This window comes from Flavobacteriales bacterium (assembly GCA_026129465.1).
Lineage (GTDB): Bacteria > Bacteroidota > Bacteroidia > Flavobacteriales_F > PHOS-HE28 > PHOS-HE28.
Window position 1 is genome coordinate 3,395,896 of the sequence record JAHCIA010000001.1, and the last position, 111,276, is coordinate 3,507,171.

Sequence of the window (111,276 nt, forward strand, 5' to 3'; positions counted from 1 at the left end):
TGCCTGCGGAAGCCGCGTCCTGAGGCCCTTTACCTTCGCGCCACAAATGCGCGGCATGGACGACAAGAAGCCTTGGGACGTGGTGATCGTGGGCGGTGGCATCGTCGGCGCCGCCACCCTCTTCAAACTCCAATCCCGCTTCCCGGCGCTGCGCATCCTGCTGCTCGAGAAGGAGCGCGAACTGGCGGCCCACCAGACAGGCAACAACAGCGGGGTCATCCACAGTGGCATCTACTACAAGCCCGGCAGCTTCAAGGCGAAGAACTGCGTGCATGGCCGCCGTGAACTGGTGGCCTTCGCGCGGGAGCATGGTGTGAAGCATGACATCTGCGGCAAGCTCATCGTGGCCACGGACCAGGAGGAGTTGCCCCGTCTGGAGAAGATCCACCGCACGGGCATCGCCAACGGCATCGAGGACATGCGTGAGGTGGACGCGAACGGGATCCGCGAGATCGAGCCGCACTGCAAGGGCATAGCCGGACTACACGTGGGTTGCACGGGCATCATCGATTTCCGTGGCGCCACCAACAAGATGGCCGGTATCGCCCTGGGCATCAACCCCGCCAGCCGGGTGGCGTTGGGCGAGGAAGTGTCGGGCATCGCCCAGCAGGACGGCCTCAGCGTGGTGCGTACCTCCAAGGGCACCCACCGCGCCCGCTTCGCCATTTTCTGCGGCGGCCTGCAGAGCGATCGCCTCGCCAAGTCGGATGGCGCCGTGGTGCGCGAGCGCATCGTGGGCTTCCGCGGCGACTACTACGACCTCACGGACCAGGGGCGGCACAAGGTGCGCAACCTCATCTATCCGGTGCCCGATCCGCGCTTCCCTTTCCTCGGGGTCCACTTCACCCGCATGACCGACGGCAGTGTGGAGTGCGGACCCAATGCCGTGTTCACCTTCAAGCGTGAAGGTTACGGCAAGACCGACTTCGACCTGCGCGACAGCTGGGATGCGCTCACCTACGGCGGCACCTGGAAACTGTTCCTGCGCAACATGGGCTACGGCATCAACGAGTACCGCCGGGCCTTCAGCAAGCGCCTTTTCCTGCGCACCCTGCAGCGGCTTATCCCAAGCCTCACCATGGAGGACATCAAGCCTGGCCGGGCGGGCGTGCGCGCCATGCTGCTGGGCACCGACGGCCACATGGTGGACGACTTCCGCATCGAACGCCGGGGCGCCCACATCCACGTGCTGAACGCCCCTTCGCCGGCCGCCACCGCCGCGCTGGCCATCGGCCAGTGGGTGGTGGACATGGCCACGGAGGAATTGGGGATCGCGGGACCCGTGCGCTGAACCGGTCAGACGACCCGGTACTGCTCCAGCACCTCGGACCAGTTCCAGATGAAATAGCCCATGAGGCCATTGAGGCGCTTCAACACGATGGGGTTCGGCGCGCGCTGCTCGCGGAAGTAGCTGTCCTGGAAACAGAACAGATCGTACTCATGGAAGATCGCCTTGCCCATGGCGTACACCGTGTTCTTGCTCGGATAGTTGTATCGCTCCATCCGGCCGATCAGATCACGCACCTCCTGTTCCACCTCGGCACCGTGGCGGTCGAAGGCCTGGGCGAACTTCGATACCGACAGCGCGAACAGGCGGCGGTCCAGGCCCGGACCCGCCAGCCGCTGCATCTCCATCAGGTTGGCCGCCAGCACGATCCGCGCGAAGGGCTCATCGTCCGTGGGCTTCAGCCCGGGATGCTCCACGAACTCGGGCGATTCGTTCAATTCGTCGGAGACCAGCGCGAAGCCTTCGGAAGCCAGTTCCAGGACAGCGTTGACGAACAGGTTCGCGAGCTGCTCCTCGCCGATCTTCTTCTTGCCGAAAATGGTGGCGATCATGGGGTCTTCGTCCTCGCGAAGGTCCGCATGATGCGGGGGCGGGTCCTTTCGCTTCCTTTACCCGTTGTTAACAAGGTTATCCACCCACCACCACATGCTGGACCTCATCCACCACTACGCCGACTATGGCCTGTGGGCCAACTTGCGCTTCGTGCGACGCCTGGAACGCGAGCCGGACGAAACGCTCGATGCGCCCGCGCCGGGCAGTTTCCCGACACTTCGTGCCACGCTGACGCACATCCGCGACGCCGAACATACCTGGTGGGGCAGGCTCACCGGCACGCCGACCACCTGGCCCGCTTCAAGCGATCGTTCCATCGCAGGAACGGAGGAGCACTTCCAACGCTTCCATGATCTTGTGATGGGATGCGATGAAGTCGCGTTGCGCATGGTGAAAGAGTACCACGACCTGCGCGGTAACGCGCACCGGCAACCGGCCTGGCAGATGATCATGCACTGCATCAACCACGGCACCCAACACCGGGGCCAGCTGATCACCCAAATGCGTTCCTTGGGCCTCGCGGAGATCCCCGCCAACGATCTGGTGGCCTACCAACGTTCCATCGCCAAAGGCTGAAGCGACATGCTGATGACACGATACGCCATGGCCCGCCTGCTGGTGGTGCTGGGCATGCTGATGCCCATGACGCTGTTGGCCCAGCAGGAGGTGGACGAACGCGCCTTGCTCGACGTCAAGGACGGCATCAGCATCCGCAAGGATTCGCTCTTCCTGCTGAATCTCCGCTTCCGCATCCAGAACCGCATCGGCTTCACCACCCTGGCGGGTGATGACCTGAGCCCGGCGAATGTGGATGCGCGCGTGCGCCGCCTGCGTCTGCGCTTCGACGGCTTCGTGCTGCAGCGAAAACTCCAGTACTACATCCAACTCTCCTTCACCAAGGCGGACATGGAGTTGGAGACGGGCCAGATCCCGCAGCCCATCCGCGACGCCATGGTGTACTACCATTTCAACCGGCGCTTCTATCTCGGCTTCGGGCAAAGCAAGTTGCCAGGCAACCGCCAGCGCGTGATCTCCTCGGGCAACCAGCAGTTCGCCGACCGATCGATCGCCAACGGCCTCTACACCATCGATCGCGACTTCGGGGTGTTCGCCTATTACACACAGCCCATCGGCACCCAGCAGGTGCAGTTGAAGGGCGCCTTCACCACGGGGGAGGGCCGTGGCGCGTCACCAGGTGATGCGGGGATGGCCTATACCGGCCGTGTGGAATGGCTGCCCATGGGCGCCTTCACCAATGCGGGTGATTACTCCGAGGGCGACCTGGAGTTCGAGCCCAAGCCGCGCGTGAGCCTGGCGGCGACCTACTCCTGGAACGAGCGCGCGCGCCGCACCGGCGGCCAACTCGGCTTCGACCTGTACGAGCGCCGCGACATCGGCACCTTCATCGCCGAGGCGCTGCTGAAGTACCAGGGATGGGCCTGGAGCAACGAGTACTTCGATCGCCGCAGCCCCGATCCGTTGACCTATTCGCCGGAAGGCGCGGTCCGGGCCATACAGGTGGGCCAGGGTTTCAATACGCAGCTGAGCAAGCTCTTCCGCAGCCGGTACGAAGTGGCCACGCGCTACACCTTCGTACTGCCTGAGCGCGGTGTGGACGGACAAACACGCCACACGGAGGAGATGCTGCTGGGTGGAACGCGCTACTTCAACGGCCATCGGATCAAAATGCAGCTGTATGCGGGCTACCGCTGGTTCGAAGGCCGCATGGCCCTGGATGCGCCCGGCAACGCCTGGACCACCATGTTCCAGATGGAGTTCGGCATCTGATGCCGCCTATTCCGTGATGGTACTGTCGGCTACAGGGACTTCCGGTGCCTCGCCCACCGGCACGGGATCGCCGAGGTAGCGCGGCCGCGTGCCGAAAAGCAGGTCCAGGAAGACCTTCACACGGGCACCTCGCTCGCGCCACCACGTCCTGATGCTGCGCCGGCCGGTGACATCCTTCGCCGCGTAGCCCACCGCTTCGATGCCCAGACGGCCCGCGATGTAAACGGCGCGTTCGGCATGGAAACGCTGGCTCACCACCGTGAAGCGCTGCTGACCGAAGACCTCCCTGGCGCGCACCACCGAGTCGAAGGTTCGGAAGCCCGCGTGGTCCATCACGATGTGCGTGCTGTCCACGCCGAGGCGTATCAATGCGCGGCGCATCACCAGCGGTTCATTGTAGCCCACCGTGGCGTTGTCGCCGCTCACCAACAGGTATCGCACGCGCCCGGCGTGGTAGAGTTCGGCGGCGGCGCCCATGCGGTGCGCGAACCAGGGGTTGGGTCCCCCATCGCGGCTGCGGTGCGAGGTGCCCAGCACCAGGCCCACATCATGCACGGGTACTTCGGACAGGCGGTCGTACATGCGCGCTTCGGTGTGCTTGCGGATCACACGGTCGCACCACCAGGCGTTGATCAGCACCAGCAGGCCAAGGATGAGCAGCCGCCGCAACAGGCGACGCCAGGGTCCTCGTTTCCCGGCAGGGCGCATGGAAGGCGAGCTCAGGGTGTCACCCGGGCCAGCAGGTCGATGCCCGTGTAGTTGCGCGGTGTCAGCTCCTTCAGGCGGCGCTTCAGGTCATCGTCCACGTCGAGGCCGTCGATGAAGGCCGCGATGTCCTCCTGCGTCACGCGGTCCTTGCCGCGGGTGAGTTCCTTCAACCGTTCGTAGGGCTGCGCCACGCCGGCACGCCGCAGGATCGTTTGGATGCCCTCGGCCACCACGGGCCATTGCGCGTCCAGGTCGCGCAGGATGGCCGATTCGTTCAGCAGCAGCTTGCCAAGGCCTTTCTGGAGGGCCTCCACGGCGAGCATGGTGTGCGCCATGGGCACGCCGATGTTGCGCGTCACGGTGCTGTCGGTGAGGTCGCGCTGCAGGCGGCTCACGGGCAGTTTGTCCGCCAGGTGGAGGAAGAGCGCGTTGGCCATGCCCAGGTTGCCTTCGGCGTTCTCGAAGTCGATGGGGTTCACCTTGTGGGGCATGGCGCTGCTGCCGATCTCGCCGGGCTTGATGCGCTGGCGGAAGTAGTCCAGGCTGATGTAGTGCCACAGGTCGCGGCACAGGTCCATCAGCACGGTGTTCACGCGGCGCATGGCATCGAACAGCGCGGCCAGGTGGTCGTAGTGTTCGATCTGCGTGGTGAAATGCTGGCGCCGCAGGCCGAGCTTGTCTTCCAGGAAGCGGTCCGCCAGCTTCACCCAGTCCAATTCCGGATAGGCCGCGTGGTGCGCATTGAAGTTGCCGGTGGCGCCGCCGAATTTGCCGCTGAAGGGGATGTCACGCAGCAGCTTCAGCAGATCGTCCAGCCTTTCCACGAAGACCTGGATCTCCTTGCCCAGCCGGGTGGGCGAGGCCGGCTGGCCGTGTGTGCGGGCCAGCATCGGCACCTGCGCGTGCTCCATGGCAAGGCCATGCAGCCGGTCGCGCAGGCCGATCATCGCAGGCAGGTAGGCCTCGAAGACGAAGTCCTTCACCAGCAACGGCAGCGCCGTGTTGTTCACGTCCTGGCTGGTGAGCGCGAAGTGGGTGAACTCCTGCTGGGCGCTGAAGCCCGCCTCTTCCAAACGCTCTTTCAGGAAATACTCCACCGCCTTCACGTCGTGGTTCGTCACCCGCTCGATCTCCTTGATGCGTTGCGCGTCGCTGGTGCTGAGGTCGTTGATGCGGCGTGCCACGGGTTCCAACTTCGCGAGGTCCACGCCGCGCAATTCCTCCAAAGGGATCTCGCACAGGAAGGCGAAGTAGGCCAGTTCCACCTTCAGGCGGTAGCGCATCAGGGCCTGTTCGCTGAACCAGCGTGCCAGTCCGCGCGTGCGGTCGCGGTAACGGCCGTCGATCGGCGAAATGGCGGTGAGGGGGTTGAGTTCCATGCTTGGCGATGGGAAAGGGCAAAGGTAGCCGGGGGGTGAAGTTGAAGGTTGTGGAGTTGAGGGGTTGGAGGTTCGTTGGGATGACCGGTCGATCGGTGATCCCGTGGCCGGCGATCTTCGCTCCGCGAGCATCCTTTCGCTCACAACATTCAACCTCCCACCCCTCAACTTCGCCAACCACCATGACCTTCTTCAACCAAGCGGCCCACGGCCTCAACGGCTACATGCGGGCCTTTGGCTTCGCGTTGCGCCATGGCATGGGCTGGATGTTCCTGATGCCGGCGCTGCTTTGGGTGCTGCTGGCCTTCGGGCTCTACGCGGTGTTGCAGGGCCCTGTGCAGACCTTGTCCGACTGGGTGGGCGGGTACCTCGCCATTCCGGTGGCCGAGGGAGAGAACGGCGCCTGGCACGACATCAAGGCCTTCATCAATGGCGCACGTGGACTGGTGGTGGCCATCGTGCTCAAACTCGCCATCGCCTACCTGCTCTTCGTGGCCAACAAGTACATCGTGCTGGTGCTGCTCTCACCGCTGCTGGCCTATGCGAGCGAGCGCGCGGAGGAGATCCTCACGGGCCGCAGCTGGCCTTTCAGCTGGGGGCGCCTGCTGAAGGATGCGCTGCGTGGTTCGCTGGTGGCGCTGCGCAACGGCATCCTGGAATTGTCCATCAGTGTGGGCGTATGGGTGCTCACGCTCATGGTGCCGCTCTTCGCGCCACTGTCGGTGGTGGTGCTCTTCATCGTGTCGTCGTACTTCTATGGCTTCAGCATGTTCGACTATCTCTTCGAGCGGCGGCGGCTGCGCATCGGCGAAAGCGTGCGCGCGGTGAATGACCGGCTCGGTGCGGTAATGGCCAACGGCGCCCTCTTCAGCCTGCTGATGAAGCTGCCGCTGCTGGGCCTGATGTTCGCGCCACCCATGGCCGCCATCGGCGCGGTGCTGGCGGAGGTACGCATGGAGGCCAGGCGCACGAAGGCGGTCCCTCAGAACGGATAGCCGATCCCCAGGTTGAAGTTGAACTGGGTGCGGTAGTTCACCGGTGCGCCCACGGTTTCGCTGAGCGCGGCTTCGTACTTGTCCTTGGGCTGGAAGAGCCAGCGTTCGCCGGGCGGCAGGCTGGGGTCCTTGGTCTGCATGCCCAGGTCGAAGCGCACGATGAAGAAGTCGAAGTTGAGCCGCGCGCCCACGCCGGTGCCCACGGCCAGCTCGCTGAGGAAGTCGCCCACCGCCGCTGGTCTCCTGCAAGGGATCCAGGGTCCCTTTTCCGGTGTTGTGTCTTCCATGGCTGCTCCCATTGTGCCATATATGCATTGGGAGCGCTGCAGGCCATGCTGGGATGTGGGCGTGAGCGGTGATGTCCGCCATTTGAACAGTTTTTTCCCCAGGCATACGGGATGCACGGATCCTCATGGATACAAGCGAACGATCTCCATTCGGCCATGAAATGTGTGTCTCAGGATATGTAATAGTTCCAACAAGATGATATGAAGTATCGCACATATCCTTGGTGGATGCCAATTGGATCCCTATGTTCGAAAGGTTGAAACTGCGATACCCTGTTTCCGGGAGGGTGTTCCGCAGGTTGGAGAAGGCCGAAGTCAAACCCATGGCGATCCATGGACCTGGATCACAGTACATACCACCGCAACAGGCCAGGCGCAGCATCCAAGACGGCAGCGGGTGCGCGCGCTCCGTCACCGCGACGAAGTGACCGGTCTCTCTCTCTACAATGACGCGGCCTGCACGGGCTGCACAAGAGAAGCCCCCAGCGCTTGCGACGCCAGGGGCCCTGTCACTCATGTCCCACCTAACTGCGACGTAAGATGAACACAAGCTGAAGCAAAGGTACAGACCCTTGGGGAGCAGGCGCTTGCCCCAAGGGCGCCGGGTACGGCGGGCGGGCCACAGGCTCGCCCGCACGGGCAGGCAGCGCATCCATGGTGGTGCGCTGTCTACCTTACCCAGGAGCGCCAGCATGTTTCTGGGCCGGAACGATGCTTCCGGCTGATACGAACAAGCACACGAACACGATGAACACCGCCAAGACATGCGCCATTGAGCAAGGTTTGCTGCTTGTGGTGGCCTTGATAGTGGCGGTATTCCGCATACCCTCTGCCACATACGCCCAGAACCTGGTGCCCAACCCGGGGTTCGAGGAGGCGGACACCTGCTCCACGATGAGCTTCGGTATTGAAGGGCCACTCCATTGGTTCAGCGCCAACGGAAGCCCCGATCATCTGCAAAGCTGTTTGCCCTATGGTGCCTTCAATGGGTTGCCCTTGAATTTCTTCACCTACCAAGAGCCGTTCGAGGGTTCCTCCTGCGTGGGTATGCACACTTACTATCAGAATGGCCAAGCCGAGTACCGGGAGTGGATCATGGCTCCGTTGTTGGAACCCTTGGTGGTGGGGCAGACCTACTACGGCAGCTTCCGGGCGAACGCGGCTTTCGGCGGCAACGCCCAGTATCCCCAGCAGTGGTTGGCCAATGACAAGGTAGGTATGCTCTTCACCATGCAGGACCGGCCGTGGGCCGATGGAGACCCGTACCCTGTGCCGCCCAATTATGCACACATAGTCCATCCGCAGATCCTTGCGGATACGGTGGGCTGGACCTTGGTGAGTGGCAGCTTCGTGGCGGACAGTGCCTACCAGTACGTGATGATCGGGCAGTTCTTCAGCAACGCTTTGACGGATACACTGCATCTCGCTCCACAAGGAGACCCCTGGTTCTGGTACCCTCGCGCATATACCTTGGTGGATGCGGTTTGCGTATCGGCGAGTCCGGGCGGTTGCGATCTGGGGCAAGGGGTGGTCGATCCGCAGGCCACAGGCCTTTTGCTGTTCCCCAATCCTGCGCAGGACCAGTTGATCGTGGGCCAGCGGGCCGGGGCTGAGGTGCAGGTGCTGGATGCTGTGGGGCGCTTGCTTTGGCAGGGCCGGATCACGAGCGACCGTTGGGTGTTGGATGTGGGGTCTTGGGCGCGCGGTGCCTATTTGTTGCGCATGGCGCATCGCGGCCGGGTGGAAACGCACAAGTTCGTATTGACCGATTGATCGCATCGTTCCGGTCCTTTCAGTGAACACCTAACATGAACGGACATGAGAACGAAGAGTTTTTTTAAGCACCTGATGCTGGGTGCGCTCTTGCTCACCACAGGCAAGGTGGCGGGGCAAGTGACTACTGCCAATAACGTGGCTAACGCCGGTACCGATTTTCTGGGCTGGGATAACACCTTCCCGGCGAACAACTTTCCATTGCGGGTACGGCATGATCTGAACCAGCCGATCGAGTGGTACACGGCCGCGGTGCGGCTGCTGCTGCTGCTGCAGAACGCCACTTACGCCATCGGCCCCTTCGGCGGGCAGGTGAAGAACGGAGCCCTGCTGCTGAGCCCGGATGTGGACCAGTTCTACGGCAACGGGGCGCCGGGCCCATACAGCCTGCTGCATCTGGCGGCAGCCAACAATAATGCCCAGCAGGACAGCTACCGGCCGTGGATGAACACCGGCATCACCTTCACGGGCAATGATGATCAAGGCTACATCGGTCAGAAGGCGGGTGAGCTGGACTACACCGACTTGGTGATCCACTGGAGCGACAACCCCAACGGCAGCCCCTGGGTCGTTGATCGGATAGTTCGTGTAGGCAACAATTGAGCTATCGAGTTTTCCATCAAGCATGCACGGATTGGATACTTCTACTACATTCACCATCATGAACGCGCGGCCTGCCTTCTTCACTTTGGCGCCACTGGGCCGCAGAGCCGCAGAGCCGCAGAGCCGCAGAGCCGCGTAGGTACCAGCACGACAAGTTCCCCACGCACTGCGAACCATTCACCGCGCACGTCTTCGTTTTCTCCACAACCCAATTGCTTCGCCATGGAGCGCACCCCACCATACCACTTGTAGGCGCGGTCCGTTGATCGCGGGGCAGTGGGATCATCTGATCGACCGATCGTCTGATCTTCTGATCGTCTGATCGATCCATTGCCCCGGCCCCTCCCGGCCGCCGAATGGGAGGACGTACGCTGCGCTTCCTGCGCAGCGTACAGTAGATTTGGAATGAAGACCGGAGCGATGCGTGCCCTGGTGTTGCGCTTGGGTACTGCAACACGAACGATCGATGCTGCACCATTGGATGAATGGCGCGTGGCGGCCTGTAGCCGCAAGGCTTATGGTCTGCTTCCTGCTGTTCATCACCGCCTACATTGCTTCTGCCCAAGGCAACTTGGTGCCCAATGCGAGCTTCGAGCTGATCGATGAGTGCCCCACGTTCCCCACCATGCTTGGTTTTCAGGCCACCTCAAAGCCCACCTATTGGGAGAAGTGGCTGAACAGCCCGGACTATTTCAACGCCTGTGTGGATACCATGACCGGTGTGCCCGGTAACGTGTTCGGCCACCAGCATCCTCGGGATGGTCATGCGTACATCGGTATGTGGACCTACGGTAATTTCGGTGATGAGTTCCGAGAGATCGTAGGCGTGGAACTGATAGAACCGCTCCAGGTCGGCGTTAACTACCACCTGAGTTTTGGGGTATGTGCGGCTGAAGGGACCACCTCGCCACCCGGTGCTGCGCAGCCCACCCATTGGGCGGCCAACAACATCGGGTTGTTGTTCACCATGGAGCATAACATCTGGACAGGCTTCCAAGGCCCCCCGTTCCCGCCACGCAACTATGCGCACTTGCATGCACAGGAGGTGGTGGCCGATACGGCGCAATGGATGCTCATCAGTGGGGAGTTCGTGGCGGATAGCGCGTATCGATATCTGGCTATCGGCAACTTCTTCGAGAACGCGCTGACCGATACGGTGCATGTGACTCAAGGGCCTTCTTCGGGTGCCTATGTCTATGTGGATGCCGTGTGTGTGACACAGAACTCGGCCGGATGTGAATTCACCAGTGGCGTCGGCACGCATAGTGGGCCATTGGAAGTTTTGGCCTATCCCAATCCTGCAATGACCACCTTGGAGGTCAGGCTGGGCCAACATGCCGATGTCGAATGGGTGGTTACGGATGTGCTTGGGAAGTCCGTGGACCATGGACGTACGGGTGGGCAAAATGTCCGATTGGATGTCAGCACGTGGCCAATGGGTCCATACAGCATGCTGTTTGGCGGCGTAAATAGAAGCGTGGTTCGATTCGTTGTGGTGCATTGAGCAACGTCCGGTCTTCGTAGAGCAACACGAAGACCATGAAAACTTCAAGAACAATTTGCCTGGCTGTTGCCATAGGAGCAGCGGCCCAGGGCATGGCACAGTGGGAAACGTTCGGGAACAGTGTTGCTGGTGGGGACTACTTGGGCGCTGATGCCACGAGCATCGCCCCTCTGCACCTTCGCACGATCCCCCACTTGCCGATCCACTTCAGCACCAGCGATACGCTTCGGATGCGGATCAACCCCTACTTGCCCAGTGTGGATGTTGGCGAGGAATGGCCCGGCCAGAACCTATCGGGGTTTGTCGGCATCGGGGACTTCAGTACCACGGTGGTGAACAGGCCCGTATCGCTGCTGCATCTGGACCACAAGGGAGGCGTGCTGGTAGGCTGGCGCCCCTGGATGCGCACTGGCACGCTGTGTACCCTGGGTTCCGATCTGATGTACGTGGGTACCAAGCAGGAAGCGCCGGACCGGGTGGATGCGGTGATCGCATGGGCTGACAATGTGGAGGATGTCTCGGCCTTCGGACCCGATGCCTTGCGCTTCATCTTCACCCGGGCGCCTTACCAGACCGGCGCTGCTGCGGACACCAATGGCTTGGAGATCGCACGAATGATCCCCGATACCACAGGCAACGAAGGCTTTCTTGGCCTTGGTGACTTCTTCAACGCCGGAACGCAACCGGATGAAAAGCTAGATCTGCTGGATCGCACCATCCGCCTGCGGGATTTCGTGCATCCTACGCTCTACCGGAATGATTCGCAGGACCGTGTTCTGGTGGCCGACTCCACCGATGGCCGGGTCTTTTGGCGGCCATTGAACGGCCTGACCGATTGCGCCTCGGGATGGGCAATGAACGGTGCCGACCCGGTGACGGCGTACAATGGGCATCCGTGCCCGCCACAGGCCATCAACCGCGTGGGTATCGGCCTGGCCGAGCCACTGGCCAAGTTGCATGTGCTGAAGGTCCTTTCCAATGCTTTGCAGACCGAACGCGCAGGGTTCTTTCATATCCGGACCGCGGCACCGGTCAATATCGGTATGGACGGTCTTTCTGACGGAAGCGAGACCAATGTCCTGAACGTGGGCGGACGCGGCAACGGAACGAACAGCCCAACGGCATACGGCCTTTGGGGCATAGCAGACTCGCCGTTCGGAGGCGCCAAGAACATCGGTGTGAAAGGGGATGCGATGGATGGCCAGCAGAACTACGGTAGGGGAGGCCGATCGAAAGGTACAAGTCTCCCAAATCACCCCAAAAACCCCGATTCCCGCGCCACTGTAGGCCACGCACAGCCCCAGAGCGCCCGGTGACGCGCCGATCGAATGGTACAGATCCGATGATCCGCCGCCATCGTACCGCCTGCGCAGAAGCTGTTCAACGCTATTGAACCGCCGTTAGCGCCTCCTGGTGCCCTTCCCGCACTGCCGTAGCGCCATCGCCCCAGCTCTGATATGGCAGCGGCCGTGCGCCGACCTTTGGCCGTGCCAAACGAATCGTACAGATCGAACGGCCTGGGCATACCCTTGGGCATACCTATCGTCGCCGGGTCGCCCTTGGAGGGCTAACAAGGAGAAGGCCCGCAATCCTGCGGGCCTTCATTGTGAGGTCGCAGCGCCGGAGCGCTCGACCTGTCGATATGGGCGTTCACTGAATCCCCTCGGCGAGGTTCAGGCTGTCCGTAGCCGCCTGGAAGGGCATGATACGAGCCACCTCGTATGTCTCTGCCTGGCCCTTCTTGACCTCCACGATGCGGTCACCGTAGACGAACCACCAGGCCCCATTCGAGAGCTTGCGGCTGTGCGTTGGCTCGCCAATCTGGTGCATCAGCGTGTCGGCATCCATGCCCGTATACACAGCGCTCAGGTCCCATATCTTCACAGCGGCCTCGGGCTGCTGGACTGCTGGGATGTCGGCTTCCTGAAGAGCTTCACGAACTGCTTTCCGGCCCTGCTCCATCCCCTTCATGCGATTGCTCCAGTCGGCCTCGATGCTGGAGACCCTTCCGCGCTCCATCACCACGCCGGTGGAGCCGTAACGGTAGACCTGGAGGAACATGACTTGCTCGATGGCGTCTGGCTCGCCAACGGCAGCGACCAGCTCCTCGGCGGTCATGCCCTCCTGGACCTTGCTCGCGTCGAACGAGGAACAGGCCGCGAGGAGGGTGACAGCCAGTAGTATGGGTATCAACTTCGTCTTCATGATGACAGGGGTTTAGGGTTTGGAGTTTCGGCGTGGTCGATAGGTGCTCTTGAACTTCTCGCAGCTCTCGAATGTAACGGTGAACGGCAACTTGCCACGAGTGAGCGTACCGATGCTCACGTACACGCGGATGGAATCGTACGGGCATCCTATGTATTGCGCGGCATCAGGGTAATTCAGGTCACCCTCGGCGGCATCGCGCAGCCTCGTGGTGCTCTTGCGGGTTTGCGTCTTGGCCAGTATGCGGGCTGCACGCTCGTCGGCGATACGCGCAATGAAACCCTGAACACGTGGGTGGGCCAGTAGCTCGTTTATCTGCTCGTCGGTCATGACAGAAGGTCCTTGAGTTTGCGTAGTATCTCAGCCTCTCCGCTTGAAACGCCGAGCCGATCTTCAGCGTCACGCACTGCCAGGTCCATGCTTCGGGCCACCTGGCCTAAGTCGCACTCTGCATTGGCGCGGCCTATCCGCTTCCACTCCCCACGACGGAGGAGCAGGTCCAGGAATTCGACTGTGATGGAGTACTTCATCGTTCAAGTGTGATCCAGCCAACGCTCTGCACGCAGGTAGCTGGCTGGGTATTGCAGGTGTTTCCTATCGCGGCGGCAGGCATCCTTGTACCTGGAGATATAGTCGAAGGCGAGCTGCCTGCTGGCCTCTGGCATCCGCTCCCAGGCCTTCATGGTATCCTTCTTCCCCTCCTTGTAATCGTACTTCCGCCAGAAGTCCTCGAACGTGACGTTGAGCACGGTGAGCTTCAGGTGGGCAGCTCGGAACACGGCCTTCACATCCTGCTCCCGAAGCGGTGCGTGACGGAAGGGCCACACCTGTGCGGTCTCGTTGGGCATGTCCTCCACTTGGACCTCGCTCAGAAGGCCATTCCCATCATAGCCCAGGATGACGCGACCAGGGGACTTTGTGCCGGTGATCAGGTAACGCATGGTGATCAGGGTTTGCGCCAGCCTTGGATGCGGTCCAGTACCACGATGACCAGGGCAAGGAAAGCCTCCAGGGGGATGGTGATGATGCGGTGCCACTGCATTGCTCAGCTCAGGTGTAAGGGTTCGACATCGTACTGGCGGGTGTCGCTGGACAGGTCCTGACGGAGCTTTTCGGCCATGTACTTCGTGAGGTGCATCGCCATGCCCACCGATGGGGTGTGGTAGGTGGTGGTACACACGGGGTGCCTTGCCACTTCATGGAGGAACAATCGCTTGCCATCGAAGTAGGTGCTGAGCACGTATCGGGGTTTACACGGCCGTGCCATCACGCTTCAGCTTTAGGTCCGTTGAACACATTGCGCATGGCTGCTCGCTCTGCCTGGCATTTTTCGCATCGACAACTGGCCCGCTGCGCATTCACCACGTTGGTAATGGCCATTCGGCACACGGCTCCCAGCTCTTGCAGTGCACCATCTCGCCAGTTTCGACTTGCCCCGCCGGTGGCCACACGGCCATCTGCAAGCACGCGCACCAGCACAACAGCATCACAGTTCTTGTCCTCTTGCATCACCTTTCCCATGAGCTGCACGGCTGCACTGCGCTGGCCAGGTGTCATGTCCGCATTCTCCGTGCTGGTGGCAACGCGCTCAATGAGCTTCTCCATAACGGCCTCGGTGAGCTGCTCCAGCGCCTTTGGTCCCTTCAGTTTCAGGAGCTGGTCGTCGAAGCTGTCCAGCACGCTGGCCACGGCGAACTTCAGGTTGTTCTCTTGCTCAGCCATGGCTCAGGAGTTTGCGAAGCGCGCAACCTCAGCCTGCTGGTTGCGCCAGGCCGCGATGCGTTCGTGCTGGTCCTCGGCAATCCGGCGGGCCACGTCCTCGGGTTCGCGGCCGCAGGCCCAGTCCTCTTCCACAAGGACGAAGTGTTGATCGAAGTCGAGCACGGTGGCGCAGCCGCGCTTGTGCAGTTCGTCGTTCAGTTCGTCCAGCCAGTCGGGCTTGCTCATCCAGTGGTGCATGGGGGTGGGGATTTGGGGGTTACGGTGGTATAGGCGGTCATTTTGGGGTCCAGCTCGGCGAGCAGTATCCTCAGTTCGGTGCGCGCCCGACCCTCCTCGTAGAGATCCAGACCCACCATGCATATGCGCCGGAACGCCAGCGCTTGGTACACTGGCAGTATCAAGCGATACTCCATCTTGCGCTCGGCATGGCGACGGCGCATTCGAACGTCCAAACCCTGGACGATGCTGTGCAACATGTTCAGCGATTCCCCCCGTGGCCGCTCTTCGAGGAATTGGTCCATCAAGTTGATCACGATGCCCATCTGGTCGTGATTCATTCGGAAGCGCACGTCAGCCATGGTTCTGCTGTATTGCCCTGTAGTCACTCGCCACGATGGCCTCCGCCTGGCTCACCAGCTTGGGCAGCTCTGCCACGGTGTAGGCGTTCAGCTCCTTGCCCAAGTATCCATACTTGCGCACCCAGGCATACACATGCGCCATGTCCGGCTTGCCCTGGACATTCACTGCGCCACGAGCTGCAAGGATGCCGATGATCTTGCGGCGCATTCTCTGGCCAGCCTGGAGCCTCGGATTCATCTGCATCTCTTCCATCCGGCGTTCCAGTCGGCGCAGCTCCACTACGGTCAAACGGCGCAGGCTATCCGTGCCTCCGCGAGTGAACTCCCGCACCAGCTCACCATGGTTCTCGTATGGCCAATGAGGGTCGCTCTTGGCATCCTTCCATAGCAGGAAGAATCGGCTATATGTGCTCATCGTCTGAGTTTGAAGATGTCGTCGATCGCTTTGAGCCGTGCGCGTTGCACGGCAATGGCTCGTTCATCGCTGCTGTCCAGCTTTGAATGGCGAGTTCCAGCTCGGCCCTTTCCGGGTCCGTCCGTGCATCCTTGAGCTGCCTCCGGAACTGCTCTATCATGTCGCTTATCGCCTGCCGATGCTGGTCGTCGAACAGCGTGAGGGTGGCCGTGCCATTCACCTGGGTATGTCGGCGGGTCGGCATGCAGGATGTATTCACACCAATCGTGTGCGATCACTTGCCCGCGTAGATGTTGTGGTCGCGCAGATATTGTCGCACGGCCTTGCCCACGTCGAGGCGGATGCCTTGGCCAGTGCGGTTCGATCCGCATTTCCGCCAGAGCTTTCCCCGCTTCACCTCCCATCGCAGGTGTGTCACGTTGATGTTCAGCTCACCGATGCGGTGCGAGCCGATGATCGGCTCATTCGCCAGGTCCTTCAGGGCCTGGTCGTATTCCTGCCAGTGGGTGCAGTCGCGGTCCATCGTGTTCGGGGTTGTGGTGTTGGGGGGCCGGAAAAGGGATCGAACCTTCATCGCCGGTAGCTAGCCGACTGCCTATCCAGTTTCAGCCATCCGGCCCGTGTGGCCCGACGGAGGTGACAGAACCGCCGGGCCTGGGAAGCGGGCACTCCTACCCGCACTTGGTCTTCACATGCGGCTCCAGTTCATGGTGATGTCCTGCCAGCGGCCTTGCTCATCCTTGCGGTACGCGCGGATGTATGTCTGGCTGCTGGTGGGCTTGTAGCTCTTCGCCAGCAGGTCCAGCGCCTCGCTGAAGCGGGGGTCACTGACATCTTCCTCGTGCTTGCGCAACTTGGCCACAAGGCGTTCATCGTAGTCACCCTTGCTGTTGCGCATCAGGATGCTGTCGATGATCTTGTACATGCCCTTGTTGCGGCCCTCGAACTTGTCTCGCAGCACCTGGCGGATGGTCTCGATGGCCATGATGCTGGTCTCGTCGTACTCGCAGCGCCACTGGCGCTCTATCACCACCTTGCGCAGGCCGTCGCTGCTGGTGAGGGTGTAGCTGTCTATGCCCTCCTTGGGCTCGCGGTCGTAGGCCAGGTACATCTTCTCGTGCAGCTCCATCCCCAGCTTCACGGCGTGGTCCTTGAACTCCTTGAGGGTGGCGCTCAGCTCGGCCATCTTGCCGAAGCAGGTCTCCAGGTACTCATCGCGCAGGCGGTCGTACTCGCGGCGTTTGGCATCGGCCTCGGCCTTCTCCTTGGCCTTGGCCTCCTTGGCCAGGCGCGAGAGTTCGGCCGCGCTCAGGCCCTTGATGTCAGCAGTTGCTCTCATGGTGTTGGGGTTGGGTTTGCTCGTTCTTGGTGTCGGCAGGAGGTCTTATCACCAGCACGCTTTTGCCTTCCACCATCTTCATCCACAGGTCGAATGCCCGTGCGTAGTGTGCCGTGTAGCGCAGTGTGTAGGCTTCCTTCAGCAATGCCTCACGCTTCCAGTCATTAGGCTGGTGCGGCACCAGGCTTTCTGGGCCGAACCACTCTGCCCAGAGGCGCACCTCGAATGCACGCCACGCCATTTCGTAGAACGTCCACCAGCCGATAGCGGCGAGGTGCTCGCGGTACTGTGAGCACGCCTCCAGGCTTACGGTGCCTACCGGTCGCACCAGATCATCCAGGCATTGACAACCGCTCTCCAGTATCAGCAGCTGGTAGCTCAGGTCGTCCATGCCGGTGGCCTCCTGTATGCCCGTGCGGGCCTCGTTGCTGCGTTGTATCAAGGCGTTCATGCCGCGATGCGGGACTTCTTCACCTGGATCCTAGCGTAGCGCAAGCCGCGCCCCATGTCCTCCAGGCTGCGTGTTACGACCGCCTCCAGGCGCTCGGGGTCCGTAAGTCCATTGGCCCTGCACACCTGCATCACCTGCTGCTGTATGAACTTGCGCTGCGCGTGTGGCTCCTGCGGTACCACATGTAGGTATCTGCCACCAAAGCGGCTGTAAACCTCCTCGAAGCTGTTCCGCTTCAGGCGGATGCTGTTCTCGATGCGCTTGCGGAGGTCGGGAGCGCCTACCATATAGAAGCCGCACACGAATTCAAGCTCGTTGTAGAGCCGCTTCAACAGTCTGTAGGTGCTGTTGTCCATGTCACCGGCCTCGTCAATGATGAGGATGGGCCGCTCCAGGCTCTTCAGGTAGTAAGTGAAGTCTGCCAGTACATCCTCGGCGCTGCCCTTGGCTTCGATGCCAGCAGCCTGCGCCAGGGCGCGGATGAAGCGGAACCGATTGGGCGCTAGACCGCCGTTGATATAGAAGGCGTTCCGGTGCGTGGCGGCGAACTCCTTGCACACATGTGTTTTTCCGATCCCAGCGCGGTCGCAGAACATGGCAGCGAGGCTTTCCGCCTGGCACACCTCAAGCTGCTTGCTGATGGTGAGGTAGGTCTCCGTGCGGGCCGTCACCCACTTCTCCGCAGGCGTGAACTCGAAGCCCACCGACCTGGCGATGCGCAGCCACTTGCTGTGGCTCAACAGCCGGTCGTTGCTGGCCCATTTCTCGGAGGCGATGTTGCTGAAGTCGCTGCTGTTGATGCCGATGCTAACGGCATACTTCGCCCGGCTGCTGAAGCCGCTCTTCTCATATGCTTCCATCAGTTTGGCACCGATGGCCTGCTTCTGTTCGTGGGTCAACGTGGGCTTGTTCATGGCGTTCAGGCTATGGTGGTTCGTGTCACGTCCGTCAGGTTGCGACGATCAGTTTCAGGATGGCGGTGAGAAAGGCCGAATTCGGCTCGGCCCAACATCAGGTCCTTCAGTCCTAGGTTCAGCTCCTGCCTGGCCATTGCGATGGCCTCCTTGCGCAGGTACTCGGGTAGCCCGTGGTAATTCACGCTTACAGCCTTGGTCGTATCGATGGTTTCCATGGTTCGTGGGGTTTAGAGGTTGTCCACCGCGCGCTGCTGTATCTCAGCCTCGCTGTAGTTCCGTACGTGTTGCTGTGCGGCCTTGTGGCTGCCCTTGATCATGATGTAGTTCTTCTCCACCGCCTCTTGCTCTGGCGTCATCCGCATCACATCGTCCGTCTTGCTGCCTGCACGTGGTCGGCGCACCAGGCTCGCATCCAGCAGGAGCTGCTCGGCCAGGTAGGCCATCTGCTCCCTGTTATTCAGGATGCTGTCTATCGCTGCCTGGCTCAGCTCCTTCTTGAAGGATTCAGTGGCCGCGAGCTGTGCCCTGGTCTCAGGCGTGTGGTCCATGAGCGCCATTGGCATCGGCATCACTTCCGGCACCAGATATCGGCGCAGGCCGTCCATGCTGGTGGCCAGCACAGTGCTCAGGTCCTGCGGGTCGTAGGTGATGCGGAAGCGGGCACCCACCTCGCGCTGGAAGGCAGTGCTCAGCAATTGGTAGGGCCGCTCTTCTCCAAGGATGGTAGGGCATAGGCCTCGGTTCGTCAGCTCGTTCTCCCACTTGTGCTGCACACCGAACAGCTCCAGGTACTGCTCGCGGCCAATGGCGCGAAGCGTGCCGGCGGGCATGGCCTCCAGCGCCTGTCGGTATGCTGCAACCTTGTCGGCTCGCTCTGCTGCGATCGCCTCGTGGATCTGTGCGATCACACCGTGCTCGTCCGGGAAGTGCTTTCGCAGGCTGTTCAGCGCTTCCGGGCTCGGCTGGTTTTCGCTCCTGGAGGTTACGTTGTGGCCGCTCCAGTTGTAGTTGCGGTTCACGTAGGTGTCGTTGTGGTGCTTGAACCAGGGCTCCACGATCTTGCTGCGGCTGTTCCTCGCCGCTGCCGGTGTATACTTCACGCCCATGCGCTCGTACCACTCGCCCAGCGTCTTGTGGCCAAGGCGGTCGCTTTGCACCTGGTAGGGCAGGGCGTAGCTGCCGGTCAGCTCCTTCATGTGCAGCACCGCGTTGGCCACCGCCTCCTGCGCCAGCGCAATGGTGTCCTGGTCGCCGATGGCGTAGCCCACCGGATACCACGTGTGCGGGTCCACCACCACCACTACCAGCTTGCGGTGGTGGTGCGTCACCTTGCCGCCCTCTTCCTTGCGGTATAGCAGCTCGTAGTCCGTGCCATCGTGCACCCACATGTAGGTGGGCTGCGTGGGCCTGCTGCGGTGTACCACTATGCCGTAGTTGTTACTGTACTGCGCGATGCCCTTGGCATAGATGCTGGCCGCGCGGCCATTGTTCCCATCGGCCAGAAAGCGCCGCACCGTGTTGGCGCTGATAGTTGGCCAGCCCTTCGCCGCAGCGATGCGGTTGTAGTCCGTGGCGTTGCGCTGTAGGCTGTAGTTCTGGTGGCGGCTGCAAACCATCAGCAGGGCCTTGCGCTGGTCATCGCCCAGCTTGCTACTGTTCGCGTTGCCCTGGCCACCGTGTATCAGCGTGGCCGCTCCAGGCTGGCCCTCGGCCTTGGCTGCCAGGTAGGCGCGCTTGCGCGCCTCCAGCCGGGCGAAGCTCGTGGGGAACTTCTTCGGGAGGCGCTCACGGTTGGCCTTGATGTAAGCCAGGATGGTTTCCTTCAGCGCCATCACCGTCATGCCAAACTCCGCCTGCACTGCCCGCGAGCCTCCCTCCTTCATCACCTGGTCAAGCGTAGCCACCAGGTTCATGATGGCAGCGGCCTTCTTCAGCTCGCGGCGCTTCTCGGGTGAAAGGCCGAGGCCGTTGCTGCTCTTGAAGCCCTCGATGTGCCGCTCGTCCTCGGGCGTTAGGACCAGGTGGCGCTCCACAAGCTGCGCCTTGGCGATGTGCTCCGGGTCGCCACCAAGGTGCGCGGCAACCAGCTCCTGGTACTTCGGTGCGAGGCTCTTCCAGTCGATCAGGGCAGGCCGTCCACCACTACCGCGCTGACAAATCGTTATGCGCCCCTCCCTCACGCCCTTGTCATAGGCGGGCTTGCTCAGGCAGCGGTCGTTCACCAGGTCGGCGAACTCCAGTAGATATGTGCCCTCAAGAACTACCATGCGCCGAGGTCGCCCTTCAGCCGGGCGCGATCCAGGGTGATGCGGTTCGCTGTCTTCCAGATGCGCAACGCCAGGGCGGACTGCGCTTTGCGCTTCTCGGTCAGGACCTTCTTTACATAGTCCGGTGTGGCGCGGGTGATCTCTGCGATGAGAGCCTTGTCGCCCTTTCGCAGGTCCCTTGTGATGCGCTGCTTGGCGGCATCGGTTAGCCCATATGCAGGGCGCGTCCTTTCTTTGTCCCTCATTACGGGGACAAACGTATTGAGATAACTCTACACAGTCAAGAGACTTCTCTGCATATAGTTTTCAACATGACAGCGTGAGTACCATTATAGACCGCCTTCAAGAGTTGATCCAGGCGTATGGCCTGAACAATAACAGCCTCACCGTGAAGGCGGGATTGAGCGTGGGCCTCATTGCTCAGTCGATCAAGAATGGGAAGGGGTTGCACTCTGATACTATACAGAAGATCCTCAATGCTTACCCTGAGGTCAGTGCCGAATGGTTCGTCATGGGCCGTGGCCAGATGAAGCGCACCGCCCAGCACCAGGGCCTTCCTATTGCCGCCGAACCACCAGCTCCCTATGTTACGCCATCTGAAGAACTTCTCAATGCCGCTCGTGAGGCAGGTCGGCAAGCAGCTCGAGAAGAGCTGAACGCCCTGCTCGAGCGAAAACGAACAAGCCCCGTCCTGGCGGGAGGCGCCAATAGCGACGGGGCAAAGCTGAAGAAGAGTTGACCGAATGGACCCCTACAGAAAGGACTTGCATCTTCCGCATGATTGATCGTGCTTAGATGCGTCATGAACGCAGCGCAACTCCAAAGCCTCATCAAGGGCGGCAACATCACCCGATGGAGCACCCTCGAAGCCGCCCGATCTCAGGCGACGGCGCAGCCCTACTACACGGTCATTCTGCTTGGCTGCGACGGCCGGTATTGGGTGCCAGCCACCCCACGCCCGGCTCGCCAACTCTTGGCCGCCGGGTACGAAGCTGCGGAGTAGTGTAGAACCGCTGGAACCCCAGTAAAACCAGGGGCGCCTTTTTTCCCCCATCCCGTTGATGCTCCATTGCGCGCGCTCTGCACAAGCCGGGCACCAACGCAATGAAGCGCCTTCTGTACGCAGTGGTATTTTCGGTAGCTCTCTACTACAACACCATGGACCCATACTCACGCGCCGTGTGGCGCAGCATGGGTGCCAAGGCCATCATCGCGGCCGGGGCGCTGGTGCTGTGGGGCCTTATCGAACTGGTGCGCTGGCTCATTCCCTGAGGTCAACCTCCACGGTCCACATTTGACCGAGTGGTCCGGAACCCGCAGCATACGCGGCACGTACACGCGTCATGGGCCGCAAGACGTGCATCGTGGTGCGTTGGAAGAAGAGTGGCAAATGGGAGGCCTGGTCCAGCTTGGCCGCATTCAGCAGCTTCCACCCGGGCTACCCGACAGGCTTCATCCGCAGGCGAACGGTTGAAGGTGTATTCGAGCACTATCGGTTCGAGTTGCGCCGTGTTGAATGGCGGATCAGTCCCGTCCGCTTGCGCGTGAAGGGCCTTGCGCGCAAAAAGCCCGGCCCCAAAGCACCACGTACGAAGCGAACTTGATGGGCCACTGGCGTACAGCGCTGCGCTGCTTCGCCGCCATGATACTCACACGCCTAGGAAACAAGCGGCGTATCGCCGCCAAGATCCTGCCACACATTCCCGACCATAAACTCTGGCTTGAGCCATTCTTCGGTGCAGGCGGGTTGTTCTTCTCCAAACAGCCCGCCCAGCGCAGCATTGTGAACGACCTGGACGGCGAGGTCTACAACCTGTTCTGCGTCATCCTGGACAGGTCAGCAGAGCTGGAGGAGGCCTGGTACAATACGCCCATCCACGAGGACCTGTGGAAGCACTGGAAGAAGGAGATGCCGGACGATCCCGTGTGGCGGGCCGTGCGCTTCCTGTTGCAGAGCAACTTCGGCTTCCTGGGCAAGCCGCAGACCCTCCAGTGGAACAAGAAGAACGCCAAGCGACTGCTCCAGGAACGCATCGCAACCACGCGGGAGCTGCTCTACGATGTTGAGTTCATGAACTGCGACTTCCGCAACATGCTTCGGCGCATACCGATGAGCAAGAACGAACGGGCCAACGCCTTCCTTTACGCCGACCCACCATACCTGGGCACCGATAACAACTACGGCAGGGCCGCAGCTTGGTGCGAGCAGGACACCGGCGACTTGTTCACAGAGCTGCTTGCCAGTGGGCTACGCTTCGCAATCAGTGAGTTCGACAACCCGGTGGTGCTGGAGCTGGCCAAGGAGCACGACCTGCGCACCATCATCATCGGAGAGCGGCACAACCTGCGCAACCGGCGTACGGAGATAATCATCACAAATGTTGATTGAACAGCCAGTTGTTCATTGTTGGGCATACCCGTGATCGGTTCTTTGGGTTCCATGGTATCGGAGGACTTGGGGCATGCGGGGGGGGCTGGCACTGCTGGGCTCCCTTGCCCCACGGCCGATGCGGCTGCGGTCGCATTCGTCCGCAGCTACCGGCCCGCCATCGATTGGGCCATCAGGACAGCGGCCATACCGCGCGCTGACCGTAACGACCTGGTGCAGGATATCACCATCAAGGTGCTTGAGCGCTTTCGGCGTCATGGCCTCGTTAACACGAATGGCAGCAACCTCAGCTATGCGATCGCGGTGGCTCGCAGTTGTGCGTTCACTTGGCTCAAAATGCGGAAGCGAACAGCCACCGCGCACCTCGCCGCCGAGGCCGATGCTCGCTTGCGAGACGTCGACCAGGTAGTGGATGACCAAGTCATACGCCAGGACGGCCATGCGCGCTTGCGATACGCCATCGCTAGCCTCACGCCGTTCCAGCGCTACTTGATGGAGCGCGTGATGGACGGTGCCACACCCACCGGGATCGCACGGGAGAACGGTTGGTCAGAACAGGCCACGAGAAAGGCGCACCGACGCGCGGTAAAGGAGTTGCGCAAACGACTCGTCCCACGATGAAGAACTCGAAGCCCCTGGCCGCAGTGGCCTTGGCCACATTCCTCCTCTCGCTGATCGCCCTTGTGCTCTGCGGCTGCTCCATTTGACACATGGCAAGGAACAACGACCTTATCGCAAGGCGCAATGCCCAGATCCGCAAGGACTATGAGAAGCTCCGTTCCGCGAAGCAGGGGCGAAAGCCCAAGTTCACGGCCGAATATGTGATCAGTCTGCTTTCCGAGCGCTATTACCTCAGCGAGCGCCGCATAGAAGACCTGGTGTGGACCAAGGGGTGATCACCCCACCTCCAGCGTAGGCAGGTATGCCTGCACGGCCGCCGATACATGTTCATCGCCCCAGGTGCCATTCACGTAAGGCTGTGGCGGCAGCCTATGTAGAACGCGAAGGTTCGGGCCGCAGTCCAGCACAATTGTTGGCGTGAAGGTCTGCTCGGCGGGCCGGTCAACGGTGTGCAGCACTTGCCATTCCGGGTCTTCCAGGATCACACCTGGGTGGGTATCCAGTTGTAGCCTCATGGTGGTGTTGGTGGTGTCCAGCGGCGAACAAAGAGACCGTAGCGGTTGGTGGTCGCGGCCTTGGATGCAGCGGTCGCGGTTCCTGTAGTTCCACCAGCGACAATTATGCCGTAGGCAGAGCCAACCGTTCCGGGCACCGTTGTGCCGGTGAACCAAGTGAATGAGGGTTGAAGGATCGGACCATAGTTCAGCACCCCAGCCTGCTTGTAGTTGAGCAAAGTCATGAGCACACGAAGGCCGGGCAGGTGCCAATCCGAATGGCCTGCGAAGGAGTGCGCTTCTGCGGCCGCGATGATGTCTGTCCAGTTCGGGCCGGTAAGCGGCGAATTCGGCACATACCACTGAAGCCGCGTGAAGTGGTCAATGAAGGTTCGGTTGCCCGACACGTCATAGGCTGTTCCGTCAGGCGCGGTGAACCGGTTGGTGTTCCCAAAGGCGTTGGGCCAGCCAAGGGTTTCTTCATCAACAAGGTACTGGTGCTTACTCAGGTACCCGACGGTCTGAGTGAGGTCATACCAACCTTGCTGAAGCAACCAAGGGTCATCCCCCAGAACACTACTCGCTGCTGGGCCTGCGTGCAGGTGCCGACCGAAGTTGTAGATGATCGGGTCGCCCTCTTCCGGAAGCGTGTAGAACGGGTTGGTGATGTCGCGGTATGCGTGCGGCGTGACGCCGTCGGCCTTCAGTAGTGTGAACCTCGGGATCACGTAAGCCGGTCGAAGCAGCCCCCCGCCGTACTCGGTGTTGGAAGGCGCGGTTGCTGCCGTGTAGCCAGCTGCGTTGATATAGCGGTTGTTGCTTAGCGGCAAGTTCTCGCTCTCGCCAGCAGGCGTGACCTGCACGATCGTCGCGCCAGTAGTTGTCCGTGTAACCGCGTCAGGACAAACGTACGGGGGGGCTCCGCCCTGCACAGTGCCGAGCAACGCGCCCGCACTGTTTCGGATCTCCACGGCCGGCAACAGGCTCTGCACGTAGTTCACCTGGTCTGGCGTCATCACCGCGTAGAGCTGCTGGGGCGTGGCTTCGCCCACCAGCGTCTCCAGGTCACCGGCATTGCCGCCCAGCAGGATGTACAGGTCCGCAGCCTGTTGCGTGGTCAAACTCTGCGCGATCACCTGCACCGTGGTGATGGGTATAAGCTGCTGTACCGTGGGACATTCACCAGGTGCAGGCGTGATGGGTGGCACCTCGCCGGTGACCGGCTCTATCTCCAGCTGGTGCGGTGGCATCAGGTACTGGAGCTGCGGGCTGGTGCTGTTGTCGTGTATGATGCAGCGGTAGGTCTGCCCGTACATGTACATGTAGGGTGGCGCATCGGCCTTCCGCTGCATGCCCACGCGGCTTAGGGGCGAGTAGTGCTCGCCGCTCGCGTTGTGCAAAGCGACGTGCAGCTTTCGCATCAGGCCCACGAATTGCATGGCCCGGCGCTGGCCAGCGCTGCCGTGGGTGGTATCCTGCACGGTCTCGGTGGCCACCCACACGGTCACGTCCATCTCCAGCTGCTGCGCCAGGTCGCCCACATCGTTCACCTGTGCGGCCTGGAAGTCCAGGAACACGGCCGGTGCGCGGAAGGGGAGCCATTTGCCATCGCTATCGATCACTTGGTCCTGACCGTAGTACAGGTCCACGTGCTTGATCTCCGGCACCTTGGCCTTTATCAACTCGCACAGCTCCTTGTACGCTTCGCCCCAGTCCTGGAAGATGGGATCTACGTTGTCGTTCGTGTTCCAGCTCATTTAACCAGTGGTTCAACAATGGACTTGAGAATGATGCGCCGCATTTCCATACGCAGCACGTGGCTGTCACCCATGAACTTGCGCTGTGGTATCACCGTGTTCATCCTTCGGGTACTGGCCCTCACCTTGGCCTCCTTGCGCATGCGCGTACCGGCCTTGGTGCGGGCCATATGTGCGCGGCGATCGAAGGCGCGCACGGATACGGACTTGGATATGGTGCCGCCATCGTTGTGTATGGCGGCATAGGGCACATGGCTTCCGCCAGCCACCACTTGTATGTCGTTCCACTGCCACCGGACCAGGCGCACGCTGTTGCGCAGAAGTCCGAATTGGTAGAGGATGGTATGAGGTTTCTGCTTACCGCGCTTGGTCATGGGCGGTTTGGCGCGTTTGCGCCAGGGCACCAGGGCCTTATCGGTAAAGCCTTGGTTCTTGAAGCTGTTGCGGAAGTGCGTTTCGGCGGCCTGGCCGAGCTTCTTGGGTAGCTTGGTCACCAGGTCTTTCTGCATCCGCTGGATGCGCTTATCGAGGTTCTGTATCCCGTAGACCGGCATGATGTGCTATTTTTGCTCCAGGACGCCCCCTGATGTGCCCTTGCGCTGCAATGGCTTACGACGGCTTTGCTTCGGCACTGTGAAACGTCAAGAACATCATCGGGCGTTCTTCTTTACCAGGTTGCCCATGCGATGCCTGCCGATTGTCTTGGCATCGGCCTCGTACCACGTCACCACGCGCATGGATGGCTCGGAACGGGCCTGTAATATCGCCCGTGCCTCCACCACGATGGTCTTTCCCTCGTAGTACCTGATGTACTTGTAATGAGCGGCCCCAGGGGTGTCCCTTTTCGATGAGCCGAGCAACCAGACCTCATCGGGCTGCTTCAGTACGTCAGGTATGGCGTGGGCCAGACCATAGCGCTTCTCTTGCTCATACCTCTGTTCAAATCCCTTGTGTCCGGGGTCGGTGTGCTTGCGGTAGGCGTCTCGCGAGAAGGACCAAGGTCTGCCTACGTGGTCATGGAAGGTGGTCTTGCTCTGCTGCGGCGTGGGGAACAACAGCGCTTCGGCCTCTTCGCGCGATAGCGCACCTTGTGGCATGCCAGGCAGTTCGCGGCTCATGATATCCGCGTAGCGCTGTTTGCGCCACAAGCGGCCATAGTTCTCCTTGATGCCCATGGCCTGGTCCAGCTTGCCCGTGTTGTAAGAGGCGTTCAGCTTGAACACCTCTCCCAGCTGTGACCTGTTCACGGCGAAGCCGCTGCTCTTCATGACCGCATACTCCTTGGGGTCAATGAACTCCTGTGCGCTGTGTTTGTCCTTGGGTAGCGCCTCAGTGCCGTCATCGATCGGCGTCACGTAGCAGCGGCAGCGCCAGCCGTTCGGCGGGTAGATCTCCCTCCAGATGCTGTCGTTGTGATGGAAGACCTTGTTGTTGAGGCGGGCGTGAGCTTCGCGCACCCGGCCGTCCTCCATGGTCTCATAACGCCAGAATGGGAGGGCATCGGCGCGCTCCTTCATGCTGTAGTAACGGCTGGCCTGCATTCCGCTATTCACAGCGTTGGCATACTCTGTGGCTCGGTATGCCTCGAATTTGCCGAACTTCTTACTCTCCACCACGCGGCGCTTGAAGTCGGCGAAGCCCTTTGAGGATCGAGCGATCTCGTTCATTTCCCGTGCCATGTACTCTGTCTTCAGGCCCGAGAACTGGTATATGTTGGCCTCCATAACGGTATGGGCCACTGTGTCAATGGCCTCGGGGTTCACAGGTGCATTCGGCCAGCCTCTGTCGAATGCGCTCTTGAGTGCCTCAGCAGTATGGTTGAAGTAGTGCTGGGAGAACAAACCGCCACTGTCTTCGATCTCGCGAAGAACGGCGTCTGCTTCCTCTTCGGTGAGCGGCACCAGCCCGCCCTCGGCGGTGATGTCCATATCCCGGCTCCCACCGCACACCCCACAGCTTCCAAGGCTCTTGCGCGGCCACTGCGCTGTGATGCCATCGCCGTCTTCATCCTCATCCTCCTCCCCGCCTTCCTCGGCTTCGCCCTTCTTCTTCCCGCTCTGCTTGCCGTTGCCTTTGGGCGGGGTGTCCGTGGGTGGCGGGTCGGCCTGCTTCATGCCTTCCAGCATTTGGTCGATGCGCTCCTCGGGCACCTTGGGAAAGGCCACGCGAATGAGCGGCCGCGCAACGGCTGCGGGAATCTCGCCAGTGGACACCTTGGTCATGAGGTCCAGCAGGCTGGCCACTTGTGCGCCGTTCATGGCCGTGTCCTGGATGCTCAGACCATCCGGCGATACAACAGGGTCGGCGGGGTCTCCACCTGGCCCGATCTCCCCAGGCATACGGCGTGCCCCCAGGATCTTGATGCCGGTGCGCTCCTCCACGTGCTTGGGGTCGATGTCGAACACCACGCCGAGCTTGGCGACTGCTTCCACTGTTTCCATGGCACTCATGTCGCGCAGCTCGTCCCACTGGAAGCGGATGCCCTTCAGCGGGTAGCCCAAGGCGACCAGGCGCGGAAGTAGTTCCTGGTTGATCACATAGAGTGCGGCTGTCTTGTCCGCCTGGTGCCGGTCCTCGGCCACGCCCTGGAGCACCTTCATGGATCCGTAGGTGCCGCTGGCGTCCTTGTTGTCGGTGGTGCCATCCTGCCCCAGCACGCGCTTGCTGATCTCGGAGTTCATCCTGGAGATCAGGTCGTCGAACACCTTGTGCGGGTCGCCACCAGGCGTGGGGCTGATGCCGAACTCCTCGTCGCCCTGGATCACTGCGTAGGCACTGCTCAGCATGTTCTGCATCACCTCCTCCAGCTGGCGCACGCGCCGGGCATCGCGGGCTGCTGTCTTCACCCAGCGGCTGGGGATGCCGTAGGTGCCCACGAATGCGCTCCAGCTTCCCACGGCATACTTCTTCACGATGGCCACCGGTGCCACGCGCTCCAGCAGGCCAAGGTCATCGGGCCTGCCCACTTCGATCAGGTAGCTGCGCAGAGGCTCCTCACGGAACTTGTAGCCGGTCTCTTCGCCCATGCGCCTGGCCACCACGCCGTGGAAGGGCAGCACGTTGCGCGGATCGATCCGGTTCACCGTTCGCAGGTCTCCGGGCTTGGGCAGCTCGCCCAGCTCGATGAGGGTGTGGCCCACGAACTCGGCCTCCACCACGTAGCGTAGGAAGTCCTCGAACCATTGTGCCTCCAGGAAGGTGAGCAGCTCCGGCTTGGCCTTGCCGTCCGGCCCCACCAGCTTGAACTTCGATCGTTGCACCCGCAGCACTCGTGTCTCCAGCACGCTGCCAAGGTGGGCGTCCTTCACCAGGCTGTCGTAGAGGTCCATCAAGCGGCTGCGGTCGGTCCGGTGTACGTTCTTGGCCATGTTCACCGCCACCTCCCAGTCGCGCATGTCCACGCTGCGGTGGGGCATGTTCCAGCGCTCCAGATCGGGCATGCGATCGCTCTGCTTCATGGCCAGGGGGAGGGCCGTTCCGGAAAAAGCCGCTCTAAGGCGCTCAAACAGGTTCGGACGGGGTGATGTACCAGCGAGGCGCATATCGTGCAAGTTCAATGGAGTTAAACGGGTTCTAGGGGCCTTCTTGGGCCTAGAAGTGGTGGCCCTTGGGTATCCATGCGCCACCTACGCGGGGTATACCGGCGTCCAGGGAGGGGTCCTCCACTGCTGGAAAGTCCGGTACCTCCTTGCCGGCTGCCACCCTGTCCAGCCAGGCCAGGGTCTCGTCATGGTCGTCCTTCACCGTCTCGGGTATCTTCCTGGGGTTGATGCGCCGGTACAGCAGGTACACGAAGATGTTGAGCACGTGCAGGATCACCAGCGGGTGGCGGTCGTCGTCCTCGGCAGCGAACAGTGCATCGTCGTTGAAACGGTTGTGCAACGCACTCCGCACCTTGGCGATCGCCATGCTCTCGCAGCTCAGCTCCACGGTCTCGCTGGTGGCCAGCGCTGCGGCATTTGCGGCCACGGCCTCGGCATCGTTCTCATCCGGCTCAGGCGCACCAGGATCCCAGTCGCGCAGGTCGTTCCGGTGTTCATCGCGGATGCGGCTGTTCACATCGGCGGCTGTCAGGAAGGCGTATTCGATGGCCATGGCTTACCAGATGTTCTTGGGGCGTGGTCGTGGAGCAACTACCGGGTCCGCCCATTCCCGGCTCACTACTTCGCGGCTGAGCACGCTGATGGCTTGCTCGTCCGCATCGGGTGCATCGTCGTGGCCGCTGTAGCCTGGTTCGATCCCTTTCAGTTGGGCCAGGGCCACCATGCTGTCGCTGTCGCCCTTCAGGCGATCGCTGTAAACCACGCGGCCGTTCTGGTAGTACGGGTGCAGGCTAAGAATGCGGTCGTACTTGTTGGCCTTGCTGCGTTCGGCCCGGCTGATGAGCAGCTGGTGCCGCTCCTCCTTGCACACGTCGGCAAGGGTGCGCTCAAGCTCGTCGTTCCAGAACTGCGCCTCGTACTGCCAGCGCACGGTAACACTGGCAGGCAGGTTGCGGTCGTAGTCCACCATCCAGCGTACAGCAGCGGCCATCTTGCTCTGCTTGCAGAAGGTGGCCAGCAACCAGTAGCGGTTATCCTTGCTTAGGCCCCACACGCGCACGGCGTTGTAGTCTGCGGTGCTCGTACCAGCGTAGGCCACATCCCAGTGGCCTACGACATGCTCAAAGTGATCGATGCGCGGTGGCTTCTCGAAACTGAAGAGGTCGTCGGTGAAGATGCTCCCTTCCACGTGCGGCTCGTGCAGGTACTCAGCGCGTACGGCCAGGGTGCCGTTCTTGCGCTCCATGTCGCGCCAGTACGCATCATCGAAACCGTACTTCTCTGGCCATGCAGCCAAATAGGTGACGGGATCGTACGCCTTCACCTCGTTGCACACCCAGTCCTTGTGCCGCTCCAGCAGCCGGGTCTGTATCATGTCCGGCGCGAATCGGTTGTTCGCGATCACCAAGCGCTGAACGGGGCCGTCCATGGTACCGAGCACATCGGTCTCCACCCAGTGTACCATCTCGGCCAGGCGCTTGGGGTTTTTGCATAGCTGGCGGGTCTCGCAGTCGTCCAGCACGATGTAGGTTGGACGCAGCGCGCGCTTGCGCAGGCCGCGCACACTTTGGCCCATGCCCAAGGCAACGCCGGTGAACCCTCCCTTGGTGGTGAAGGAGCCGTCCTGCCAGCTGCCGCTCATCTGCTGATCACCGCAGTCGTGGATCAGCCGTGGGTTGGCCTCGAACTCTGCCTGCACGTCGCTCAGCAGGGTCTTGGCGCGGTCGTGGCTGCTGCCCACGATCACCAGGTACATGGGCTCGCCACGGAACCACAACCAAAGGGGTGTGATCACATCAGCCCATACGCTCTTCGCGTGGGCGCGTGCCCAGCGGAGCACGATGCGGATGTCCTTTGTGCGCAGTATGCGCCGTGCGGCTTCATCCTGGAAGGCGGCACACTTGCTGCTGGCGTAGTGTTTCAGGTAGGTCTCGGCGAAGACCACGGGGTCTGCTTTGGCCTCGGCGATGCGCAACTCCTTTTCAACGGCCGTTTCATGCGCTTTGAATCCAGCGCTGTTGCGCAGGATCTCCAGCTTGCGCCGGTACCCGGCCAGTAGCCGTTCCTCGGCCTTGCGGTTCCTGGCCTTCTTGCTCATGCGTGGATACGTGCTACCTCATCGAGCAGCAGGCTTTGGAACTCCACCAGCTTCACGTGCGCGGCGGGGTCGTACTTCTGAAGTTCGCCGAACACCCACTCCATGATGCGCAGCCTGGCGCTGAGCGTGATGTCGTTCTCGGCGCGCACGATCTCCAGCGTCTTCGCCGTCTTTGCCAGCGCATCCACCAGGCGGGCCTTCTCCTTGGCCCCGCCCATGGCCAGGGCAAGGTCCTTGTCGCGCTCCATGTTGGTGAGCTGTTCGCTGTAGGTCTGGATCAGGCCACGCAGCGCATTCTCCACGTTCTTGCTGCTGGTGAGGTGTGCGGTGCGCAGGTCCTCCCAGTTGCCTTTGGTGGCCCAATCGCCCACGGTCTTCTCGCGCACTCCCAGCTTTTCGGCGATCTCCTTGCGCGTGATGCCCTGCTCCACGAAGTAGATGCGCGCGATGTTGCGTTCCTGGTCCTTGGCCATGCTGCGAAGGTGGTCCCGTAGGGGTTCGCGCGCGCGCAATTTCTCCCATGGTGCGGGGCACCAACCCCGCACCATGGGAACTTTTGTTGGTGGCGGAGGATCGCGGCCCGCATGTTTGCGGCCGATGATCAAGCGCCCGCTGCATATCACCGCCAAGCGCAACGGCAAGCGTGCCGATGTGCGCATCGAGGGCGTGATCGCGAGCTACACACGGGCGAACGCCCGCGACTTCGAGGCCAGCATCGACGCGCTGGTGGCCAGTGGCGTGGCCGATGGCCATGTTTACATCGATAGCGAGGGGGGCAGCGTACTTGAGGCCAAGCGCATCCTGGGTGCGCTGCGCAAGCTCACGGGCCGGATCACGGGCGAGGGAGGTCCTGCTGTGATGAGCGCTGCCACGTACATCGGCCTGCACCTGGACGAGTTCCGTGTGCAGAGTACGACTTCGTACATGATTCACAAGCCCAAGGCGATGGTGGACGGCGACGAGGACGAGGTGGAGAAAGACCTGAAGGGCCTGCGCGATGTGACCAAGGAATATCGCGCGGCTTACGCGAAGAAGACGGGGAAGAGCGAGGAAGATATCGAGGCACTTTGGAGCAAGGGCAACCGCTGGTACACCGGCGAGGAGGCTGTTGCCGAAGGCTTCGTGGATGGCCTGGTCGAAGACGAGGGAGAAGAGATCAATGAGGAAGCCGTTGCGCGCATCGCCGCATGTGGCTGTCCCGCCAATAAGTTACCCAAAGCCAGTTCGGCCAAAACCAAGACCACAACGATGGACATCAACCTGCTGCGTGCCACGCTGGGCATGCCCGAGACCGCAACCGAGGCTGAGGTCCTCGCCCGTCTGAATGCGCTGAAGGCCAGCGAGGCCAAGGCGAAGGCCGATGCCATCGCCCGCCGCACCCAGGAGGTGAAGAGCATCCTGGACAAGGCCGTTGCCGAGAAGCGCATGACCGAGGCGCACCGCGCCAGCTACGAGGCCAAGTTCGCCGCAGACTTCGATGCCACCAAGGCCGAAGTGGAGGCCCTGGTGGCCGCGCCCAATGTGGCCAGGGAGACCGGAGCCGATGGCGGTAGTGCCGCTGTGGCCAAGGGGCGCGAGAACTGGACCTACGCCGAGTGGATGGAGAAGGACGAGAAGGGCCTGAACGCCATGCGCAAGGACAACCCCGAGGCCTTCGAGGCGCTCTGGAAGGCGCAGTACGGCAAGTGAGTGGGGTGAACGAACACAGGACCAAGAGCAGAAAACAAGGCCAAGCCCGATATCAACATGAAGCACTTCATCAACTTCTTCACCGCGCTGTTTCTGTGCCTGTTCATGGCCGCAGCCGTAAGCCACATCACCGGCGCGGACCTCGGCACCGCCTTCGTTGGCTGCCTGGCCGGGTCGGCCATGCTATCGCTTGTGCCCATGCCGCAGGGCGTGGCCAATGCGGTGGCGCTCTTGCAGCTGTGGGAGTCGGCCATCATCAATCCGTTCGATGCGGACAGCCGCTTCCTGGATGGCGTACAGGAGAAGAACCAGTACGTGAACAAGAACATCATCAACCTCACCGAGATCGGTGCGGACCCCGACGTGCTGGTGAACAACACGGTGTATCCCATTCCCAGCGATCAGCGCACGGACAACAACATTCCGCTGGCACTGAACAAGTATGAGACGACGAACACCACCATCACCGATGATGAGCTGTACGCGATCCCGTACGACAAGCCCGGCAGCGTGGTGAGCCGCCACCGCATCAGGCTGAACACCTTCTTCCTGGCGCACGCGGCCTACAATCTGTGCATCCAGGAGGACACGGCCACCACGCCCCTGCTGCGCACCACCGGCCCCGATGATGGCACCGGCCGCCGCAGGCTGCTCCCCGCCGACCTGATCCGGTTGCAGCTGGCCATGGACCAGATCGACGCCCCGGATGATGAGGGTGAGCGCCGCCTGATCCTGAACGCGCAGCACTGCGCCGACCTGCTGATCGCGGACCTGAGCTTCGCCCAGCAGTTCCACAACGCCAAGAAGGGCCTTATCAGCGAGAACTACTACGGGTTCCGCACCTACAAGTACACGAAGAACCCGCTGATCACGGCCGCTGGCCAGCGGAAGGCCTTCGGCTCGGCAGCAGTGTCCGGAGACCAGAAGGCGACGGTGGCCTTCCTGACGAGCCGCAGCTTCAAGGCGAGCGGTACCATGAAGTTCTACTACCGCGACGCGGCCACGAACCCCGAGATGCGGGAGAGCAACGCCGGTTACCGCTGGCATGCCATCGCCCTGCCGCTGAAGAACACGGGCTTTGCGGCCATCGCCAGCGCCAACATCTGAGCCTGAACGAACAGAGGTAGCACACCTGCAATAGCACACTTAGATGCGTGAATTGAAGCGATACAAGGAAGAGCTGGCCGTGATCGGCCTGCTCTCCTTGGTGCTCCTTGCCGTGAGGTGGGTGAGCGCCACCGTCTGGCCCACCACCGGCCAGTACGACCTGGCTGCGGAGACGGAGACCGTGTTCTGGGTGGGCCTCCGCCTGGTGATCTATACGTTGCTCACCTGGGTGGGCCTGCGCGTGGTGGCGCCACGGGCCTACAACTGGCTCAAACACGAGATCGTGGACCGCTTCGATGACCTCACCAGCGAGCAGAAGACGAGCTACAGCATGCGCATGTACGCCATCCTGTTCTTTGGCCTTATGCTGCTGGCCCTGGGTGGTTGCGCCAGCGCAGCCACGTGCGATGCCCGCACCTGTGTGGTGGAGAGCGCCAGCGCCGATGTGGGTGTGCGCGAGCTCACCGGCAAGAACGACGGCCCCGAGGTGGAACGCTACCTGGCCCACGTGGGCCTTGGCAAGGGCTACCCATGGTGCGCTGCATTCGTATCGTATCATCTTTCCACGTGCGGGGTACCCAATCCCCTGAGTGCATGGAGCCCTGCCTACGCTACTGCCGCGAAGCAGGTGTGGACGCCCCGTAAGGCGTCCCGCTCACCCCTCCCTGGTGACGTGTTCTCACTCTACTATTCGAACCTGAAGCGGGTAGGACATGTGGGCTTCGTTCAGGCCCTGGAGGGCAGGTACATAACCACCGTGGAGGGGAATACGAACGGCCCAGGAAGCCGCGAAGGCGACGGGGTGTATTCACGCAAGCGCGAACTCTCGAAAGTCCATGCCATTACCAGTTACATACCGGACGCGCCTGCTGCTGCTGGCCGTTCTGCTTCTGGCGCTGTTCGCGCTGGGCGCATGCAAGACGCCAAAGAGCATACAGCACACCGTGGTGCAGCGCGACAGCGTGGTGGTCTACTGGCTGCCCAGAGACACGGTGATCACCGTGCCGAGGGACAGCGTAGTGCTGCATGTGCATTTGCCACCACCTGGTCAGAACTTGCCGCCGGTGCAAGTGACCGCAGGCAATGCCACGGCCGAGCTGTCCATCCTGGAAGGCCTGGCCAAGGTGCGATGCCTGTTCGACAGCTTGGCCCTGGAGGTGAGGCTGTGGGAGCGGTGGCAGAGGGAGAGCTCCTATCACCAGGATCACCGGGTGGAAGTGATCGTGGAGACACGGACGCCCAAGTGGGCGTGGTGGACGCTGGCCTTGGCCTTACTGCTCACGTTGTGGCGCCTTTGGCCGCTGCTGAAACGATCGATCAAACCCCTTTGACCTGATGACGGCAGCGCAAGGCGCGGCGGCCTACTTCGCCGAGAATCCGGAGGTGGACAGCGTGCTGGCCACCAGCGATGGCAATGTGTGGCCGCTGGCCCAGCTGAGCCTGGCCACTCACCACGCCACGCGCAACAGCCTGGCGGCGCCTGGCACCGTGGATCGCGAGGACCTGGAGGAGGAGATCGCCGTGGCTGAGCTGATCCTGATGGCCATGGGCAGCCGCACAGACGCGAGCAAGGGCGTGACCAAGGTGGCCGTGCCTGTAGAGCCGGTGCAGCCCCCAACCTATGAACAGGCTCGCGCCGAACTAGCCACCGCACTGGGCATCGCCGCACTGACCGACCTGGACGAGAGGTACACGGAGGATGGTGTGGTGCTGCTCGCGATCGATGCGGTGATCGCCACCTGGTACCGCAGCGGCATGACCGTGGCCGCATGGGCCGCGCAGAGCAAGGCCGTGCGAGAAGCCGCCGTCGCGGCGGAGTTCCCTGACTTCATCACCCTGTAATGATCACCATGCACATCTCAAAGATCCATCTGGCCGCAGCCCTTGCTGTTTTCGCACAGTACGCAGATGCACAGGAAGTGTACGTGACCGATGATGGCAATGTGTGGCTGCCCGGTGCCAAGCACCTGGCGTACACCCATGCCAAGGCCAACAAGCTGCCAGCACCGACGCGCGTAGAGCGCAAGCATGCAGATGTGGTGGATGGTCTGCGGCAACTGCTGAAGGGCACCGACAAGGCCGCCGCCGACAAGGCTGCTGCCGACAAGGCCGCCGCCGACAAGGCTGCTGCTGACAAGGCTGCTGCCGACAAGGCCGCCGCCGACAAGGCTGCTGCTGACAAGGCTGCTGCCGACAAGGCCGCCGCCAACAAGGCTGGCAAAAAGGGCAAGTAACACCGCGCTCGAACGCGCATTGAACGACCGATAAATGAGCTTTCGCGGCCCAGAGATATTCAAGCTGAACGGCGGCCTCGGCCAGACCGCGCCCAGCGATCGCAACGTGTTCGGCTTGATCGTGGCCAATGGCTACGAAGTGAGCGACACCTTCGAGTTCGGCCAGGTCTACAGGCTCACCAGCATCGAGGATGCCGAAGCCCTTGGCCTGAGTCCAGCCTCCGACGCCAACAACGCCGATGACACCACGGCGCTCATTTGGTACAACATCGACGAGTGGTTCCGCACCAACCCGGACGGCACGCTCTACGTGTTCAACGGAGAGGAGGTGGCCACCGCCAACCTCTTCGCGGCCAACGGTCCGGCGAACGCCCTGCTGTCGGCCTCCGAGAATGGCATCCGTGGCCTGGGAATCATCTTCGGCTTCGACCCCGAACCAGCAGAGCCATACACCATCACCGGCGGCTTCGCGGATTTCGTTACCCAGGCCCGCAGCGCGGCGCAGACCTGGGTGGAGGCCCGCGCTACCGAGCACATCTACATTGATGTGGTGGTGATCGAGGGCGCCTTCGCCGCACCGGTGCTGGTGGACCAGAAGACGGCCGATGCGCCGCAGGTACATATCACGGTGGCCTGCGATCATGGCTACCTGGATGAATACGACGAAGCCTTTCTGCGTACCGCCTCGGTGGGCACCGCCCTGGCCGCCATCGGTGTGCGCATGCTGAGCGAGAGCATGGGCAGCGTGGTGCTTGAGCGATATCCGAGCGCCGCACGCGGTCGAGCCAACTACAGCCTGGTGGACACCCGCCGTGGCCGATGGATGAAGCCTGGCCTGAGCAGCGGCGTGCTGGTGGCCGACACCACGCAGAGCTACCGCGATGAGCTGACCGACAAGGCGTATGGCTACGCGGGCAGCTACGAGAGCTATCCAGGCGTGTACTTCAACGCCGACCCCACCTGCACGCTGGTCACGGACGACTTCAATACCATCCACATCAACCGGGTGTGGAACGAGAGCGCCCGGATGGTGCGCCGCGCGCTGATCCCCAAGATGAACAGCCGGGTGCGCATCGACTCGACCACCGGGCGCATCGCACCGGCCACCATCGCCGATTGGGATGCAGCGGCAAAGCGCCAGCTGGACACCCTGCTCGCCGAGGGCGAGATCAGCGACTACACGTTCAGCTTGGACCCCGAGCAGGATGTGATCGCCCAAGGCAAGGTGAAGACGCGGCTGCGCATCGTGCCGCAGGGCATCGCCAAGGAGATCGAGGGCGAGATCGGATTCACGAACCCAGCACAAGCCTAAGCCATGGCAGAGATCATCAACAACTTCGGGAAGGTCGCCGGTTGGAACAGCCAGCAGGCCGTGCTGTTCGGCCGCAAGCTGGTGGGCATCAGCAAGATCATGTACAAGGACACCAGCGAGGTGGAATCCGTGTACGGAGCTGGTAAGTACCCCATTGGTATTGGTGACGGCAACTACAGCGCCGAATGTGCCTTTACCATCAGCGATGAGGAGATGCGTGGCATCCTGTCCTCCTTGCCCCCCGGCCAGCGCATCCAGGACATTCCGCCATTCGATTGGCCGGTGCTCACCATCCGCAATGGCCGCGTGACCAAGGACGTGATCCGCAACGTGCAGTTCAAGGGCATCGGCAAGGAGGTCTCGCAGAACGACAAGAGCATCAACTACGAGACCGACACCCACTGCTCGCACATCGACTGGAACGTGCAGTAATCCACGCCAAGGCACCCATTCAAAACCCACCCCGCAATGGATACGAAGAAAGAGGAGAAGCGCCTGCCTGATGGCGTGACGCAAGAGCAGATGAACCAGCTTGCCCGCCAGCATGGACAGGTGTTTCCTGTGCGCGTGAAGAAGGATGGCAAGCAGTTCTGCGGCCTGTTCCGCAAGCCCAAGCTGAGCGACATGAGCGCTGCTGCTGCGGTGGGCATGAACGACCCCCTTGCCGCTGGCGACCTGGTGTACAACAGCTGCAAGCTGGCCGCCGACCCCGAGATGGACAGCGACGATGAGGTACATCTGGCTGCGGTGAAGTCGGTGCAATCGCTCTTTCGCGTGCTCGAGGCAGAGGTGGGGGAAGCGTTCGGCGTCGGCGTATAAGCACCGACCACGACGCCGACCAACTGCGAAAGGGGCGCGCCCTGGTGCGAAGCGAGTTCTGCCTTGACCCGGACACCCTCTCGGATAGTGAGTTCATAGACCGGTGGATAGAAGCCGACTGGCTGCTGCACCACAAGGCCGAGCTGCTCGGTAAGCGGCTTGGCCTGATCAAGTAAATGGCCGACCGCGTCGTCATAGACATAGGAATCCTCCAGGGGGTCTTCGGCGACCTCGCCAAGCTGCAAGAGCAGATCGGCGGCATCGCCCCGGCTGTGGCTGGTGTAGATAGGGCTGCCGGGCAGGCATTCGGCAATTTCGGCCAGCACGCCGCCGGAGCACAAGGGGCCATGTCTGGTTTGGAGCAGGGTGTTGACCTGGGTATGCGCAATATGGTAGCCGACATCATGGCACCATTGGCCAAGACGCATGAGCTGGAGAGCAAGCTGCGCAGCCTGGGTGAGCGGGTCCGGACCAGCAGGAGCGTTGGTGAGATCGTGAAGCTGAAGAAGGAGATCGCCGCCACACAGAAGGAGCTCGACGGCGTGGATACCGGCGCGATGGAGAGGAAGGTAGGCGGCGGGGTTGCTCGAATGCGCAACATGTTCAAGGGGCTGGCGTCACCCATTGCCGGAGTCTTTGCCGTTGGCGCGGTGACCAAGTTCGGCGGCGAGGTTTTCAAGGTGGCGGCCAAGAATCAGTATTTCGAGAGCTCTCTGATGGCGATCACGCACAGCATGGAGAAGGTCCATGAAATACAGCGTGACGTGGCAGAGTTCAGCAAGCGCGCCACCGTGCTTGATACCGAGGAGATCATGGGCGTGGCCAAGCAGTTCGCCCTCCAGTTCGATCACAAGGATATCATCCACCGTATGGATGCCATCGGTCAGGCTGCTGCGGCCGTGGGCGCCGATTTCGCAAGTGTCTCCGACCTCTACTCCAAGATCGCCGGAGGACGAAAGGTCACCTCGAATGAAGTAGACGCTATGGTGAGTGCAGGCCTTCCGATGTGGAAGGCGCTGTCTGACGCGACCGGCAAGACGGACGCCCAGGTGCGAGAGATGGTGAAGAAGGGTGAGGTAGGTTTCAAGCAGTGGGCCGCCGCATTCAATGTGATGGGCGGAGAGAGCGGATACTTCGCGGGCAAGTGGGACCAGGTGGCGCAGACGTTGGATGGCAAGCTCGGTACACTGAGGAGCAGCTTCCGGGAATTCCAGAGCCGCATAGGAGAGCTGGCGGCGCCGTTGTTCTTCAAGGGGATCGACATGATGAGCAGGGGCTTGGATATCCTGAGACGAGGATTCGAGTGGGTCGTGTCGAACGGCGACACGATCAAGGATGTCCTTTACGGCATCGCCGTTGGTACGGCGGCTTACACAGCGCTGCTTCTGTACAACAATGCGGCTTTGATCTACAACAGTGCGCTACAGGCCATGGCTGCGGTGAAGACTGCCGCTCTGGCTGCATGGACAGCGCTCACGACTGGCTCCGTGGCTGGCGCCACTGCCGCGCAGTGGAGTTGGAATGCCGCCTTGACCGCCAATCCGATAGGCGCGGTGATCATGCTCGTAGTGGCTCTCGTTGGTGCGGTCATCTACGCCTGGAACAACTTCGAGGAGTTCCGAGGATTTCTCTATGGCCTATGGGCAAGCGTGAAGGAGACCTTCTCGGGCATGTGGGATATCATTAGCGGCCTGTTCAAGGGCATGGTGGAGGTGGCCCGCACGGCGGCGCATGTGCTGGACGCCGTGTTCTCGAATCCATTCAAGGATGGTTATCTGGACGGCATCAAGAGCGCGGTGGGAGAGCATGTCAACGCCATCGCATCCTTGGTGAGCGAGGTGGCCGACGTGCCCAATGCCCTGGCCGATGTGGCCAATCGCAGTGCCGTTGCGGCCGTGAAGGGATTTCAGGAGGGAGTGGCCGCACTCCACGAAGACAACCGCGATCCGCTCAGTTCGCCAGGACTCGACGCAACGCACGCAGGGCATGGCCAAGACCTTGGGGCGTCGGGCCTGGTCGGTGGTCCGAGCGGGCCTGGCTCTTCCGCCGGGGATGGCGTTACGGTAGGCGACAGAGGCGGCAGCGGCCGCACTATCAACGTGGACATCAAGATGACCAACAACTTCAACCTGCCCAAGGACGGCAACATGGGTGCGCGCGAGGCCGCTGAGCGCATCGTTGGAGACCTGACGCGCAAGTTCAACGACTGGCAATTCGCCGCTGGATAATGGATCGCCTTCCGTTCACAGAGCCACGATTCTCCGTGCCTACAGCGCTGGCGCAGCTATATGGCATCCTGCGCCCTGTTGCCTTCCCGGGCATGTCAGAGTTGGCCGAGCGCGAGGTGCCTGATGTGACGTTCTCGGGCATTCAGGTGTTGGGCGATGACGAGGTGCGCCAGGTGAGTTCACTGGGTACGCCCATCTGGCACCCGATCACCCTGCGTGGCGGCTTGTACAAGCGATACGCAACGAGCGGCAGCGTCGAGGAGGTCCAGCTTGCGGCGCTGCGACTGCCTATCAGCAGCATCAGCGAGATGAGCATGACGAAGGTGATCACCAAGACGCAGGTGAGCGCCAGCGGGGCCACAGTGAAGGAGGTGTACAGCAATGGCGATTGGGAGATCAGACTCAGTGGCATACTGCTGGACGAGCGGTCGCAACCGAATGGTGCATCCTCTGTCGAGACCATGGAGGAGCGCATGCTGGAATTCGCCGAGCTGGCCGATAGTATCGGCGTGGACAGCGACATCTACAACCGCCGAGGCATAGACCGGCTGGTGATACGATCGGTCTCATTCACACAGATACCAGGCAGGCCGCGCATGATCGGGTACCAGATGCAGTGCGAGAGCGATGCACCTCTTGAACTGCTGATACGATGATGGAACACCACGCATCCGATAGTCCCTGGGCAACGATACTGCTGAGCATGGCAGCAGGCATTGTGAGCTGGCTGGCCGACCCACTGCTGTGGCGAGCTCTCGCGGTTGCTGCTGCGTGTGGCTTTGTCGGAGGCGTGTTCAAGGCCGCAGGCCTTTGGGCATGGAATAAGGCGCGTGATCGCCGCAGCGCTCGCAAGAGATGACACTCGCGATGTGCGCACATATCGTCTTTCCTGCCAACGCCAGGCGCGGCGAGCTATCGTTGCGCAAGGTGCATAGCGTGGAGATAAATACGAGCGTGCATGACGTGTGCCAGAGCGCCACCATCACGTTGCCACGAAACATTCCCGACTTCCGCAACAATGAATTGAAGAGCCTCCTGCGTCGCGGCGACGAGGTGAGGATATACCTGGGTTACGACGGCGTCCTGCGCGAGGTGGATTTCGCGGGGTTTGCCACCTCCGTAGGCGCTGCCGTGCCCGTGGTCATCGAGTGTCGCGATGGGTTGTTCAAGCTTCTTCAACAGCCGTTCAATAAGGCTTACAAGAACGCGCACGTGCCCACCATGGTGAAGGACCTGGTTGGCGATGCCTATAAGGTGCAGGCCATGGATGCACACATAGGGCCGGTGCGGATAGAGAAGGCCCGCAAGGCCGATGCCTTCAAGGCTCTGAAGGATGAATTCGGCCTGGTGACCTACCTGAAAGGTGACACCGTGTACTGCGGCGTGCTGTTCGATGCCGATGCACGCACGGTGGCCTACGGCATTGAGCGCAACGTCAAGAGCAGCGACCTGAAGTATCGCACGGCCGACGAGGTGAGCCTGAAGGTGACGGCTAAGAGCGTGCAGGTGAACGGTGATAAGGCGCTGAGCGTGGAGGTGGGCGACCCTGACGGTGAGAGCCGAACACTGCACTACTACGGCATCCCCAGCGAGGGTGAGCTTAAGAAGCTGGCCACCGCCGATTTGGAGAAGTTCAAGTTCGATGGATATGAGGGCGGCTTCAAGGCCTTTGGTATCCCCTTCTGCCAGTACGGCGACAAGGTGCAGCTCTCCAGCAGCGACCATCCGGAGCGGGATGGCCAATACCTGGCCGAAGCGGTGACCGTATCGTTCGGGCCTGATGGCTTTGAACGCCACATCAAACTCGCTCAGCAATGGATAGCCTAGAGAAGCTGAAGCAGGCCATCATTGCGCAGGTGAAGGCCAATGTGCCGGTGCAGACCGTGTGGGCCGAGTGCCTGAGTGCAGACTCGTCCACCGGCACCATGGTGGCCACCCGCGAGGGCTTGGAGTATGACGATGTTCTGTTGGGGCTGGGTGCCGACATTACGGTGCCAGAACCTGGCTCAAAGGTGCTGCTTGGCATCATTGAGAACAAGCACGTGGCCACCTTCCTGCTCTTCGCTGAGAGCATCGCTGAGCGCCGCATCAACGGCAACGCTCTGGGCGGCATAGTGAAGGCTGATGCTGTGGCGCAGGAGCTGGCCACCTTACAGGCTGAACTGAACCAGCTGAAGAGCCTGCTCAATGCCTGGGTGCCGGTGCCGAACGACGGTGGTGCTGCGCTGAAGACATCGCTAACGGCATGGGCTGGCCAGCCGGTGGCCACCACCAATAGCCAGCAACTGCAAAATCCGAAGGTGAGCCATGGCTGATCGCGGATTCATGGTGGACGAAAAGGGCGAGCTGGTGCTCCGAAACGGCACCATCGCGGTGGGTGATACGCTCACTCAGGATGTGGCCTTGTTGATGCTGACAAACAAGGGGGAGGTCCGTCACGACATGTTCGCCGGTTGCGACCTGCTGCGCAGGATGAATAGCAGGATGTCCAGGTCGGAATTCGAGCGCATCGTTCGCATCCAATTGGAGCGCGACGGCAAGCAATGGCCTGTGGTGAAGGACGGCATAAGAATCCGGTCCAATGAGTAGGAAGGTGATCATGGAACCTGGGCAATGCCTGGAAGACATCGCCCTCCAGGTGTACGGCAGCGTCGACGGCGCAGCGTGGCTGGTCTTTGACAACCCCAGCCACTTCCCGAATGGATTCAGCACTGACCTGGCGGCTGGTACAGAACTGACGCTGCGTGACGACATCATAGACCGAGCGGTGTACGAGACGGCGAGGAGATTGGGTGTTGTTCCCGCCAACGTGAACGCCGAACCGGCGACAACCGGTCCTGGCGGAGACTATAACGACGACTACAACGACGACCACTACAACGAGCCTATCTGACCATGCCAGTACAGGTCTTTGACAACGCCAATGCTCTGCTGGCCTACTTGACGGCCGAGCTGCCCACGCAGGGAAATCAGGAGATCACCGCCGCCAGGCACCGAGAGGTGATGCACAGCACGGTGCTTTCCTTGCTCAATATCGTGAACGGACTGCCTGGAAGCACGGTGCTCGCCTTCCCCGCATGGGAGAGCGGCACCACCTACACCGGCGGCGAGGAGACCGTGGTGCGTCACGCCGATAAGCTCTGGCTGTTCGTCAGTGTAACCGACCAGACCGGCGTTGAGCCGGGCACCAACGGCCTGGTGTGGCAGAACATCAGCGCGGTGCAACTGGCTCATTTGAAGAACCGCGACGAATTTTTGGCGCAGTTCACCAACAACCAGGTCTCGGCGGCAGCAATCAGAGCCCACCTCGACAATCCAGGACACGGCGCCAAGGTGCATCCGGTGAGTATGTTTCTCGATGGGTTCAACCCCGACTCTGTGGTTGGGGCGGCCGAGACGAAGTACTTCGTCATGAGCGGAACTGCGATGGTCGGGTCAGTCGTTGAGGTGACGATCGATGGATGGCAGGTGGTGACAACGCCTGACGTTGGAGACCTTGTAGTAGCCGGGCCTTATAGCGTGACCGCCGAATGGGCTTTGATCACTCTAAACGGTCCGATGGTCATTGGTCAGCGAGATACCCTTGCGCAGATACTGACGCTCAGCGGTGCGACAGGAGCGGGCCTGCTCCGACATGAGACGCCTGTTACGCGCGTGCTTGATACGCTGTTCCATTTCGACGACGTGAATCCACAGATGGATGTTGCAATGCAACACGCCGGGGTGCGAATCACCGCGTTCGAGAACATCGTGCTTCGGCCGTTCCAGGTCTATGGAGGGCCTCAGCAGCACATGGCATTCCGCATCGAGATCATCTGCGCCAATGCCGCTGGTATCACCGTGTCGCTCCATGGCGATGTTGTGGATGCGGGTGATCTGGTCACTGCCTCCATGGCCGATGGTGACGTGTTGCTCATCCACATCGAACACTCGGCGATGACCGGCATGATCCACATGGCGTCCAAGCACATTGTCGCATGAGCACGCAGCAGATATATGAGCACATGGCCAGCGAGGCGACGCAGCAAACCGCCCTCGCGGAGCTGAGCCCGAATCCAGACAGCGCAGCCCAGCTTCAGGCCGACGTGAACAGCGGCAGCAAAGTGGCCATCCACAGGCTCTACATGTGGATATACGCCTACGTGAGCAAAGTGCAGCAGTTCCTGTGGGAGCAGTTCCGCCGCGACACCGAAGCGCTGGCCAAAAACGGCCACTACGGCACACGGCGCTGGTTCGTGTCGCGGGCGAAGCGATTCCAGATGGGGCACGTGCTGATACTTGAGGAGAAGGATGCCACCTACGCGGTTGATGATCCATCGGCCAGAATCATCACGCATGCGGCTGTGGTAGAGCTGGCCAATATGGTGGTGGTGAAGGTGGCCAAGGCAGCCGGGTCTGGCCTGACCCAGCTCACGCCGGAGGAGCGGACGGCCGTGGATGACTACTTCCAGGAGCTGAGGCCGCCAGTGCAAGTGACTGTGCTGACGGCCGCAGCCGACCGCATCAGGCTCACCGGCCAGGTGGTGTATGATGGTCAGACCGCACTGTCGGCCGTAAAGGCCTCTGTGACCTTTGAGGTGGGCCAATACCTCAAGACGCTGGACTTCGGGGGGGCGGTCCGAATCACCGACCTGAAGGCGGCGATGCTACGAGGGCAGGGTGTGGTGGACGTGAGGCTGACGAACTGCGAGGTGCGGACAACGGGGCCGTGGATCAACGTGCCCAGGGTGCATTATACCTACGCTGGCCATGCCGTCCTGGACGCGGAGTTCCCGATCTCCACATTCATGCAGTGGCAGGTGGGTAACGTGTGATGCTGTACGACCTCGATATAGATAAGCTTGTCCGGCGTTATGCGCCTGGATGGTTCCGCCATGCGCGGAACATCGCCCTCGCCCAGGTGCTGCTGGCTTGGGTCGGTCGCATTCAGGAGGAGTTCCTGCTATGGCGTACCGAGGTGATCATTGCTCAATACAGGTTCAACGGGCTTATGCACTCCCTTGAATGGGTGTTGAACGACTTGCATGACGCGCTGGACCGGCGCATCTACATCACCGTGGTGGACCAAGCGCCGGTGATGTACCACATCGGGGATGGCCAGCCTGCGTTTCACAGCTTCGTCACCGAGGGTGTGCTGACCGGCTATTACCACTTGGAGACCGGGGCCGTCAGCGAGCCATACCTGTACGAGTTCCTGGTGCACGTGCCTGCGGAGCTGAGCTTCATACCGTCTGCCATGTTCGACCTCCTTGACCTCTATCGCTTCGCTGGCAGGCGACCGGCCATCCGGCGCTTCGCTCCTGGCGACACCACGGTAGAGATCATCCTGTACCACGGCCTGACGCCTGCGGCGAACGGCATCATCGTCGTTGACCCATATCTCGAAACCGAATAGCCATGAACCGATTCCACCCTCGCGAAGGCACCAGTGCGCCCTACTGGAGGCACATGCAGTACATCGCGGATGGCGTCGAAGGAGCATTCCGGACAGCCTTCGCCGACTACCTGGCGATGTCCGCTGATTTCTTCATCACTGGCGCGGTGATCAGCACGGCGCCAAGTGGCCTGAACACGCAGTACAACATCACCGCCGGTCACGTGTGCTACAAGGGCGAGTTCATGCCTGTGGAGGCGCATGGGGTGGTGAAGACGCCGAGCCAGGTCATCTACATGACTGTGCAGGACGATGCGGCGGACATCGCACCGGTGATCAACGTGGATGGCACGACGGACTACGTCATGCGAAAGAGGCACCTTCGGCTCAGGGTCGCCTCGATATACCCGACCGAGTTCATGGCAGTTACGGCTCCTCGCAAGGAGCACCTGGACAAGATTAGGCTCAAGGGGAGGGTTGTTCCGATGGGAGGCATAGTGCCCTATTTCGGCGCGATGACCGACTTCGATGCCACTGGATTGGGCCTGGCGAACTCGTCCATGGATGGATGGGCGGTCTGCAATGGCCTCAACGGCACCATCGACCTGCGAGGCATGACGCCGTTCGGTGCGACCAACGTGCCGAGCAGTGGTGCTCCAACGCCTTATGCGGGCATCGCAGAGGCGAGCGATCCAGGTGATCGCGTCGGAGCGGATAAGAAGGCCATCACGACGAACCATTTGCCAGCTCACACGCATGAGCTGGATTTCCCATCGGAGTCGTACTGGAGCGCTGGTGGAGGCGCGAACGCATCTCTCGGAGGAGGTAGCGGCAACTCGGCTCAGGCGATTCCGACTGCGACGCAGCCGAACGCGACCACCGCTGAGGACTTCGACGCCAGGCAGTCGAGCGCTGCCTTGGTCTTCATCCAGAGCATTGTGTGAGCTTGGGATCTCAACGGCGCCGAAAGGACCGGTGATCTGTACCATTCGTTTTGCACAGATCTGTACGATTCGTTTTGCCGTTTATAACGGGGTGGAGGCCACTGCCAATGGCGGCACGGACGCCATGGCCATGATCGGCATGGCCAACAGCGCCACCACCAACAACATCGGAGCACTGCTATTCGCCGCCGGAGGGGTTTCGGCGATCGGTGTGGATGGCCGCGGTGCAACAGGCACGTCAGTGACCTACGGTGCAAGAGGTGCAGCTACTGGCGGTGTCAGGGCGTTCGGCGTTTCAGGAAGCGCTTCGGGCGCCTCACAGTTCAATTATGGGATCCATGGTACCGCCAGCGGGAACAACGCATGGGCGGGATGGTTCCAAGGCAATGTCAATGTCACAGGCTTGGACTTCATCCCAGGAGGTGTTTGGCAAGGGTCGGACGAAGCATTGAAGACGGATGTGCAGGAAGTGCATGATGCCATCGGTATCATCGGACAGTTGCAGCCCAAGACATACACATACCTGAGCGATGCGCATCCCAATGTGGGTTTGCCGGCGGGTACCCATTGTGGCCTGATGGCCCAAGAACTCTTGGAGGTCCTGCCCCAGTTGGTGCAAGACATCAGCATTCCGGCATTGCTGGATACCCTTGGTGTTGAACTCTCGCCGGCCGAAACGATCATGGCCATCAACTACACGGGCCTGGTGCCGTACTTGATCGCGGCGTTCAATGAGCAACAGAAACGCCTCGACCAGCTTGAAGGGTCCTTGGCCGCCTGCTGCGCCCAGGACACCGACAAGTCCTACCAGCCCGGGCCGATGGATGGCCACGGCCAGGTGAAGCAGGACCCCGCCATGGAGCGCTTGCTGCGCATCGATCCCAACCCCTTCACGGACGCCACCACCGTGCGCTACACGCTGGAACGTGCGGGCCGCGTGCAACTGCTGGTGAACAGCGGCGACGGCAAGCAATTGCAGGTGCTGCATGAGGGTCTGGCCTCGGCGGGAGACCACAGCTATGATTGGCACACCGCGCACCTTGCACCGGGGGTGTACTACGTGACGCTGCTGCTGGACGGCGAACCGCTGGTGAAGCGGGCGGTGAAGGTGCGGTAGCAGAGCGACAACTCAGTTTGAATGTGAGAGGGTGCGCGGGTGGTGGGATCCATCTCTCGCACCCTCGCACTTTCGCACCCTTGCACGCTGCTTTCGTCGACTTTCTTCCGATCAGAACGGATAGCCGATCCCCAGGTTGAAGTTGAACTGGGTGCGGTAGTTCACCGGTGCGCCCACAGCTTCGCTGAGTGCGGCTTCGTACTTGTCCTTGGGCTCGAAGAGCCAGCGTTCACCGGGCGGCAGACTGGGGTCCTTGGTCTGCATGCCCAGGTCGAAGCGCACGATGAAGAAGTCGAAATTGAGGCGCGCGCCCACGCCGGTGCCCACGGCCAGCTCGCTGAGGAAGTCCGCGCTGATGGCCGCGCCCGGACGGCGTGGGTCGTCGTTCCAGTTCCAGATGTTGCCCACGTCCGCGAAGAGGGCGCCTTCCAGGAAACCGATGAGTTTGAAGCGGTACTCGGCATTGCCTTCCAGGCGCAATTCGCCGATGCGGTCGAAGGCGAGCAGTGGCGCGTTGAACGAGCCGGGCCCCAGCGAACGGGCGCGCCACGCGCGCAAACCGTTGGCCCCGCCCACGAAGAAGGCGCTCTCGAAGGGCAGCACGCCCAGGTTGCCGTAGGGCAGGCCCGCGCCCGCCGCCACGCGGAAGGCCAGGCTGCTTTTCTCGTGGAGCACACGCCGCCACCGCAGGTCGCTGTCCACTTTGATGTACTCCGCATAGCGGATGCCGCCCACACTGAAGAAGCTGTTGCCGTCGCCATCGATCGATTCCTGCGCCAGCAGGCTCAGCGGCACCAGCATGGGGTGGCCGGCCCACTCCAGGGTGATGCGGCTGAAGTAGGTGTCCCGGCGCCGCGACAGGCCCTGCGTGTTGTGGACGAACTGCCCGCGCATGCCCGCGATCAGGTGGTCGGTGTAGCTGTCGGTGAGCACCGGGTCGTTGGCGGCCTGGAGGTAGGCGGCGAAATCATCGGACAGGCGCGGTATGCGGATCACGTTCACCTCCACAGGATAGACCGCCCAGCTCTTGGTCTGCGATTCGGCCCAGTCGTAGCCGAAGCTCACCTTGGCCAGCGTGCGGGTGAAATCGGGACGGCGCTGGTGGTTGTATAGCGCGGTGAAAATGGTGCCCGGCGTGGCCGACCGCGCGAAACGTTCGCGGCGCACGGGCAGCAGGAAGTGCGGGAAGCGCAGCGTCAACTCCGGACCGATATCCACCGTGTTGAAGAAGCCGTCGCCGCCCACATTGCCCACGGTCTCCTCCTCGGTGGCGCTGCCCTGGCCGGTGAGGCGTTGCTGCGCTTCCAGGCCGAGCACCATCATCAGTTGCAACGAGCCCATGCCGCGGAAGAGGTTGCGGTGGCGGTAGCCCACACTGGCGGAGGTGCCCAGGAAACCGCCACGGTTGGTGGCGAAAGCCTCACCGGAAACGCTTTGGGTGCGCCCAGGCAGCAGGTCCACGCGGGCGTCGGCGATGCCGGGTGCGGTGGCCGTGGTGTCGAAACCGATCTCCACGCGATCGAACACGCGCAGACCATTGAGGCGGCGATAGGTGCGGTCGGTGTTGCTCTGGCGGTAGCGGTCGCCGGGTTGCAGGAAGACCATGCCCGTGAGGGCCTCGGGGCGGTAGGGTGGGCGGCCTTCGTAGAGCAGGCGATAGCCGCGCGCATATAGCGTGTCGGCATCGGTGACCACCCCGGTGCGCGTGGGTGGAAGCGTGGCCAGGGTCACCTCGCCCAGCGTGTACACGGTGCCCTCCGGCGTGCCCTGCAGTTTCCGTTCGCGCGCATGGGGCCGTTCCAGATGCATCACCACGTCCACTTGATGGCCACCCACCGTCGTGTCGGCATCATAGCGGACCAGGTCGCGGTTGAAGAAGAGGTAGCCGATGTCGCGCAGCCGGTGGGTGATGCGGTTGCGTTCGCGGTCCAGCATATCGGCGTCGAACCGGTCGCCGGTCTTCAGCAGGCTGTTGGGCCAGGCGGCCTGCACATGCCGTTCGATGTCGGGGTCGTCCACCTCGAAGCGTATACCGCGCAATCGGTACATGGGTCCCGGGGTCACGGTGTATTCCACCTCGGCCTTCGGTTTCCGGAACTCCCTGCCGCGCCCGCCACCCAGTATGCCCGGCCTGCGATGCCGGTAGTGGATCGAATCACGCACCGTGGCGAGGAACCAGCCCTCCTTGCGCATGTAGAGGCGCATCTGCTCGGTGGAGCGGTCCACCAGCACGGCATCGAGGACCACGGGCGCCTCGCCGTTGCGGCCGCGTTGCGACCGATCGCAGCGTTTGGGACGTTTGCCGCGCTCCTCGCGCGCTTCGTTGGCGATGGCGCACAGGCTGTCGTGCCGCGCGCGTTTGGCCGCCACCTGGTTAGGGTCGCGCAGGTTGTAGAGGTGCAGGTAGAAGGGCACCCGAAGGATCCTCTTATTGGGCTGCTGCTTGATGATGGTCTCCAACTCGGCGGGATCCGGTCCTCGCTCGGCCAGCGTCACCCTGTTGCGCACCAGCAGCCTTTCACCTTCAGGGAGGTGCTTGGTGGTGTCGCATCCGGCGAGGAGCAGCAGACCGAGCAGGGCGGGGATGATATGGGCCGTGCGGATCGGCAAGGAGGGCGGATCGCGGCCTATTTTGCGCCCCTGCCTGGGACCGCCGGCCGGGCAGCGCCAAATATACCCGGACATGCAGGTGAAGGCCTTGTTGGCCGAGGTGCGCGCGCTGCACCGTCGCAAGGGCCGCGAAGAACGCGGTCTCTTTCTGGCGCAGGGGCCCAAGCTCGTGCGTGAGTTGTTCGCCAGCGGATGGCCGGTGCATGCCCTGTACGCCACGGAGGCAGCGGCCCGGTCGTTGGCCTTGCGCGACGCGTCGATCCTTCCGCCGCATGTGCTGGAGCGCATGGGCACCCAGGAAAGCGGCAATGAAGTGGTGGCGCTTGCGCGCATCCCGAAGCATGTTCCTCCAGTCCGGCTGGCTGATGGCGAGTTGGCCCTCGCGCTCGATGGCATCGCTGATCCCGGCAACCTGGGCACCGTGCTGCGCATCGCCGACTGGTTCGGCGTGAAGCACGTGCTGCTCGCCGAAGGCAGCGTGGACCCCTTCAACCCCAAATGCGTGCAGGCCAGCATGGGCGCGGTGTTTCGCGTGCAGGCCCACACCTGCGACCTGCCTGCCGCCTTGGACACCTTGCGCTCCGAAGGTGCCGCGCTCTACCTGGCCGACATGGGTGGCAGCACCGTTTTCGATGCTCCGCTCAAGCGCCCGGCCGTGCTGGTGCTGGGCAGCGAGTCGCATGGGCTGAGCGATGCGGTGTGCGCCCTGCGTGGCGAGACCATCGCCGTGCCGCGTGTGGGCGGCGCCGAATCGCTGAACGTGGCCATGGCCGCTGCGGCGCTGTGCATGGAGTTCACGCGGCAGGCACGCCCTTGATCGCCGAAGCCACGGCGTCCGCCACGCGCTGGCCGTCCATCGCCGCGCTGACGATGCCGCCAGCGTAGCCGGCGCCCTCACCACAGGGAAAGAGACCCGGCGTGGTCACATGCTGCAGCGTGTCCCGATCCCGGGGGATGCGCACGGGGGAGCTGGTGCGGCTTTCCACCGCCACCACCACGGCCTCGTTGGTGCGGTAGCCGTGCATCTTCCGGCCGAAGACCTGGAAGGCCGCGCGCAGCCGCTGCGCGATGGCTGGTGGAAGCAGTTCGTGCACCTGGTGCGGCACGATGCCCGGCGGATAGCTGCAGGCTGGCAGGTCGGAGGAGAGCCGCCCTTGGATGAAGTCCTCCAATCGTTGGGCGGGCGCGCTCTGTCGTTTGCCGCCCGCGATCCAGGCGGCGTGTTCCACTTCCCGCTGGAAACGCATCCCGGCCAGCGGGTCGTCGGCATCGAATGGCCCGCGCGCTTCCACCACGATGCCCGAATTCGCCCAGGGGTTGTCGCGCTTGCTGGGGCTCCAGCCATTGGTCACCACCTCATCCGGTGCGGTGGCGCAGGGCGCGATGATGCCGCCGGGGCACATGCAGAAGCTGTACACGCCGAGGCCTTCCACCTGCTCCACCAGGCCGTAGCTCGCGGGTGGCAGATGGGGATCGCGCTGGTCGCAATGGTATTGTGCCCGATCGATGATGGCTTGCGGGTGCTCCACGCGCACGCCCATCGCGAGATCCTTGCGCTCGATGCGGATGCCTTCGCGCAGCAGCAGCTGGAAGATGTCGCGCGCCGAGTGGCCCGTGGCCAGTATGGTGGCTTCCGCGCGGACCTCGTCCCCATTGCCGGTGCGAACGCCCAACAGGTTGCCTCGATCCACGATGAGGCCGGTGACGCGCTGACCGAAACGCACTTCGCCTCCGGCGGCGAGGATCGCTTCGCGCATGGCGGTGATGATGCGCGGCAATTTGTTGGTGCCGATGTGCGGGTGCGCGTCCACCAGGATGTCAGGGCTGGCGCCGAAAGCCACGAGCATGCGCAGGACACCCTCCACATCGCCGCGCTTGTGGCTGCGCGTGTACAGTTTGCCGTCGCTGTAGGTGCCGGCACCGCCTTCGCCGTAGCAGTAGTTGCTGTCGGGGTCCACCACGTGCAGGCGGTTGATGGCGGCCAGGTCGCGACGGCGCGCACGCACGTCCTTGCCGCGTTCCAGGATGATGGGCCGCAGACCGCGCTCGATGCAGCGCAAGGCCGCGAAGAGCCCTGCCGGTCCGCAGCCCACGATGATCACCGGATGCGCGCCATGGACATCGGGGAGTCGCGGCGGCGCCACTTCGGCATCGTGCAGCGGCCCCGTGCTGACGAGCACGCGCAAGCGCAGGCGTGGCGTTCTGCTCCGTGCGTCGATGGAGCGCTTCAGCACGCGGTGGCCCTGCGCCTGGTCCTCGGCGATACCGGCCGCTTCCGCCGCTGCCGCACGCACCAGCACCGGATCCGCCGCTTCGGCGGGGAGGAGGGCGATCTCCACGGTGCGTTCGGTCGTCATGCAGGGGGGCGCGGAATGGTTCCTGATTCGCAGTTGGCTACTCCCTGTTGGCAGTTGCGCATGGGGCTCGGTGAGCGAGGTGCTTGACAGGTACGATCGTCCACTTGCGACCGCTCAAGCTGCCAACTTCCAACGCCTCAGCTCACCGACCCTCAACCCTCAAAAGTGAACGTCAACACCCACACCTTGCTGCGCAGGCTCTGTACCGGTGCGCTGAAGCGGGTCTCGTCGTCGATGAGCAGGTTGGGGATGCCGATGCCCGTCTTGAGTTCGATGCCGAACTTGAAGTAGGGGAGGAAGAAGTCGAAGCCGCCGCCCACCTCGGCGCTGTAGTCGTACTTGGCGAGTTTGATCACCACCTCGTCGTCCAGGGCCTGGTTCACGTCCTTCTGGGTGGCCATGTCGATGCTCACCTTCCCGCCACCGATCACATACACCGCGAAGTTGTTGATGCGGTCGCTGCGGAACTTCATCAGCAGGGGGAATTCCAGGTAGGTGCTCTCCACCGGCTTCTGGAAGTACTTCTCCTTGCCCTCGTCATTGAGGAATTTGTACTGCAGGATGCGTTCCTGGAAGGAGAGGGTGGGCAGGAAGCGCAGGCTCATGTGGTCATTGATGTTCATGCTGGCCACGATGCCCAGGTTGAAGCCGGGTTGCTTGAGGTGGTCCAGCACCATGAGCGAATCGCGGAAGGGCGCCTCGGGCTTGAGCTTCACGAAGAAGTCGCTGGTGTTGTAGCTGAGCAGGAAGCCGAAATGGAAGCGGCGCAGGTCGAAGTTGGGCAGGTTCTGCACCTTCACCCCGCTCTGGTACTGTGCCGCCAAGGGCGTGGCCAGCGAGAGCAGCAGCAGGATGGGGAGGAGGCGCGGCGCGCGGAGGGGTCGCATCAGGCAGGCAACGAAATTAGGGTGGGATCCTTGTCCTGGATGGTCACTCGGCTGTCGGAGGTAGAGGGGTTGGATGTTGGTCTTCCCGGAAAAGTGTGTTCTCATCAACCTTCAACGCAGCAAGCTCAAAGCCTTCAACCACCGACTTTTTTCCTGCCCACATACAGCGTCGCGATCCCGCCAGTGAGCGGTGTGGCGGTGGCTTCATCCATGCCCGCCTGCACCATGATCCGCAGGAAGGCGGCGCCCTCTGGGAAGGCGTCCACGCTTTTGGGCAGATAGGTGTACGCGGCCTTGTCGCGGCTGATGAGCCTGCCGATGAAGGGCATCACGCGGTGGAAGTAGAAGCGGAAGAGCCCGCCGAGCAGGGTGTTCTTCGGTTTGGAGAACTCCAGCACGAAGAGACGGCCGCCCGGTTTGAGCACGCGGCGCATCTCGGCGATGCCCCGTTCGAGGTCCTCGAAGTTGCGCACGCCGAAGGCCACGGTCACCGCGTCGAAACGGTCGTCCGCGAAGGGCAGGTCGGCACTGTCGGCACGTTGCAACGTCACGCGCTCCTGAAGCCCGCGCTTGGCCACCTTCACGCGGCCGTGGGCCAGCATGCCTTCGCTGATGTCCACGCCGGTGACGCGCTCCGCCCTGCGGCTGGTGAGGATCGCGAGGTCGGCGGTGCCGGTGGCCACATCCAACACGTGATGTGCCCGTTCCTGGGCGAGCAGCCGCACCACGCGCCGCCGCCAGCCCTGGTCCACGCCCAGGGAGAACAGCCGGTTGAGCAGATCGTAGCGGGGGGAGATGCCGTCGAACATGCGTTCGACCTGCTCCCGCTTGGAGCCATCCGGGCTATAGGGTGTAACGGTCATGCGGGCAGTCCCAGCCGGGCGCATTCGGCCTGGAATCTTGCGGCGTCGATGGGCACCACGCCCACTTCCTCGCACACGAGTCCGCCGGCGAGATTGGCCAGTTGCGCCACCTGCCGCAATGGAAGACCCTGTGCCAGCGCCAATGCCGCCACGGCGATCACCGTATCGCCCGCGCCGCTCACATCGGCGATCTTCCGCACATGCGCCGGTTCCAAGTGCTCGCCGGCCGTGTCATGCGCATACATGCCATGCTCGCTCATGGTGACCAGTGTGGCCTTGTTGTCCAGGTGCTCCCCGAGGTCGCGCACGGCGTTGCGCACACTGTCCATGTCGCGGGCATCCAGCTCGATCTTGAGTCCTTCGCGCAACTCCTTCAGGTTCGGCTTGAACAGGTCAACACCCGCATAGGCCAGGAAGTTCCGCTTCTTGGGGTCCACGGCCATGGGGACGCCGGCGCTTCGTGCGATGCCGACGATGGCCGCGATCACCTGTGGATCGAGTACGCCCTTGTCGTAGTCCTCGAAGACGAGCACACCGGGCTTCTCTCGCACGATCACATCGCGCACGGTCTCCACCAGCCTGCGCGCATCCTCGGCGTTCAGCGCATCCTCCTGTTCCTCATCCACGCGGACGATGTGCTGGTGGCCGCTGATGACGCGGGTCTTCACCGTGGTGCGCCGTGCACCTGACCGTATGATGCCCTCCGTGGGGAGCCCCTGCTCCATGAACAGTCGTTCCAGTGTGCGGGCGTGGTCGTCGTCGCCCACCACGGAGCAGACCACGGCCCGCGCGCCGAGCGCCTTGGCGTTGAGCGCCACGTTGGCCGCGCCACCGAGGCGCGCGCTGCGTTCCTTCACCTGCACCACGGGCACCGGCGCTTCGGGGCTGATGCGGTCCACGCGGCCCCAGAGGTAGGCGTCCACCATCACATCGCCCACCACGAGCATGGTGGTGCTTCGCGCCTGGTCGAGGAAGTGGTCGGCGGCGCTCATGCGCTTTGCAGTTGTTCCACGGCCTGGGCCACGCGCGCCATGGCTTCGACAAGGCGCTCGTCGCTGGTGGCGTAGCTGATGCGCAGGGTGCCTTCCGCGCCGAAGGAACGGCCCTCCACCAGGCTCACATTGGCCTGGTCCAGCAGGTACATGCTCAGGTCCACCGAGCCCTTGATGCGCCCGCCATCGATGCAGGAGCGCACATCGGGCAGCAGGTAGAAGGCGCCCTGTGGCCGGTTCACGCGCCAGCCGGGGATCCTGCCGATGGCCTCGATGACCAGATCGCGGCGGCGAAGGAAGTCGGCGCGCATGGGCGCGATCACGGCGGAGTCGGCCTCCACGCAGGCCTTGGCCACGCGCTGCGCGATGCTGTTGGCACCGCTGGTGAACTGGCCCTGGATCTTGGTGCAGGCCTGGGCGATCCACAGCGGCGCGCCCAGATAGCCGAGCCGCCAGCCGGTGAGGGCGAAGGACTTGCTGAGGCCGTTCACGGTGATGGTGCGTTCGGCCATGCCCGGAAGGGAGGCGAAACTGACATGCTCGCCGTCGAAGACGATGTGTTCGTAGATCTCGTCGGCGATGACGTACAGGTCCTGGTGACGCGCCACCTCTCCGGCGAGATCTTCCAACTCGCGCCGCGTGATCACCGATCCGCTGGGGTTGCAGGGCGAGCTGAAGATGAGCAGGCGGGTGCGCGGGGTGATGGCCTTGGCGATGCGCTCGATCGGTGTCTTCCAATCCTCTTCCAGTGTGGCGGGCACCACCACGGGGGTGGCTCCTGCCAGGCGCACCTGCTCGGTGTAGCTCACCCAGAAGGGCGCGGGAATGAGCACCTCGTCGCCCGGGCCGGCCAGCGCCATGATGGCGTTCATGATGCTCTGCTTGGCACCGGTGCTCACCACGATCTGGTCGGCGGTGTATTCGAGCCCATTGTCGCGCTTGAACTTGTGGGCGATGGCCTGGCGCACGTCCGCATGGCCATTCACCGGCGGATACTTGTGCCAGGGGCCGCGCAGCGCCTCGTGGGCGGCTTCCAGCACGAAGGCGGGCGGGTCGTGGTCGGGTTCGCCCAGGCTCAGGTCGATGATGTCGCGGCCTTCGGCGCGCAATTCTCGGCTGCGGCGGGCCATCATCAGCGTGGCCGATTCGGCCATCGTGGTCACGGCGGGGGAAAGTCGCATCGTCTGCGGAACACGGGCACCGGTTTCGTGCGCCGGGGCCGCGCGGCGGCAAAGCTATCCATGTGGGCGGGATGGGCCGGACGCTCCCGCCCACCTCATCATCCACGATCTTCGCACCGCATCCCATCCGCCATGAACGACCCGTTGACCCTGGTACTGGTGGCCATCCTCCCTTCGGTGGTGGTCTTCCTCACGGCCTTCCACCTGATCAAACGCCTCACGGACGACCGTGTCTCGGAGCGGCAGACCGAGAAGATGGCCGAATTGAAGAAGGACGACCGCAAGCACACCCTGCCCTTGCGCATGCAGGCCTACGAGCGGCTCACGCTGTTCCTGGAGCGCATCCAGCCGGGGCCGCTGGTGTTGCGTACACACAAGAGCAATATGACGGCGCAGATGCTGCACGGCGAGTTGATCGACACCATCCGGGAGGAATTCGAGCACAATGTGACGCAGCAGATCTACGTGAGCGACAAGGCCTGGGACAAGGTGCGGCAGGCGAAGGAGGAGACGATCCGCCTGGTGAACCTGAGCTACGAGCAGACGGGCGACGACCGGCCTGGCACGGATCTCAGTCGAAAGGTCTTCGAGAACGTGGCCAAGCTGTCGCATACGCCCTCCATGGAGGCGCTGCTGGTCATTCGGAACGAGGTGCGCCGCCTGTTCTGAAGACTTCCAGGAGCATCAGGGCCGCCTGCTGCGGCGACAGCTTGCCCTCGCGCACGGCCTGTTCCAGCCGGGACGATCCGGCCATCACGCGGTCATCGCCGCGGAAGCGTTCCAGGAGATCCTCTTCCGCCATGGTGCGCATCCAATGCACGTCCTGCTCGCGGCGGCGATGCGCGGTATGTCCACTCCCTTCATCGGTCTGCCGAAGTGCTTCGAGCTTGTCCACCAGTTCCGCGATGCCCCGGCCGGTGAGGGCATCGGTGAGCACCACATCGGGTCTTCGTCCGCCGGGGCGCGGTGGCAGCAGGGCCAATGCGTTGCGTGTGTCGCGCGCCGCGCTGCTGGCCGCGTCGCCGGCCGCATCGCACTTGGTGAAGACCACCAGATCGGCGCTTTCCATGATCCCGCGTTTGATGCCCTGCAGTTCATCTCCCGCACCGGCGATCATCAGCAGCACGTTCAGGTCGCAAAGCTGGTCCACTTCCAATTCGCTCTGCCCCACACCCACGGTCTCGATCAGCACGCGGTCATGGCCCGCGGCCTCGCACAGGAGGATGGCCTCGCGCGTGCGGCGAGCCACGCCGCCCAACGCGCCACCTGAGGGCGTGGGCCGGATGAAGGCCGCGTCCTGTTGCGCCAGGCGTTCCATGCGGGTCTTGTCGCCCAGGATGCTGCCATGCCCCCGGCCACTGCTGGGGTCCACGGCCAGCACGGCCACCCGGTGGCCCGCTCCGATCAATGACATGCCCAGCGCTTCGATCAAAGTGCTTTTCCCCACGCCCGGGATGCCTGTGATGCCGATGCGGAAGGCCTTGCCCGCGGCAGGCATCACCTGTTCCAGCAGCGCCCGAGCCGTGCGCCGATCCACCGGCCGCTGGCTTTCCACCAGGGTTATCGCACGGGCCAGCGCCGCGCGGTCCTTGCGGAGGATGCCTTCAATGATGGCGGACGGCCCCATGTGCGAAGGTCAATATCCCCGGCGATAATTCTCCACCCAGCTGCTGTCGCCCACATCGCGCAGCAGGCGAAAGGCATCCTCGCCGCGCGCCAGGCCGGTGAGGTAGAGGATGCCGTAGTCGCTCAGCAGGAGCATCTGGCGGGGTGATGGCGCGTTGCGGTTCTCCGACCAGCCACGGCCGGGGTGCTGGCCATTGCGCGGATGGAAGGGGTACTCCCAGAAGCGCAGCTTCCACAGATCGTCGAACACGCCGCAATCCTCCACGCCGCGTTCCTCGTCATACGGGTTGATGCAGCCGGTGACCCCATATTTCCGGAAGAGGTTCTCGCCCTTGGGATTGGCCTTGCTTTCCAGTGCGCCTTGTGCCTGCAACACGAATTGTGACCGTGTGATGGGTTCGGTGGCGATCACCTGGGTGCCCCATTCCTTCACCAGGAAAAGGCTGTAGAGTTCGCTGTTGGCGTTGGTGGCCAGGCTCACACCGAAGGTCCACGAGGGCGGTGCGGCCGTGTTCTGGCCGGTGGACGATGGGACCAAGGTGAGCCAGCAGGCGATCAGGAATATCCCGGCACGCATGGCGCCAAGTTATCCCGGGAGGCCACGAGCGGCCTTATTCCTTGATGAAACGGCCGTGGGCGAAGGGGCTGCCGTCGGGGGTCAGGAGGCGCACCATGTAGGCTCCGCTGTCAAAGCCTTCCAGTTCGATGCCCAGTGTGTTGCCACCCTTGGTGATCACATGGGTGGCCTGGCCCAATACACTGCCTCGCGCATCGATCAGTTGGATCAGGTAGGCACCGTCCTGGGGTACTTCCACATCGAGTTGTACGCGCTGGCGGGCCGGATTGGGACGCAGCGTGATGCCATGGAAGACCCGGTGGAACATGGCGCTGGCCACCTGGCTGTAGGTCACCGAACCGTCGAGGTCCGTCTGGCGCAAGCGGTAGTAGTTGGTGCCCTGGAGCGGGGAACGGTCATCCAGGTGGTAGTCGCGCAGCCCGATGGAATACCCTGCGGCCTGCACCTGCCCGATGGCGGTGAATTGGAGGTCGTCGCCGGCGCGTTCCACGATGAAGTGGTCGGTCTGGTTCTCCACCTGGGTGCTCCAGGTGATGGCCACATGGTCCGGGCGCGTTTCGGCGCCGAAGGCCACCAGTTCCACAGGCAGGATCATGCAATCGAGCGTGCAGCCGTCATACAGGTTCCAATCGAAGGTGAAGTGCTGGCCCGTGATGTCGTAGTTGTCGATGTAGAGCACGTAGATCTCGCCAGCCTGCACTGGCAGTGGCGCTGTGAATCCATCGACATCCGTGCCCGAGGAACCTTCACTCACGTCCATGGCCCCATTCCCCAAACCTGTGAGGTAGGCCGCAGCGCCGGGATAGCCGGGCACCGCCGGCGGCCAGGCCCACGAGCATCGAAGGGGCTGCCCCACAGGCGGGCAGGTTATCTGGGTCATCGGCCCCCAGATGGCGTAGTCGAAGTCGATGTTCGCCACGGGTGTGATGGTGAATTCAATGGTACCCGAGGTGGCGGGCGAGAAGTAGTACCAGGTGCCCTGTCGTTCGTTGCCGGCCAGGCAGCCTCGGTTGCTGGCGTTGAGGTCGGTGGTGCAGCCGGTGTAGTTGGTGGTGTTGGAGAAACTCTGGTCGCTGCAGATCGTCAGCCCGCCCACGCAATCCTCCTGCGGTGTGGGGAATACATCATCACCGCTGATGCAGATGTTGAAGATGCCGCGTTGTCCGTTGTTGCCCCAGAAGCGGATGTAGTAGGTGGTGAAGGGGTCCAGCGGATCGCAGCGGCGGTCGATGCGCGGCATGTTGCCGGGCCCGGCGTCGCTGTTGCATTGCACCGTGGTGAGACCGTTGCAGGTGCCGGCGTAGAGCTGCATGTGGCCGTTGTTCAGGCTGCCCGCCTGGGTGTCGATCAGGATGTTGCCGCTCATCGGGGTGGTGAAGCGGAACCACACGTCAAAGGTGTTCAGGTTGGTCACGCCCGGGCCACAGGTGGGGTTGGGCGTGGTGGCCGACCGCGTGGCGCTCATGTTGCTGAAGGTCTGCATCACACAGCTGGGCGTCACCGGCAGGGTGATGGCACCGGCGCATTCGTCGAAGGCAGGCGGTGTCCAGATGCAGATGCGGCCGTTCATGGCGTTGTCGGTATTGTGCCGCTGCACCCTGATCATGTAGTCGGTGCCCGGTGTGGTGGCGAAGACCAATTCGGCATTGTTGCCATTGGCTGCGGCGCTGAAACAGGCCACCTGGGTCAGCGATCCGCAGGCGCCGGTGAACACATGCACGATGGGCCGGTGGTTGTCGTCCGGGTCGTAGGTCACGGCCGTCATGGTGCCGGTGGCGGTGAACCAGCCGAAGGCGTCGTCGTTGTTGCTGCCGTTGCAATTGGCGGGGTTCATGGTAGCCGTGAACGAGTTCGGCTTGTTGAAGGTCTGGAACACGCAACTGGTGTTCACCGCGTACTGGTTGCCCGCATTGTAGTCGCAGGTGTTCGTGGCCGTCTGGGCCAATAGTGCACCAGAAAATGCGGCGGCTGCCAGCGTGAGGGTGATGCGCTCGTCCATGGTCCTGCGTACTGAAGGGTTCTGGGGAACAGGTCAGCGTTTGGGTATCCAGGCTTCCTCCATCTGCAAGGCGTGCAGGATGAAGCCACCGCTCTCGGCCGCTGCGGCCACCTGTTCCTGGCTCAGTTCCACCGGCGAGGTGATGCGCATGATGCCCTTGTCCCGTTCGTGGCGGAAGGTGCCGCCGGGGGTGATCTCCACCAGGGCGGCCATGAAGGGCTTGGGCGACATGCCGGGCTGGACCTCTTCCAAATAGGCCACGTAGGTGTACTCCGGCAGAGTGCCAATGCCCTGGGCCGCGGCCATTCCGGCGAGACCCAGGAAGACGAGGAGCATGATCGGGCGCATGATGGGGCTTTTCGTGTCACCCGGCCGGTACTTCGGCAAGGCGCCCGTGCAACGCGATCGCACGACGAATGGTTACCAAGGCCCCATCAAGCCTGGCTGGGAGGCGATGGACGGCAGGGAAGGTGGTAATGACCTAGGGGAGCGGCACGTACAGCGGCGCACCCGGCCCGATGGGCAGTTCCAGCAGCACCCAAACGATCAGCAGCAGGCTCCAGCCGATGAGGAAGACCACGCTGTAGGGCAGCATGGTGCTGATCACCGTGCCGATGCCGGCCTTCTTGTCGTAGCGGGCGATGAAGGCCACGATCAGGGCGAAGTAGCTCATCATCGGGCTGATGATGTTGGTGACGCTGTCGCCCACGCGATAGGCCATCTGGGTGAATTCCGGCGAGTAGCCCAGCAGCATGAACATGGGGATGAACACCGGCGCCATGATGGCCCATTTCGCGCTGGCGCTGCCCATCACCAGGTTGATCATGGCGGCCACCAGCACAAAGGCGAGCATCAGTGGTATGGGGCCGAGGTTGAGCGCCTGCAGGAAGGCGGCACCCTTGATGGCCATGATCAGACCCAGGTTGGTCCAGTTGAAATAGGCCACGAACTGTGCGGCGAAGAACACCAGCACGATGTAGCTGCCCAGCGTTTCCATGCTCTTGGCCATGCCCTTCATCACATCGCTGTCGTTACGGAAGGTGCCCGCCCCGATGCCGTAGGCGATGCCCGCCACGGCGGCGCTGAGGAAGATCAGGGCCACGATGCCGCTCATGAAGGGCGAGTGGAGGATCTCGAAGGTCTTCGGATCGCGCAGGAATCCATCGGCGGGCAGCAGGCCCCACAGGAGCCAGGCGGTGAACAGCAGGATGGCCACCGCCGCGAAGCGCAACCCGCGTTTCTCCTGCGGCGTTGCGCGGCGCACCTCCTCGGGCTTCTCGTCGCCGGTGTAAGCGCCCAGCCGGGGCACCACCAGCTTCTCGGTGGTCCAGGTGCCGAGACCGGCGATGAGGAAGGTGCTGACGAACATGAAGTAGTAGTTGCACGCGGGGTTCACCGAATAGCTCTTGTCGATGATGCGTGCGGCTTCCTCGCTGAGGCCGGCCAGCAGGGGGTCGATGGTGCCCAGCAGGAGATTGGCGCTGTAGCCACCGCTTACGCCAGCGAAGGCCGCGGCCAACCCCGCCAGCGGATGGCGCCCTGCGGCGAGGAAGATCACGGCCGCCAGGGGCACCAGCAGCACATAGCCCACTTCACTGGCCGTGTTGCTGATCACGCCGGCGAAGACGATGACGAAGGTGAGCAGCTTCTTCGGCGAGGCCAGGACCACGGCGCGCAAGGCGGCCCCGATCAGTCCGCTGCCCTCGGCGATGCCGATGCCCAGCAGGGCCACCAGCACGGTGCCCAGCGGCGCGAAGCCGGTGAAGTTGGTCACCATTTTCGTGAGGATCATGTGCAGACCCTCACTGCTCACCAGGTTGAAGGGCCGCACCTCGGCGCCCGTGCCGGGATGGACCACCGCCACATCGAACTGGGCCACCACCCAACTGAGCAGCACCACCAGCAGCGCGAAGCCGGCGAAGAGCGTCGCGGGATGGGGCAGCAGGTTGCCGATGCGTTCGACCGTGGACAGGAAGCGGTCCACGAAGGAGCGCTTGGTGGCGGTGCTGGTCATGTGCTTGGATCGCTGGCTCGCGCAAAGGAAGGGGAAAACCAGTGTGCGGATCAAGGTGGTGCCGCACGGCACGTCATGCGCCAGGCGGTCGTCCGGCGAGGTCGCCGACGAATATGGGTCACGCTCTGGCGCTGGCGGTATCGGCTCGGCGCACAGTGCCGGGATACTCCTCCAACGCCTTGCGCAGGCACGCCACCGCGCGCTGCAACAGCGGCTGCTCCAGCACATAGGCCAGGCGCACCTGTTGTTTGCCGGTGGCCGGTTCGGCATAGAAGCCGCTGCATGGGGCCATCATCACCGTATGGCCTTCGTGGCTGAAGGATTCCAGCAGCCACTGGCAGAAGATGTCGGCGTCGTCGATGGGCAATTCGGCCACGCAATAGAAGGCGCCCTTGGGCTTGGGGCAGGTCACGCCTGGGACGGTGTTGAGACCATCCACCAGGATGTCGCGACGCTGAACGTATTCGTTCACCACCTGATCGAAGTAGGTCCGGGGAGTGCGCAGCGCGGCTTCGCTGGCGATCTGCCCGAAGGTGGGCGGGCTCAGCCGGGCCTGGGCGAACTTCAGCACCGTGGCGTACAATTCCTTGTTGCGCGTGATGAAGGCCCCCACGCGCGCGCCGCACATGCTGTAGCGTTTGCTCACGCTGTCCACCAGCACCACATGCTGGTCCAGGCCGGGCAGCGTCATCGCGCTCACGTGCTTGGCGCCATCGTAGCAGAACTCGCGATACACCTCGTCGGCGAAGAGGAACAGATCATGCTTCAGCACGATGCCCCGCAGGGTGTCCAGTTCGGCCTGGCTGTAGAGGTAGCCGGTGGGGTTGCCGGGGTTGCAGATGAGGATGCCCTTGGTGCGCGGGGTGATCAAGGCCTCGAAAGCGTCGATCGGGGGCAGCGCGAATCCATCGTGGATGCTGCTGCGCACGGGTACCACCTTCACACCGGCGGCGATCGCGAAGCTGTTGTAGTTGGCGTAGTAGGGTTCGGGTATGATCAGTTCATCGCCCGGCTCGAAGCAGGCCATGATGCCATAGAGCAATGCTTCACTGCCACCATTGGTGACGATGATGTCCTCGTGTGTGACGTGGATGCCGTGCTGCTCGTAATAGGCCGCCAGCCCGCGGCGGTAGCTCTCATAGCCCGCCGAGTGGCTGTACTCGATCACGGTGCGGTCCAGGTTCCGTATAGCGTCCAGGGCCACTTCCGGTGTGGCGATGTCGGGCTGCCCGATGTTGAGGTGGATCACCTTGGTGCCGCGCGCTTTGGCGGCTTCGGCGAAGGGCACCAGCTTGCGGATGGGAGAGGCGGGCATCAGGCGCCCCTTGGCTGAGATGGCTGGCATGGCGTATCAGGGAATGGGCTGCGAAGATCGCGTTTCGCCGGTGGTAATGCCCCGAAAGAAGAACCCCCGCCTTGGGGGCGGGGATCCGAGGGGGATGCGGTCGTGGACCGCGGGGATCAGTTGTTCACAGGGGCCATCGGGCTCTGCTCCTTCATGGGCGAAGCGGGCGTTTCGGCGCTGGCTTCCACCGTGCCCTTGATGCGCACGATCTTCTCCGGTGCGTTCACCGCGTTGCTGCTGATGGTGACGCTCTTGTTGATCGGCCCCACGCGCTTGGTGTCGTACTTCACCGTGATGGTGGTCTTCTGGCCGGGCTTGATGGGCTCGGTCTCGCACTTGGGCACCGTGCAGCCGCAGCTGCCCTTGCAGTTGGTGAGGATCAGCGGGGCGTCGCCGGTGTTGGTCACCGTGAATTCGCAGGTGCCGTTGGCGCCCTGGGGGATCGTGCCGTAATCGTGCACTTCCTTGTCCACCGAGATCATCGGACCGGAGCCGCCCACGGGCTTGGCGTCTTGGGCGGTCGCCATGGCGGCCATGGCGAGGAAGGCGAAGGAGGAAAGGAGGGTTTTCATGGTCGTTGGTTGGCTTGCGGATCCAAAGCTATCGGGTCGTTCCAGCGGGTGGGTGAACATTAACATCCGATCAACGATCAGCGCTTCTCGGCCGGGACGTTCGCCCCACGTTGCTGCTCGGGTGCGGCGCCGGTGGGATCCTCCACGGTGCCCTTGATCATCACCTGCAGGGTGCGGATGTTGGTGGCGTTGCTGTTGATGGTCACCGTCTTGTTGATCGGTCCCACGCGCTGGGTGTCGTATTGCACCACGATCTCGCTCTTGCCGCCGGGTTTGATCGGGGCCGTATCGCAGGTGGGTACGGTACAGCCGCAGCTGCCCTGGCAGTTGGTGAGGAGCAGCGGGGCGTCGCCGGTATTGGTCACCACGAAAACACCACGGCCGTTGGCACCCTTCTGGATCGTGCCATAGTCGTATACCATCTGGTCCACCTCGATCATGGGGCCGTTGCCTCCCACGGGCTTGGCATTGGGCTGGGCGAAGGCTGAGGTGGTCAGCATCGCGGCGGCGGTGAAGAGCAGGGCTTTGGTCATGGTCGTGGCCGGGTTTGCCGTTACAACGCCGAAGGTATCCGCGCCGGTTGCCCGTGTTTTGGGCCTTAACAGCACTTTAACAGCGATGGGCATGTCGGGCCGCACGCTGGGCCGGCGCCGGCTGCGGGTTGAGATGGTCTTGGGGGTCGCCACATGGCATGGACACCGTGCTTCAGCGTTCGAGACGGCGTCCAATCCCTCAACCTCCAACGGCCAAGTACTTTTGCCACCCCCATGAGCGAAACCGACATCCCCAAACGCTTCGAACCCGCCGCCAGCGAGGCGAAGTGGTATGCCCACTGGATGGACAAGGGCTACTTCCGCAGTGTGCCGGACGAGCGTGAGCCTTACACCGTGGTGATCCCGCCGCCCAACGTGACGGGCGTGTTGCACATGGGGCACATGCTCAACAACACCATCCAGGATGTGCTGGTGCGCCGCGCCCGCATGCTGGGGAAGAACGCCTGCTGGGTGCCCGGCACTGACCACGCCTCCATCGCCACCGAGGCCAAGGTGGTCCGCATGCTGCAGGAGCAGGGGATCAAGAAGGGCGAGATCGGCCGGGAGAAATTCCTGGAGCATGCCTTTGCCTGGAAGGAGAAGTATGGCGGGGTGATCCTGGAGCAATTGAAGAAGCTCGGTGCCAGCTGCGACTGGGAACGCACGCGCTTCACCATGGAGCCCGACCTCAGCGAGGCCGTCATCGACGTGTTCATCGACCTGCACAGCAAGGGCCTCGTCTATCGCGGCCTGCGCATGGTGAACTGGGACCCCCAGGCCCTCACCGCCGTGAGCGATGAGGAGGTGATCCACAAGGAGGTGAACTCCAGGTTGTATCACGTACGCTACAAGGTGGAAGGCACGGCCGATGAATGGGTGACCATCGCCACCACGCGCCCCGAGACCATCCTCGGTGATACCGCCGTGGCCGTGCATCCGGAGGATGAGCGCTACGCCCAACTGAAAGGCAGGCGTGTGCTCGTGCCGTTGATCGGGCGCAGCATCCCGGTGATCTTCGATGAGTACGTGGAGCGCGAGTTCGGCACCGGTGCCTTGAAGGTGACACCCGCGCACGACGTGAACGACCACGAGCTTGGGAAGAAGCACGGCCTGGAGACCATCGACATCCTGGAGCCCAACGGCACGCTGAGCGCCGCAGCGCAACTGTACGTGGGCGAGGACCGCTTCGCCGTGCGCAAGAAGATCGTGAAGGACCTGGAGGAGCAGGGCCACCTGGTGAAGGTGGAGGACATCAGGAACAAGGTGGGCTACAGCGAGCGCACCGATGCGGTGATCGAGCCGCGCCTCAGCCTGCAATGGTTCGTGAAGATGGCCGAGCTCGCCAAGCCCGCGCTGGAGGTGGTGCGCGATGGCCGCGTGAAGCTGCATCCGCAGAAGTTCGCCAACACCTACACGTACTGGATGGAGAACGTGCGCGACTGGTGCATCAGCCGCCAGCTGTGGTGGGGGCAGCGCGTGCCGGCATGGTACAATGAGCACGGCGATGTGGCCGTGTGCAGGACCGAGGCCGAGGCCATCGCGCAGTTCAAAGCGGCGGGCCGGAGCACCACCGGCATCAGGCAGGACGACGACGTGGTGGACACATGGTTCAGCAGTTGGCTGTGGCCCATCAGCGTGTTCGACGGTTTCAAGGACCCGGTGAACAAGGACATCAAGTACTACTACCCCACCAACGACCTGGTGACCGCACCCGAGATCCTCTTCTTCTGGGTGGCGCGCATGATCATGGCGGGCATGGAGTACAGGCACGAGGTGCCCTTCAAGAACGTGTACCTCACCGGCATCGTGCGCGACAAGCAAGGCCGCAAGATGAGCAAGAGCCTGGGCAACAGCCCCGACCCGCTGGAGCTGATCGAGAAGTTCGGCGCCGATGGCGTGCGCACCGGCATGCTCTTCTCCTCACCGGCCGGCAACGACCTGCCCTTCGATGAGAGCCTCTGCGAGCAGGGCCGCAACTTCAGCAACAAGATCTGGAACGCGTTCAGGCTGGTGAAGGGTTGGCACATCGCGGATCAGGAACAGTCCGAAGCGAACGCCGCCGCCGTGGCCTGGATGCGCAGCCGGGTGCAGCGCGCCACCACCGAACTCGATGGCCTCTACGACCAGTTCCGCATCAGCGAGGCCTTGATGACCACCTACAAGCTGATCTGGGACGACCTGTGCAGCTGGTACCTGGAGAGCATCAAACCGCCCTTCGTGGACGGCGTGGCGCAGCCGATCGATGCCGCCACCCACGAGGCCACCATCGCGCTCTTCGAGGATGTGCTGAAGCTGCTGCACCCCTACATGCCCTTCCTCACCGAGGAGTTGTGGCACCACCTGCGTGCGCGCAAGGAAGGGGAGGACATCATCGTGGCCGCGTGGCCGAAGGGTGGCGAAGGCGATGCGAAGCTGGAGGCCGAGGTGAAGCACGCGTTCGATCTGGTGAGCGCCGTGCGCAACACGCGCAACGAGCGCGGCATGAGCCCGAAGGATGCGCTGGACATACAGGTATGCGGCACCGCACCGATGCGCGCAGGAGTGTCCGCCCTGGTGAACAAGCTGGCCAACGTGGGTGCCATCACCGCCGTGGAGAAGGCCGGCGAGGGTGCCGTGACCTTCCTCGTGGGCACCACCGAGTATGCCATCGACCTGGGCAGCAACGTGGACCCCGCCGCTGAAGCGAAGAAGGCCGAGGAGGAACTCACCTACCTGCGCGGATTCCTGGCCAGCGTGGACAAGAAGCTGGGCAACGAGCGCTTCGTGGCCGGTGCGCCGCCGCAGGTGCTGGAGAACGAGCGAAGGAAGAAGGCGGACGCCGAGGCGAAGATCAAGGCGCTGGAGGAGCGGTTGGCGGTGTTGCGGTGAGGCGATCCAACGGAACGATCACGGCATCCTCCAGTATTGGGCCGTGAGGCGTGCAGCGCGGAGTACCATCGCCCGCTCCGTGGGATGGTAGGCATTCTTCAGGGTGCCGTGGTTATAACCTTGGTTATATTGATGAAGCACTTGTACCGGGATAGGTTCGGGGTGTACCAACGCGCCGATATCCAAACACCCGATGGCCATGCGGCAAGTCCTACCCCTTATCCTCGTACTCTTGGGCCTGCAGCACCTGCACGCCCAGCGCTTCATCGGCCTTGAAGTGGCCAGTGGCAGTGTTCGTGACCAGGCCAACACCAACTTCCCCATGGCCAGCAACGCAGCCGGGGAGGTGTATTGCGCGGTCCCCTTCTACGAGCCCGTCACCATCGGGAGTACCACGTTGGATCCGGTCCAGAGCCAATTCGATGACATCGCCCTTGTCAAGCTCTCGCCCACCGGGGAGGTGATCTGGGCCAAGGCTTTCGGCAGCAACAACAGCGACATCCCGCTTCGGCTTGCAGTGGACGGGCTGGGACAGGTGTATGTGAGCTGGACATGCGGCAATGGCGTCAGCTACTACTTCGACGAGACCGGAACAAATACCAACTTCCCCAACATCGGCGCGCCCTTCTACGGATTCACTTGTTTCTCCGCGGATGGTCTCACGCTATGGCATGAGCCCGGCGCGTTCGGGTCGCCTCAACTTGCTGCCAGCACGGATGAGCCCGGCGTATTCGCCGTGGACCAAGGGGCGATCCGCCGGCTGAACGCGCAGGGCGATGTGCTCTGGCAGGTGGTGCCACAACCGGCGAACAGTCTCGTTCCCATGAGCGTGACGGTGGCGGGTGACAAGCTGGCCATCGGTGGATATGGCGGCCACAATATGGAGATGGTGACGGTGGATACAGTGACCACGAACGTGCAATACTTGCAAGGTGGTGTTGTCTTCCTAATGGACACCTCCGGCTCGGCGCTGTGGGGGCGATCAGTTGGAAACTACAATGGCTACGATGAGCGAATTCGTCACATCGCCATCGATCTGGGCGGCAATGCGGTCTATTGCGGGCTCGATGCCTACACTGGCTCGTTGAGCTTCGCCGGAAGCACGCTGGTGAACTCTGCGGGCGTGGGCAACAGCATCACACCTGTCTTGAAGTTCGACCTGGAGGGCAACGAGGTCTGGGGGCGCTTCGCGTCCAGTCCGGGTTCGGCCATCGACCTGAACGCCATGGCCCTCGCACCCGACGGTGGCGTGTGCTTCGGCGGGCGGATGGCGCAGTTCCCCGTGGAGTTCGGCAGCATCAGCATCGGCATGACCAATGGCTCGCCGAAGGCCTATCAAGCCAAACTTGATGCGAATGGCGATGCCGAATGGTTCAAGTATGAAGGGACGCACGGTGGCCCTGGAGTGAACTCCATCATGCGCTGCATGCTTCCACTTGCCGATGGCTCGCTGCTCACGGCCAACTATTTCTGGAGCTCGTTCTCACCACCGGTGAAAACCGGCTGCCTTCAAGCCCCGAACCCGAACAACCAGGGCATGTACTTCAGCCGCGTGGATCCGAACGACACGGAACCGCAGCCCGATGCGCTGTTCACCCACAGCATGAGCGGCGACCTCTTCTTCGGCCGCGCGTCGGAGCAGGAGCTCCCCACCACCTTCAGCTGGACCTTCGGCGATGGCGGCACCGCGGTGGGCGAAGGCGTGGCGCACGTGTTCCCCGATGTGGGCAGTTTCGAGGTGTGCCTGACCGCGAGCAACACCTGCGGCGCCGCTCAGCACTGCGTCTTTGTGGATCATCCGGGCTTGCGGGCCATCACACCCACCAAGGGCGGACAGGGCGCCATCGTGAGCGCATTGGCTCTCGGCGGTGGCTTCATGCCAGGTACCACGTGGAAGCTCACGCGCACCGGCGAGGCGGACATCCTGCCGAGCGATGTCACCGTAGGCAATAGCGCCACCGTGTTCGGCCGCCTGGACCTGCAGGGAGCGGCGCTGGGCCTGTGGAACGTGGAAGCCACCTTGCCTGGCGTTGGCACCTTCACCCTTCCTGAAGCCTTCGAGGTGGAACCACTGGAACTGGCGCGCATCAAGGTGAACATCACCGGGCCGATGCAGGGGCGCACTTTCCTGTGGGGGCAGTACAACATCCGTGTGAGCAACACGGGCAACGAGGACGCCGTGCTGGTGCCGCTGCACATCCGGGTGCCGGATGGCGTGGAGGTGGAATGGTTCCAGCAGGTCATCGACCGGCACAGCGTGCCCAACATGGAGAGCCTGAACACCGAATTGGACCAGATCGGAGGCGACTACGACCAGCTGCGGTTCAGCAGCCCGGGTTACGGCATCACGCGCATGGAGATGGTGATCCCCGTGGTGGGCGCCAACAACTACAACGACTACATCGTGCGTCTGCGGAGCTTCACGCCGATGCACATCACCCTCACGGCCACGGCCATGAAGCCGCTGATCGGCTCGCGTGCGCTTGCGGATGGAACGGTGATGCCGTTGGCCTCGCCCTACACCAACTACATGGAAGTTGCCGCGGAGTGGGTGTACGACAGGACCTTCCCGCGCGACCAGATCTTCAGTTCGGTACAGAGCGTGATCCGCAACTATGCGACGGGGGCGGGTGGAAGCATCGGTGGCGTCGGCGGCTGGCCCATCGGCATTCCGAACCCGCCGCCGGGTCAGATCGGTGGCATCGGCGGTGTGAACCTCGGTCCCATCGGGAATAGCGGGGGAAGCGGATCGGGCTATGCCACACCGCCATTCATCATCACACCTCCGCGTCATTGGGAGCAGAGCGGTCCGCAACCGCCCGTGCCCCCGCCGCCACCGCCACCTCCGGTGGGCCCACCTCCGCCTCCGCCCGCTGCGCCACCACCGGCACCGGAGTGCGGCTTCAACGGATGCTGCGCGGGAGCGTGTGGTGGTTTCGGCGGCGATTGGCCGTATGGCGACGGCGGCGGGCAGCAACCCGAAACGCCACCGGAGAACGTGCCCGTGGAACTGCCCCCGCCATCCGAAACTCCTCCACCGCCTCCGCCAGAGACACCACCTGTGGAACCAGGTTCGGGAGAGAATGAACCCGAGAAACGTCAACCGATCATCATCCCCCCTGATCCACCTGCCGATCCCGGCGATCCCAACCCCGACGCAGGCTGCTACACCGGCTGTAGCTGCTCCGATGGCGCGGGCAACGCCAGCATGGAGTCCTGCTCCGAATGCGCACCACCGCCCGACGGCACGTGCGACGATGACGACGATGGTGGCGACAGCATGAGCATCGACCCCACCTTGGGCGGCAGCTTCGACCCGAACGCCATTCATGGCCCACGGCGCAACGGCGGCAACTACCTGAACAACTACCTCAACCATGCCTACACCATCACCTTCGAGAACCTGGCTTCGGCCACGCTGCCCGCGCAGCGCGTGGTGGTGATCGATACGCTCGACCTCGCGCGCTTCGACGCCCATAGCTTCCGCTTCCTCACCGCCACGGTGGGCGACAGCGCCACGGTGTATCTGGAGCCGCGCGTGTGGAACGGCAACTACCTGATCGACATGACGCCGCAGAGCGGGCTCTACGTGGGCATCCATCCGACCTATGACCCAGCCACCGGCATCGTGCGCGTGGAGTACATGAGCATCGACCCGCAGACCATGGCCTTCCCCACCGATCCGCTCGCAGGTTTCCTGCCGCCGAACACGGTGGCCTATGAAGGCACGGGCAGCCTCTCCTTCATGGTGAACTATCGGGGCGACATCGGCCACGGCGATGCGATCAGCACGCGGGCGATCATCTACTTCGATGACAATGAGCCCATCGTCACCAACACGTGGACCAACATCATGGACCGCGTGAAACCGACGGGCAGCGTGCAGCTGGAAGTGCTCAACCCCGGCAGCGACACGCTGAGGTTGGTGACCACGGGCATCGACGACCTGAGCGGCCTCGCCTACCAGCACGTGTTCATCTCGGTGAACGGCCACCAGTTCCGCCGGCTCATCGCCACCACGCAGGACACCATCGGCTATATCGGCTTCCCCGGTGAGAACCTGCGCTTCTTCAGCCGCGCGGTGGACAAGGCCGGCAATGTGGAGGATTATCCCGTGGAGTACTGGAACAACCCGGATGCCGCGACCGATATCGTCACCTCGATCGCCTCGCCTAAATGGTCGGGAGAGCTGCGTGCGCAGCCCAACCCTGCTCGCGATGCGTTCACTTGTACGCTCGCACTCCCCGAAGCTGCCGAAGTGCGTATCGAGTTGCTGGATGCCATGGGCGGACTCGTAATGCGTCCCAACGGCGACCAGCCGGTGCGCCTTGCCAAGGGTGAACATCGCTACACCATTCCTGTGCAGCATCTTGCCTCCGGCGTGTACATTCTCAAGGTCGCGCTCCCAAATGGGATCCATGCGACCAAGGTGATGGTGGAGTAGGTCGAGGTCAAGGGGCGGTCTTCGAGGCCCTGACATTGCCCAGGATCCTTGAAACAGGAAAATGACCGACGCCGAAGCGAAGATCAAGGCGCTGGAGGAGCGGTTGGCGGTGTTGCGGTGATCACCAGGTCACTGCTTCACGAAACGCACCGTTCCTGCCGAAGTGCGCAGCAGATAGGTCCCAGTTGCCAGTGCCCGCACATCGAGCTGAATGCCTTGTGCGATGAGCGTTCCGGATACATCCACGATGCGACCATCCACCGCCATCACAGTGAAGTTTCGGTCCGCGCCATCGGGCAAGAGCACCTGCAGCACATCGGTGGCCGGGTTCGGTACAAGTCGGATGGATCGTGATCCAGCAATGCCAGGCCCAAGCGCCGTGCTGGTCTCCACCACATGCTCGGTGGTGTTGGTGACGATCGGCTCGTTGAAGTCGAAGTAGATCGCGGCGGTGTTGGGGATCACATCACCGGGCAGCAGTCCGGCCACGGGCTTCAGGCGGAAGGACACGAAGCCCTGGCTGCCCAGCAGGTCGGTGGTGCTGTCGGGCAGCAGGATGTCATTGAAGGTGAAGACCAGCTCGCGTCCCTCGCCGAAGGAGGGCACGAAGGCGTGCGATGCATCGAGGATGTCCAGCGACAGGATGTCGAGCCGCGTGTCGATGTCGTCGCGGATCACCACGGTGAAGGCGGTGTCGGTGCCGGTGTTCTGGAAGCGCACCAGGTAGTCGATCCACGTATCCTCAGCGAGGAAGAACTGCGCTGTGGCACCGCTGGCGTTGGCCCAGCCCTGCTTGTCGTTGGGGTCGTAGCTGCCGGTGATGGTGACGCCGATGACAGCGGTGTTGTTGCTGAGGTCCTGCTCCGGTTCCGCATTGGTCACGGTGGCGGTGTAGGTGAGCACCTCGCCCAGCAGGTCCAGATCGGGCGGCACGTTGGCGTGGAAGATGAAAGAGACCTCTTCGAAAGCGCCAAGGCCCGGGTGTGTCCACTGCCCGTTGGCGGGTTGCGCATCCAGCAGGAGCGGATCGAAGGCCAGGGCGATGTCCAACGCGCCGCTGGGGAAGAAGGACATGTTGCGCACCTTGGCCCATACGGTGGTGGGAAAGCCCGGACGCGCGGCGATGGTCGTGAGCGTGATGCGCACATCATGCGGCACGGTGCTCAGCAGGGCGAAGTCCACCACGGCGGCTGGTTGCAGGCCGGTGAGCGTGAAGGGCTGCGGATCGTTGGCAGGGCAGACCTGGTCCATGTCATCCGCGGGTAGGCCGATGGTGTATGCGCCGAGCCCCATGTTGAGCTGGTACTGGCCGCCAGGTCCGCTGATGGCGTATTGCTCATTGGGACCGATGGCGAGCACGCGGCCCACGAGCGGCACATCGCCGGTGCCGAGATCGCAATCCTCGCCGGCGTCGTGGTACACCATGCCGTTCACCGAGCCGCATGGTGGGTCCAAGGCGGGGATGGTGAAGCCGGCCACGATCTCGCAGTAGAAACTCCAAGGCGCTCCAGGCTGGATCAGTTCCGCGGTATAGAATCCGGCTGGCAGACCGGTCACCATGCACGGACCTTCGCCGCACGCCACCCACTGCCCGCCACCGGGCCCGATGAGGTTGAGGCCATAGTTGCCTCCCGGAAGCGTGACATTCAACAGGAAGCCCCCATTGGCCTCACCGCCACAGGCCGGGGAGATGGATTGCACCTGATGGACGAAAGGTTGGACCATTCCGATGGACTCCGACGCCGTGCCGGTGCATCCGTTGGCCGAGGTGCCGGTGATGGTGTATTGACCTGGGTTGGAGACGCTGAAATGGTACCCATTCGGAGGGTCGAATATGGGCGGTGCGCCGTTGTCGGGTACAACGGTCCAGGTGAAGGGCCCATTGACCTGCTGCGGGTGGGGTTGCACCCAGATGTGTCCGATGCCACCGCACTGGATGTTGTAGCTGGACATGAAAAAGGTATTGAGGCCGTTCACCGTGGCCGAGCCTTCCACGCTCTCGCCCAGGCCGTCGGTCACCGTCACCGTGTAGGTGCCGGGCAAGAGGCCATTGATGGAGGAGGACGTCGCGCCCGTGTTCCAGGAATAACTGTAGGGTGGTAGTCCGCCGAAAGCCACAGCGCCGATCTGACCATTGGACAGCCCGCAGGTGGCATGCTGGACATTGAGGTTGACCTGGACCGCCAGCAGTTGAAGAGGCAGAAGAGCGATGGCACTTGCGGCGATGGTCCGGATCATGGTCATTTGGTATGCTTGCAAGACGCACCAGATCGGCCAAGGTTGTGGGGGTCATCGTTCGTGCGGTCTACATTCGTCGCATGGACCGCGAGCTCACCTACGCCGCCATCGACATCGGATCCAACGCGGTGCGGTTGCTGGTGGGCGAGATCATCGAGCGTGAGGACCACCCCGTGGTGAAGAAGCAGACCCTCGTGCGCGTGCCCATCCGCTTGGGCGAGGATGTTTTCGACAAGGGTCCCATCAGCGATGCCAAGCGCGACTACCTGATCAAGACCCTGAAAGCCTTCCGCCTGCTGGGCGAGGTTTACGGCGTGCGCAACCTGCGCTGCTGCGCCACCAGCGCCATGCGTGAAGCCACCAACCGCGCCGAGGTGATGGTGCGTGTGGAGATGGAGAGCGGCGTGCACATCGAAACGATCAACGGGCGCCTGGAGGCCGACCTCATCGTGAGCACCTTCTGGACCCAGGACCTGCTGAAGGACCGCAGCTATTTGTACATCGATGTGGGTGGCGGAAGCACCGAGCTCACCTGGCTGGAACGCGGGCAGCGCGTGAAGAGCGCCAGCTTCAAGATCGGCACGGTGCGCACCTTGAAGGACAAGGTGAAGCCCCATGTGTGGGACGAGCTGCGTGCCTTTTTGGAGGAGCTGCGCGAGGAGCACGGCCCCATCATGGCCATCGGCACCGGCGGCAACATCAACCGCATCTTCAAGGAGAACGGCAATGCTTTCGGCGAGCCCTTGCACACCGAGGACATCCGCCGCCAACGCGATCGCATCGCCTCGTACAGCTACGAGGACCGCATCAAGCTGCTTCGTCTAAGACCCGACCGGGCGGACGTGATCATCCCTGCGGCGGACATCTTTCTGCGCATCCTCGACCATGCCGGCATCGAGGAGGTCTTCGTGCCCAAGGTGGGCCTGGCCGATGGCATCATCTACGATCTCTACATGCGGCACCGGGGGCGGAAACGGTACAAGGTGATGGCGGAGGTGTAGCGGGTTGGACGTTGAGTGGTTGGAGCTTGTCCGTTGTCAGGCATGGGCCGCGATCGTTCCGCTATCCTTTCAGCGCCACCTTCACGTCGCAACGCTTGAGGAACTGACATTGGACATCTGATAACGGACAACCCCACACGCCGTGCGCCTCTCCTACCTCCTGTTACTGATGATGCTTCCGATGGCGCTTCGCGCCACCGACAGCACACGCTGGCAGCTGGGCGCGCGTGTCCAAGGGGGATTCCTTTCACCGCACCACGAGAGCCTGTGGATCATGGTGGACCGCCACGCGTGGGCCATGGAGCTGCATGCCGAAAGACCCTTCAGTGGGCGGAAGCCCTGGCATGGGAACTTCGCAGGTCCACGCTGGGGCATCGGGGCCATGTGGCTCGATCCGGGCAGTGACGTGTTGGGCCCCGCTTTCCGGGTGCTGCCCTATCTCGTGCTTCCCATCACGCCCGGTGATGCCTGGCAGCTGGAGTCGCGCATCGGCTGGGGCCTGGGTCTGGTGCGCGATCCCTTCGACCGCGTGGACAACTACAAGCAACATTCGATCGGCAGCCGTCTGAACCTGGCCGTGCAACTGGCCATGGTGATGCGCCGGTCCTGGGGACCGCATGCGCTGGAAGCCGGTATCGCGCTTGACCACCTGAGCAACGGCGCCATGCAACGCCCCAACCTCGGCATCAATGTCATCACGCTTCAAACCGGCTACACGCGCCGGCTCGGTGCATCCGCTCCGGTTCACGTCGCCCGCGACAGCAGCGGAGATGCCAGGCGAATGGGCTACTTCGTCATGGCCAACGTCGGCTGGAACGAGGTCTTCCCAGTGGGCAGCGGGCGCAGGCCGGTGATCTCGCTTACGGGATCGGGTTACCGGTGTGTGAGCAACAAGAGTTCGATAGGCTTCGGCGTGGACCTCTTCCACAAGGAAAGCCTGCGCATCGCCGAGCCTGATCTGGCGGACAGCCCGGCCACCGAGTTGCTGCAAGTGGGTGTGCATGCGGGCTACAACCTGCTGCTGGGCGACATGGCCCTGCAGTTCGAGACCGGCACCTACCTGCGCACGCCCGTGGAGGAGCGTGCGGCCATCTACACACGCGTGGGCATGCGCCAGCACCTCACCCCGAAGCTCTTCGCCAACCTCAGCATCAAGTCGCACTTCTTCGTGGCCGACCACTTCGAGATCGGCCTCGGCTACCGCTTCCGATGATCGGGCGTTTCACATCCATCCTGCTGCTCGCACTGCTGCTCGTCGGCTGTGCGCGTGAGAACATGGACGATTGCATCACCAGCGCCGGGCCGATGCGGGTGGAAACACGTGTGGTGCCGGATTTCCACAGCATCCGCCTCAGCGGCCGCGTGGACCTGGTGATCACACAGGACAGTCTCGCCGGGCCGTCGGTCACCGTGGAGGCCGGCCGCAACCTGCATACGCACATCATCACTGAAGTGGCAGGAGACGAATTGCGCGTGGACAACACCATCCAGTGCAACTGGGTGCGCAGCATGAAGGAACTGCCCCTGGTACGCATCACCACGCCCCACTTGCATCGCATCACCTATGCGGGCATCGGCGATATCACCGCCACCACACCGATCCGCGCCGAGGTCTTCCGCTTCGAGCAGTTCGAAGGGCAGGGCGGCGTGCGGCTGGAACTTGCGGTGGACACCTGCTACATCGGCCTGCACACCGGCGTGGGCGACATCACCCTCACGGGCGCCACGCATACCGCTCATCTCTACACCGCCAATTTCGGCCATCTGGACGCGCGTGCGCTGGACGCCAGACTCGTTCTGCTGAACAGCACCGGCAGCGGGGATATCCGTTGCGTGGCGCGCGATGCGCTCTTCGCGCAGCTCTCCAATGCCGGCGATGTGTACTACGCGGGCGATCCACCCGTGGTGGAGGCGAGCGTGACGGGGAGCGGCAGGTTGATCAAGGTGGATTGAAGCGTGTTCGACGTTTCCAAGGGATCTGATGGACGGCTCCACCGTGTGATCGCCGGGCCTCCAACTACCGGCCCAGGCGCGACCTTCGCGAAGTCATGGGCATGAAGGCGATCAAGCGCAAAGCGGCGGAGCACCTCGGCTACGGGCTGCCCAAGCAGCAGACCTTCGATCTGCTCATGGCCGAATTCCCCGAAGCCAAGCCGAAGAAGGTGGCGGAGCTGCTTCGGTACATGCCCACGTTGTGGGCCAGGGAGCGGTATCGCGGCATGCACCTGGCCCTGCTCGGGCTCATCGCCGCTTCGGCATTGCTGCGCATCCTGGGTCCCGTGTGGCAGAATACCATCCGGTGGGACATGCCCACGGCCTACCTCAGCCTGGTGCCCATCGCATCGTTGCTGGTGGGCTGGAGCATCTACCGCTGGAGCGGACCGGTGTTCGAGTGGGTGGGATGGGGCAACTTGTTCGGGGCTACGACCCTGATGAGCGCGTTGGGTGCTCTGGCCAAGGGCAACGGCGATCCGAAAACCATCTTGGCAAGCGCATTGACCGCCGGGATCGGCGCGCTGGCGCTCTACCTGGCGCACAAGGTCTTCGCGAAGCCGAAGGTGGAGAAGGATCCGCTGGGTGGGGCGGAGCGGGTGGTGTTCCCGGAGGAGGGGATGACCTGAACGGTCGGTACGATCGAGAACGTCCTTTCTTGCGCGCGGCCTTCCTGCATATGGAGTACCGCACCCCCTCGTATTGACGGACGGTCCCTCCGATCCATCACTGGGGCGATATCCGCCAATGAGATCCGGAATTTTGCCGAACCATGGCAAGGAAGGCGATCAAGCGCAAAGCATCGGAACTTCTGGGTTACGGCCTGCCCAAGCAGCAGGCTTTCGATCTGCTGATGGCCGAGTTCCCCGATGCCAAGCCGAAGAAGGTGGCTGAGGCATTGCGTTACATGCCCACCTTGCATGTTCGTGAGCGTTACGGCAAGCTGCACCTGCTGCTCTTGGCGGTCATTCTCGCCCATGCGTTGCTCCGCCTGCTGCCCACTCTGCTGAACGTGGAGGTGGACTTTGCCAATACCTATCGCCTTATCGGTCTGGTGCCCCTCGCCACATTGCTGTTGGGCTGGAGCATCTACCGCTGGCAGGGCGAAGTGATGATGTGGGTGGGCTGGGCCAATGTGGCCGCCCTTGGCACGGTGGTGAGCAAGAGCCACGTCTTCGCACGCGGTGAAGCCGATGCGCTCTACATCGCGTCCATCGCATTGCCGGTGCTGGTGGGCGTACTGGCCTTGCTGCTGGTGTACCTGGCCTTTCCGGGCTACAAGGTGGAGAAGGATCCGATGGGTGGTCCTGTCCGCGTGGTGTTTCGGGAAGAGGGTTTGGCCTGATGGATGCACAGCGTGCGCCTACCGCTCCTTCATCCACGTCGCCCCCATCACCGCACCCTGCTCATCACGCACGGTGATCCGGTACAACCCGGCAGGCAGCCTTTCCGTGGCGATCATCGGCCAGGCATCGGCGGTGCGCTGTTCCAGCACCATGCGGCCTGTGGCATCGAAGAGGGTGATGGTGTGGGGGCTAGGAGGAAGATCGAGGGTGAAGTGGGTGGTGCCGGGGTTGGGGAAGGGCACCGGCGGCACATTCGCCGCGACAGTTCCGATGGATAGTGTGTAACCACAGTCGGTCCCATCCACTGTGCTGAAGGATAACCCATCATCGCGGTAGCATCGCATTCCGGCCCAAGGTTGGTCGGTAATGAACCACGACCACCCATTGAGGTAGTTGATGCTGAAGCCCATGCGTTCCCTCAGGGTATCCGGTGGCATCCAATCCCACTCGCCGCGCTGAACGATGAGTTGCCGAAGCGGTATGCCACCGATGAGCACGGTGGAGGTATCGAGCACGGTGATCCTGTAGAACGGGTCATCATCCAATCCTGGACCGGACCAGTATTGCCCGGGCGAAGCACCGAACCACATCAAGGTGTCGAAGGCATTGTTCCAGTCCCAGACATACACGATGTCATCGGCATAACGCGTGAGTATGGGGACCGGAACGGTGAAGGACGTGTAGTCGCTGGATCCCCAGGGCGCGATCACATTCGTTTCGCGGAGCTTCTGTGCCACGAAGCCACCCACCAGCGAGTCGCCCTCGTAGACCACCCGGGTGATGCCGTAGCGGTCCATCATCACATCCACGTAGTCATGTGTCCATGTGGCACCCGGCGGGCACCAGCTTTGGGCGCAGGCCAGCAGCGGCAGCAAGGCCATGGGTAGGAAGGATACGCGCACGAAGAACGAATGTACGGAGGAGACGAGTGGGGTGGGGGGAACGCTGCTCCGTCGTAACCGTTGCCAAGAACTTCGGTGTTCAACGCCGGCAACTGGTCTGGGCCCGGCGATCGACGCCGGAGCGCATGTGTACCTGACGATCTATCTTTGAAGCATGGTCGTCATCGTCAAGCGGAACACCCCTCGAAAGAGCCTGAAGGCCCTGCTGAGGAAAGCCAGGACGAAGAAGGCGAAGGGCTTCGATGCCAAGCGCTTCAACGGCGTGTTGAAGCTGAAAGGCGATGCCGTGAAGGTGCAGCGTGCCCTCCGTGATGAATGGAACTAACGTCCTGCTCGATTCGAACATCGTTCTCTACCTGCTGAACGGGAGCGATGAACTGGAGGACCTCCTTCAGGGCACCAACATCTTCCTGTCGGTCATCACCAAGGTGGAACTGCTAAGCCATCCAGCGTTGGATGCTGCGGGTGAACAAGTGATCCGTGAACTGCTGGCCCAGACCACGATCATGGAGTTCGCGCCGGATATCCAGCGGCGTGCGGTGGACCTTCGCAAGCGGTACAAGCTGAAGCTGCCTGATGCCATCATCGTGGCCACGGCTTCGTTCCTGAACGTGCGCTTGATCACTGCCGACAAGCGGTTCGCGAAGTTGAAGGACGAGGTGGAAGTGCTGCTGATCGAACGGTAAGGAGACCGGTGCGGGACTAGGCAGGCTGCACCTATTGTTCCGTCGGGTGGCGTCTAAGGGCGATGTGTTCGGCCCTAATGCTCCTTTACCCACGTCGCGCCCATCACCGCGCCCTGCTCGTTGCGCAAGGTGATGCGGTATAACCCGGCGGGTAGTGCTTCCGTGGCGATCACCGGCCGGGCATCGGCGGTGCGTTGGTGCAGCACCGCGCGGCCCGTGGCATCGAAGAGGGTGATGCTGTGGGGGCCGGGCGGGAGGGATAGGGTGAAGTGGGTGGTGCCGGGGTTGGGGTACACGACGAGCAACACACGGTCATTCGCTTCTTCCATTCCGACCGTACCGACGAACGCCAGATCATCCACCTTGACGAAGCTGCCCGCTACGGGAGCACCGAAGTTGATGCTGGACACGATCTGGATGTAGGCGGTGTCGGGTGTTCCGGTGCTGAAGTAGGTCAAGGGGACCTGGAATTGCTGCCAGTTGGCAAGGCTTCCTGTCACTTCGAGGGTGCCAAAAGCGATCGGTGTTCCACTGCCGCCATTATTCAATGCCACTATGATCTGTGCAGTGTCGTTGGGCTGGACGCCATACTGCCACTGCCCAGTGAGCATTGCGGGGCGCGCTGTGAAGGGGAACCCGGCGTTGGTGCCGGACATGCCTGCTGATGTCCAACCTTGTATGGGAAACCCACCACCCACGGACTGACGGGTTGTGATCACCACGTGGAAGTTACCCGGGTTGCCCGGTGTCCCTTGCTCCACGGTCGCACCACCCACGGTCGGGACATCATTGTAGGTGAGCCAACCCACCGGTTCAAGGTAGCCGCCCTGGTCGGCCCAGTTCTCGAAGCCGCCATTGGGGATCTGGGCGGTGGCCAGCTGTGGAAGGACGAGAAGTGTGAGTATGAGACCTCGCATGATGGCCGAATCTACTGAAAGGACGTGCGTGGTCGGTTGAATGCTGCTTCTTTCGTTGAGGGTAGCGGTAGTCCTGTGAAGTCCAGGATGAATACCTGTTGGATCGGCGGTTCCCCCTCTTCCTCCACCAGTACCTTCGCGCCCATGCCGAGCTCCATGTTGCACGGTTCCCTGACCGCGCTATTCGTTCTACTTGGCGCGCATCCCTCGGATGCACAGCAGCTATCCGTGCATGCGGGTCGGCTTGATACGTTCCTCCCGGGAGTGGCCCGGCAGGAGGACGGCGGTTCATATTTCCGTCGGGGCGAGATCATTGAACTGGAGGTCAAGATCGATGCAGTGATCGACTCCATCTCCATGCTGGAAGGCAGGAGATTCATCGTGCTCAGCAGACCAGTGAAAGGGCGGTCGGATAGCTGGCGGGACGGTGTGCACATCTTCGCCGAGTGGCGTTACTACCAGATCAAGCCCCGTAAGCGTGGCCGGTTGGTGGTGCCTGCGATGACCGTGTATAGCTGTGGCATCGCGTACCGGACCGAGCCGTTGGAACTGGTGATCGGGAGGTGAGGTTTCCGCCAGGGATGGAAGCGGCAGCTTGCCGGTGGCGCTGGACCGGACAAGGCAACTACCGCGAACAGCCCGTTAAGGCGGCCAGATCGAAAGTCTCAAGTCACATGACCCAAGTTCCAATTTGTCAAGGTTCGCGGACACGGTTCCCCTTCGGTCTTCAACCTTGTGTCTTGACCATTGGGTCTTGCCTTCATCCCGGCAACTTCGCTTCCATGTCCACGACTTTCGTCCAAGCGCTGCCTTGCGTTCCGAGGAGCACGATGCGTGTGGTGACGGCTTCGTCCCTGTTCGACGGCCACGATGCCGCCATCAACTTTCCCGCGTAGGCGGGACTTCGTTCAGCTCAGCATGCCTGGGATCATCCAGAGCAAGGCCCAAGGTGAAGCAGATGCGGGATCTCTTCCATCGATGGGGGACGATAGGTCCGAAGCAGGGCGGACCACTCGCTTGAAAACACTTAGCTTTCCATCGCCAAGCCGGGCAGGTTCGTTCGTGCACAGTCACCGGTCAGGTTGATGGGAGGCATGGATTTCATACACCTCTATCGGCATCTCGTACAGGATCAAGCGGCCACCCTGGAAGCCTTGCCATTCGAGGTCCGTAAGGTTGACATCAAGAAGGGGGCGGTCATTACGGCCTATGGCGCGGTCGAGAAAAGGGTCTATTTCATTCGTAAGGGGATCATTGAACTGAGCATCGAAGATCCGACCGCGGAGAAAGTGATCGATTTCTACTTCGGGGATGAAGTGGTCACCTGTCTCACGTCCTTTCTCCTGCAGACACCATCCGACGTGCAAATGACGGCGTTCGCGGACTGCGAGCTGGAATGCTTCGATCATGACGAGGTGTATACCAAGTATCCCACGTCACTTGAGGTCAACAAGCTGGGCCGTGTTCTTGTTGAACAGGCTTACCTGCGGAAAGCCCGCAGGGAAAAGGACCTGTTGAGCAAGACAGCCGAAGAAATGTACAAGCAGCTTATTGAGGAACATCCCGACTGCGTCAAGCTGATCCCTGTGAACAAATTGGCCCGGTATCTTGGCATACATCCGGAGAGCCTGAGCCGCATCAGGAGGAGGATGGTCCTGCATTAGGGATCACCCTGCGGTCACGTGTGCGATCGACGCGTTCTTCCGGCTGCCGCGATCTAGAACTGGACCCTGACCCCCACGTTGATCAGGAACCCGTTCGAGTAGATCGGTTTTCCGGGGATCTCATCCGCTCTTGCTCCGGTTCCCACTCCCCCGGCCTCGATGAAGTAGTTCATGTGTTCATCCAGGAAGAATTCGAACCCGAACAAGCCATATCCGCCGAACACGACCGATCGCGTTGAGAATTCCTCGGATGGGAACAGATAGATGGCGCCGCCTTCTCCGTAGACGCGCATGCGATCCCCCAGCTCGCCGACCGTTTGGACGAAGCCCAATGACAGGTTGGAATATGAGGACCAGGTCGTTTCGGAAGCACCGTTCAGGTGTTCGTTCCAGAGCACATTCCCCCGGAGTCTCACCGCTGTCTTCTTGTGGGCGAAGTACGGACTGGTCAGGTGGAGTCCGATGCCGAAGTCCTTCTGATGTTGCCCCACCTGGCCACCAATTCCAAAGCCGTTGCGGACACCATCCTGCGCTTGCGTCGGTGACGCGAGCAGCACGACGATCATGGATATCCCGATCTTCAACATATGCCTTGATGTGTGGATCATTCCTATTGTGACCAGGGCTATCGGAACTTCAAAGAGTTTCATGGGATGAGGCTTCGTTTCGTGTTGCTATCGGCGCGCAAAGAGATACCATGTACAGCTGATGCGCACTTGACCTGGGTTAGGAAAGAAGGTCATCGTCCCGGAGTGTTCGGCCGGGTTTCGACCCACGGACGATCTTCTCTTCGGGGCGGACAGATTTGCGCGTCAGGGTGCGGTGTAGGGCAATACGGATAGAGTCCTGGATCAGGGCCGGGGTGATCTCCCAGCCCCGCTTGCGTCCAGATCATCGCACCCTTTCACCGCGTACTGGTATTTTCGCCCTATGTCCGTAGCCACCGTTGCCCCTTACGTCCCCAAGCACAAGACCTGCCTGCCGGCAGGCAGGTCCGCGTCGCTCGTGTTGTCAATGTTGCTCAATCTTCTCTAGGTCTCATGTCCACGTTCGTGCAAGCTCCTCCATACGTTCCGAAGCACAAGATCCGTGTAGTAACAGCGGCGTCGTTGTTCGATGGCCACGATGCCGCCATCAATATCATGCGGCGGATAATCCAGAGCACCGGCGCCGAGGTGATCCACCTGGGGCACGACCGCAGCGTGGAGGACGTGGTGAACACCGCCATCCAGGAGGATGCACACGCCATCGCCATGACCAGCTACCAGGGCGGGCACAGCGAGTACTTCAAGTACATGTTCGACCTGCTGAAGGAAAAGGGGGCTGGTCATATCAAGATCTTCGGTGGCGGCGGCGGGACGATCCTGCCCGAGGAGATCAAGGACCTGCACGCCTACGGCATCACGCGGCTCTACCATCCGGATGACGGTCGTGCGATGGGCCTCCAGGGCATGATCAACGACATGCTCGAAAAGGCCGACTTCGACCTGAGTGATCAGGTGAACGGCGAAGCGAAGAAGCTGAGCCCGCAGAACTGGCCGGCCATCGCGAAGCTGATCAGCACCGCGGAGAACCACCCGGAGGTGTTCGGGAAGATCGCCGACGAGATCCACAAGAAGGCCGCCACGAACAAGGCCCCGATCCTGGGCATCACCGGTACGGGCGGGGCGGGCAAGAGCAGCATGGTGGACGAGCTGATCCGCCGCTTCATCCTCGACCAGCCCACCAAGACCATCGGTGTGATCAGCGTGGACCCGAGCAAGCGCAAGACCGGCGGCGCGCTGCTGGGCGACCGCATCCGCATGAACAGCATCCGCGGCGAGCGCGTGTACATGCGCAGCCTCGCCACGCGCCAGAGCAACCTCGCGCTGAGCAAGCACGTGAAGGAGGCCGTGAGCATCCTGAAGGCCGCGGGCTTCGACCTGATCATCCTGGAGACCAGCGGCATCGGCCAGAGCGACACCGAGATCCTGGACCACAGCGATGTCTCGCTCTACATCATGACGCCGGAGTTCGGCGCGGCCACGCAGCTGGAGAAGATCGACATGCTCGACTTCGCCGACGTGGTGGCCATCAACAAGTTCGACAAGCGCGGCGCCCTCGATGCCCTGCGCGACGTGAAGAAGCAGTACAAGCGCAACCACCAGCTCTGGGACGCCAACGACGATGACCTGCCCGTGGTGGGTACCATCGCCAGCCAGTTCAATGATCCCGGTACCAATTCGCTCTACGCGAAGCTGATGGCCAAGATCAAGGAGAAGACCGGCGTGCAACTTGATTCCTCCTTCCACGCGCACGACGAGATGAGCGAGAAGGTGTGGATCATCCCACCCGCGAAGAGCCGGTACCTGAGCGAGATCTCGGAGAACAATCGGAGGTACGACGAACGGGTGCGTACCCAAGCCGCTATTGCGGATCAACTCTATGGGCTGTACTCGGCTGTCATCACCTTCGGTGGACCGGATCTGTTGGAAGAGGGTAAGGGAGGTGGGGGAGGTAAGGAAAGCGAGGGAAGAGTCCAACCTCCATTACCTCCTTCACCTCCCTCACCTGAGCTCTCCTCTCTCACCAAGAAGTTCGAAGAGCTACGCAAGGACCTGGATCCGCACTTGTGGTCAATGCTCCAAGGCTGGAAAGGAGAGGAGGAGAAGTACGGCGGCGAGTTCTACACCTACCTCGTTCGCGGCAAGGAGATCAAGGTGCCCAACCACACCGAGAGCCTTTCGCACCTGAAGATCCCGAAAGTGGCGCTGCCGAAGTTCCGCAGCTGGGGCGACAAGGTGCGCTGGGCCATGCAGGAGAACACGCCCGGCTTCTACCCCTACACCGCCGGCATCTACCCCTTCAAACGCACCGGCGAGGACCCCGCGCGCATGTTCGCCGGCGAGGGCGGACCCGAGCGCACCAACAAGCGTTTCCACTACGTCAGCCAGGGCCTGCCCGCCAAGCGCCTCAGCACCGCCTTCGATAGCGTCACGCTCTACGGCCACGATCCCGGCCGCCGTCCGGACATCTACGGCAAGGTGGGCAACAGCGGCGTGAGCATCTGCTGCCTCGATGATGCCAAGAAGCTCTACAGCGGCTTCGACCTCAGCGCGCCCACCACCAGCGTGAGCATGACCATCAACGGTCCGGCGCCCATGTTGCTCGGCTTCTTCATGAACGCAGCGATCGACCAGAACTGTGAGAAGTACATTCTTGCCAACGGCCTGAAGTCCGAGGTGGAACGCAAGATCCGGGAGCGGTGGGAAGCTGCTGGCTCCTCGCCGCTGGCTGCTGGCCGCTCAAATGCGGATGCGAGCGGCCAGCAGCCAGCGGCCAAGGGCCAGAGGCCGCGTTATCATGGCGAGATTCCCCAAGGCAACGACGGTCTGGGTCTGCTCCTGCTCGGTATCACTGGCGACCAGGTGCTGCCGAAGGACGTGTACGAGAAGATCAAGGCCGAGACCCTGCAGAGCGTGCGCGGCACCGTGCAGGCCGATATCCTGAAGGAGGACCAGGCGCAGAACACCTGCATCTTCAGCACCGAGTTCGCGCTGCGGTTGATGGGCGACGTGCAGCAGTACTTCATCGACAAGAAGGTCCGCAACTTCTACAGCGTCAGCATCAGCGGCTACCACATCGCGGAGGCCGGCGCCAACCCCATCAGCCAGCTCGCCTTCACCCTGGCCAACGGCTTCACCTACGTGGAGTACTACCTGAGCCGGGGCATGGACATCAACGCCTTCGCGCCCAACCTGAGCTTCTTCTTCAGCAACGGCATGGACCCCGAGTACGCCGTGATGGGCCGCGTGGCGCGCCGCCTCTGGGCCAAGGCGCTCAAGCACCGCTACGGCGCCGACGAGCGCAGCCAGATGCTCAAGTACCACATCCAGACCAGCGGCCGCAGCCTCCACGCGCAGGAGATCGACTTCAACGACATCCGCACCACGTTGCAGGCGCTGTACGCCATCTACGACAACTGCAACTCGCTCCACACGAACGCCTACGACGAGGCCATCACCACGCCCACCGAGGAGAGCGTGCGCCGCGCCATGGCCATCCAGCTCATCATCAACAAGGAGCTCGGCCTGGCCAAGAACGAGAACCCGTTGCAGGGCAGCTTCATCATCGAAGAGCTCACCGATCTGGTGGAAGAGGCCGTGCTCACCGAGTTCGACCGCATCACCGAACGCGGCGGCGTACTCGGCGCCATGGAGACCATGTACCAGCGCAGCCGTATCCAGGAGGAAAGCCTCTACTACGAGACGCTGAAGCACACCGGCGAATACCCGATCATCGGCGTGAACACCTTCCTCAGCAGCAAGGGCTCACCCACCATCCTGCCGAAGGAGGTGATCCGCGCCACCGAGGAGGAGAAGGAAGCGCAGATCGCCACGGTGGAGAACCTGCGCGCGGCCTACAGCGAGGAAGCGTCGAAGGCGATCAAGGACCTGCAGCAAGCCGCCATAAGGAATGAGAATATGTTTGAGGTCCTCATGGAAGCCACGAAGTACTGTTCGCTTGGACAGCTCACTGCTGCTATGTTTGAGGTTGGCGGACAGTACAGAAGGAATATGTGATGAGGAGCATGCTGAGCAAAGCGAAGTCCCGCCGTAGCGACCGTGGCCGAGGTACGAGGCCTACGGACGCTAGAGCGGGATTCGCCGTGCTCATGGAAGCGTGCAAGTACTGCTCACTAGGGCAGCTCACCGAGGCGATGTTCGAGGTGGGGGGGCAGTATCGGAGGAACATGTAAGTGATGAAGTACTCACGATCGGGCACTGACGAGAGGAACTTCAGTTGGTTCAGAAATGATCCATCCAGGGCCTCTTTGCACAGAATTGAGCTGACACAGGGCAGGATACGAGGGCTTGACCCGTGCAGAATCGATTTTGAATACCCCATTTCGGCCTTCGCTGGAAGAAACGGTTCCGGCAAGTCGACAATCTTGGCAATAGCAGCGTGCGCTTATCATAGCCGAGCAGAAGCCTTTAAGCTTCCTCATAGGAGGACACCTTACTATACGTTCTCGGACTTCTTCGTGCAGTCGGCAGAAGAGGTATATCCCGAAGGCATTGAGATTCGGTACTCCATGTTCTACAACCGATGGAAGAAGACCGCCGCAATGCCTGATGGAGTGGGTGTGGGATGGCAACGCCGATGGAAAGGGAATGGCGGGAAGTGGAATGACTATGCGAGTCGGCTGAATAGAACAGTCATTCACTTTGGGATCGACCGAGTGGTGCCACATTACGAACGTAGCGCATACATCTCCAGTAGAGGCAAGTTCACGCTGGCAAAGCCGGCTGGTTGGGAGGACCAGGTGCGGGAGATTGCGAGCAGAATCCTTGGAAGGAACTATACCAGCATTGAGTACAAGTCATATCTCAAGTACAGGTTGCCCATCGTTGGAGTCGGTGACTATGTGTATTCAGGGTTCAACATGGGTGCGGGGGAGAATGCCGTCTTCGAGTTACTCACTGCAATCTTCTCGTGCGGGGAAGGCATGCTCATCACGGTTGATGAGATTGAACTGGGTTTGCATGAAGAAGCACAGACAAGGTTCATCAATGAGTTGAAGGAGCTTTGCTCGCAGAGAAAGATCCAAATCATATGCACAACCCACTCATCCGTGGTGATGAAGTGCTTGCCACCGGAGGCTCGATTCTATGTTGAGAGCCTGACGCACTCAACAATCGTCACGAAGGCCATTAGTCATAGATATGCGGCTGGCAAGATGGCCGGCGAGAACAGTGCTGAAATTGACTTGTTCGTTGAAGATGACATTGCGAGGACTTTGGTTGGTCTCAGCCTGACCAATGCGGTTAGAAGTCGTTCAAATGTTCTACCTATTGGCTCGGATTCCGCAATCGTGAGGCAGATGGCAGCACGGTTCAAGAACCTGAAGGAGGGCGAGTTTTATGCCATACTTGATGGTGACAAGGAAGCTCTGCATTCTACCCTCCGCACCAACTTCCTGAAGCTGCTTGAAACAGTCACCGACAAGAAAGCGGCTGAGAGCTGGTTCGATGAAAGAGTCAGTTATTTGCCGGGAGGAACTACCCCGGAGAAGTGGTTGGTTGAGGTAGGTTTTGACAAGGCTGGTGACAAGATTGCGGAGGCTCTTTCTGTCGATGAGGCAACAATGGAGCAGATTGCTTCCATAGGCAAGAATGCAGCTGCGCACCGAGAATTCTATGAGATTGGGAGATTACTGAACGTGGACAGCAGTGCAGTGGTTCAGGTATTTACCGCAGCTGTGAAACAGGAGATTCGAACCACGCTGGAGCCAATCGAAGTGCGAGTACGACAACTGATTGATAACTGATGCTGAGTTACGTTGAAGAGATGAACCGGCTTCTGCGGCCGCGTCACGATGAAGAGGCTGTGGTGCTGGACCTTTTCGCGGGCTGCGGTGGCTTGGCCTTGGGTTTCGAGGCCGCTGGCTACAAGACCATCGGCTTCGAGATGAACGGACCGGCGGCTATGAGCTACCGCCACAACCTGGGCAGTGAGTGCTACGCCGTGAAACTTGAGGTAGGTTTCGACTTTCCACAAGCCGACATAGTGATCGGTGGGCCGCCGTGCCAACCATTCAGTGTGGGCGGTAATCAGCGCGGGATCGAAGATGCTCGCGACGGCTTCCCCATCTTTATTGATGCGGTGAAACGGCTTCAACCTAAGGTCTTCATGTTCGAGAACGTCCGTGGCTTGCTGTATGCCAATAAGTGGTACTTCGAGCTTATCCTGGATGAGTTCGCCAAACTAGGCTACCTCGTGGATTACAAGCTCCTGAACGCTGTACACCATGGTGTTCCCCAGAACCGCGAGCGGCTCTTTGTTGTGGGCCATCGGTCGGAGTTCCACTTCCCGGCCAAACAGAAGCATAAGATCACAGTAGGTGAGGCCATCGGCGACCTGATGCACACAGCTCCACCCGAGAGCAAGTTCTTGAACGCTGCTATGGATGCTTATGTTGCCAAGTACGAGAAGGCCTCGCATTGCATCAACCCACGCGACCTCTACGCTGACCGTCCGGCGCGCACGCTCACCTGCCGCAATCTCGCAGGCGCTACCGGCGACATGCACCGGGTGCGTTTGCAGGATGGCCGACGCCGTCGCGTTATCGTTAGAGAGGCAGCTCGTCTTCAGAGTTTCCCCGACCACTTCGAGTTCAAGGGCAACGAAACGCAGCAGTTCAACCAGATCGGAAACGCTGTACCTCCTATGCTGGCCTACCACATGGCCCAAGCGATCAAGGCGTGCTACGACCTTCCTGCTGAAGATGCCAAAGTGATCAAGCGGAGCAATGTGAAGGCGAACCGTGAGCTAACGTTGTTCTGATGAAAGACTATCTGGCCAAGGCGAAGAAGACGCCGAAGACGAAGCAGCGGATCAATGCCGCGTTGGAGATCCTTGATGCAGTAGGCATTCCGGTGGACGATATGCCAGTACTCCGAAGAATGCGAATGGCAGAAGCCATCCTTGCGCTTGCGGATGTTCTCGATGATTGGTCGCAGGCCAAGTGCGCCGACAATGGGCATTTCCTGACCACGCGTGGAATCATCAAGGTCGTGAACCCACGCTTCCAAGAGAAGATCTCGTCAGGATCTTACGACGATATCCGCAGGAAGGACTTGAAGTTGCCTCGCCTTGCAGAGCTTGTTGTGAATAGCGGCGAAATGAAAGGCAGTGCGACGAATGATTCCACGCGCGGCTATGCGCTGTCGTCTGAGTTCGGTGCTTTGGTCAGAACTTATGGCACAAGCCAGTGGTCAAAGCGGCTGGCGGCTTTCATGAAGAACAGGCCCTCGTTGGCTGAGCAGTTGCAGCGCAAGCGTGAGGTCAAGCGCATTCCTGTCATACTGCCAGGCGGCAAAGAGCTTGCGTTCTCCTTGGGCAAACACAATGAACTCCAGAAGGCGATCATCGAAGAGTTCTTGCCCATTTGGGGGCATGGCGCGGAAGTGCTCTACGTCGGCGACACATCGAAGAAGCTGTTGCACATCGAGCGTGAAAGACTGAAGGAGTTGGGGTTCTTCGAGCTTTCACATGATGAGTTGCCTGATGTCATCGCCCACAGTAGGTCGAAGAACTGGCTGTACGTTATCGAAGCCGTGCATAGCTCCGGACCGATAAGCGAGGTACGCCTCATGGAGTTGAAGAAGCTGCTCAAAGGATGCAAAGCGGGCATCGTGTACGTGACGGCGTTCTTGACGCGCAAGAAGCACGCGAAGTATGCCGATCAGATCGCGTTCGAGACCGAGGTCTGGACGGCTGATTATCCGGACCATCTTCAGCACATCAACGGACCAAGGTTCCAAGGTCCTTATGCCTGAATAGGCTCTTAGCGGGTGGGCCTTGCGTGTGCTTCGCGTGACAGATTGGAGCGGCACTCTACGCCTCCGAAGGCTTTCCCGTCTTCGGGCCCCTAAGCCCTTCACCGATCGGCCCTCAACCAAGGCCTATGAACCTACCGGCCTCAAAGCCTTCCCGCTCCGCGGCTTATAGCCCATCCTCCCACCAGCCAGCCCAAATCACTGCATTCGGCAACTCAAAGCCCATCGCTTCGCGCCTCTGCACCGCTGGCCCAAGAACCCAGCCTTTGGCTTTTCCGGCTGCGCCGGCCAATGGGCCAACGCTTACCCCTTCTTACCGGGAGCGCTCGGCCCAGGGTTCGCGAGGTCCTTGGGGGAGATCACCGGTAGGATGACCCCATCGAAGAAGGTGCCCCGTGTGCGTTCCAGGATAATGCCGCGGGCGGTACTGTAGAGGATGCCCATGATGGTGGCCACCAACTGGCCATCGATCACGGGGTTGCCGTGCTGCACGCCTTGCTTGAAGTCGTCCAGGTCGTCCACACGCACTTGGAAGTCCAGTACATAGGAGGAGGAAAGGCCGATTGGCCGGGCATCCTTGTCCTGCCCTTCCAACTCTATGGTGAGGCGCACGAGGAAGAGCTTCTGGGCATCGTTGATGCGCGACACCTGGTGCTGCTGCACCTTCACGAGCTCTGGCCGGACGGGGACTTGCAGGTAGGCGTCACTGGCGTTAAGCGCACCCTTCACCAAGGACACGCCGAGGATGTGGATCCTGGTCGGATCTGGAACAGGGCGCTTGGGTGTGGGGTCCGCTTTGCTCATGCCACCAGTTTCATCCCGTTGTTCGCCTTGCCCACGTTCATGGGCTCGGCATCGGTGCAGCTTTCCATGGAGAAGTGCTTGCGCGATGGAGTGGCATAGGCCGGTACCGGGACCATACGCACATCGGGCAGCATATGCTTGGCTTGCTCCGGCGTGATGGTGATGTCGGCCCCGAGGGCTTCCTCCATCTTCACGATGCTCTGTTGCGTGAGGTTGTGCAGGCCGCTGAGCCACTTGCTCACTTCGGCCGGGCTCTTGCCCATGCGTTCGGCCAGGTCCTTCTGCGTAAGGCCCTTTTCGGCCAGCAGCAGGCGCACCTGTTCGCAGATGGCGAGGTTCTTCGCCACCATGCGTTTGGTCTCGGGGCTGATGCGTTCCCGCATCCGTTGGATCACGCTCTTGCTCATACCGCTAACTCTAGATCTTCATCGAACTCCAACCGGTCTCCTTTCGCGTTCAGCTTGATGTCCCCTTCTCTGATCGCCTTGTCAATGGCCAGTGCCAGCCGGTTGGCGCGCTCGAAGTGGGGTTTGACAGTGGTGCATTCCTGGGCCGTTGCGGCCGTCTTCACTCCTCCGTTGAACAGAAAGACCACATGGTCGCTGATGCGCATGCAATACAGGCGCAGATGCTTGTGTTGCACCATGCGCAGCTTTCGGCTTGGTGGGGGCAGGGCGTGTGCCCTGCGTTCGGGCCTGAAGTAGTCCGCCCGTGCACCGACACGGGTGCCGATCTCTTGGAGCCACCAGAAGAGCTCGTCCAGCTCTGTCCTGATGTTCTCATTGTGTTCATGGCGTTCCAGAAAGTCCTCGAACTCCGTGTTGTCCCTTCCTTCCAAGCGCACCGAGTAGTAGGTGACCCGCTTGAAGCAGAACTCGCCCAGGCGTTCTATGGATACAAATGTATTCACTTATAAGTTAATTGCAAAGGAAAGGTTTCAACCGGTGTTCATAAGGGTGAGTTTTCCACGATCAAGAACGGGGCTGATCAGGCCTTGACCGTGAGCAAGATAGCCATGGTTAAAAAGCGTGAGCGGGCGAAGCGGCAGCCCGGCGCAGGAGGGCCTTGCGGATGCGTGCAACGAGGAGGCACGACGAAGGAGTGACCCCGCAGTGCCGCAGCCGCTGGGCCTGACAAGTCCGGCTACAGCGCAGCACGCGACCCCGAGGACCCTGAGCGCAGCAGAGCGGAGCCGAAGGGTGCGAGGGGGCACGCCCAAACAAACCTCGCCCAGCACTCCATCACACAATCACCCCCGGCACCATGCCTGCGCACGGTCCGGGGGTGTGGTATGGTGGCCCTTCGCCAACGCTCAGCGGCGCGCGAGGTCGAAGCGGTCCAAGTGCATCACCTTGTGCCAGGCGGCCACGAAGTCGCGTACGAACTTCTCCTTGGCGTCGCTGCTGGCGTACACTTCGGCCAGGGCGCGCAGTTCGGAGTGCGAGCCGAAGATGAGGTCGGCGCGGGTGGCGGTGTACCTGGGTGCACCGGTGGCGCGGTCCTTTCCTTCGAAGGTCTCCTTGGTGTCGGAGGTGGGCTTCCACTCGGTGCGCATGTCCAGCAGGTTCACGAACCACTCGTTGGTGAGGGCATCGCGGGTGCTGGTGAAGATGCCGTTGGCGGAACCGTCGTAGTTGGCGTTGAGCGCGCGCATGCCGCCCACCAGCACGGTCATTTCCAGACCGCCGCAGGGTCTCCCGTCTTCGGGGACCCTGCGCCCTCCACCGATCGGCCATCAACCAAGGCCCAAGGACCCGCTGGCCTCAAAGCCATTCCGCTCCGCAGCTTAATGCCCATCCGCGCACCAGCCAGCCCAAACCGCTGCCTTCGGCAACCCCAAGCCTCTCGCTTCGCGCCGCCAAACCGCTGGCCCAAGAACCCAGCCTGTGACCTTTCCGGCTGTGCCGGCCAATGGGCCCATGGCCACCGGGCTGCTATGCGTGATCACAAGCGCATCATCCCCTTCATCACTGCCCGTGCCTTCTCAAGTTCCAAGGTGCCAGCCTGCGGCTGGAAGCCCGAATACCTGGAGTGGCATCGGGAAGTGGTGTTCGGGAAGTGGTGTTCGGGAAGTAGGCTTTCAGGCCACCTTCACCTTGTACTCGCGGATCAGCGTTTCGGCCGGGATACGCAGGTGCTTGTGCAGGGTGCGGATCATGCTGAGGCTCAGCTTGCGCTTGCCGTTGAGTATCTCGCTACGGCGTTGGCGGGAACCGAGCCATTTGTCCAGGTCCTTTTCGCTCAGCCCCATCTGGTCCAATCGGAACTTGATGGCCTCGATGGGTTCGGGCGGTGGCACTGGGTAATGGATGTCCTCATAGTCCTCCACCACCATGGTCAGGAGCTCCAATTCATCGGCTTCGGGGCTGCCATCCTTGGGGTCAAGGTCGAAAAGCTCTTCGATACGCAGCAACGCCGCCTTGTGCTCTTTTTTTGTGCGGATGGGCTTAACCTTCATAGCGCAGCGTGGTTACGTCCACTTTGTCATACTCGGCGAGGGTCATGATGCGGATGACATAGACCACACCGTTCTTCGTGGAGGGTTTCTTGTAGCGCACACGTGCCACCAAGCGGAACGCATTGCCCTTGATGTTGAAGACCAACCGGTCCCCTCCAACAAATGACACTGTCGGGAAGGTCCTCTTGATATCCTCTGGAGTGGCCCATGTTTCCTGCTTCACCAGATCATGCCATGCGCGTAAGGGTTGCAAGGCCTGCACGTGCCTCTTGCCGTACCGTTCAAGTGTTTCCTTGGCGATGATCCGCATGCGAAGATACGGCGAATGTAACCAAAATGGTTACAGGTCAGTGACGGGGTCTTGAGTGGAGCGTCAGTGCGTGACGGATCGCAGCGGCACCCCGCAGCGAGGTACGAGCGAGGAGCATAGCGGAGAGCCGGACCCCGAGGACCCTGAGCGTAGCAGAGCGGAGTCGAAGGGTGCGAGGGGGCACGCCCCAAAGACCACCACGCCCTCCCCCAAACAAACACCCCCGGCACCATGCCTGCGCACGGTACCGGGGGTGTGGTGTTGAGGCCTTGCGCCAACGCTTAGCGGCGCGCGAGGTCGAAGCGGTCCAGGTGCATCACCTTGTGCCAGGCGGCCACGAAGTCGCGCACGAACTTCTCCTTGGCATCGCTGCTGGCGTACACTTCGGCCAGGGCGCGCAACTCGGAGTGCGAGCCGAAGATGAGGTCGGCGCGGGTGGCGGTGTACCTGGCAGCACCGGTGGCGCGGTCCTTTCCTTCGAAGGTCTCCTTGGTGTCGGAGGTGGGCTTCCACTCGGTGCGCATGTCCAGCAGGTTCACGAACCACTCGTTGGTGAGGGCGTCGCCATTGGCGGTGAGGATGCCGTGCTTGGAGCCGTCGTAGTTGGCGTTGAGCGCGCGCATGCCGCCCACCAGCACGGTCATCTCCGGCGCGGTGAGGGTGAGCAGCTGGGCCTTGTCCACCAGCAGTTCCTCGGTGGAGATGGTGTAGCGCTTCTTCAGGTAGTTGCGGAAGCCGTCGGCCATGGGCTCCAGCAGGGCGAAGCTTTCCACATCGGTCTGCTCCTGGGTGGCATCGGTGCGGCCGGGCGCGAAGGGGATGCGCACCGGGTAGCCGGCGTTGGCGGCGGCCTTCTCCACGGCGGCATCACCACCCAGCACGATGAGGTCGGCCATGGACACCTTCTTGTTGCCGGCGCTGGCGTTGAAGTCGGCCTGGATCTTCTCCAGCGCGGCGAGCACCTTCTGGAGCTGTGCGGGGTTGTTCACCTCCCAGTCCTTTTGGGGTGCCAGGCGGATGCGTGCGCCGTTGGCCCCGCCGCGCCGGTCGGAGTGGCGGTAGGTGGAGGCCGATGCCCATGCGGTGCCCACCAGTTCGGGGATGGTGAGGCCGGAGCTGAGGATGGACTTCTTCAGGCGGTCGATGTCGGCGGTGCCGATGAGGGCGTGGTCCGCAGCGGGGATGGGGTCCTGCCAGATGAGGTCCTCAGTGGGTGCTTCGGGGCCGAGGTAGGTGCTGCGCGGACCCATGTCGCGGTGGGTGAGCTTGAACCAGGCGCGGGCGAAGGCCTCGTCGAAGGCGCCGGGGTTCTCATAGAAGCGGCGGGAGATCTTCTCGTACACGGGGTCCATGCGCAGGGAGAGGTCGGTGGTGAGCATGGTGGGCTTGTGCATCTTCTCCTTGTCGAAGGCATCGGGCACCATCATCTTGGGGTTCTTGGCCACCCACTGGTGCGCGCCGGCGGGGCTCTTGGTGAGCTCCCATTCGTTCTCGAAGAGGTTCACGAAGAAGAGGTGCCCCCACTTGGTGGGGGTGGAGGTCCAGATCACTTCCAGGCCGGAGGTGATGGCATCGGCGCCCTTGCCGCTCTTGTAGGTGCTCTTCCAGCCGAAGCCCTGCTCCTCGATGCCGGCCGCTTCGGGCTCGGGGCCCACGTGGCTGGCAGGGCCGGCGCCGTGGGTCTTGCCCAGGGTGTGGCCACCGGCGATGAGGGCCACGGTCTCCTCGTCGTTCATGCCCATGCGGCCGAAGGTCTCGCGGATGTCCTTGGCGGCGAGCACGGGATCGGGGTTGCCCTTGGGGCCTTCGGGGTTCACGTAGATGAGGCCCATCTGCACGGCGGCGAGGGGCGTTTCCAGATCGCGTTCGCCGGAGTAGCGCTTGTCATCGGACAGCCACTTCTGCTCGGCGCCCCAGTACACATCGGTCTCGGGTTCCCACACGTCCTCGCGGCCACCGGCGAAGCCGAAGGTCTTGAGGCCCATGTCCTCCAGCGCCACGTTGCCGGTGAGGATCATGAGGTCGGCCCAGGAGATGCTCTTGCCGTACTTCTGCTTGATGGGCCAGAGGAGGCGGCGTGCCTTGTCGAGGTTGGCGTTGTCGGGCCAGCTGTTCACGGGTGCGAAGCGCTGTTGCCCGGCGCGCGATCCGCCGCGGCCGTCGCCTGAGCGGTAGGTGCCGGCGCTGTGCCAGGCCATGCGGATGAAGAGACCGCCGTAGTGGCCGTAGTCGGCGGGCCACCAGTCCTGCGACTCGGTGAGCACCTTGCGGATGTCCTCCTTCAGGGCCTTGTAGTCCAGCTTCTGGAAGGCTTCGGCATAGTTGAAGTCCGGACCCATGGGATCGGAGAGCGAGGAGTTCTGCCGCAGGATGCCGAGGTCGAGGCGGTTGGGCCACCAGTCACTGATGGCGGTGGCGCGCGCGTTGGAGGGGCTCTTCATGGTGGCCCCGGAATGGCCGTCGGCGGTCATGTCCTTGTTGGCTTCGGGCTTGTCCTGCGAGCAGGCGGCGAGGAGGGCCGTGAGGGCGAGGAGGGAGGCTGTGCGTGAAAGGATGCTCATGGGTCGAGGAATGGGGTGGCGAAGGTATTTGCCATGGAAGGGCTGGTAGGTGATGATGGTCACGTGCTGGGGGTGATGGAGGAACACTTCGGCTTTTAGCGTTGGCGCATTCCGCCCCGACCCAGACCGCTCCTGGTGAAAGGCCGACATGACCTTCTCCGAGCCCACGCTTACCTTGCCCGCCCCGCCCGCACACCGCTGGTGATAATTGGATCCTCCCCATGGCCGACCAGCAGGAACTCGACGCGCACTACACCACCATGGACAAGATCTTCCGGCTGAGCCTGGGAGAGAAAGGGGCGTACAGCGGTGCCCGGTTCGATGGCGACTTCTCCCTCACCCTGGAGCAGGCGCAGGAGCGCAAGCATCGCTTCATCATGGAGCATTGCAACATCAAGCCGGGCGACAAGGTGCTCGACATCGGCTGCGGCTGGGGCGCCTTCATCGATTTCCTGAACAAGCAGGGGGTGCACACCACGGGCGTGGTCCTCGCCGAAGGGCAGGCCATCGCGTGCCGCAAGAACGGCCTCAACGTACACCACATGGACAGCAAGGACATCACCCCGGAGACCTTCGGGAAGTTCGATGCGGTGTGCGCCATGGGCAGCCCGGAGCACCTCTGTTCGGTGGAGGAGTACCGCGCGGGCAAGCAGGAGGAGATCTACCGCACCTACTTCAAGCAGGTAAGCGACCTGCTGCCGGTGGGTGGCCGCTTCTACTGCCAGACCATGGTGTTCGGCCCGAACATGGTGAACTTCGAGGACATCAAGTTCGGCAAGACCAACGTGTGGAAGAACCGCAAGAGCTACAGCGGCGAAGAGCTGATGGACCTGGTGTGCGATGTGTTCCCCGGTTCATGGCTGCCCTATGGACAGGAAGGGATGACGCGGCCTGCCAGCGAACACTTCAAGCTGATCCATGCCGACAGCGGACGCCTGGACTACATCGAAACGATCCACCGCTGGACGGCGGCCTTCAACAAATTCCACCCGGTGAAGTACCTGCTCTATGCCTCGCTGCTGCCGAAGCTCTTCAGCAGCGACTTCCGCAAGTGGGTGCGCCGCTACCAGATCGCGCCCAACCTGCAGGTGTTCGAGCGCGAGATCTTCGAGCACTACCGCATGGTGTTCGAGAAGGTGAGGGACTGAACGGGAGGCGTTGCCCGGTGCCGCCAACCTCCCGGCCTGCCGACCAGGGGTCGATCACACCCTGCGCCCCCGGATAGCTATGGCCATCTTCGATCCTGCCTTCTTCTCCTTGCGCCGCGAGGCTCCGTCGAGGAGCAGGTGCCCGGCTTCCTTTCAGCCATAGTGCTTCCACAGCATCCCCTCGAACCAGGTGCCGGGGAGCAAGCGCTTCAGGGCCACGCTGAGCCGGGCGATGCGTTGCGCGGGACGGTACATGTGTGCCGGCCGCCTGGATCCCACGATGCGCACCACCAAGACGGCGCATTCGTCCGGGTCGCGGCACATGGTCTCGTCCTTGTGCAGGGTATCCATGCTGCGCGCATAGGCTTCGCCGTAGGCATCGCTTGGTGCATCGGGTCGCAGGCGGTCGCGGCCGATGTTGGTGCGGTAGCCACCGGGTTCCACCACGGAGACATGGACACCGAAAGGCCGCAGCTCCATGCGCAGGGCCTCGCTGTAGCGCTGCACTGCCGCTTTGCTGGCGCTGTAGAAACCGCGGAAGGGCAGGCCGTAGTTGGATATGATGCTGCTGATGTTGACGATGAGCCCCGATCTCCGATAACGCATGTGGGGCAGCACGGCGTCGCACATGTGGTGCAGGCCGAAGAAGTTGGTGTGGAAGGCGCGCATCACCAGGTCGTCGTCGAGGTCCTCCACGGAGCCCTGGATGCCTACGCCGGCGTTGTTCACCAGCACATCGATGCGGCCATGGCGTAGCAACACGTGGTCCACGGCACGTCGCACGCTGGCAGGGTCCATCACATCCAGTTGGATCAACTCCCAGCCCATCGGCTCGAAGTCCGGCTTGCGGCTGGTGCCCACCACGGTGTGCCCGCTTTCCGCCAGGCGCCAGCAGAAGGCGTTGCCCAGCCCGCTGCTGCCGCCGCTTACCAGGATCACCTTGGGTCTTGGTCCATGCATCCCGTCCGGTGCTTCCACCATGGACAAGGTATCGATCCCGACGGAAGTAGCTTGAACAGATGTGGCAAGCCGCCTACCAGCGCACGGCCACCTTGCCGATGGAAGCGCCACTGCCCAGCAGCTCCAAAGCATCGGCCAACCCCTGGCCGGCGAAGCTGCGATGCGCCTGCGGTCTCAACCAGCCTTCGGCATGGGCCTGCGCCACGCCCTGCAGGCAGGCGGCGATGAGTTCCGGCTTGTGCTCGCTGATGCGCAGCATGTTCACGCCCACCAGGCTCTTGCTTTTCATCATGAGGAAGATGGGCACCACCAGGCCCATGCGCCACACGAAACGCAGGGTGCCGAAGAGGCCGCCTTCGCCGCGTTCGCTGCCGCCGAAGAGCATCAGCGCACCGCCGCTGCCCAACAGCCGCAGGTCCTTGCGGAAGGTGGATCCGCCCACGGCATTGAAGCTGGCATCGAGTTTCTCGCGGCCCAGCAGCGCCTGCAGCTGCACAGCATAGTCGCCCTTGCGGCGGTCGATGGGGTGCTGCGCGCCGAGTTTTTCCAGGTAGGCCATCTTCTCCGGCCCTGAGGCCACCGCGTACACCACGCAGCCCGCATGCACGGCGAGCTGCACCAGCAGTTGCCCCACACCTCCCGCGGCACTGTGGACCAGCACACGTTGTCCTGGACGCAAGGGCCGTGCGATCATGGCCATGTACCAGGCGGTGCAACCCTGGGTGGCCAGTGCCGCGGCCTCGGCCAGCGGAACGTCATCGGGGACCACCGCCAGTGCGCGGTGGTCGGTCACGGCCAGCTCGGCATAGCCACCGAAACGCGTCATGGCCACCACGCGCTTGCCCAGCAGGCCGGGGGGTACTTCAGCCCCTGCGCGCTCCACGCGCCCCACCACCTCATAGCCGGGCACGAAGGGCGCCTTCGGGGCATCGCGGTACAAGCCCTTCACGGCCATCACGTCGGCGTAGTTCAATCCGAAGCCTTCGCAACGGATCAGCACCTGCTTCGCTTCCGGATGCGGATCGTGCACATCCTGGAGGGCCATTGATGTGCGCGGCTCGCCATACTTGGTCAGTACCCAGGCTTTCATGTGGGGAAGGTAGGCCGGGGTGGACGAAGGACCAGCGCGGTTCAGGCCAGCCTGCCTCGGCGGGACATTGTCCCGTGCAGCAGGTACAGCACGCCGGGCAGCAACATCAACAGGAACCTCATCTGCATCAGATCGGGCCGCAGGAGGAAGAGTGCCACCAGACTGCCGATCGCGATCGTGCCGCCCAGGAGTTCCCGCTTGTAGGCGAGCGCCAGCCCGATGATGGTGCACACCGGGAAGAAGAGGAAGGCGATGAGTTCCCTGTTGTTGCTGAAGCGCATGCCGTTGGGGCCGTTGGCATCGCCGGTGAGGTGGCCGATGAGCATGAAGAGCAGGAAGGCGAGCAAGAGGGTGCCCGAGATGCGGGCCGCCCAGAGGATCACGCGTGCGTTCATGTCCGAAAGTTGTCACCCGGACCGCGTTCCACCTGAACGGTCCGTCACGCGTATCGCCAGCGCTTCGCGATGCTTACCAAGTGCAGCATGATGGGCACCTCGATGAGCACGCCCACCACGGTGGCCAGGGCCGCACCGCTGTCCAGCCCGAACAACGCGATGGCCACCGCCACGGACATCTCGAAGAAATTGCTGGCGCCGATCATGCTCGCCGGGGCGCAGGTACGGTAGGGCAGCTTCAGCCAGCGGCCGCCTTTCCAGGTGAGGAAGAAGATGAAGTAGGTCTGCAAGGTCAGCGGGATGGCGATAAGCAGGATGTCGAAAGGCTGGGCGAGGATCCTGGCGCCTTGGAAGGCGAAGAGCAGCACGAGGGTGGTGAGCAAGGCCACGATGGAGACAGGCTTCAGCTTGGGCAGGAAGCGTGTCTTGAACCAGTCCTCGCCGCGTGTGCGTACCAGCCAGCGGTTGGTCAGGTAGCCGGCCACGAGCGGGATCACCACGAAGACCACCACCGATGTGATCAGCACATCCATGGGGATGGCGATGCCCGTGATGCCCAGCAGGAATTGTACGATGGGCACGAAGAGCACCAGCAGGACCAGGTCGTTCACGCTCACCTGCACCAGCGTGTAGTTGGGGTCGCCGCCGCTGAGCCAGCTCCACACGAAGACCATGGCGGTACAGGGCGCGGCACCGAGCAGTATGGCCCCGGCGATGTATTCCTGCGCGCGCTCCGGAGCGAGCCAGGCGCCGTAGAGTTGGCTGAAGAAGAGCCAGGCGAAGAAGGCCATGGTGAAAGGTTTGATCAACCAGTTCATGGTCACCGTGAGACCAAGTCCTTTCAATTGCGGCCGGATGCGTGTGATGGAACCGAAGTCCACCTGCACCATCATGGGGTAGATCATCAGCCAGATGAGGATGGCGACCGGCAGATTCACGTGGCTGTATTCCAGATCGGCCACGGCCTGCATGTTGTCGCCGGCGAACTCGCCAACAAGGATGCCCGTGCCGATGCAAAGACCCACCCAGCCGGTGAGATAGCGTTCGAAGAAGCCGATGCCAGGTTCCTTGGTCAATGGTCCGTTGGGCGGGTCGGTCATGGCAGTGTGGTGGCCAGCTGTTGGCAGAAGCGCTGGATCTCGTCGCGGGTGGCGCGGAAGGCGGCGAGGACCTCCGCCTCCGTGCCGGTCGCCTTGGCGGGATCGGGGAAGCTGCGGTGCATGCGCTTGGCCGGGCCAGGCACGTAGGGGCAACGCTCCTGCGCGTGGTCGCAAACGGTCACCACCAGGTCAAAGGGCCGGTCCAGCACCTCGTCCACCACCTTGCTGCGGTGGTGGGCGATGTCCACGCCGGCCTCGGCCATCACCTGCACCGCACGGGCATTCAGGCCGTGCGACTCCGTGCCGGCACTCACCACCTCGGCCCTGCCGCCAGCGTAGTGCCGCAGCCAGCCCTCGGCCATCTGGCTCCTGCAGCTGTTGCCGGTGCAGAGGATGAGGATGCGCATGCTCAGCAGCAGTTGCTCCCGCTGCCGCAGCAGGCCGCTTTCAATTCCGCTTTGTCGTGCCGGACCTGTTCCGGCATCATGCCTTGCTTGTTGGGCTTGCGGGCCGACACCGTGATGCTGAAGATGCCCGTGCCGCCGGCCTTGAACGTGGCGAGCTCGTCCTCTCCCAGATAGTTGCGCAGGATGTCGTCCGGGATGATGATGGGTTTGCGCTTTTGCACGCTCACCTGCTCGAAGCCGAGGTCATGGATGATGCCGAGATAGTCGTGCTCCTGAAGCGCGCCGCTCACGCAGCCGGCGTACATCTCGGCCGCGGCCTGGAGTTTTTCCGGCAATTCGCCGCGCAGCACCACGTCACTGATGCTGAAGTGGCCGCCCGGCTTCAACACGCGGAGCACCTCGCGGAAGGCCTTGCGCTTGTCGGGCACCAGGTTCAGCACGCAATTGCTCACCACCACGTCCACCACGCTGCTGGTCAGGGGCAGCGCCTCGATGTCGCCCAGCCGGAACTCCACGTTCTGGTAGCCGAGCTTGGCGGCGTTCTCCTTCGCCTTGGCGATCATCTCCGGGGTGAGGTCCACGCCGATCACCCGTCCATCCTCGCCGGTCTCCGCGCGGGCCACGAAACAGTCGTTGCCGGCGCCGCTGCCCAGGTCCAGCACGGTGTCGCCCGGCTTGATGCCCGCGAACTCGGTAGGCAAGCCACAGCCGAGGCTGAGGTCCGCATCGGGGTTGTAGCCCTGGAGCTTGGAGTAGTCATCGCTGAAGATGGTGTAGGCCTCGGTGGAGCAGCCGCCAGCGCCGCAACAACTCGAGGCATTGGTGCCCTTGTCCTGCTTCGCGATCTCCGCGTACTTGGCGCGGACCATGTCCTTGGTCTCTTGTGCGTTGTTCATCGGTTCGGTCATGCCGGGCCTGACCCGGCATTGAGTTGGTGTCAGCAGCATTTGATGCTCACGGTCGTGAGTAGTTTGTCCAGGTCCTTCTTCAGCGCGTTCCAGCCCTTGGGTTCGATGCAGTAGCACACGCTGGTGCCTTCCACCGTGCCTTGGATCAGCCCGGCGTTCTTCAGTTCCCACAGGTGCTGGCTGATGGTGGCCTGCGCCAGGCCCAGTTCCTCCACGAGCGACCCGTTCACGCAGGTGCCCCGCCTGGTGAGGTATTGCAGGATGGCGATGCGCGCCGGATGCCCCAGCACCTTGGCCAGGGCGGCGATCCGGTTCTGCTCCGGGGAGAAGAGGTGTTCCTTGATGAGGCCCATGGCTGTTTAAATACATCGCAATGTTACGATGGATAGGTCGCGTGCCGCAAGCGTTCGTGTCGCCGATCATTGGATGGCCACGCCCTATTTGGGCGCTCTTCGGTAGATCCACAGGCCCACCAGCAGGAAGATGCCGTTGGGAAGCCACACCGCGGCCAGGGGATCGAGGCCGGCATTGGTGGCGGCCACGGTGGTGAGCTTCATGGCGAAGATGTAGAGCAGGGTGAGCAGCACGCCCAGGGCCAGGTGCAGGCCGGTGCCGCCGCGCACCTTGCGGCTGGCGATGCCCACACCGATCAAGGTGAAGACGTAGGTGGCGAAGGGGTAGGAGGTGCGCTGGTGCTTCTCGATGAGGTAGGGCATCACGCTGCCGTCGCCCTGCGCCTGTTTGGCCGCGATGTAGTCGTTGATCTCATCCCAGCCCATGGCCATCGCGAACTCCCAGCGCTGGCCCAGGTCGGAGGGCTTCAGGGGGATCACCGTGTCCAGCATGGTGCCCCGGATGAGGCGCTCGTCATCCTCCCCGATGATGCGGAGCAGGTATTCATGCGAGCGCCACGCCCCGGTGACGCTGTCGTATTCCGCGCGGTCCGCGTGCAGTTTGCGCGTGAGACGGCCACCCTCCCATTGCTCCAGACCGAAGCGGTAGCCGGCCTTCTCCTTGGCGTTGAAGCTCTCGAAGTAGGCGATCACGCCTGGCGATATCTCCCGGTGGATGTGGTGCTCGTGCACGCGGAAAGTGGCGCGGATGTGGCGTTCCTCGAAGTCGAGCCGGGTCTTGTTCGCCAGGGGCAGCACCACGTGGTTGGTGAGCAGCGACAGGGCCGTGAGGATGGTGGCAGCCAGGAAATAGGGCCACATGATGCGCGGGAAGCTCACCCCGCTGCTGAGCATGGCGATCACCTCCGTGCGGTGCGCCAGCCGGCTGGTGAACAGCAGCACGGCGATGAAGATGAGCAGCCCGCTGAACAGGTTGCTGTAGTAGATCACGAAGTTGAGGTAGTACTCCCGCACGATCTCGCCTGTGGTGGCCTTCATCTTGGCGAAGTCCTCGGTCTTTTCGCTGATGTCGAACACCACGGCGATGAGCATGATCACCACCAGGATGAAGAAGAAGGTGCCCAGGAACTGGCGGATGATATAGCGGTCCAGGGTGCGGAGCATGGGGTTCTTGACAGTTGCCGGTTGTCAGGGGTGGACAACGGACAACCAACGACCGACAACTAGATCCTCTGTTTCAACTTCGGCAGCATGGCGTTCTTCCAAGCGGTGAAACTACCGTCCACGATCCGCTTCCGCGCCTCCCGCATCAACGCCAGATAGAAGCCCAGGTTGTGCAGGCTGGCGACCTGCTGGCCGAGCATCTCACCGCTTTGGAACAGGTGCCGCACGAAGGCCCTGCTGTACGTGGTGTCCACCCACGAATGGCCGTCCGGGTCCAGCGGGGAATGGTCGTCCGCCCATTGCTTGTTCTTGATCTGCAGCACGCCCTCCCGGGTGAAGAGCATGCCGTTGCGGCCGTTGCGCGTGGGCATCACGCAGTCGAACATGTCGATGCCGCGTGCGATGTTCTCCAGCAGGTTCCACGGGGTGCCCACGCCCATCAGGTAGCGCGGCTTGTCCTGTGGCAGTATCGCGCAGCACAACTCGGCCATGGCGTACATCTCCTCCTCGGGCTCGCCCACGCTGAGGCCGCCGATGGCGTTGCCGGGCAGGTCCTTCGCCGCCACGTATTCCGCCGAGCGTTCCCGCAATTCCGGGAAGGTGCTGCCCTGCACGATGGGGAAAAGCATCTGGCGGTGACCGTACCTCGGTTCCGTGCGGTTGAAGTGTTCGATGCAGCGGTCCAGCCAGCGGTGGGTCAGGTGCATGCTCTTCTCGGCGTAGGCCCGCTCGCAGGGCCATGGTGTGCATTCATCGAAGGCCATGACGATGTCCGCCCCGATGCCGCGCTGGATGTCCATCACGTTCTCCGGTGTGAAGAGGTGGCGGCTGCCGTCGATGTGGCTCTGGAACTTCACCCCCTCCTCGGTGATCTTGCGGATGTCGCTGAGGGAGTGCACCTGGAAGCCACCGCTGTCGGTGAGGATGGGACGGTCCCAGCCGTTGAAGCGGTGCAGCCCGCCGGCGTGTTCCAGCACGTCCACCCCGGGACGGAGGTAGAGGTGGTAGGTGTTGGACAGCATGATCGGCGCGTCGAGGTCCATGCGCAACTCCCGGGGATGCACGGCCTTCACGGCGCCCAAAGTGCCCACGGGCATGAAGACCGGGGTGGGGATGACGCCGTGATCGGTGTGGAGTTCGCCGGCGCGGGCATGGGAAGCCGGATCGGCGGCCTGCAGGGTGAAGGACATGCGCGGCAAAGGTAGCCGGGCATGGTGCGCGCACCCGGTACATTCGCGCGCCGATGCACGCCTTGCCGCCCTTCATGCTTGTATCCACGCACCTGTTGTGGGCGCTTCTGCTCGCGGGCACACTGGTCGCGCAGTCACCGCGCCAGGATTCGTTGCGCGCGGTGGCCGCGGACGGCGGCATGGCGGACAGTCTGCGCATGCGCGCCATGGACCGGCTGGCCTGGTCGTATATGTACAGCGAACCGGATTCGGCCCGGATGTGGGCGGAAAGGGAGTTGGCCCTCGCCCGGGAACGGAAGGCACGTGCGCCCGAGGGCGACGCCTTGAACACCCTGGGCACCGTGTCCCTGGTACGCAGCCGCTTCGATGAGGCCCTCCTTCATTACGAGGCCGCACTGGCCATCAGGGAGGAATTGGATGATCTGCGCGGCATCGCCAGCACATTGGGCAACATCGGTCTGGTGCACAAGCAGCGTGGCGACCTGTCCCGGGCGCTGGAATACCAACTGAAGGGCCTGACCATCGAGGAACGGCGCGGCAACCCTGCCGGGCAGGCCAGTTCGCTCAACAACATCGGCAACATCCACATCAGCCTGGGCGATCACCAGCGGGCGCTGGAGCATCATCGCCGTGCACTGGACATCTATGAGCGACTCAACGACAGCAGCGCCATGGGCCGTTCGCTGGGCAATGTGGGATTGGCGCTGTACCGTCTGGGAAATTGGGATGATGCGCTGGACCACCAATGGCGCAGCCTGGCGATCCGCAGAGCACTCGATGACAAACGGGGCATGGCCATCGCCCTTTTCAATATCGCCAAGGTTCAGGAGGACCAGGGCGACCGGGCCGCGGCCCTGCGCCACCACACCGAGGCGATGGAATTGGAGCGCCAACTGGGCAACCGCCAGGGTGAGGCCCAGAGCCTGGTGGCCATCGCGGACCTGCATCTGATCATGGGCCGCGCAACGCAGGCCCGCAGTGAGGCGGAGCAGGCCGTTGCCATCGCACGGGACATCGGCGATCGTGAGACCCTCAAGGGCGCCGAACATGTGCTGTACCGCCTGCATCGAGCGGCCGGCCGCATGGGCGAGGCGCTGCGGCATTATGAGCGGTTCGTGCAGCTGCGCGACAGTACCATGGGCGAGGAGAAGCGCCAGGAGATCGCCCGGCAGGAGACCCGCTACGAGTATGAGAAGAAGATCTTCGCCGACAGCCTCTCCAACGCCGCCGAACAACAGGTGAAGGACCTGCGCATCGCCGAGCAGCAGGCCAATATCCGCACCCAGCGCTACGGCCTCATCGCCATCGGTGTTGGGCTGGTGTTGCTGGCCGCCCTGGCCTGGTCCATCCGCCGGGGCAAGCGTCTTTCCGACGAACTGCTGCTGAACATCCTGCCCGCCGAGACCGCCGCTGAACTCAAGTCCCGGGGTTCGTCGGAAGCACGCCTCTTCGATGAGGTCACCGTGCTGTTCACCGACTTCAAGGGCTTCACCGAGATCAGTGAGCGCATGCCGCCCAAGGACCTGGTGGCCATGATCGATGAGTGTTTCCGCGCCTTCGACGACATCGTGGGGCGCCATGCTGTGGAGAAGATCAAGACCATCGGCGACGCCTACATGGCCGTGGGTGGGTTGCCCACACCGAGTGCCACGCATGCGCGTGATGTGGTGCGGGCGGCATTGGCGATACGCGATTGGATGGTGGACTTCCAACAGCGCCGGGAAGCCCTGGGCCTGCTGGCGCCCGCCATCCGCATCGGCGTGCATACCGGACCCGTGGTGGCCGGCATCGTGGGGGTGAAGAAGTTCCAGTATGACATCTGGGGCGACACGGTGAACACCGCCAGCCGCATGGAGAGCAATGGAGAGACCGGGCAGGTGAACATTTCCGAGGCGACCTGCGACGCGTTGCGCGGCGCGTATCGTTGTCGCGATCGGGGCCATGTCCGGGTGAAAGGCAAGGGTGAGCTGCGCATGTTCGTGGTGGAGGGCGCGGCCTGAACGCTCCACGGGAAAGGTGTTCATAACTGAGGGTCCGCGGCAGGGTCCCGCCATGGCTTCCCCGATAGTTTCGCTGGCCGCTGGGCGATGCCCCGTCCCGTTCCACCATGCCCATCTGGCCCATCGAGACCTGGTTGATGGCAGGTGCACTCCTCGTGCTCCTGGCCTACCACGCCTTCATGTTCGCGCCCTTCGCACTGCGCAAGATCACGGTGGAGCCCGACCGCGAGCTGCCCATCAGCGTGGTGATCTGCGCCCGCAACGAGGCCCGCACGCTGGAGACGTTGATCCCCCTGCTCATGGAACAGGACCACCGCGAATTCGAAGTGGTGGTGGTGAACGACCGCAGCGAGGACGACACCTGGGAGATCCTGCAGTGGATGAAGCCGGACCACCCGCGCCTGCGGCCGGTGAACATCCAGGCCGATGAGAAATTCAGCTACGGCAAGAAGATCGCGCTGGGCGTGGGGGTGCGTGCCGCGAAACACCCGCACGTGCTGCTCACCGATGCGGACTGCCTGCCCCCGGGCCGCGACTGGATCTCCACCATGGCGGCGGGCTTCCGCAACGGCAGGTCCATCGTCATCGGCCACAGCCCCTACGCCCCGTCGCCCGGCCTTTCGGGTGTGCTCGAAGGCTACGATGGCTGCGTGAAGGCCTTGCAGTACCTGGCCTTCGCACGCGCCGGGCTGCCCTACATGGGTGTGGGCCGCAACCTGGGCTATGCCACCGAGGTCTTCTACCGTGCCCGCGACCGCCAACGTGGCAACCACCTCATGAGCGGCGACGACGACCTCTTCATCAATGCCGTGGCCAACGCGCGCAACACGGCCATGGTGGCCGACCCACGTTCGTTCATGACCACGCGCGCCACCCCCGGCCTGGCCGCCTGGATCCGCCGCAAGCGCCGCCACTACACCACCGCCGCGCACTACCGCTTCGGCCACCAGGTGCTCCTCATGCTGCTCCCCGCCGCGCGCCTGCTGTTCTGGACGGCGCTGGTCCTGCTCGCCATCCGCAGCGAATGGACCGCCTTCGCCATCGGTGCCGCGATCAAGGTCCTTCTTCTCCTGCCGATCACCATGGCCGGGCTGCGCAGGCTCCATGCCGGCGCCATCGCCTGGGCCGCAATGCCCCTGGAATGGTTGTTCCTACTTTTGGATCCGATGCTGTACGCCAGCACGATATTGGTCAAGCCCAAGCGATGGAAGTGAACGAGAACCTCAGCGAGAAAGCGCGGTACGACTACGTGCTCGTGCGCCGTGCCGTGGACCTCGGCGACCAGAAGGCCTACGCCGAACTCATGTCGCGTTACCGGGACTCGATCTACTTCATGCTGCTGAAGATGATCAACAACAAGGACGACGCGGAGGACCTCACCATCGAGGCCTTCGGGAAGGCCTTCAACCGCCTGAAGCAGTACACGCCCAACTACGCCTTCAGCACCTGGCTGTTCAAGATCGCGTCGAACAATTGCATCGACTGGATCAGGAAACAGAAGAAGAAGACCTTCTCCATCGACAAGCCCATCGGCACCGAGGACGGCGACGAGATGACCATCGAGCTCAAGAGCCACGGCCCGGACCCGATGGACGAGACCATCCGCACGCAGAAGAACGCCATCATGCGCGAGGTGGTGGAGAAGCTCAAGCCCCGGTACCGTACGCTGGTGGAGCTGCGCTACTACAAGGAATACAGCTACGAGGAGATCGCCGATGAGCTCGATCTGCCGCTCGGCACGGTGAAGGCCCAGCTCTTCCGCGCCCGCGAGTTCCTGATGAATCTGCTGGAGCACCGGAAGGACGGGATCTGATCCACGCGCGGCCCCACGCGCCATGTGACCATGTGGCCCTGCGCACGATCCCTTCGCCATGTGTCCATGCCCCGGCACGGCATGAGGACATGGTCACATGACCACATGAGCATATGCTTCTGAAGTATTTCCCCGAACTCACCGCCGAGCAGCGTGAGCGCTTCACCAGGCTGGGTGAGCTCTA

Annotated in this window: 116 protein-coding genes and 1 tRNA gene (2 of these 117 cut by a window edge); 56 read left to right on the forward strand and 61 right to left on the reverse strand. The window is 62.4% G+C overall.

What is annotated here, in order from left to right:
* Positions 1-23, forward strand: partial view of an MFS transporter gene (locus KIT10_14345; GenBank protein MCW5900441.1) — the 3' end only. 1,309 nt of this gene lie to the left of the window's left edge; the window shows 23 of its 1,332 coding nt (coding positions 1,310-1,332); the start codon falls outside the window, past its left edge; it ends in the stop codon at positions 21-23.
* Positions 24-55: 32 nt separating this feature from the next.
* Positions 56-1,291 carry an L-2-hydroxyglutarate oxidase gene (gene lhgO / locus KIT10_14350; GenBank protein MCW5900442.1) on the forward strand — a complete coding sequence of 412 codons (1,236 nt, stop codon included), beginning with the start codon at positions 56-58 and terminating at the stop codon, positions 1,289-1,291.
* 5 nt (positions 1,292-1,296) lie between these two features.
* On the opposite strand, the gene KIT10_14355 is transcribed toward lhgO, so the two are convergent.
* The gene (locus tag KIT10_14355) at positions 1,297-1,839 is read right to left on the reverse strand and encodes a hypothetical protein (protein ID MCW5900443.1); all 543 of its coding nucleotides are present in this window, start codon (positions 1,837-1,839) and stop codon (positions 1,297-1,299) included.
* 94 nt (positions 1,840-1,933) lie between these two features.
* Here KIT10_14355 and KIT10_14360 point away from each other — a divergent pair, with 94 nt between their 5' ends.
* On the forward strand, positions 1,934-2,416 hold the full coding sequence (locus KIT10_14360; GenBank protein ID MCW5900444.1) for a DinB family protein: 483 nt from the start codon (positions 1,934-1,936) through the stop codon (positions 2,414-2,416).
* A 6-nt stretch (positions 2,417-2,422) separates the two neighbouring features.
* Positions 2,423-3,628: a porin gene (locus KIT10_14365; GenBank protein MCW5900445.1), complete on the forward strand. Its 1,206-nt coding sequence runs from the start codon at positions 2,423-2,425 to the stop codon at positions 3,626-3,628.
* A 6-nt stretch (positions 3,629-3,634) separates the two neighbouring features.
* Here KIT10_14365 and KIT10_14370 read toward each other — a convergent pair whose 3' ends face one another.
* Complete coding sequence (locus KIT10_14370; GenBank protein MCW5900446.1) at positions 3,635-4,336, reverse strand: YdcF family protein; 702 nt, start codon at positions 4,334-4,336, stop codon at positions 3,635-3,637.
* 11 nt (positions 4,337-4,347) lie between these two features.
* On the reverse strand, positions 4,348-5,715 hold the full coding sequence (gene purB / locus KIT10_14375) for an adenylosuccinate lyase (protein MCW5900447.1): 1,368 nt from the start codon (positions 5,713-5,715) through the stop codon (positions 4,348-4,350).
* 182 nt (positions 5,716-5,897) lie between these two features.
* Here purB and KIT10_14380 point away from each other — a divergent pair, with 182 nt between their 5' ends.
* On the forward strand, positions 5,898-6,710 hold the full coding sequence (locus KIT10_14380; protein MCW5900448.1) for an EI24 domain-containing protein: 813 nt from the start codon (positions 5,898-5,900) through the stop codon (positions 6,708-6,710).
* Here the strand turns inward: KIT10_14380 and KIT10_14385 are convergent.
* The gene (locus tag KIT10_14385) at positions 6,698-6,997 is read right to left on the reverse strand and encodes a hypothetical protein (protein MCW5900449.1); all 300 of its coding nucleotides are present in this window, start codon (positions 6,995-6,997) and stop codon (positions 6,698-6,700) included. The genes KIT10_14380 and KIT10_14385 overlap by 13 nt on opposite strands.
* A gap of 747 nt (positions 6,998-7,744) precedes the next feature.
* On the opposite strand from KIT10_14385, the gene KIT10_14390 reads away from it, so the two are divergent.
* The 4 genes from KIT10_14390 (at position 7,745) to KIT10_14405 (ending at position 12,193) form a co-directional block, all read left to right on the forward strand.
* Positions 7,745-8,770, forward strand: coding sequence for a T9SS type A sorting domain-containing protein (locus KIT10_14390; protein ID MCW5900450.1), 1,026 nt, complete (start codon positions 7,745-7,747; stop codon positions 8,768-8,770).
* A gap of 45 nt (positions 8,771-8,815) precedes the next feature.
* Positions 8,816-9,373: a hypothetical protein gene (locus KIT10_14395; protein ID MCW5900451.1), complete on the forward strand. Its 558-nt coding sequence runs from the start codon at positions 8,816-8,818 to the stop codon at positions 9,371-9,373.
* 466 nt (positions 9,374-9,839) lie between these two features.
* A complete protein-coding gene (locus KIT10_14400; protein MCW5900452.1) occupies positions 9,840-10,877 on the forward strand; it encodes a hypothetical protein in 1,038 nt (345 codons plus the stop codon).
* 194 nt (positions 10,878-11,071) lie between these two features.
* Positions 11,072-12,193, forward strand: a complete 1,122-nt coding sequence (locus KIT10_14405; protein ID MCW5900453.1) for a hypothetical protein — start codon at positions 11,072-11,074, stop codon at positions 12,191-12,193.
* Positions 12,194-12,527: 334 nt separating this feature from the next.
* Here the strand turns inward: KIT10_14405 and KIT10_14410 are convergent, their stop codons facing one another.
* The 16 genes from KIT10_14410 to KIT10_14485 form a co-directional block, all read right to left on the reverse strand.
* Positions 12,528-13,082 carry a hypothetical protein gene (locus KIT10_14410; protein ID MCW5900454.1) on the reverse strand — a complete coding sequence of 185 codons (555 nt, stop codon included), beginning with the start codon at positions 13,080-13,082 and terminating at the stop codon, positions 12,528-12,530.
* A gap of 12 nt (positions 13,083-13,094) precedes the next feature.
* Complete coding sequence (locus tag KIT10_14415; protein ID MCW5900455.1) at positions 13,095-13,412, reverse strand: hypothetical protein; 318 nt, start codon at positions 13,410-13,412, stop codon at positions 13,095-13,097.
* Positions 13,413-13,615: 203 nt separating this feature from the next.
* Entirely contained in the window at positions 13,616-14,023 is a 408-nt protein-coding gene (locus tag KIT10_14420; GenBank protein ID MCW5900456.1) for a hypothetical protein, read from the reverse strand.
* Between the two features lie 104 nt (positions 14,024-14,127).
* Entirely contained in the window at positions 14,128-14,349 is a 222-nt protein-coding gene (locus KIT10_14425; protein ID MCW5900457.1) for a hypothetical protein, read from the reverse strand.
* Complete coding sequence (locus KIT10_14430) at positions 14,349-14,804, reverse strand: hypothetical protein (protein ID MCW5900458.1); 456 nt, start codon at positions 14,802-14,804, stop codon at positions 14,349-14,351. The genes KIT10_14425 and KIT10_14430 overlap by 1 nt, the downstream gene beginning before the upstream one ends.
* Before the next feature lie 3 nt (positions 14,805-14,807).
* Positions 14,808-15,029 (reverse strand): hypothetical protein, encoded by a 222-nt coding sequence (locus tag KIT10_14435; GenBank protein MCW5900459.1) that lies wholly within the window; start codon positions 15,027-15,029, stop codon positions 14,808-14,810.
* Positions 15,026-15,373 carry a hypothetical protein gene (locus KIT10_14440; GenBank protein MCW5900460.1) on the reverse strand — a complete coding sequence of 116 codons (348 nt, stop codon included), beginning with the start codon at positions 15,371-15,373 and terminating at the stop codon, positions 15,026-15,028. Before KIT10_14440 ends, KIT10_14435 begins: the two co-directional genes overlap by 4 nt.
* Position 15,374: 1 nt before the next feature.
* Complete coding sequence (locus KIT10_14445) at positions 15,375-15,797, reverse strand: hypothetical protein (GenBank protein ID MCW5900461.1); 423 nt, start codon at positions 15,795-15,797, stop codon at positions 15,375-15,377.
* A 274-nt stretch (positions 15,798-16,071) separates the two neighbouring features.
* Positions 16,072-16,371: a hypothetical protein gene (locus KIT10_14450; GenBank protein ID MCW5900462.1), complete on the reverse strand. Its 300-nt coding sequence runs from the start codon at positions 16,369-16,371 to the stop codon at positions 16,072-16,074.
* A tRNA-Ala gene (locus tag KIT10_14455) sits at positions 16,341-16,417 on the reverse strand. Before KIT10_14455 ends, KIT10_14450 begins: the two co-directional genes overlap by 31 nt.
* Before the next feature lie 68 nt (positions 16,418-16,485).
* On the reverse strand, positions 16,486-17,136 hold the full coding sequence (locus KIT10_14460; GenBank protein ID MCW5900463.1) for a DUF3164 family protein: 651 nt from the start codon (positions 17,134-17,136) through the stop codon (positions 16,486-16,488).
* A complete protein-coding gene (locus tag KIT10_14465) occupies positions 17,120-17,587 on the reverse strand; it encodes a hypothetical protein (protein ID MCW5900464.1) in 468 nt (155 codons plus the stop codon). Before KIT10_14465 ends, KIT10_14460 begins: the two co-directional genes overlap by 17 nt.
* Positions 17,584-18,501 carry an ATP-binding protein gene (locus KIT10_14470; protein MCW5900465.1) on the reverse strand — a complete coding sequence of 306 codons (918 nt, stop codon included), beginning with the start codon at positions 18,499-18,501 and terminating at the stop codon, positions 17,584-17,586. Before KIT10_14470 ends, KIT10_14465 begins: the two co-directional genes overlap by 4 nt.
* A gap of 5 nt (positions 18,502-18,506) precedes the next feature.
* Positions 18,507-18,719 carry a hypothetical protein gene (locus KIT10_14475; GenBank protein ID MCW5900466.1) on the reverse strand — a complete coding sequence of 71 codons (213 nt, stop codon included), beginning with the start codon at positions 18,717-18,719 and terminating at the stop codon, positions 18,507-18,509.
* 12 nt (positions 18,720-18,731) lie between these two features.
* Positions 18,732-20,771, reverse strand: a complete 2,040-nt coding sequence (locus tag KIT10_14480) for a hypothetical protein (protein MCW5900467.1) — start codon at positions 20,769-20,771, stop codon at positions 18,732-18,734.
* Entirely contained in the window at positions 20,765-21,016 is a 252-nt protein-coding gene (locus KIT10_14485; GenBank protein MCW5900468.1) for a hypothetical protein, read from the reverse strand. The genes KIT10_14480 and KIT10_14485 overlap by 7 nt, the downstream gene beginning before the upstream one ends.
* Positions 21,017-21,090: 74 nt before the next feature.
* Here KIT10_14485 and KIT10_14490 point away from each other — a divergent pair, with 74 nt between their 5' ends.
* The 6 genes from KIT10_14490 to KIT10_14515 all read left to right on the forward strand — a co-directional run bounded on the left by KIT10_14490 (position 21,091) and on the right by KIT10_14515 (position 24,056).
* Positions 21,091-21,510 carry a hypothetical protein gene (locus tag KIT10_14490; GenBank protein ID MCW5900469.1) on the forward strand — a complete coding sequence of 140 codons (420 nt, stop codon included), beginning with the start codon at positions 21,091-21,093 and terminating at the stop codon, positions 21,508-21,510.
* Between the two features lie 365 nt (positions 21,511-21,875).
* Entirely contained in the window at positions 21,876-22,043 is a 168-nt protein-coding gene (locus tag KIT10_14495) for a hypothetical protein (protein MCW5900470.1), read from the forward strand.
* A 71-nt stretch (positions 22,044-22,114) separates the two neighbouring features.
* Positions 22,115-22,375, forward strand: a complete 261-nt coding sequence (locus KIT10_14500; protein MCW5900471.1) for a hypothetical protein — start codon at positions 22,115-22,117, stop codon at positions 22,373-22,375.
* A gap of 38 nt (positions 22,376-22,413) precedes the next feature.
* Positions 22,414-23,160 carry a DNA adenine methylase gene (locus KIT10_14505; protein ID MCW5900472.1) on the forward strand — a complete coding sequence of 249 codons (747 nt, stop codon included), beginning with the start codon at positions 22,414-22,416 and terminating at the stop codon, positions 23,158-23,160.
* A 51-nt stretch (positions 23,161-23,211) separates the two neighbouring features.
* Positions 23,212-23,781: a sigma-70 family RNA polymerase sigma factor gene (locus tag KIT10_14510; protein MCW5900473.1), complete on the forward strand. Its 570-nt coding sequence runs from the start codon at positions 23,212-23,214 to the stop codon at positions 23,779-23,781.
* 89 nt (positions 23,782-23,870) lie between these two features.
* Complete coding sequence (locus KIT10_14515; protein MCW5900474.1) at positions 23,871-24,056, forward strand: hypothetical protein; 186 nt, start codon at positions 23,871-23,873, stop codon at positions 24,054-24,056.
* Here KIT10_14515 and KIT10_14520 read toward each other — a convergent pair whose 3' ends face one another.
* The 7 genes from KIT10_14520 to KIT10_14550 form a co-directional block, all read right to left on the reverse strand.
* Complete coding sequence (locus tag KIT10_14520) at positions 24,057-24,296, reverse strand: hypothetical protein (protein MCW5900475.1); 240 nt, start codon at positions 24,294-24,296, stop codon at positions 24,057-24,059.
* A complete protein-coding gene (locus tag KIT10_14525; GenBank protein ID MCW5900476.1) occupies positions 24,293-26,032 on the reverse strand; it encodes a DUF1566 domain-containing protein in 1,740 nt (579 codons plus the stop codon). Before KIT10_14525 ends, KIT10_14520 begins: the two co-directional genes overlap by 4 nt.
* Positions 26,029-26,586, reverse strand: coding sequence for a phage virion morphogenesis protein (locus tag KIT10_14530; protein MCW5900477.1), 558 nt, complete (start codon positions 26,584-26,586; stop codon positions 26,029-26,031). Before KIT10_14530 ends, KIT10_14525 begins: the two co-directional genes overlap by 4 nt.
* A 96-nt stretch (positions 26,587-26,682) precedes the next feature.
* A complete protein-coding gene (locus KIT10_14535; GenBank protein ID MCW5900478.1) occupies positions 26,683-29,490 on the reverse strand; it encodes a DUF935 family protein in 2,808 nt (935 codons plus the stop codon).
* Positions 29,491-29,623: 133 nt separating this feature from the next.
* Positions 29,624-30,127, reverse strand: coding sequence for a DUF1320 family protein (locus KIT10_14540; protein MCW5900479.1), 504 nt, complete (start codon positions 30,125-30,127; stop codon positions 29,624-29,626).
* 3 nt (positions 30,128-30,130) lie between these two features.
* A complete protein-coding gene (locus KIT10_14545; GenBank protein MCW5900480.1) occupies positions 30,131-31,672 on the reverse strand; it encodes a hypothetical protein in 1,542 nt (513 codons plus the stop codon).
* Entirely contained in the window at positions 31,669-32,145 is a 477-nt protein-coding gene (locus KIT10_14550) for a DUF1804 family protein (GenBank protein ID MCW5900481.1), read from the reverse strand. Before KIT10_14550 ends, KIT10_14545 begins: the two co-directional genes overlap by 4 nt.
* A 124-nt stretch (positions 32,146-32,269) precedes the next feature.
* Here KIT10_14550 and KIT10_14555 point away from each other — a divergent pair, with 124 nt between their 5' ends.
* The 19 genes from KIT10_14555 (at position 32,270) to KIT10_14645 (ending at position 48,496) form a co-directional block, all read left to right on the forward strand.
* Positions 32,270-33,361, forward strand: coding sequence for an ATP-dependent Clp protease proteolytic subunit (locus KIT10_14555; GenBank protein ID MCW5900482.1), 1,092 nt, complete (start codon positions 32,270-32,272; stop codon positions 33,359-33,361).
* 57 nt (positions 33,362-33,418) lie between these two features.
* Positions 33,419-34,468 carry a hypothetical protein gene (locus KIT10_14560; protein ID MCW5900483.1) on the forward strand — a complete coding sequence of 350 codons (1,050 nt, stop codon included), beginning with the start codon at positions 33,419-33,421 and terminating at the stop codon, positions 34,466-34,468.
* A 43-nt stretch (positions 34,469-34,511) separates the two neighbouring features.
* Positions 34,512-35,804 carry a CHAP domain-containing protein gene (locus KIT10_14565; GenBank protein MCW5900484.1) on the forward strand — a complete coding sequence of 431 codons (1,293 nt, stop codon included), beginning with the start codon at positions 34,512-34,514 and terminating at the stop codon, positions 35,802-35,804.
* Positions 35,804-36,310: a hypothetical protein gene (locus tag KIT10_14570; protein MCW5900485.1), complete on the forward strand. Its 507-nt coding sequence runs from the start codon at positions 35,804-35,806 to the stop codon at positions 36,308-36,310. The genes KIT10_14565 and KIT10_14570 overlap by 1 nt, the downstream gene beginning before the upstream one ends.
* Positions 36,310-36,702 carry a hypothetical protein gene (locus KIT10_14575; protein MCW5900486.1) on the forward strand — a complete coding sequence of 131 codons (393 nt, stop codon included), beginning with the start codon at positions 36,310-36,312 and terminating at the stop codon, positions 36,700-36,702. Before KIT10_14570 ends, KIT10_14575 begins: the two co-directional genes overlap by 1 nt.
* A 34-nt stretch (positions 36,703-36,736) precedes the next feature.
* A complete protein-coding gene (locus KIT10_14580; protein MCW5900487.1) occupies positions 36,737-38,014 on the forward strand; it encodes a hypothetical protein in 1,278 nt (425 codons plus the stop codon).
* Between the two features lie 3 nt (positions 38,015-38,017).
* On the forward strand, positions 38,018-38,446 hold the full coding sequence (locus KIT10_14585; GenBank protein MCW5900488.1) for a hypothetical protein: 429 nt from the start codon (positions 38,018-38,020) through the stop codon (positions 38,444-38,446).
* A 36-nt stretch (positions 38,447-38,482) separates the two neighbouring features.
* Positions 38,483-38,833, forward strand: a complete 351-nt coding sequence (locus tag KIT10_14590; protein ID MCW5900489.1) for a hypothetical protein — start codon at positions 38,483-38,485, stop codon at positions 38,831-38,833.
* 176 nt (positions 38,834-39,009) lie between these two features.
* Positions 39,010-41,061, forward strand: a complete 2,052-nt coding sequence (locus KIT10_14595; GenBank protein ID MCW5900490.1) for a tape measure protein — start codon at positions 39,010-39,012, stop codon at positions 41,059-41,061.
* Positions 41,062-41,153: 92 nt separating this feature from the next.
* Positions 41,154-41,717 carry a hypothetical protein gene (locus tag KIT10_14600; protein ID MCW5900491.1) on the forward strand — a complete coding sequence of 188 codons (564 nt, stop codon included), beginning with the start codon at positions 41,154-41,156 and terminating at the stop codon, positions 41,715-41,717.
* Positions 41,718-41,916: 199 nt separating this feature from the next.
* Entirely contained in the window at positions 41,917-42,888 is a 972-nt protein-coding gene (locus tag KIT10_14605; GenBank protein MCW5900492.1) for a hypothetical protein, read from the forward strand.
* Entirely contained in the window at positions 42,876-43,376 is a 501-nt protein-coding gene (locus KIT10_14610; protein ID MCW5900493.1) for a hypothetical protein, read from the forward strand. Before KIT10_14605 ends, KIT10_14610 begins: the two co-directional genes overlap by 13 nt.
* On the forward strand, positions 43,369-43,650 hold the full coding sequence (locus KIT10_14615) for a hypothetical protein (GenBank protein MCW5900494.1): 282 nt from the start codon (positions 43,369-43,371) through the stop codon (positions 43,648-43,650). Before KIT10_14610 ends, KIT10_14615 begins: the two co-directional genes overlap by 8 nt.
* Entirely contained in the window at positions 43,643-43,954 is a 312-nt protein-coding gene (locus KIT10_14620) for a hypothetical protein (GenBank protein MCW5900495.1), read from the forward strand. Before KIT10_14615 ends, KIT10_14620 begins: the two co-directional genes overlap by 8 nt.
* A gap of 2 nt (positions 43,955-43,956) precedes the next feature.
* Positions 43,957-45,042 (forward strand): hypothetical protein, encoded by a 1,086-nt coding sequence (locus KIT10_14625; protein MCW5900496.1) that lies wholly within the window; start codon positions 43,957-43,959, stop codon positions 45,040-45,042.
* Positions 45,039-45,875, forward strand: coding sequence for a hypothetical protein (locus KIT10_14630; GenBank protein MCW5900497.1), 837 nt, complete (start codon positions 45,039-45,041; stop codon positions 45,873-45,875). Before KIT10_14625 ends, KIT10_14630 begins: the two co-directional genes overlap by 4 nt.
* The gene (locus tag KIT10_14635) at positions 45,875-46,456 is read left to right on the forward strand and encodes a hypothetical protein (protein ID MCW5900498.1); all 582 of its coding nucleotides are present in this window, start codon (positions 45,875-45,877) and stop codon (positions 46,454-46,456) included. The genes KIT10_14630 and KIT10_14635 overlap by 1 nt, the downstream gene beginning before the upstream one ends.
* A gap of 53 nt (positions 46,457-46,509) precedes the next feature.
* The gene (locus KIT10_14640) at positions 46,510-47,379 is read left to right on the forward strand and encodes a hypothetical protein (protein ID MCW5900499.1); all 870 of its coding nucleotides are present in this window, start codon (positions 46,510-46,512) and stop codon (positions 47,377-47,379) included.
* 91 nt (positions 47,380-47,470) lie between these two features.
* Positions 47,471-48,496 carry a tail fiber domain-containing protein gene (locus tag KIT10_14645; GenBank protein MCW5900500.1) on the forward strand — a complete coding sequence of 342 codons (1,026 nt, stop codon included), beginning with the start codon at positions 47,471-47,473 and terminating at the stop codon, positions 48,494-48,496.
* 111 nt (positions 48,497-48,607) lie between these two features.
* Here the strand turns inward: KIT10_14645 and KIT10_14650 are convergent, their stop codons facing one another.
* Positions 48,608-51,106, reverse strand: coding sequence for a BamA/TamA family outer membrane protein (locus KIT10_14650; GenBank protein MCW5900501.1), 2,499 nt, complete (start codon positions 51,104-51,106; stop codon positions 48,608-48,610).
* Positions 51,107-51,179: 73 nt separating this feature from the next.
* Here KIT10_14650 and KIT10_14655 point away from each other — a divergent pair, with 73 nt between their 5' ends.
* Positions 51,180-51,923 carry an RNA methyltransferase gene (locus KIT10_14655; GenBank protein ID MCW5900502.1) on the forward strand — a complete coding sequence of 248 codons (744 nt, stop codon included), beginning with the start codon at positions 51,180-51,182 and terminating at the stop codon, positions 51,921-51,923.
* Here the strand turns inward: KIT10_14655 and KIT10_14660 are convergent.
* From KIT10_14660 to KIT10_14680, 5 genes are all read right to left on the reverse strand, one after another.
* Positions 51,901-53,463 carry an FAD-binding protein gene (locus tag KIT10_14660; protein ID MCW5900503.1) on the reverse strand — a complete coding sequence of 521 codons (1,563 nt, stop codon included), beginning with the start codon at positions 53,461-53,463 and terminating at the stop codon, positions 51,901-51,903. The two genes, KIT10_14655 and KIT10_14660, sit on opposite strands and share 23 nt — an antisense overlap.
* Before the next feature lie 152 nt (positions 53,464-53,615).
* A complete protein-coding gene (locus KIT10_14665; GenBank protein MCW5900504.1) occupies positions 53,616-54,350 on the reverse strand; it encodes a PorT family protein in 735 nt (244 codons plus the stop codon).
* A gap of 134 nt (positions 54,351-54,484) precedes the next feature.
* The gene (ubiE, locus tag KIT10_14670; protein ID MCW5900505.1) at positions 54,485-55,213 is read right to left on the reverse strand and encodes a bifunctional demethylmenaquinone methyltransferase/2-methoxy-6-polyprenyl-1,4-benzoquinol methylase UbiE; all 729 of its coding nucleotides are present in this window, start codon (positions 55,211-55,213) and stop codon (positions 54,485-54,487) included.
* Positions 55,210-56,205 carry a D-glycero-beta-D-manno-heptose-7-phosphate kinase gene (locus tag KIT10_14675; GenBank protein MCW5900506.1) on the reverse strand — a complete coding sequence of 332 codons (996 nt, stop codon included), beginning with the start codon at positions 56,203-56,205 and terminating at the stop codon, positions 55,210-55,212. The genes ubiE and KIT10_14675 overlap by 4 nt, the downstream gene beginning before the upstream one ends.
* The gene (locus KIT10_14680; GenBank protein ID MCW5900507.1) at positions 56,202-57,386 is read right to left on the reverse strand and encodes a pyridoxal phosphate-dependent aminotransferase; all 1,185 of its coding nucleotides are present in this window, start codon (positions 57,384-57,386) and stop codon (positions 56,202-56,204) included. Before KIT10_14680 ends, KIT10_14675 begins: the two co-directional genes overlap by 4 nt.
* 132 nt (positions 57,387-57,518) lie before the next feature.
* Here KIT10_14680 and KIT10_14685 point away from each other — a divergent pair, with 132 nt between their 5' ends.
* Complete coding sequence (locus tag KIT10_14685) at positions 57,519-58,055, forward strand: hypothetical protein (protein MCW5900508.1); 537 nt, start codon at positions 57,519-57,521, stop codon at positions 58,053-58,055.
* On the opposite strand, the gene meaB is transcribed toward KIT10_14685, so the two are convergent.
* The 8 genes from meaB to KIT10_14725 all read right to left on the reverse strand — a co-directional run bounded on the left by meaB (position 58,024) and on the right by KIT10_14725 (position 66,052).
* Positions 58,024-59,013 (reverse strand): methylmalonyl Co-A mutase-associated GTPase MeaB, encoded by a 990-nt coding sequence (gene meaB, locus KIT10_14690; protein ID MCW5900509.1) that lies wholly within the window; start codon positions 59,011-59,013, stop codon positions 58,024-58,026. The two genes, KIT10_14685 and meaB, sit on opposite strands and share 32 nt — an antisense overlap.
* Before the next feature lie 9 nt (positions 59,014-59,022).
* Complete coding sequence (locus KIT10_14695) at positions 59,023-59,589, reverse strand: hypothetical protein (GenBank protein MCW5900510.1); 567 nt, start codon at positions 59,587-59,589, stop codon at positions 59,023-59,025.
* A 34-nt stretch (positions 59,590-59,623) separates the two neighbouring features.
* A complete protein-coding gene (locus tag KIT10_14700) occupies positions 59,624-61,588 on the reverse strand; it encodes a T9SS type A sorting domain-containing protein (GenBank protein ID MCW5900511.1) in 1,965 nt (654 codons plus the stop codon).
* 33 nt (positions 61,589-61,621) lie between these two features.
* Complete coding sequence (locus tag KIT10_14705) at positions 61,622-61,924, reverse strand: hypothetical protein (GenBank protein ID MCW5900512.1); 303 nt, start codon at positions 61,922-61,924, stop codon at positions 61,622-61,624.
* Positions 61,925-62,069: 145 nt separating this feature from the next.
* Positions 62,070-63,602: an AbgT family transporter gene (locus KIT10_14710; GenBank protein ID MCW5900513.1), complete on the reverse strand. Its 1,533-nt coding sequence runs from the start codon at positions 63,600-63,602 to the stop codon at positions 62,070-62,072.
* A 118-nt stretch (positions 63,603-63,720) separates the two neighbouring features.
* A complete protein-coding gene (locus KIT10_14715) occupies positions 63,721-64,947 on the reverse strand; it encodes a pyridoxal phosphate-dependent aminotransferase (GenBank protein MCW5900514.1) in 1,227 nt (408 codons plus the stop codon).
* A 116-nt stretch (positions 64,948-65,063) separates the two neighbouring features.
* A complete protein-coding gene (locus KIT10_14720; GenBank protein MCW5900515.1) occupies positions 65,064-65,519 on the reverse strand; it encodes a DUF1573 domain-containing protein in 456 nt (151 codons plus the stop codon).
* A 77-nt stretch (positions 65,520-65,596) separates the two neighbouring features.
* Complete coding sequence (locus KIT10_14725; protein MCW5900516.1) at positions 65,597-66,052, reverse strand: DUF1573 domain-containing protein; 456 nt, start codon at positions 66,050-66,052, stop codon at positions 65,597-65,599.
* Positions 66,053-66,286: 234 nt separating this feature from the next.
* Between KIT10_14725 and KIT10_14730 the strand changes: the two genes are divergently transcribed.
* A complete protein-coding gene (locus KIT10_14730; GenBank protein MCW5900517.1) occupies positions 66,287-68,920 on the forward strand; it encodes a valine--tRNA ligase in 2,634 nt (877 codons plus the stop codon).
* A 199-nt stretch (positions 68,921-69,119) separates the two neighbouring features.
* A complete protein-coding gene (locus tag KIT10_14735) occupies positions 69,120-73,364 on the forward strand; it encodes a PKD domain-containing protein (GenBank protein MCW5900518.1) in 4,245 nt (1,414 codons plus the stop codon).
* 129 nt (positions 73,365-73,493) lie between these two features.
* On the opposite strand, the gene KIT10_14740 is transcribed toward KIT10_14735, so the two are convergent.
* Positions 73,494-75,602 carry a T9SS type A sorting domain-containing protein gene (locus tag KIT10_14740; protein MCW5900519.1) on the reverse strand — a complete coding sequence of 703 codons (2,109 nt, stop codon included), beginning with the start codon at positions 75,600-75,602 and terminating at the stop codon, positions 73,494-73,496.
* Between the two features lie 80 nt (positions 75,603-75,682).
* Here KIT10_14740 and KIT10_14745 point away from each other — a divergent pair, with 80 nt between their 5' ends.
* The 5 genes from KIT10_14745 (at position 75,683) to KIT10_14765 (ending at position 79,940) form a co-directional block, all read left to right on the forward strand.
* Positions 75,683-76,603, forward strand: a complete 921-nt coding sequence (locus KIT10_14745; protein MCW5900520.1) for an exopolyphosphatase — start codon at positions 75,683-75,685, stop codon at positions 76,601-76,603.
* 169 nt (positions 76,604-76,772) lie between these two features.
* Entirely contained in the window at positions 76,773-77,816 is a 1,044-nt protein-coding gene (locus KIT10_14750; GenBank protein MCW5900521.1) for an acyloxyacyl hydrolase, read from the forward strand.
* Positions 77,813-78,556, forward strand: a complete 744-nt coding sequence (locus tag KIT10_14755) for a DUF2807 domain-containing protein (protein ID MCW5900522.1) — start codon at positions 77,813-77,815, stop codon at positions 78,554-78,556. Before KIT10_14750 ends, KIT10_14755 begins: the two co-directional genes overlap by 4 nt.
* A 95-nt stretch (positions 78,557-78,651) precedes the next feature.
* Positions 78,652-79,224 (forward strand): hypothetical protein, encoded by a 573-nt coding sequence (locus tag KIT10_14760; GenBank protein ID MCW5900523.1) that lies wholly within the window; start codon positions 78,652-78,654, stop codon positions 79,222-79,224.
* A 143-nt stretch (positions 79,225-79,367) separates the two neighbouring features.
* Complete coding sequence (locus KIT10_14765) at positions 79,368-79,940, forward strand: hypothetical protein (protein MCW5900524.1); 573 nt, start codon at positions 79,368-79,370, stop codon at positions 79,938-79,940.
* Between the two features lie 18 nt (positions 79,941-79,958).
* Here the strand turns inward: KIT10_14765 and KIT10_14770 are convergent, their stop codons facing one another.
* Complete coding sequence (locus tag KIT10_14770) at positions 79,959-80,822, reverse strand: T9SS type A sorting domain-containing protein (GenBank protein ID MCW5900525.1); 864 nt, start codon at positions 80,820-80,822, stop codon at positions 79,959-79,961.
* Positions 80,823-80,997: 175 nt separating this feature from the next.
* On the opposite strand from KIT10_14770, the gene KIT10_14775 reads away from it, so the two are divergent.
* The gene (locus KIT10_14775; GenBank protein MCW5900526.1) at positions 80,998-81,168 is read left to right on the forward strand and encodes a hypothetical protein; all 171 of its coding nucleotides are present in this window, start codon (positions 80,998-81,000) and stop codon (positions 81,166-81,168) included.
* The gene (locus KIT10_14780) at positions 81,155-81,529 is read left to right on the forward strand and encodes a type II toxin-antitoxin system VapC family toxin (GenBank protein MCW5900527.1); all 375 of its coding nucleotides are present in this window, start codon (positions 81,155-81,157) and stop codon (positions 81,527-81,529) included. The genes KIT10_14775 and KIT10_14780 overlap by 14 nt, the downstream gene beginning before the upstream one ends.
* Positions 81,530-81,603: 74 nt before the next feature.
* Here KIT10_14780 and KIT10_14785 read toward each other — a convergent pair whose 3' ends face one another.
* Complete coding sequence (locus KIT10_14785) at positions 81,604-82,446, reverse strand: T9SS type A sorting domain-containing protein (GenBank protein ID MCW5900528.1); 843 nt, start codon at positions 82,444-82,446, stop codon at positions 81,604-81,606.
* A gap of 144 nt (positions 82,447-82,590) precedes the next feature.
* Between KIT10_14785 and KIT10_14790 the strand changes: the two genes are divergently transcribed.
* On the forward strand, positions 82,591-83,013 hold the full coding sequence (locus tag KIT10_14790) for a hypothetical protein (protein MCW5900529.1): 423 nt from the start codon (positions 82,591-82,593) through the stop codon (positions 83,011-83,013).
* Between the two features lie 527 nt (positions 83,014-83,540).
* Positions 83,541-84,110, forward strand: a complete 570-nt coding sequence (locus tag KIT10_14795; protein ID MCW5900530.1) for a Crp/Fnr family transcriptional regulator — start codon at positions 83,541-83,543, stop codon at positions 84,108-84,110.
* A 53-nt stretch (positions 84,111-84,163) separates the two neighbouring features.
* Here the strand turns inward: KIT10_14795 and KIT10_14800 are convergent, their stop codons facing one another.
* Complete coding sequence (locus KIT10_14800) at positions 84,164-84,676, reverse strand: hypothetical protein (GenBank protein MCW5900531.1); 513 nt, start codon at positions 84,674-84,676, stop codon at positions 84,164-84,166.
* Between the two features lie 474 nt (positions 84,677-85,150).
* Between KIT10_14800 and KIT10_14805 the strand changes: the two genes are divergently transcribed.
* The 4 genes from KIT10_14805 to KIT10_14820 all read left to right on the forward strand — a co-directional run bounded on the left by KIT10_14805 (position 85,151) and on the right by KIT10_14820 (position 92,431).
* A complete protein-coding gene (locus tag KIT10_14805; GenBank protein ID MCW5900532.1) occupies positions 85,151-88,672 on the forward strand; it encodes a methylmalonyl-CoA mutase family protein in 3,522 nt (1,173 codons plus the stop codon).
* A 179-nt stretch (positions 88,673-88,851) separates the two neighbouring features.
* The gene (locus tag KIT10_14810) at positions 88,852-90,420 is read left to right on the forward strand and encodes an ATP-binding protein (GenBank protein MCW5900533.1); all 1,569 of its coding nucleotides are present in this window, start codon (positions 88,852-88,854) and stop codon (positions 90,418-90,420) included.
* A gap of 20 nt (positions 90,421-90,440) precedes the next feature.
* Positions 90,441-91,436, forward strand: coding sequence for a DNA cytosine methyltransferase (locus tag KIT10_14815; GenBank protein ID MCW5900534.1), 996 nt, complete (start codon positions 90,441-90,443; stop codon positions 91,434-91,436).
* On the forward strand, positions 91,436-92,431 hold the full coding sequence (locus tag KIT10_14820) for a hypothetical protein (GenBank protein ID MCW5900535.1): 996 nt from the start codon (positions 91,436-91,438) through the stop codon (positions 92,429-92,431). The genes KIT10_14815 and KIT10_14820 overlap by 1 nt, the downstream gene beginning before the upstream one ends.
* Positions 92,432-92,734: 303 nt before the next feature.
* On the opposite strand, the gene KIT10_14825 is transcribed toward KIT10_14820, so the two are convergent.
* The 7 genes from KIT10_14825 to katG all read right to left on the reverse strand — a co-directional run bounded on the left by KIT10_14825 (position 92,735) and on the right by katG (position 98,474).
* A complete protein-coding gene (locus KIT10_14825; GenBank protein ID MCW5900536.1) occupies positions 92,735-93,235 on the reverse strand; it encodes a hypothetical protein in 501 nt (166 codons plus the stop codon).
* Entirely contained in the window at positions 93,232-93,642 is a 411-nt protein-coding gene (locus KIT10_14830; protein MCW5900537.1) for a helix-turn-helix transcriptional regulator, read from the reverse strand. The genes KIT10_14825 and KIT10_14830 overlap by 4 nt, the downstream gene beginning before the upstream one ends.
* The gene (locus KIT10_14835; protein MCW5900538.1) at positions 93,639-94,145 is read right to left on the reverse strand and encodes a hypothetical protein; all 507 of its coding nucleotides are present in this window, start codon (positions 94,143-94,145) and stop codon (positions 93,639-93,641) included. Before KIT10_14835 ends, KIT10_14830 begins: the two co-directional genes overlap by 4 nt.
* Before the next feature lie 402 nt (positions 94,146-94,547).
* Complete coding sequence (locus KIT10_14840; protein MCW5900539.1) at positions 94,548-94,910, reverse strand: hypothetical protein; 363 nt, start codon at positions 94,908-94,910, stop codon at positions 94,548-94,550.
* A 405-nt stretch (positions 94,911-95,315) separates the two neighbouring features.
* On the reverse strand, positions 95,316-95,693 hold the full coding sequence (locus KIT10_14845) for a transcriptional regulator (protein ID MCW5900540.1): 378 nt from the start codon (positions 95,691-95,693) through the stop codon (positions 95,316-95,318).
* A complete protein-coding gene (locus tag KIT10_14850; protein ID MCW5900541.1) occupies positions 95,683-96,003 on the reverse strand; it encodes a type II toxin-antitoxin system HigB family toxin in 321 nt (106 codons plus the stop codon). Before KIT10_14850 ends, KIT10_14845 begins: the two co-directional genes overlap by 11 nt.
* 281 nt (positions 96,004-96,284) lie before the next feature.
* Entirely contained in the window at positions 96,285-98,474 is a 2,190-nt protein-coding gene (gene katG, locus KIT10_14855) for a catalase/peroxidase HPI (protein ID MCW5900542.1), read from the reverse strand.
* A 311-nt stretch (positions 98,475-98,785) separates the two neighbouring features.
* On the opposite strand from katG, the gene KIT10_14860 reads away from it, so the two are divergent.
* Positions 98,786-99,712 (forward strand): class I SAM-dependent methyltransferase, encoded by a 927-nt coding sequence (locus tag KIT10_14860; protein ID MCW5900543.1) that lies wholly within the window; start codon positions 98,786-98,788, stop codon positions 99,710-99,712.
* A 153-nt stretch (positions 99,713-99,865) separates the two neighbouring features.
* Here KIT10_14860 and KIT10_14865 read toward each other — a convergent pair whose 3' ends face one another.
* The 9 genes from KIT10_14865 to tgt all read right to left on the reverse strand — a co-directional run bounded on the left by KIT10_14865 (position 99,866) and on the right by tgt (position 107,279).
* Positions 99,866-100,693 (reverse strand): SDR family oxidoreductase, encoded by an 828-nt coding sequence (locus tag KIT10_14865; protein MCW5900544.1) that lies wholly within the window; start codon positions 100,691-100,693, stop codon positions 99,866-99,868.
* Positions 100,694-100,745: 52 nt separating this feature from the next.
* Entirely contained in the window at positions 100,746-101,762 is a 1,017-nt protein-coding gene (locus KIT10_14870) for a zinc-binding dehydrogenase (GenBank protein ID MCW5900545.1), read from the reverse strand.
* 41 nt (positions 101,763-101,803) lie between these two features.
* On the reverse strand, positions 101,804-102,157 hold the full coding sequence (locus KIT10_14875; protein MCW5900546.1) for a hypothetical protein: 354 nt from the start codon (positions 102,155-102,157) through the stop codon (positions 101,804-101,806).
* Between the two features lie 44 nt (positions 102,158-102,201).
* Complete coding sequence (arsB, locus tag KIT10_14880) at positions 102,202-103,233, reverse strand: ACR3 family arsenite efflux transporter (protein ID MCW5900547.1); 1,032 nt, start codon at positions 103,231-103,233, stop codon at positions 102,202-102,204.
* A gap of 20 nt (positions 103,234-103,253) precedes the next feature.
* The gene (locus KIT10_14885) at positions 103,254-103,664 is read right to left on the reverse strand and encodes an arsenate reductase ArsC (protein ID MCW5900548.1); all 411 of its coding nucleotides are present in this window, start codon (positions 103,662-103,664) and stop codon (positions 103,254-103,256) included.
* 2 nt (positions 103,665-103,666) lie between these two features.
* Positions 103,667-104,560, reverse strand: a complete 894-nt coding sequence (locus KIT10_14890; protein ID MCW5900549.1) for an arsenite methyltransferase — start codon at positions 104,558-104,560, stop codon at positions 103,667-103,669.
* A 41-nt stretch (positions 104,561-104,601) separates the two neighbouring features.
* Positions 104,602-104,925, reverse strand: coding sequence for a winged helix-turn-helix transcriptional regulator (locus KIT10_14895; protein MCW5900550.1), 324 nt, complete (start codon positions 104,923-104,925; stop codon positions 104,602-104,604).
* Between the two features lie 84 nt (positions 104,926-105,009).
* On the reverse strand, positions 105,010-106,089 hold the full coding sequence (locus KIT10_14900) for an LptF/LptG family permease (protein ID MCW5900551.1): 1,080 nt from the start codon (positions 106,087-106,089) through the stop codon (positions 105,010-105,012).
* Between the two features lie 59 nt (positions 106,090-106,148).
* Positions 106,149-107,279: a tRNA guanosine(34) transglycosylase Tgt gene (tgt, locus tag KIT10_14905; protein MCW5900552.1), complete on the reverse strand. Its 1,131-nt coding sequence runs from the start codon at positions 107,277-107,279 to the stop codon at positions 106,149-106,151.
* A gap of 74 nt (positions 107,280-107,353) precedes the next feature.
* Between tgt and KIT10_14910 the strand changes: the two genes are divergently transcribed.
* The 4 genes from KIT10_14910 to rsmG form a co-directional block, all read left to right on the forward strand.
* Entirely contained in the window at positions 107,354-109,279 is a 1,926-nt protein-coding gene (locus KIT10_14910) for a tetratricopeptide repeat protein (GenBank protein MCW5900553.1), read from the forward strand.
* A gap of 107 nt (positions 109,280-109,386) precedes the next feature.
* Positions 109,387-110,493: a glycosyltransferase gene (locus KIT10_14915; protein ID MCW5900554.1), complete on the forward strand. Its 1,107-nt coding sequence runs from the start codon at positions 109,387-109,389 to the stop codon at positions 110,491-110,493.
* Positions 110,484-111,092, forward strand: coding sequence for a sigma-70 family RNA polymerase sigma factor (locus tag KIT10_14920; GenBank protein MCW5900555.1), 609 nt, complete (start codon positions 110,484-110,486; stop codon positions 111,090-111,092). The genes KIT10_14915 and KIT10_14920 overlap by 10 nt, the downstream gene beginning before the upstream one ends.
* A 113-nt stretch (positions 111,093-111,205) precedes the next feature.
* A protein-coding gene (gene rsmG / locus KIT10_14925) for a 16S rRNA (guanine(527)-N(7))-methyltransferase RsmG (GenBank protein MCW5900556.1) crosses the window boundary here: on the forward strand, positions 111,206-111,276 show its beginning. It continues 529 nt past the right edge of the window; only the first 71 of its 600 coding nucleotides appear in the window; the start codon lies at positions 111,206-111,208; its stop codon lies off the right edge, out of view.

What these genes read in the sequence shown, in the direction of transcription:
- lhgO (MCW5900442.1), top strand. Translation starts at nt 56, where the DNA reads ATGGACGACAAGAAGCCTTGGGACGTGGTGATCGTGGGCGGTGGCATC.
- KIT10_14355 (MCW5900443.1), bottom strand. Translation starts at nt 1,839, where the DNA reads ATGATCGCCACCATTTTCGGCAAGAAGAAGATCGGCGAGGAGCAGCTC.
- KIT10_14360 (MCW5900444.1), top strand. Translation starts at nt 1,934, where the DNA reads ATGCTGGACCTCATCCACCACTACGCCGACTATGGCCTGTGGGCCAAC.
- KIT10_14365 (MCW5900445.1), top strand. Translation starts at nt 2,423, where the DNA reads ATGCTGATGACACGATACGCCATGGCCCGCCTGCTGGTGGTGCTGGGC.
- KIT10_14370 (MCW5900446.1), bottom strand. Translation starts at nt 4,336, where the DNA reads ATGCGCCCTGCCGGGAAACGAGGACCCTGGCGTCGCCTGTTGCGGCGG.
- purB (MCW5900447.1), bottom strand. Translation starts at nt 5,715, where the DNA reads ATGGAACTCAACCCCCTCACCGCCATTTCGCCGATCGACGGCCGTTAC.
- KIT10_14380 (MCW5900448.1), top strand. Translation starts at nt 5,898, where the DNA reads ATGACCTTCTTCAACCAAGCGGCCCACGGCCTCAACGGCTACATGCGG.
- KIT10_14385 (MCW5900449.1), bottom strand. Translation starts at nt 6,997, where the DNA reads ATGGAAGACACAACACCGGAAAAGGGACCCTGGATCCCTTGCAGGAGA.
- KIT10_14390 (MCW5900450.1), top strand. Translation starts at nt 7,745, where the DNA reads ATGAACACCGCCAAGACATGCGCCATTGAGCAAGGTTTGCTGCTTGTG.
- KIT10_14395 (MCW5900451.1), top strand. Translation starts at nt 8,816, where the DNA reads ATGAGAACGAAGAGTTTTTTTAAGCACCTGATGCTGGGTGCGCTCTTG.
- KIT10_14400 (MCW5900452.1), top strand. Translation starts at nt 9,840, where the DNA reads ATGCTGCACCATTGGATGAATGGCGCGTGGCGGCCTGTAGCCGCAAGG.
- KIT10_14410 (MCW5900454.1), bottom strand. Translation starts at nt 13,082, where the DNA reads ATGAAGACGAAGTTGATACCCATACTACTGGCTGTCACCCTCCTCGCG.
- KIT10_14415 (MCW5900455.1), bottom strand. Translation starts at nt 13,412, where the DNA reads ATGACCGACGAGCAGATAAACGAGCTACTGGCCCACCCACGTGTTCAG.
- KIT10_14420 (MCW5900456.1), bottom strand. Translation starts at nt 14,023, where the DNA reads ATGCGTTACCTGATCACCGGCACAAAGTCCCCTGGTCGCGTCATCCTG.
- KIT10_14425 (MCW5900457.1), bottom strand. Translation starts at nt 14,349, where the DNA reads ATGGCACGGCCGTGTAAACCCCGATACGTGCTCAGCACCTACTTCGAT.
- KIT10_14430 (MCW5900458.1), bottom strand. Translation starts at nt 14,804, where the DNA reads ATGGCTGAGCAAGAGAACAACCTGAAGTTCGCCGTGGCCAGCGTGCTG.
- KIT10_14435 (MCW5900459.1), bottom strand. Translation starts at nt 15,029, where the DNA reads ATGAGCAAGCCCGACTGGCTGGACGAACTGAACGACGAACTGCACAAG.
- KIT10_14445 (MCW5900461.1), bottom strand. Translation starts at nt 15,797, where the DNA reads ATGAGCACATATAGCCGATTCTTCCTGCTATGGAAGGATGCCAAGAGC.
- KIT10_14450 (MCW5900462.1), bottom strand. Translation starts at nt 16,371, where the DNA reads ATGAAGGTTCGATCCCTTTTCCGGCCCCCCAACACCACAACCCCGAAC.
- KIT10_14460 (MCW5900463.1), bottom strand. Translation starts at nt 17,136, where the DNA reads ATGAGAGCAACTGCTGACATCAAGGGCCTGAGCGCGGCCGAACTCTCG.
- KIT10_14465 (MCW5900464.1), bottom strand. Translation starts at nt 17,587, where the DNA reads ATGAACGCCTTGATACAACGCAGCAACGAGGCCCGCACGGGCATACAG.
- KIT10_14470 (MCW5900465.1), bottom strand. Translation starts at nt 18,501, where the DNA reads ATGAACAAGCCCACGTTGACCCACGAACAGAAGCAGGCCATCGGTGCC.
- KIT10_14475 (MCW5900466.1), bottom strand. Translation starts at nt 18,719, where the DNA reads ATGGAAACCATCGATACGACCAAGGCTGTAAGCGTGAATTACCACGGG.
- KIT10_14480 (MCW5900467.1), bottom strand. Translation starts at nt 20,771, where the DNA reads ATGGTAGTTCTTGAGGGCACATATCTACTGGAGTTCGCCGACCTGGTG.
- KIT10_14485 (MCW5900468.1), bottom strand. Translation starts at nt 21,016, where the DNA reads ATGAGGGACAAAGAAAGGACGCGCCCTGCATATGGGCTAACCGATGCC.
- KIT10_14495 (MCW5900470.1), top strand. Translation starts at nt 21,876, where the DNA reads ATGAAGCGCCTTCTGTACGCAGTGGTATTTTCGGTAGCTCTCTACTAC.
- KIT10_14500 (MCW5900471.1), top strand. Translation starts at nt 22,115, where the DNA reads ATGGGCCGCAAGACGTGCATCGTGGTGCGTTGGAAGAAGAGTGGCAAA.
- KIT10_14505 (MCW5900472.1), top strand. Translation starts at nt 22,414, where the DNA reads ATGATACTCACACGCCTAGGAAACAAGCGGCGTATCGCCGCCAAGATC.
- KIT10_14510 (MCW5900473.1), top strand. Translation starts at nt 23,212, where the DNA reads ATGGTATCGGAGGACTTGGGGCATGCGGGGGGGGCTGGCACTGCTGGG.
- KIT10_14515 (MCW5900474.1), top strand. Translation starts at nt 23,871, where the DNA reads ATGGCAAGGAACAACGACCTTATCGCAAGGCGCAATGCCCAGATCCGC.
- KIT10_14520 (MCW5900475.1), bottom strand. Translation starts at nt 24,296, where the DNA reads ATGAGGCTACAACTGGATACCCACCCAGGTGTGATCCTGGAAGACCCG.
- KIT10_14525 (MCW5900476.1), bottom strand. Translation starts at nt 26,032, where the DNA reads ATGAGCTGGAACACGAACGACAACGTAGATCCCATCTTCCAGGACTGG.
- KIT10_14530 (MCW5900477.1), bottom strand. Translation starts at nt 26,586, where the DNA reads ATGCCGGTCTACGGGATACAGAACCTCGATAAGCGCATCCAGCGGATG.
- KIT10_14535 (MCW5900478.1), bottom strand. Translation starts at nt 29,490, where the DNA reads ATGAAGCAGAGCGATCGCATGCCCGATCTGGAGCGCTGGAACATGCCC.
- KIT10_14540 (MCW5900479.1), bottom strand. Translation starts at nt 30,127, where the DNA reads ATGGCCATCGAATACGCCTTCCTGACAGCCGCCGATGTGAACAGCCGC.
- KIT10_14545 (MCW5900480.1), bottom strand. Translation starts at nt 31,672, where the DNA reads ATGAGCAAGAAGGCCAGGAACCGCAAGGCCGAGGAACGGCTACTGGCC.
- KIT10_14550 (MCW5900481.1), bottom strand. Translation starts at nt 32,145, where the DNA reads ATGGCCAAGGACCAGGAACGCAACATCGCGCGCATCTACTTCGTGGAG.
- KIT10_14555 (MCW5900482.1), top strand. Translation starts at nt 32,270, where the DNA reads ATGATCAAGCGCCCGCTGCATATCACCGCCAAGCGCAACGGCAAGCGT.
- KIT10_14560 (MCW5900483.1), top strand. Translation starts at nt 33,419, where the DNA reads ATGAAGCACTTCATCAACTTCTTCACCGCGCTGTTTCTGTGCCTGTTC.
- KIT10_14565 (MCW5900484.1), top strand. Translation starts at nt 34,512, where the DNA reads ATGCGTGAATTGAAGCGATACAAGGAAGAGCTGGCCGTGATCGGCCTG.
- KIT10_14570 (MCW5900485.1), top strand. Translation starts at nt 35,804, where the DNA reads ATGACGGCAGCGCAAGGCGCGGCGGCCTACTTCGCCGAGAATCCGGAG.
- KIT10_14575 (MCW5900486.1), top strand. Translation starts at nt 36,310, where the DNA reads ATGATCACCATGCACATCTCAAAGATCCATCTGGCCGCAGCCCTTGCT.
- KIT10_14580 (MCW5900487.1), top strand. Translation starts at nt 36,737, where the DNA reads ATGAGCTTTCGCGGCCCAGAGATATTCAAGCTGAACGGCGGCCTCGGC.
- KIT10_14585 (MCW5900488.1), top strand. Translation starts at nt 38,018, where the DNA reads ATGGCAGAGATCATCAACAACTTCGGGAAGGTCGCCGGTTGGAACAGC.
- KIT10_14590 (MCW5900489.1), top strand. Translation starts at nt 38,483, where the DNA reads ATGGATACGAAGAAAGAGGAGAAGCGCCTGCCTGATGGCGTGACGCAA.
- KIT10_14595 (MCW5900490.1), top strand. Translation starts at nt 39,010, where the DNA reads ATGGCCGACCGCGTCGTCATAGACATAGGAATCCTCCAGGGGGTCTTC.
- KIT10_14600 (MCW5900491.1), top strand. Translation starts at nt 41,154, where the DNA reads ATGTCAGAGTTGGCCGAGCGCGAGGTGCCTGATGTGACGTTCTCGGGC.
- KIT10_14605 (MCW5900492.1), top strand. Translation starts at nt 41,917, where the DNA reads ATGACACTCGCGATGTGCGCACATATCGTCTTTCCTGCCAACGCCAGG.
- KIT10_14610 (MCW5900493.1), top strand. Translation starts at nt 42,876, where the DNA reads ATGGATAGCCTAGAGAAGCTGAAGCAGGCCATCATTGCGCAGGTGAAG.
- KIT10_14615 (MCW5900494.1), top strand. Translation starts at nt 43,369, where the DNA reads ATGGCTGATCGCGGATTCATGGTGGACGAAAAGGGCGAGCTGGTGCTC.
- KIT10_14620 (MCW5900495.1), top strand. Translation starts at nt 43,643, where the DNA reads ATGAGTAGGAAGGTGATCATGGAACCTGGGCAATGCCTGGAAGACATC.
- KIT10_14625 (MCW5900496.1), top strand. Translation starts at nt 43,957, where the DNA reads ATGCCAGTACAGGTCTTTGACAACGCCAATGCTCTGCTGGCCTACTTG.
- KIT10_14630 (MCW5900497.1), top strand. Translation starts at nt 45,039, where the DNA reads ATGAGCACGCAGCAGATATATGAGCACATGGCCAGCGAGGCGACGCAG.
- KIT10_14635 (MCW5900498.1), top strand. Translation starts at nt 45,875, where the DNA reads ATGCTGTACGACCTCGATATAGATAAGCTTGTCCGGCGTTATGCGCCT.
- KIT10_14640 (MCW5900499.1), top strand. Translation starts at nt 46,510, where the DNA reads ATGCAGTACATCGCGGATGGCGTCGAAGGAGCATTCCGGACAGCCTTC.
- KIT10_14655 (MCW5900502.1), top strand. Translation starts at nt 51,180, where the DNA reads ATGCAGGTGAAGGCCTTGTTGGCCGAGGTGCGCGCGCTGCACCGTCGC.
- KIT10_14660 (MCW5900503.1), bottom strand. Translation starts at nt 53,463, where the DNA reads ATGACGACCGAACGCACCGTGGAGATCGCCCTCCTCCCCGCCGAAGCG.
- KIT10_14665 (MCW5900504.1), bottom strand. Translation starts at nt 54,350, where the DNA reads ATGCGACCCCTCCGCGCGCCGCGCCTCCTCCCCATCCTGCTGCTGCTC.
- ubiE (MCW5900505.1), bottom strand. Translation starts at nt 55,213, where the DNA reads ATGACCGTTACACCCTATAGCCCGGATGGCTCCAAGCGGGAGCAGGTC.
- KIT10_14675 (MCW5900506.1), bottom strand. Translation starts at nt 56,205, where the DNA reads ATGAGCGCCGCCGACCACTTCCTCGACCAGGCGCGAAGCACCACCATG.
- KIT10_14680 (MCW5900507.1), bottom strand. Translation starts at nt 57,386, where the DNA reads ATGCGACTTTCCCCCGCCGTGACCACGATGGCCGAATCGGCCACGCTG.
- KIT10_14685 (MCW5900508.1), top strand. Translation starts at nt 57,519, where the DNA reads ATGAACGACCCGTTGACCCTGGTACTGGTGGCCATCCTCCCTTCGGTG.
- meaB (MCW5900509.1), bottom strand. Translation starts at nt 59,013, where the DNA reads ATGGGGCCGTCCGCCATCATTGAAGGCATCCTCCGCAAGGACCGCGCG.
- KIT10_14695 (MCW5900510.1), bottom strand. Translation starts at nt 59,589, where the DNA reads ATGCGTGCCGGGATATTCCTGATCGCCTGCTGGCTCACCTTGGTCCCA.
- KIT10_14700 (MCW5900511.1), bottom strand. Translation starts at nt 61,588, where the DNA reads ATGGACGAGCGCATCACCCTCACGCTGGCAGCCGCCGCATTTTCTGGT.
- KIT10_14705 (MCW5900512.1), bottom strand. Translation starts at nt 61,924, where the DNA reads ATGCTCCTCGTCTTCCTGGGTCTCGCCGGAATGGCCGCGGCCCAGGGC.
- KIT10_14710 (MCW5900513.1), bottom strand. Translation starts at nt 63,602, where the DNA reads ATGACCAGCACCGCCACCAAGCGCTCCTTCGTGGACCGCTTCCTGTCC.
- KIT10_14715 (MCW5900514.1), bottom strand. Translation starts at nt 64,947, where the DNA reads ATGCCAGCCATCTCAGCCAAGGGGCGCCTGATGCCCGCCTCTCCCATC.
- KIT10_14720 (MCW5900515.1), bottom strand. Translation starts at nt 65,519, where the DNA reads ATGAAAACCCTCCTTTCCTCCTTCGCCTTCCTCGCCATGGCCGCCATG.
- KIT10_14725 (MCW5900516.1), bottom strand. Translation starts at nt 66,052, where the DNA reads ATGACCAAAGCCCTGCTCTTCACCGCCGCCGCGATGCTGACCACCTCA.
- KIT10_14730 (MCW5900517.1), top strand. Translation starts at nt 66,287, where the DNA reads ATGAGCGAAACCGACATCCCCAAACGCTTCGAACCCGCCGCCAGCGAG.
- KIT10_14735 (MCW5900518.1), top strand. Translation starts at nt 69,120, where the DNA reads ATGCGGCAAGTCCTACCCCTTATCCTCGTACTCTTGGGCCTGCAGCAC.
- KIT10_14740 (MCW5900519.1), bottom strand. Translation starts at nt 75,602, where the DNA reads ATGATCCGGACCATCGCCGCAAGTGCCATCGCTCTTCTGCCTCTTCAA.
- KIT10_14745 (MCW5900520.1), top strand. Translation starts at nt 75,683, where the DNA reads ATGGACCGCGAGCTCACCTACGCCGCCATCGACATCGGATCCAACGCG.
- KIT10_14750 (MCW5900521.1), top strand. Translation starts at nt 76,773, where the DNA reads ATGATGCTTCCGATGGCGCTTCGCGCCACCGACAGCACACGCTGGCAG.
- KIT10_14755 (MCW5900522.1), top strand. Translation starts at nt 77,813, where the DNA reads ATGATCGGGCGTTTCACATCCATCCTGCTGCTCGCACTGCTGCTCGTC.
- KIT10_14760 (MCW5900523.1), top strand. Translation starts at nt 78,652, where the DNA reads ATGGGCATGAAGGCGATCAAGCGCAAAGCGGCGGAGCACCTCGGCTAC.
- KIT10_14765 (MCW5900524.1), top strand. Translation starts at nt 79,368, where the DNA reads ATGGCAAGGAAGGCGATCAAGCGCAAAGCATCGGAACTTCTGGGTTAC.
- KIT10_14770 (MCW5900525.1), bottom strand. Translation starts at nt 80,822, where the DNA reads ATGGCCTTGCTGCCGCTGCTGGCCTGCGCCCAAAGCTGGTGCCCGCCG.
- KIT10_14775 (MCW5900526.1), top strand. Translation starts at nt 80,998, where the DNA reads ATGGTCGTCATCGTCAAGCGGAACACCCCTCGAAAGAGCCTGAAGGCC.
- KIT10_14780 (MCW5900527.1), top strand. Translation starts at nt 81,155, where the DNA reads ATGAATGGAACTAACGTCCTGCTCGATTCGAACATCGTTCTCTACCTG.
- KIT10_14785 (MCW5900528.1), bottom strand. Translation starts at nt 82,446, where the DNA reads ATGCGAGGTCTCATACTCACACTTCTCGTCCTTCCACAGCTGGCCACC.
- KIT10_14790 (MCW5900529.1), top strand. Translation starts at nt 82,591, where the DNA reads ATGCCGAGCTCCATGTTGCACGGTTCCCTGACCGCGCTATTCGTTCTA.
- KIT10_14795 (MCW5900530.1), top strand. Translation starts at nt 83,541, where the DNA reads ATGGATTTCATACACCTCTATCGGCATCTCGTACAGGATCAAGCGGCC.
- KIT10_14800 (MCW5900531.1), bottom strand. Translation starts at nt 84,676, where the DNA reads ATGATCGTCGTGCTGCTCGCGTCACCGACGCAAGCGCAGGATGGTGTC.
- KIT10_14805 (MCW5900532.1), top strand. Translation starts at nt 85,151, where the DNA reads ATGTCCACGTTCGTGCAAGCTCCTCCATACGTTCCGAAGCACAAGATC.
- KIT10_14810 (MCW5900533.1), top strand. Translation starts at nt 88,852, where the DNA reads ATGAAGTACTCACGATCGGGCACTGACGAGAGGAACTTCAGTTGGTTC.
- KIT10_14815 (MCW5900534.1), top strand. Translation starts at nt 90,441, where the DNA reads ATGAACCGGCTTCTGCGGCCGCGTCACGATGAAGAGGCTGTGGTGCTG.
- KIT10_14820 (MCW5900535.1), top strand. Translation starts at nt 91,436, where the DNA reads ATGAAAGACTATCTGGCCAAGGCGAAGAAGACGCCGAAGACGAAGCAG.
- KIT10_14825 (MCW5900536.1), bottom strand. Translation starts at nt 93,235, where the DNA reads ATGAGCAAAGCGGACCCCACACCCAAGCGCCCTGTTCCAGATCCGACC.
- KIT10_14830 (MCW5900537.1), bottom strand. Translation starts at nt 93,642, where the DNA reads ATGAGCAAGAGCGTGATCCAACGGATGCGGGAACGCATCAGCCCCGAG.
- KIT10_14840 (MCW5900539.1), bottom strand. Translation starts at nt 94,910, where the DNA reads ATGACCGTGCTGGTGGGCGGCATGCGCGCGCTCAACGCCAACTACGAC.
- KIT10_14845 (MCW5900540.1), bottom strand. Translation starts at nt 95,693, where the DNA reads ATGAAGGTTAAGCCCATCCGCACAAAAAAAGAGCACAAGGCGGCGTTG.
- KIT10_14850 (MCW5900541.1), bottom strand. Translation starts at nt 96,003, where the DNA reads ATGCGGATCATCGCCAAGGAAACACTTGAACGGTACGGCAAGAGGCAC.
- katG (MCW5900542.1), bottom strand. Translation starts at nt 98,474, where the DNA reads ATGACCGCCGACGGCCATTCCGGGGCCACCATGAAGAGCCCCTCCAAC.
- KIT10_14860 (MCW5900543.1), top strand. Translation starts at nt 98,786, where the DNA reads ATGGCCGACCAGCAGGAACTCGACGCGCACTACACCACCATGGACAAG.
- KIT10_14865 (MCW5900544.1), bottom strand. Translation starts at nt 100,693, where the DNA reads ATGGTGGAAGCACCGGACGGGATGCATGGACCAAGACCCAAGGTGATC.
- KIT10_14870 (MCW5900545.1), bottom strand. Translation starts at nt 101,762, where the DNA reads ATGAAAGCCTGGGTACTGACCAAGTATGGCGAGCCGCGCACATCAATG.
- KIT10_14875 (MCW5900546.1), bottom strand. Translation starts at nt 102,157, where the DNA reads ATGAACGCACGCGTGATCCTCTGGGCGGCCCGCATCTCGGGCACCCTC.
- KIT10_14885 (MCW5900548.1), bottom strand. Translation starts at nt 103,664, where the DNA reads ATGCGCATCCTCATCCTCTGCACCGGCAACAGCTGCAGGAGCCAGATG.
- KIT10_14890 (MCW5900549.1), bottom strand. Translation starts at nt 104,560, where the DNA reads ATGAACAACGCACAAGAGACCAAGGACATGGTCCGCGCCAAGTACGCG.
- KIT10_14895 (MCW5900550.1), bottom strand. Translation starts at nt 104,925, where the DNA reads ATGGGCCTCATCAAGGAACACCTCTTCTCCCCGGAGCAGAACCGGATC.
- KIT10_14900 (MCW5900551.1), bottom strand. Translation starts at nt 106,089, where the DNA reads ATGCTCCGCACCCTGGACCGCTATATCATCCGCCAGTTCCTGGGCACC.
- tgt (MCW5900552.1), bottom strand. Translation starts at nt 107,279, where the DNA reads ATGTCCTTCACCCTGCAGGCCGCCGATCCGGCTTCCCATGCCCGCGCC.
- KIT10_14910 (MCW5900553.1), top strand. Translation starts at nt 107,354, where the DNA reads ATGCTTGTATCCACGCACCTGTTGTGGGCGCTTCTGCTCGCGGGCACA.
- KIT10_14915 (MCW5900554.1), top strand. Translation starts at nt 109,387, where the DNA reads ATGCCCATCTGGCCCATCGAGACCTGGTTGATGGCAGGTGCACTCCTC.
- KIT10_14920 (MCW5900555.1), top strand. Translation starts at nt 110,484, where the DNA reads ATGGAAGTGAACGAGAACCTCAGCGAGAAAGCGCGGTACGACTACGTG.